This is a genomic window from Rummeliibacillus sp. SL167, assembly GCF_007896505.1.
Classification (GTDB): domain Bacteria; phylum Bacillota; class Bacilli; order Bacillales_A; family Planococcaceae; genus Rummeliibacillus; species Rummeliibacillus suwonensis.
On the sequence record NZ_VCBM01000001.1, the window covers coordinates 1,355,427 to 1,470,769 of the forward strand.

Sequence of the window (115,343 nt, forward strand, 5' to 3'; positions counted from 1 at the left end):
GACATGGGATCAAGATGTCTACCTTGATCATCTAACTGGGAAAATCGAACCTCATCAAACAAAGAGAGGCAATATTGGTTATATCCTTAAGCATAATAGCAACCCTGTAAAATTCGTCCTTCAAACCAGTGATGTCTTTGACAAGCAAGAACAAAAAATAGCAAATAGCCAAAAAATAACTCTAACATTTAAAAAATAATGGATAGATAAACCCTCCCCTAATCTAGCAATTGAAAGATAGGGGGTTTCTTTCTTACCTATCTCTTTTCAAAAGAAACTTTTTAACATTAACACCCGTCCTAAAAACATGGTAAACTATTTATATGAATATTGGAGAAGGGAGGAAGGTTTTCAAAATATAAACCGTCGATCGATGAAAAAAGCTTTGTTACTTACTCTATTTACAACTATCTTATTTGCAACTTCTGTTTTTATCATCATTCAGCAATTATCTGAAACGGTTTCAGAGCCATCTGAAAAATACATAGAAGATCAAAGTGTGGAAAGCTTTATCGGCTCCATTGGTGAAAATGCGCGCGAAATTGCAGATAAACACGATTTGTATGCTTCTGTGATGATTGCTCAAGCCATCTTAGAAAGCAATAATGGAACGAGCGAACTTGGCTCTCCACCTAATAATAACCTATTCGGCATTAAAGGTTCCTATAAAAGTCAATCGGTAGCTTTCCAAACATCAGAGGATAATGGTAGTGGTCAAATGCATCAAATCACTGCCAAATTCCGAAAATACCCTAATTATAAAGCTTCCTTAGAAGATTATGCTGAATTGCTTCAAAATGGTGTTTCTTGGAACACAAAATATTACCAAAAAACATTTAAAAGTAAAACAAAGTCTTATAAAGAAGCGACGAGATATTTAACAGGCACATATGCTACTGATACAAACTATCACCAAAAATTAAATGCATTGATTAAGCAATATCATTTAACGGAATACGATCAACCTAAAAAAGAACAAAAACATGTTGTCGTTAAAAGTGGTGAAACGCTTAACTCCCTATCCCATAAGTATGGCGTGGCTATTACATCAATCAAACAATGGAATCGATTGAATTCTAATGCCGTCGAAAATGGTCAAAAACTTTTAATCTATCAATAGAAAAATGAGATTGTTCCATAAGTTTCTTTTACGATAGAATCCTCAAAGCCCAAAAGTTTGAATGTTCATCTAGCGACATTCATGTTTTTGGGTATGTGAAGCTATTTAGCAGGATCCTTATTAGGAGCAATCTCATTTTTATGATTTCATAAAAACAGCTAACCGATTAAATAATGCTGAAGCAACGGGAAAAATGTATCGGATAATACAATACTAATCAACGCTGCAACAATCATCGCAAGGCTTGAATAAGTCCCTTCTAATTCCCCTATTTCAAAGGCTTTTGATGTACCACATCCATGAGCACCCATGCCAAGCAATAATCCCTTTGCTGCTGATGTGCGAATTCGAATATATCTTATGATAAGTGGACCAATAATACTTCCTGTTAAACCAGTCACAATCACGAACACAGCTGTCATTGTAGGCTCTCCACCGATGATTTCTGATATATCCATTGCAATTGGTGTTGTAATGGAGCGCGGTACTAGACTATTAATCATCTCATTGGATAAACCAATCCATAGTGCAAACAAAAACGAAGAAATAATGGCAACTGCACAACCAGTAATAAGACTCGCTCCTATTGCCTTTGCATGTTCTTTTAACAAAGCATAGTTTTTATATATTGGTACTGCAAATGCTACTGTTGCTGGTCCTAGTAGTTTGGATAACCAAGTGGCACCTGTATTATAGTCTTCATATGAAGTATGAGTGATCAACAATAATGCAATGATGATCAGTGGACAAATTAATAATGGCGATAAAATGATCCAATTCATCTTTCGATAAACTTTTTTACTTAATAGAAAAATAATAATCGTACCTATAAAGCTAACAAAACCGATGAAACTCATACTTTCTTCGCTCCTTTCTTTTGAACAAAATCCGCAACCAATCCTGTACAAGCCATCACAACAATTGTGCTCAATACAATTACTGTTACAAGCTTAATACCAATAATTCCAACGATTTGATCGTATTGCACAACGCCTACTGCAGAAGGTACGAAAAATAATAATAATTCACTCGTCAATAATCCTGCGCCTAGATTCACCCATTCGAGCTTCACAATATGAAATTGTAAAGCCAAAAATAATAGCACGAGTCCAATAATACTACCTGGAATCGGTAAATGACTTACTTTGGCAATGCCATCACCCAAGAGTAAAATTCCATATAAGAAAATAATTTGAACAATTATTTTTGCTATTTGTATCCTCATTCGTATCACACCCCTTTTATTGAATAGAAAAAACCGTCATCAAAAATCCCAGACGGTGATTTCTCACAGTGTTGCTTCTCTTTAATCTACACCGTGGATTAGTTGAACCAATCAGGCTTGTGCTAGCAGTTGCTCCCACTCTATCTTCCCGTTTTTGAGTGATGTGGAAGAGATACTGCCTGTTCATGCGAGATTGAAATATCGAGTACGACATTTTCAATACAATTACTTTACTCTATTGTTTAACATTCGTAAAATACATATTTTTTATATTTTGTATTCCTAAATGGAATAGTTTGGTGCGATATATTGAATAAATCTTTTCGTTGCATGCGATAAATATCGATCCTTTTTAATAATCATAACAATTTCCCATGGTATCGCTGGTTTCACAATTGGAATTGCTTTTACGGCATTAGGATTAACTTTTTCAGCAATTGCTTTTGGAAACATAGCAATTCCTAAGTTATGCTCTACCATCTGACTAATAAAATCCCATTGGGAACTTTCATAAGCAATATGTGGTATAAAACCGGCTTGTTCACATTCCTGCAATATTCGATCATGCAATGTAAAATCTTGACTAAAGAGCAACATCGGTTCATTTTTTAAATCTTTCATCATTACGGTTTCTTGGTTCGCTAGTGGATTGGAATGATTGACGATCAGCATCAACTGTTGCGAAGTATAAGGAATGACATGAAATTCTTCCATATCAGCCGGTAGCATGACAAAACCAACGTCCAACTCCCCCGCTCCTACCAAATCTTTAATGACATTTGCCCCTCGCTCATCAATCTCAATCGTGATCCCCGGATATTTTTCTTGAAATCCTTTGATCATTTTCGGAAAAAATAGAATACCTATCAATGGGGGCATACCTATTTTGATTTTACCTTTTTTTAAATGAGTAACATCTTCTAATACAATATCTAATTCATCAACCAAGTTTAATATTTTGATCGCCTGTTCATAGACCACTTCCCCAGCGTCCGTTAATTCACTTTTCCGCGCAGAACGATGAAATAATGTAATATCCAATTGCTTTTCTAAAGATTTGACAACTTTACTGAGTGTGGGCTGAGTGATATGTAAAGCATCTGCTGCCTTTGAAAAACTTTTACTTTTAGCAACCGCGACAAAATATTTTAATTCTCTTATTTCCATAATAGGCCTCCTTACATTTGTTTGATATGCATTTTCTAGTTAAATATATAGGCTTTTTAAACCACTAATGACAAAATTATCACCTTTTGCGTAAGTTTTTGTTTTATTAAAATAGAAAATAAGCTATCATAGATAGGTGTAAAGTTTCATTCACCAAAAAATATATATTATTTTTGAAAGAGAGGTTTTCGTTGAAACTGGGTAAAAAGTTACTTTTATCGTATAGTGTGTTTGTTTTAATGATCGTCGGAACTTCTGTTATTAATATGTTTAACGCCAAAAATTCTGCAAAGGCCATCGACGAGCTTATCGATAGCCGTGTTGCCCAATTAGAAATGGTAAAAGATACACAATATGCAATGGCTCTACAAGGCTCTTACTTACGCGGGTATATCTTACAAAATCAGGAAATGGCGCTCGATGATATGAAAAAACAACAACGATCATTAGATCAATCGTTAGCAAAATTAGATAAAATGGTTGAATCCACGACTATGAAAAAACTTGTCCAAGATTCCATTAACGAAAAGGGAAATTTTGATCAGTACGCACAAGCAACAGTTGAAGCTTATCAAAATAAGGATACCAATAAGGCTGTACAGATAATGAACGATAAAGTGCAACCTACTAATGATAAAATTTTAACAAATGCAGAGGCTATGTTAAAGTACCAAAAAACACAATTAGCTGATATTAAAAAGGCAACAAAAGATAGTGCTTCAAAAGCTTTTAGTAGTGTTATCTGGAGCTTAATCATTGATCTCGTGATTGCTTGTCTAGTAAGCCTCATTGTTGTGAAGAAAATAACGACACCCGTACAGCAATTATTAACTGCTATGACACGTGTGGCAGATGGTGATTTAACAGGAAAGCTAATTAAATTAAAAACAAAAGATGAAATGGCAGATTTGGCAAATGCTTTCAACAAAATGAAGGATCACCTACATGGACTACTCTATAAAACAAAAGAGAATTCACTACAATTGAGTACGACAGCTTCTGGGTTATCTGCAAGTACAACAGAAATTTTAACAACCACTGAAAATGTATCCAATTTAGTAGAAATGACTGCTCAAAACACGCAACTTTCCTCACATGCTGCTAAAGAAAGCGCAGTTGCGATGGATGAAACGGCTGTTGGCGTTCAAAAAATTGCAGAGTCTACTCAGAACTTGCACAATAATGCAATGACTACATTAAACCACTCGGATGAAGGTCAACAAAAATTAGCACAAGCGAAAGAACAAATGCAAGAAATTTTCGATGCTACAGTCCAAGTGACCGATTTAACAAGACAATTAGGAGATCAAACAAAAGAAATTGAAAAAATTACACAAGTGATTACAGAAATCACCGAACAAACAAATTTATTAGCATTGAATGCGGCAATTGAAGCAGCACGTGCTGGTGAACATGGTAAAGGCTTTGCAGTCGTAGCAGAGGAAGTACGAAAACTTGCTGAAGAATCCAAAGCATCAGCCGTGCAAATCGCGAACTTAATCGCTACGATTCAACGAGATACCCAAAATGTCGAGGATGGCGTAAATCACGGGTTGGACACCGTAAAAGAAGGTGTAACAGTGATCAATCAAGCCAATGTATCCTTTGGCTCAATCACTGAATCTGTTCGTTCTATGACTTCGCAAATAGAAGAAATCTCCGCTGCTTCTGAACAAATTTCAGCAAGTGCTGAGGAAGTAGCTGCTTCGGTTACAGAAATCGCTAACCAAGCCGGCAGTGCTTCAGAACAAATCGAAACCGTTTCTACATCCATTCACAAGCAAACTATATCTATGCAAGAAATCGATCATATTGTACAAGAATTAGATGATCGTTCTGAATCGTTGAAAGAAGATATCCAGAAATTTAAAATCTAACAAGATATCTTTTTAAAGATTGATAGAAGTGCAAAAAGCGCACCGTTCAGTAATCTGAATCGTTGCGCTTTTTTTCAATTAGCAAAAAGTAGTCTAGAATCAATTGTATACTCCAGTATAATACTAGAATTTAATCACAGCCCCAACTACATAAATTACCTTTTAAAACTTTTCAATTTTTAATATATACATGCCAATCATCTACTTTTCTTCATCAATACGTTTTTCCCAATAATCCGCATTTTTGATTCCTAATTTACGAGGATCAAAGACAGGGTCTATGCCTTGTTTTTTCTGCGCTTCATAGTCTTTCAAAGCAACTAAAGCTGGTTTTAATAGGAACAATAAACTAATAACGTTGACATACACCATTAATCCAAGACCAGTATCTCCAAGTGCCCATGCTGTTGTGGCAGTTTTCACTGATCCAAAGTATAACAATATTAAAAACACCACTTGCATGATTCGGATTGAAACTTTTAGCTTCGGCCCATCTAGCATAAATGCTAAGTTTGTTTCTGCAATATAGTAATATGCCATAATCGTTGTAAAGGCAAAGAATAATAATGCAATTGCGATAAAACCTGAGCCGAAGCCTGCAAGAGGAAAGGCTTGCTCAATTGCCGCTTGTGTATAAGCTTCACCTGGTTGTACACCTGGAATATTTTGCACTAAATATTTTCCTGTGCTTTCATCTTGAACGTTATATGCCCCAGTAAACAAGATGATAAATGCTGTTGCTGTACATACTAGGAATGTATCAAAGTAAATTGAGAAAGCTTGGACGAATCCTTGTTTAACTGGATGTGATACTTCAGCTGCTGCTGCATGGTGTGGGCCTGTACCTTGTCCAGCTTCATTGGCATAGATACCACGTTTTACCCCCCAAGCAATCGCTGCACCTAAAATTCCACCAAACATTTTATCTTGACCGAACGCACTTGAGAAAATTAAACCAAATACGTTAGGAATCTTATCAAAATTTAGAATAATGATTAAAATAGCCATGAGAATATACGCGCCTGCCATGAAAGGAACAACAATTGAGGCAACTGCGGCAATACGTCTAACCCCTCCAAAAATGATGATCCCTATTAACACGACTAAAAATACGCCTGTTATCCATGCCGGTAGATGGAAAGCATTATTCATCGCACCTGCAATTGAATTTGATTGAACAGAAGGCATTAATGCAGCCATCGCAATTACTGCTACAATGGCAAAAATCGTACCGATCCATTTCTTTTGCGTAAATTTATAAAGATAATAAGCTGGACCACCACGGTAGATACCGTTTTTCTCATCTTTATAAATTTGAGCAAGTGTTGATTCAACATAAGAAGTTGCAGTACCAATAAATCCTAACACCCACATCCAGAAGATTGAACCTGGACCACCATAAGCTATTGCGGTTGCGGTACCAGCGATATTCCCTACCCCTATACGACCTGCTAAAGCCATTGACAATGCTTCAAAAGAAGATACACCTGAAGATGATTTTTCTCCTTTTGTCAATTGTACGAACATGTCTTTAAAAAATCGCACCTGCATAAATTTTGTACTAAATGTGAAAATCAAACCGACTACTAAAATCCCGTATATCAGCACAGGACTCCATAGCCACCCATTAATTTTTGTTATCATTTCCTCCACAAATCTTCACCCCATTATTTGTAATATAAAAACAATTATATTCTGAGGATTTCAAAGATTCAATATGTTTTTGTAGAAAAATGTTTTTTTATTGATAAAAATAGAAATAATTGTTGGAAATATCTATCATAATAGCGATTTAAAAACATATATAGAACAATCTTTGTCTTTATTATAATTTCACTTACTTAATATTTTATGTTTTTCTGTTATTTTCGGTTTTTGTAGACTATTGACAACAACAAGCATACTTCTACTCGTCACCTTTTTCTATAAATTTTGAGTACTCCTCTTTCATATTATTTCTTTTATAAAATAGAGTGTGTTATATAAAAAAACGTTTGTTCATTTTTCAAGATGAAAAAGACCAGATTGAAATGCTCTGGTCTTTTTATCATACAATCAATTCAATTACTGTTCAAAGCTTTTTACAACATACTCTTAATATTGTCTAAGTCTTTGACAGCATATTTTATGGGAATTGGCTTCCGTCTTTCGGGAACTTTAAACTGAATCGATTATTCTTCATATCAATTTGCTTTCAAACATTTCTCCTCTAGCTCTAGCATTTCTTCATGAATCGCCTCGAGGTAAAATGTTGAATTGCTTATACCGGAAGAAGGGTTTCAACAATAATACTGTTAACAGCATTCAAATACGCAAGGGCACTTGCTTTGATCACATCTGTGTCAGTTGCTTTTGCGATATATTTTTCCCCATTATATTCTACTTGCAGTTTTACTTTACCAAGCGCTTCCTTCCCTCTTGACACACTTGAAATTTTATATTCCAAAAGTTTAATATCCATGTCAATGATTTCTTTCATGGCTGAGTAAAGAGCATCAATAGGACCAGTTCCTACAGTACTTGCACTGAATACTTCCTCGCCTTTTTTTACTTTAATACTTGCAGAAGGGAATGTTGTATTACTAATTACTTGTAAATCAACTAGTTCATAGAAATCACCACTATGTCGTTCAATTTTTTCAGCCATATGATGACGAACGAAATATTTCTCTACAAGGATATATAAATCATGGTTGTAAACTTCTTTTTTGGCATCTGCAAGCGTTAAAAAGTCTGCAAAGATTTCTTCAAATTGTTCATCTGTAATGGTACCAATTGATAGTTTTTCTAATGCGTTTTTCACTGCATGGCGGCCAGAACGTGCTGTTAATACAAGTTCCATGTCATCTAGACCAATGTCTTCTGGATGAATGATTTCATAAGCATCACGTGATTTTAGTAGTCCATCTTGATGAATTCCTGAAGAGTGAGCAAATGCATTTTCACCTGTGATGGCTTTATTTACTTGCACATCTAATCCCATTAGGCTGCTGACAAGTTTGGATGTTGCAATAATTTCTTTGGTGTTTATTTTAGTGGCAACATCACCAAAGTAATTGCTACGTGTACGTAATGCCATCACCACTTCTTCAAGGGAAGCATTACCAGCACGTTCGCCAATACCATTAATCGTACATTCTACCTTATCCGCACCGTTTTTGATGGCTGCTAATGTGTTGGCAGTTGCCATACCAAGATCATTATGACAATGAACACTTAGCAATACTTGATCATTGAGGTTTTTAATACGATCGTTTAGTTTATAAATCATTTCGCCAAATTCTTCTGGAACAGCATAACCTACTGTGTCAGGTACATTGATCATCGTTGCACCTGCCTTAATGACGGCTTCGATCGTTTTCCATAAATATTCAAAGTCAGAACGTGATGCATCTTCTGTAGAATATTGAACTTGTGGTAATAATGTTTTGGCATATTTGACAGCTTCAATACCAATGTCTAATATTTGATCTTTTGATTTACCAAATTTCTTTTCTACATGGATATCTGACGTGCCTAATACCATATGAATCATAGGATTTTCTGCATACTTCACACTATTATATACCGCATCGATGTCAGCTTTAACGGCGCGTGCAAGTGCTGTAATCATGATATCATCTGTATTACCAACTTTTGTTGCTACTTCCTTAACAGCATTGAAATCGCCTGTAGATGAGGCTGGGAAACCTGCCTCGATAATGTCAACTTGTAATTTTTTTAGTTGCTTTGCCACTTCTAATTTTTCATAAATATTCAATTTCGCACCCGGCACTTGTTCACCATCACGTAAAGTCGTATCAAAAACCCAAATTTTTCTTGTCATATTCAACACTCCTCTTTTTAATCAATTACGCCAAACCAATCGGACTTTTACGGGCAGTTCATCCCCCATCTATCTTTGTCGTTTCTCTCTATATCTTGAGATGGGGGTCTTACTGCCCGTTAAAGCGTGATAAAGTAAATCAGAGCCACCAGTATAACTGGTGGTTTGCTCTGCGCGTGAAACGCTGGGGTACTGGCCCATGTCTAAAGACATACTGAAAGGTCCGCCAACCGCACTCCGTTCTCACACTACCACTAAAGTGGTTCTATTTATTTCCTCTTTTTAGGTTTTACTTCCTCACCTGTGAAAGGATCAATGAATTCTTTCATCGTCATTTGATCCTCCAAAATATCTTCCTGCAATTGATTTTTTATATACTCTTGTATCACTTTTCTGTTCCGGCCTACTGTATCTACATAGAATCCACGACACCAAAACTTCCGATTTCCATATTTATATTTTAAGTTTGCATGTCGGTCGAAAATCATTAAACTACTTTTTCCTTTTAAATAGCCCATAAAGGATGAAACACTTAATTTCGGTGGAATACTTACCAGCATATGAATATGATCAGGGCAAGCCTCTGCTTCTATTATTTCAACGCCTTTTCTTTCACATAATTGGCGTAATATTTTTCCTACATCTGCTCTTATCTTTCCGTATATAATTTGTCTTCTATATTTTGGTGCAAAAACAATGTGATACTTACAATTCCATGTTGTATGTGCTAAACTTTTATTATCCATTTGGATCCCCTTTCGTACAGAGTCGGTTGGCTAGACCTAACTCCATTGTACGACCGGGGTTTTTTTTCTGTCCATAGCTAAAAGCTTTTTAGAACCCCTCGCATAGCAAGGGGTTTTCAATTCTACAAAAATCTCGCCTCTATAGAAACCTATAGAGACGAGATCATTCGCGGTACCACTCTAATTGAGCAATCTAAAAATTGCTCCACTCATTCGATAGCAAACACTATCTATCCTTATAACGGTAGGAATCCGAACTCCGTTACTTATAGGTTCACGGAGTAGCTCATGGACGAGTTCAAAAGTATATAACGACCGGTTCGCACCACCCACCGGCTCTCTTTGCGCTTATAAAACTTTTTACTATTTCCAATCTTGGCTTTGTTTTATCTGATTGATAGGATTGTAACGCACAATGTGAGCAACTGTCAACAGAATTTTTAGAAAATTTTATGATTTCAAAACTAAAAGCGGTCTCTCATTCCGCCATATACATTCAACAGGGGTTTCAAAGAATGCACTCAAATTTTTACTTGTGAGCATCTCTTTTGTTTGACCTTTCGCAAACACTTCTCCTTTTTTTAATAACAATGCATGTTTGAATTCGGGCAAAATTTCTTCTACATGGTGGGTTACATAAATAATAGTTGGACCACCCTCCATTTTTGCGATCTTCGCAATCGTTTTAAGAAGAGCCTCCCTTGCAATAAAATCAAAACCTGTGGCTGGCTCATCCAAGATTAACAACTCTGGATCTCCCATTAATGCACGTCCAAGTAAAATACGCTGTTTTTCACCTTGTGACAATGTTTCATACTCTCGATCTGCATATTCAATGGCACCCAATTGACGTAATAAATGAATCGCTTTTTCTCTTATCTCAGAAGTTGGCTTTTCGTATAAACCGATGGATGCATAGGCTCCACTTAAAACAATTTCAAATGCGCTATCTAAAGGGTTCAGCTTTGCTTGAAATCCTGCTGAAACAATACCTATTTTACGTCGTAATTGATCGCCTAGAATCGATTTTCCAAAAGTTTTTCCAACAACCTCAACTTGACCGCTTGTTGGAAAATAATAAGCGCAAAGCATATTTAACAATGCTGTTTTCCCTGCACCATTTAATCCATATAATACCCAATGTTCCCCCTTTTCAATCTCCCAATCTATATGTTGTAATATCCATTTTTCCTCTCTTCTTAACGAAACATCTTGTAAATGTAAAACCATTAAAACATCTTCTTTCCCTCATTTTCATTAATATATTAAAATAATATATCAATGTCTTTCTAAAGCTAATTTAATACCAAATCCTACTAATACAGAACCTGTAACGCCCTCAATCGCCATTTGGGTCCGTCTCTTCATCATAAAGCTTCGAATAGCGTTCAAAAGAAGAATATAAAGAACGAACCAAATAGCTGTTAATGCAATATACGTTATGCCCATCCATACAAACGGTAAAAATGAATCATGAGCATCAACGAATTGGGGAAGAAAAGTTAAAAAGAAAACAGCTACTTTTGGATTTAGCAAATTAGTTAAAAATCCTTGCTTGAAACACGGACGATCATTAGACTTTCTTTCCTTTTCTTGAAGCAATGCATCCTCTATCTTTTGATTTCTCATGGAAATAAATGATTTGACCCCCAAATAAACTAAATAAGCGCCACCTGCGTATTTAAAAATAGAAAATATAAACGCAGATTTTGTAATAATTGCTGATAATCCAACAACCGCAGCAAACGTGTGTATGAGCAATGCACAACATGTTCCCAGTACGGTCTTTAATCCACCCTTTTTCCCCAATGTCAGCGTATTTTTGGTTGCGATAGCAGTATCAGGACCAGGCAGAAGAATAAGAAGAATGCACATTGTCACAAACAGCCAATACTGATGCATCTTATCACCTCTTTCTTTCAATACTTAGATTTTATCAGAAAATTTTAAAATAAATATCCTTTTATTTTATTTATTTTTCAAAAATTATATTGATATATTTAATTTAGAAAATCTAACAGAAATCAGATGATATCGATCTCATATTTATATCAATACTTATTGTTTTATATTCATACAATTCTGAATATATAGGAATATAAAATTATTATCATTTATGGTTTAGAAGATTGTATTCATCTTATTTTCAAAGGAGACAGATGATATACATTCTATTAAATAAGTAGCACAAGGGGGTTTTTATATGAAAAAAATACTTTTAGCTTTTCTAGTCATTCTATCTGTCTTCCTATCTGCATGCGAAGAAACTGGAAGTGTCGATTCTGATAATGGCACATCTACCATTGAAAAGATTAAGAAAAGTAAAAAAATCGTGATCGGTACGGCTCCTGGGTATGCACCTTTTGAGATGACTGATTTGAAAGGAAAATATGTTGGTTACGATATCGATACGGCAAAAGCAATTGGAAAAGCGCTTGATGCAAAAGTTGAATTTAAAGAATACTCTTTTGATGGTTTAATCGCTGCTCTTCAAGTTGGAGAAATTGATATGATTATTTCTGGGATGACAATAACCGGTCCACGCGCTTTATCTGTCAGTTTTGCCAATCCATACTTTAAAACAAAACAGGTAGCACTCGTGCCGAATACAGATACAACGACTAAAGTATGGACCGACTTAGACAAAAAAGGAAAGAAGATTGCTACAGTCGTAGGGACAACTGGACAACTTATTACCAAAAATACATTTAAGAATGCCGAAATTAAAGATTATAAAGAAATGGCCGCTGCTGCACTAGCTATGATCTCTGGCCAAATAGATGGGGTCATTTATGATGAATCTTCCGTTCGTATTTGGAATAAACAAAATGGTAAATCTAGAGTCATTGACAATCAAATTTCAGCTGAGAATTTAGGGATTGCTGTAAAACATAATGATTTAAAAACGATTCAATGGCTGAATTCATTCTTATATAGCTATATTGACGGTCCAGAGGAATTAAAATCTAGAAATTATTGGTTTGAAAATGATGAATGGTACGACAATATTAATAATAAAGTGGAAGCCGAATAACACAAACACGGAAGAAAGTATAAATACCATTCTTACTTTCTTCCTTTTTCTATTTTTCCAAAAAGGGGGTACAACTTTATGATTTATCAACCAGACTGGAGTATTATCACAAATAATTTAGGTATATTTTGTGAGGGTTTGCTGTTAACTCTTCGAATTTCAGCACTTTCTTTACTTTTGGCAATCCCAATCGGCATCATTGTTGGTATAGGCCGCATTTCTAAAAATCGCTTCGTCAATTTTGTTGCCTCTGCCTACGTAGAGATTATGCGAGGTATACCACTAATTGTTATTCTTATTTGGATATATTTCGTATTGGGCCAGTTTTTAAAATTAGGTTCTTTTTGGGGGTCTATCGTCTCTTTAGCCATTTTCTCGGGTGCATTTATAGCTGAAATCGTTAGAGGCGGTATTCAATCTATTCCTAAAGGACAAATGGAAGCTGCGAGGTCGTCAGGTATGACGCATTTTCAGGCTATGAAATTTATTATACTTCCACAAGCCTTTCGAAAAACACTTCCCCCTATGGCATCACAATTTATTCTATTAATAAAGGATTCTTCCCTTGTATCCACGATCTCAGCAGTTGATTTAACATTAAAAGCGACTAACTTAGCAGCCATATCGTATCGTTATATTGAAATATGGTCATTTGTAGCAGTCGTCTATTTTGCTGTAACGTTTACATTATCATTGATCATTCGACAATTTGAGAAAAGGCTATTAAAAAATGAATTCTAGAGGGGACGAATCCTATTATGATAACCATTAGAAATGTTTCGAAAAGCTCGGAAAAAGTAAGATTTTACAAGATATTAATCTAACTATTAACAAATCGAACGTAATCGCTTTAATCGGTCCTAGCAGTGCAGGGAAATCCACACTGATGGAAGCTTCACTTTATCAAAAGTTTTGATTTTGAACCATTAGACTTTTATTGCTTGAAGTCTAATCCATCTATCCTCATGAACTAGAAACAAGGACGAGTGCCAGTATTCATTCTTTCGATCAACACGCCTGATGAAAGAAAATAGCTATCAAAACTTAGGAATAGCAAAACGCACGAATACTAGTCACTCAGTATCCGTGCGTTTTGATTGTTACTTTTTTGATTTTCAAAGAGACTAATGGACAAACTTTATAAATTAACCAGCCAATTCATGTTTGACAACTTCGTATGCTTGACAAATAGATTCTATTCTTTCGGCAGTTTCATACTGAATCAGGTCATGTGCAATTTGATAAAGGTCTGCATTATCGTGTTCAGCAAGGTTCCTAAGAATTTCTGCTTCAATCTTGCTTACGTAAAATTCTATTCGACTGTCCATGTTCACACTCTCCCTTAATCATTATTTATATAAAATCTTGTTGTTTCTCATTTCTTATGTACCTTTATATTACAACGTCAGACATCACATAGCTAGTCTTTTGTTCTATTTTCCTTCCTAATTGTGTCAGACATTTGACATTCATACTATTTTGCTGTATGTGATCGTTTACATTGTATATACACTAAATTTTCTGAATCATTGTACTTGCATACAAGAATGTATGTTCTTATAATTAGACGAAGATAGGCGATTCTAAATCGGCTTAAAAATTCAAAAGTTCCGCTCTCCTTCTGGTGATCAAAAAGCTCAGCATATCGTTAAAACATGGTCATGAGGTAAACTGAAACTCCATCAGTGGGAATTTTCTTCATCCCCCACTGAAATAGAGGAACTCAGGTTAAGAACACCACATCCTGTTGACCTGAACCAATCAGACTTTTACGGGCAGTTAATCCCCTATCTATCTTTCTCGTTTCTCTCTATATCTTGAGATGGGGCTCTTACCGCCCGTTAAAGCGGGATAAAATAAAACAACGGTTGCCCAGTAGAACAACCGTTTTAGAAATTCCATTATTATTTTTTAGCTTTAACATTAGGATTATCATAACCTCTAAACGTATAAGGTTCATCAGGTTTTTCAGTATTCTCTATCTTCGTCACTTTTAAATATGGAATATTGGATTTGAATGGTTGATAGTAAATGGTAGAAAGCTTCCCTTCTACATTTACCCACTGATCATTTTTAAATGATTGACCCTTAGGTAATTGCACAAGCATGCCATAAACGCCGGCATCTGCAACACAGTGGATTACACCAAAACGCAACACAAATACCTGATTCTTCCCCAATTCGTCTTTCTCGCCATGATAGATGAAACCTTTATAGGAAACTGTTTTCCCCATAAATTCGCCAGAAAAATTATATAAAGTTTCCATACCCATTAAAAAGTTATCATCATTCAAGGCAACGGGGTCCATTTTAGAAAACTCATCTAATTCCTGTTGCATTAAATCTAAATAACCATCTTTTCCAAAGAAGACACTTGTATCAGGTTTTAAATATTGAGGCTTGATAAATTGATCCCCTTTTTGAAGAGTGTTCAAAGATTGGAATGAAAATCCCTTTGATTTGACAACTGTTGAATCAAGCGTTGCAATTGGCAAGCATAATCCTGTTACTAAAGGAAAGACGAAAATAGCATAAAACAGAATTCTCCTATACCAAGGTTTGTCGTTTTCATGCTCATGATCATGACCGCAATCACATTCAATTTCAGTGTTTCCCTTAGCCATATTCACGATCTGCACAATTGTCAAGACAGCAAACAATATAATGCCTAAAATATTGATATATTGATATTTCATATTAATGTATTTCGCATTATCGCCTGAAGCATAGAGGTAATAAAAGAAATACGTGAATCCCATTAAGATCAAGGCTCGGATCATCGTTATCCCCCTCCTAAACTAGCATAGAGCTGATAAATACGAAAATGATGATATACAAAATCAGCACTGCAATGAATTTTTTCTTGAATGTTTGAAGCATCATTAACAAATTCTTGATATCGACCATTGGACCGATCAATAAGAACGCTACTAACGCAGATGTTGAAAATGTGCCCCTGAAGGATGCAGCAATAAATGCATCCGCCTCTGAACAAAGAGATAATATAAAGGCTAATGCCATCATAACGAGTGATGAAGTTGCTTTCGTTTGACCCAGTTCCATCAATACAGACGTTTTAACAAAAATTTGCATAGACGCAGCAATAAATGCACCGATGATCAAATATTTACCAACAGAAAAGAATTCCTCCACTGCATGATTTAATGTACCCATAAATTTTTGCCAAAGTGTTTGCGCATGCTCATGATGATGGTCATGCTCATCCTCATCTAAAAGTTGAGTATCTTTGTATTGGAAAGATAAAATTAAACCTATCACAAAAGCGATGAAGAGAGCTAATCCACCACGATACCATACCATCTGCCAGCTATTTCCGAATGCAATAAATGTAGAAAATAAAACAATCGGATTAATAATTGGTCCCGTTAACATAAACGGAATAGCTACATGTAAGGGAACACCCTTTTTCAGTAATCGATGAACAATCGGAATGATCCCGCATTCACATGCAGGAAACAAAGCACCGATGACTGTTCCATACAAAACACCTAATACTCTATTTTTAGGTACAACTTTAGCAATCATCTGCTCCGTTACAAACATCTGAATAAGTCCTGATATAAAAACGCCTATCAGCACAAAAGGTAGCGCCTCTATAATGATACTGATAAAGATTGTATTTAATTGCAAAAATGTAGACACGTTTCCAAAACCTTCTTTTCTATCTCTTTCATAACATATGCATTTTACTCTTTTTGTTATTGAAAAGGAAGTATTGCTTTCTTTTTTTCTTTCCATATAGACTATATGTTAAAAGATTTGGTTGCATTAAAAATATCCAACCTTTACTTATTAGAAGCAGAGACATTTAAGAAAGTATGTATAACAAATGTTTTGATTAAGAAAAGAATAGAAGAAATATGTGAACATAAAATAATTTCACTGAACAATACTTGTTCAAAGATAAAGTAGATTTCAAAAAGTAAAAATGCGAGGGAGGTATGGTCTGTGTATGTACAGGTAAAAATCCATGGCAATTTCTATCAGAAAAAAGGAACAAAAACCCAGTAGAAAATACAGAGCAATATAGGTTTGTAACCTACCATGGAAAGCTTAGCGGATTTTTACCGTAGAAGGGAAAGTGAATGATTGCTTGCAAAGTTTATGACTGATGCAAAATAGTCATATTAAGAATTTTTCACTAAAAGAATATTACCACAAGGCTTCCTCTTTGTTACTTAGTTTTATGATAAATGGGACACATAAAAGTAACAAAACATAAGTCAATAATCCAACAGTAAGGATAGACCATAAAGGAACGTTGAAAGAAACTAACGGTACATAAATTGAAGTGATCAGTATACCAAACAAACTTATTAGGTTTCTTGACTTTACAGACATGTATTGATAGGAATGACAGTTCGAGCATTTTAATTTACGCTTAAAAGAAATCATTTGAAAAAATGTTTCTCTCCAACTCCACTTATGTCCACAATGCTGACAAATTGGCATATTCATCAAAATCCTTTCTATTCTGATATTTTTAAAAAATTTTAGTTTTACAACATGGTATCAAATAAAGTGAAACTTCACACAGAATGAGATTTCTTTATCTCCATTCTGCGTTAGCTGAAACAATCAGGTTTTACACGTAGTTGATTCCACACATTCTGCTTTTTGCTTGCAGCTTGAAACTGTAAGTCCTACTTACCCGTTGCGGTGGCTAAAACTGATATGTAACATTTTTTAAAACTTTTTGCTTTAATATTGTATATTGCTTTTCATTTGTATTCATATGTATCATCATATTCAATGGGCGTTTCAAATTGTGATTCAGTGAAATCATATCTCTTGCCATTGATGATGTTATAGAAATGCCAGTTTTCTTGAATCTTTGTTTTCGCTATATCGCCTTCTAGCATTTCATTAACAATCAATGCAGTTACTCCACACTGTCCTTTGGCAGGATTTTGTCTTGTCCATTTAGAACTTGTATCAATTGACCAAGATTTATACAATGCTTTTTTGAGTTCTAAAATTTTCTCCTCTATTTCTTCCAAATTGCTTCTTCACTCCTTAAATAGTAGTGAGGAATCTGCTCAAAATAATCTATTTTCTAGAATGTTTAATAGTATAATTTCTGTTCGAGCATGGTGATTATCCAATTTAATCTATGAGAATGGGGAGATTCGTTGATTTCTGCTCCGACTTGCTTGCTTTCCTATGGGAGTCGAGCAAGCCGCAGCGAAGATCTATATAAATGACGCTAAAATACAGAGTTTTTCAAAAATTACGCCAAACAAGCATCCTAGTTTTGGTGAATCAACATGTGTAAAATTATTATTCTAGTGCATGGTGAACGGATTCGATCGCGTGAATTTTAGTTGTATCAAATATTGGAACCTCAGAATCTTCCTGTTTTACAAGTAATCCAATTTCTGTACAACCTAAGATGATACCTTCTGCTCCCCTATCGATCAAACGTTTGATAGCTTTTTTAAAGTAATCCCTAGATGATTGTTGAATTTTCCCCAAACATAATTCTTCATAAATCACTTTGTTGATAAATTCTCGATCCTCTTTATCGGGTATTAAAACCGCTATATCATTTGACTCTATCCGCGTTTTATAAAAATCCTGTTCCATTGTATATTTTGTTCCCAATAATCCTATGGTGTTTATATTTGATTTTTTGATTTGATTTGCGGTTGCATCAGCAATATGTAAAATTGGAATACTTATTTTTTCTTCCATATAATCAACAACTTTATGCATCGTATTCGTGCAAATAACGATAAAATCTGCCCCGGCTTTTTCCAACGAAGAGGCAACATCACCTAAATATATACCGGCCTTTTCCCAATTTTCTTCCGCTTGATAACGTTCAATCTCTTCAAAATCTACACTGTATAATAGACATTTCGCTGAATGTAAGCCACCTAACCTTTTTTAACTTCTTCATTAATGATTTGATAATATTCAACCGTTGACTCCCAACTCATTCCACCGATAAGCCCTATTGTTTTCATAACTGTATCCTCTCCCATTAAAATGCCCATTGTCACTTGTAAGGTTTTGTCAAATATATTTTTACCAAAGACAATAGTATGTTTCTATATCTCTATCTTCTACATTTCGACAAGGAGGAAGGATTATCCTGTAGACTTTGTATTTTCTTTGAAATACTCCGTTATCTATGAAACTGATTAAAGTAGTGTGTTAATATCTTCCCAACCATATGCAATTTCCTTAAATTGCTTTCCGGCAATTTCTACCTCGACCGTGTCTAATTTTACTCCTCCTAGTTTTTCATAAAATAAGCGAGAGTTATTTTCCTCTAAGACTAGCACAAGCATAGAATTTAAACCCATCTTTTTAATTTCATCAAGGACAGGTTTAATCAATGATTTTCCAATCCCTCTTCTTTGATACTTCTTTAAAATGTAGATTACATATAACTCTCCTTCAAATCCCTTATATTTTTTGCTTCTTTCTTTTCCACCTGATGAAAAACCAACAATTTTCCCCTTATTATCTTCTGCTATGAAAACAATTTCTTGTGAAATAATATTAGTCCATTTTTTCGCTTGTTTTTCATATGAAAGACTATTTAAGTATTCTTCTGGAATAATATTTGCATAAGTAGTTTTCCAACTGTCAATATGAACTTTTGCAATTCCTTCTGCATCTGTCAAAATAGCTTTTCTTATATTCATATAAATTCACCTCAAGCGTATTTTTATTTATCAAGAAAGTCTTTGTAAATAAATCAATTTCATAATACAAAATTCAGATAAAAAACACGAACATTTTAAATTGATATGAACATTAATGTTCAGAATTTTTGTTCCGCTCCAGACGGCGCTTTCCACGGGCTTGGCTTCAATCTCCTCGGGTCGACACGATGTTGACCCCGAAGCCGTTGCCACAGGACGTGGCGAACTTAGGCTTTGTCCCTTCAATTGTTCCTGCGGGGCTTTCAGCTCAAGCTTTTCCCGTAGGACTTTGAATAAGCCTCCTTGAACTCACACCGCACGAAGGAAATGCGCAAGCCTAATCGAGGAGTCGCCGTCTTCCGCAACACAACTATCAAAATTAGTTATTCTTAAATGTTCGTATTTTTTTAAGAAGAAAATGATTGATGAAATTGATTCAAATATCAAATAATTTTATCAGCGTTTTTTTAATTTCATCTTTATTGTTTTCGTTCAAAGTGACATCAAGATTTGCATAAATAATCATTAGTAGACTCTTTGCTTCATTTTCGTTTAATTGAGCAACATTTTTCCTGGCTTGTCCAATTTCTAGCATAAAATCGTTCCTTGACTAGTTTTTTAAACAAGGGAAATATTACCAATAAACAATTGATTCCTGTAAATATATTTAACAAGTTTACATTATAATTTCTTTCAGGGAATATAGAAATTCATTTAAACCTATCAACAGATTTTTGCAATGATTTTTTTCTTAATACACATATTCTGATGACGATATAAAAAGCCAACATTTCATATGCTGACTTCTTTACTATTAATTAAACACCAACTAAATCTCTACTCATTCTAGAATTGAATAACTATTATTTGTTTTTTTAAAGAAGAACCCTGTTCCTTCTTCTTGGGAAACAAACCCTTCTAAGGCTGATGAATTCTCTACCATTTTTTGTTCCTTTGCTGTTATAGTTGTTATAGAGTCTCTTTTGTTGAGATGATTATTTTCTCGTTGATCTTGTTCCTCTTTTGTTACAATTTTATATTGGTCTTCATCATCCATGTTCGCTTGTTCTATAAATATATTTTCTTTTGTCGATATATCGTTGCTTTGCAAGCCTTTTATAACCCCAATCGCTAATATAAGAACTCCCGCATTACCAACAATAAAAACTGATTTTCTTTTCATAAATACCTCCCTATTTTTATATAAATTGTCATATCACACTAAATATGATACCATAACAAACCATATATGGAATTTTAAAATCATGTAATATACACTATTTCTATAATTCAATAAGAATATTTATTCCTCAATTGTAGATTAACGATATTTATTGAATGAAAATTCCTGTCAATCAAATTATTCACTATTTGCTTTATCACGTTTGCATTACGTAACTCTTTATTATCAAAATTCAAGATTCCAATTGCACCTTATATCCCAATAACGATAAAAAGCCAACAAATTCCTGTTTGCTGGCTTCGTCTTTTATTTATAGATAATTGATATAAAAATGCTTATCTTAATTTGTTATTTCATTTTCTACAATAGCTTTTTGGATAATAACCTCAATAAAGGGTCCTTTATTTTTGGTATAGGTTGGTCTGTCATACTTGTATTTAGATGCCAGTTCTTTTTTGAGCGCAATTCTATGCTAGTCTAACTAAAATTTGTATCCCTGTTAGAAAAATTCCTATTATAAAACCACAAACCGCACCATTCACACGAATCCATTGTAAATCTTTACCTACATTATTTTCCATCATGTCGACTAATGTTTCGGTATCCAATTTATCTAAATTCTCTTGAACAAGATTTCCAATTTTTGAATGATTATCTTCAACGAATTCTGCAATTTGTTTCCGCATCCATAAATCAATGTTGTTTTGATCTTCTTGTATCATTTCTAGAAAACGATCCAGCAATGGCATCAAATAATGATCCATAAAATCACTGTCATCAACGAAATTGAATGTCTTTTGCTGCAACTGCTGTAGGCTCTCCGTTATAGTTTGATCAGGCTTCCATTTTGATAAGAGTTGATGCTTCCATTTTTCAACTCCCTCTATCAGCTGTTCATTCTCACCCATACCATGTATTTCTTTCCGAATATATGAGACTAAAGCTTGTCGATTCGGTTCTCCATCGATTTGTAAACTTTGTATAATATTTAACAATAAATTTTGTACGATTTTTCCAATTCTCTCTTTGCTAAGTAAGCTTTGTATCGATTTTAGAGCAAATTGAAGCATACCATCGGCTTGAATATTGTTGAGTAAATTCATGGAAACCGTTCCTAATCGATGAACCGTTTGTTCTTGTCTTAACCAAGAGTCTGCTTTTTTCAAAAGATGATCCAAAACTTTCTCGTCAAATTTCTCATTCAGTAATTGTGAGCTTATTAACTGAATAAGTTTTTTCATTTCAACATTAGAAAGAGTGGATATGATTTGTTTTTTAATGACTGGTGTGAGCCTTTCAACATCTATCCAATGAATCATTTTTTTGATGAGTCGAATCAGGCTTTTTCTAAAAGAAATCGTTTGCATCTGTATCTTTATAAAAGCAATCAGCTTTTCTGTAAAAGCAATGTGATTGATTTTTTCTTGGATGCTTTCTTTGGAAAGCCAATCATTTTTTAACATGGAAACAAGTGCATTGGTGATTCTCTTGCGATTATTAGGTATTAGAGCTGTACGGGGGATCGGTAACCCGAGCGGATGGCGAAATAATGCAGTAACAGCAAACCAATCTGCTAATCCACCTACTAATCCCGCTTCAAAACCTCCATGCAATAACTCACCCCATATCGGGCCTTCATACCAAATGGTGCTCAGATAACCCAAGCCCATTATTAGTAGTGAATAGCTAGCAATTTTTTTTGATCCTTTTGTTCTAGTTGACATGATATTCCCTCTATCCTCAAGTAAAATACAACATGTAATTTAATCAAATCAGTTATATATTTTAGTTCATCTAAAACAGCATACAGCATATACGACTTCTTGTAAATTGTTGTACTTAAGAGCTTTGTCACGTACCTTGTCGAATCCACTTTTATTTCCTAACTAGACACTATTACATCAAACACTATGATTTTCTGTTAATGATGGTTACCGGTTATTGGGTAGCAGGAAAAAAATACAAATCATTTTTCTTTGGTATGATATTCTCCATTTACAGTGCTGGTGTTGAAGGTGGTAAAATTTTTTTATTTTGCACCCACCAATAATCAAAAAATCATTAAATACATCAAGGCATACTATTTTGGATTTTTCAATTCTCTCGTTTCATGAGGTTAAACCTGATTGTATGGCTTTGGTTGTAATGGCCTAATAACGGACTAATCTAGAAATCTGGAAAAGATATGAATTGCATGATAAAGCGAAGGATCGTAAAAGTTAATTAATAAAAATGTAAATAATGATAAAAAACAAAAAGAGGATTTTAGCTTATGCATTCTAGTCCTCTACAATTTGAGGCAAACATATAGGCACACCCCTATAGGATGCGTCTATTTATTTCAACAATAGGAAGGGAATGTTCAACGGGAAACCATTCTTAAATCACACAAACATTCAAATAGTTTCTTTAAATTTGAAATTATATTTCTTATTTACCTTATGGGCAATTTTACCAAGAAACTCTTGAACAGTCATATGTTCTACTTTTTGAGTATACCAGGCAAGCTTTGTTCCCTTATCTTCTCTGTTATAATTCACTTTGGAAGGTATAAAAGTCTTATTTTTATAGGCATAATCAAATTTAATATACAGTTTACTTTCTTTCGGACATTCCAGTATTACTTCATAAACTGGATTTTTCAATTCTGGTTGAAATTTAACTTTTCTTATTTTAGTTAGCATGAATATCCTCCTCGTATTTTAGTAGTATGAGCTAAATAATAATGATTACTATACCATTATACCATAAATACATGATTGGTCAGGTTATGGCCCCATCTTAAGGTATTGAAAAACAAAAATAACACTAGTTCTATGAAACACGTTTGCCACTTATCAGGCTACGACTATTCCATTTACAACATAAAAAGCCAACTGATGACAGCTGGCCTGTTGTCCCAAACCAATCGGACTTTTACGGGCAGTTGTTCCCCCACTTATCTTTCTCATTTCTCTCTAAACCTTGAGGTGGGGGTCTTACTGCCCGTTAAAGCGGGATAAAAATAGAAAGTGACTTCTTTTATTTTATAAGTTAGCGTATGGGTAAGATCTTTTCTGCAATTTCTTTTAGTATTCTATTTAAAAATTCTTCTAATGATATTGTTTTCTGCTCCTCCAGTTTATATTCTCTAACTGTAACAGTTTGTTCTCTTTCCTCTTGGTCTCCTACCACAAGCAAGTAAGGAATTTTCTTAATTTGTGCATCACGAATTTTCTTTCCAAGTTTTTCATTACGACAATCAATTGAAACACGTACACCTGCTTTTTGCAATTGAACGTAGATTTTTTCCGCGTATTCATTATGCACTTCAGAAACACCCACAATTTCAACTTGTTTCGGTGCTAACCAGAGAGGGAACGCTCCGCCAAAATGTTCGATCAAAATCCCTAAGAAGCGATCAATTGATCCAAAAACAGCTCGATGAATGACAACAGGTCTTACTTTTTCGTTTTCTTCATTTATATATGTTAAATCGAACTTTTCAGGTAACTGGAAATCAAGTTGTACTGTTCCGCATTGATGGCTTCGTTTGATTGCATCTTTAATATGAATATCAATTTTTGGTCCATAAAGTCACCATCACCCGCATTAATTTTGTAATTATAACCTAAATTAATTAGCACGTTTTCAAGAGCTTGTTCTGCCTGATTCCACAAGGTTAAATCACCCATGTAATCATCTGGCCGAGTGGACAACTCAATTTCATAATCAAAGCCAAATACTTGATAAACGTGTTCAATGATTTTCAAGGCTAGTGTAATTTCATCCTCTATCTGTTCAGGTGTCACAAAAATATGTGCATCATCCTGACAAAATGTTCGGACACGTAATAACCCATTCAATGCCCCGCTAAATTCATGACGGTGAACTTGGCCAAACTCCGCTATGCGAATGGGTAAATCACGATAAGAATGCAAATCATTTTATCAATTACGCCTCCCTACTATGCGTTCATATTCTTCTAGCAATCTTTCATCTGTGCATTTTTCATAGACTGCACGTGGATATATGTCGAAAACCTCAAGCGTTACAAGAATCGATTCACTTTCATCTTTGGTTAGTTTCAAGGGAATCCTCCTTTTTTGGGATGTTTATTATTTTCCTTCCAATATTCCAATTCAATCCCCAAAACAATGTAATTTTTGTTTTGTGCATAATCAGTAATGTACGATACAACCACGAAAGGTTCATTACTGCCTAACTTTTTATGATATAATTATCCAAAGTGAGAGGTGATTTAAAAGTGAATTGGGTTACACTATTAACTTTGAGTCCTATTTTAGTTGTCTTATATTACATAGTTATAGTTGTATTTATTATTTGGTTTACTGTGAAAGTCCTTAAAAATCAGAAGGAAAACAACGAGATTCTAAAAAGCATAAATGACAAGTTAGATCACAAAAATTAGAGGGAGAAATCCTTCTTTTTGTGTTATAACATCCTTCAAATAAATTTATTTTTATAAAAAACATCATTTGAACCTTTTCGAAATTTTTATGTTAATGATAGATTTACAAATTTATGTAAAAAATAAGCCCCTAAAACAAGAAAAAGAACGATAAAAAGAAAAGGCAATGATAACAATAGCGGTCACTAACGTTATCACTGCCATTCTAAATTTCCTAAAAGCCATCCTCGGTTAAAGGAAATCGGAAGAAGGGAAACCCTCTCCCACCTTCATTATACAAAATAAGAAAGGATGATGTCACATGAAATACAAAGTATTAATGATTATTTCAATCATCGCCTTGATTTTAACAATTGTAAGTTTCTTTTTATAAGATAAATAATTTAACCCTTCGACTCAATAATAAAATAATTTTAAAAGGATGATAAGATGATGAAAAATATCAAGTTGCTTCAAAAGAAGAATTTATTCAATTAGTGCAATCGGAAATATTAACACCAGCAGAGGTATTAGAGGAATTGCAAATTACACGGCAAGCATTAGGATCACTTGTAAAGCGTGGTAAATTGGTTCCTGTGAAAGAAGTGAATCGAGATAGGTTATTTTTGAGGGAAGATATAGAAAATAGAAAGGAATCAGCTAAGGAGCTTTACTCAAAATACAGACCATATGATGAATAAACGAAAAAGGACTAGAATCCCAATTATAGAGTTATAGAGTTCCTAGTCTTCTGTTTTTTAATAAAGTAAATTATCTTTCTGCTTATTCAATGTTTACCACTTGAGGCATACTTTTTAAATAAAAATCTTATGAGTAAGACTAGACCTGCTGTAAAAACAATAAGAACTGTCGTCGCTACCATATCCACTTTCACTCCTCGTATAATAAATTCGTATAATAAATTTTAAGTTAATAACTGTTCCTTGAAAATTGAATAGTTTTTATCTTCAGGGCTATATCCCAAAATGATAGATGGAAAACTTTCGTCTTGGATACTGGGGGATTTCCTTAGATAATGGATTTATGGAAATGGATCCATCGGGAATATGCTTTTCACTCCTGTAGTTTAACTACGTTGAAAGACTGTGACCCAGACCCAATATTGCACTGCATACGCACAAGCTGTATCGATTTCCTTCACTTACCTCTCAGAGTAGTGGGCGGGCAGCTTAGGGGAAGGGAATCATTGAATACTCATACACGAGGTTGTGGTATGTTTGGGACTCTAGGGAAATCCCACAGTATCCAAGCTATTTCTAAATATCATCTAAAGAAAGGAGGTCCTTTCCATGAAACTATTCGTAGGTATTGATGTAAGCTCTGAAAAACTTGATGTATGTTTTCTTGATAGTCATGACACCGTTTTGAAAGAAATCTGTCTTTCAAATGATGTGAATGGGGCCAGTGCCATTCAGGAAAATGTTCTCCATTTTCAGCAGTTGTACCATTATGAAAAAATTGTCATTGGCATGGAGTCTACTTCCATCTACAGTTTCCACCCTGCCATGTTTCTAGCAGAAGATAAGGAACTGAAGAACTTAAATGTTGAAGTAGTCGTGCAAAATCCAAAGGCCATCCATCGGTATAAAAGATTGTTTGAAGAAGATAAGACCGATAGAATAGATGCTTTTCGAATTGCCGATTTTTTACGCATTGGGCGTTATAATAAGTCTCTTATCAAAGAGGAAAAATATGTTGCCCTTCAACGTTTAACACGCTCCAGATATCAACTCGTTCACCAACTAACAGAATGTAAACAACACTTTCTGGAAAACCTTTACTACAAATGTAATACACTATCGAAAGAGTTAAATACGTCTGTTTTTGGTGCAACGATGATGGAAATACTTTCAGACTCCCTTTCGTTGGACGAAATCGTAGAAATGGAACTGGAATCACTCGCTACCCTTCTTCAGAAAAAGGGGAAAGGCCGCTTTAGTGACCCCGAACAATTAGCAAAAACTATTAAGAAAGCCATACGTGATTCCTACCGGCTAGGTAAGGTTGTTCAAGACTCTGTAGACGTTGTATTAGCCACCTATGTGCGATTGATTCAAACCTTGAAAAAGCAAATCAAAGAGTTAGAAAAAAGCATTGCCGCCTTATTCGAAGCTATTCCAGAAGCCAAATGTTTAACAAGTGTGCCAGGCATTGGCATCGTATACGCGGCAGGAATCATCGCGGAAATTGGACAAATAGAACGCTTTGAAAATGAAGCCCAATTAGCCAAATATACCGGTCTTTACTGGAAAAAATCGCAATCTGGAAATTTTGAATCGGAACGAACACCCCTGACACGAACGGGAAACCAGTATCTTCGTTATTACATGGTTGAAGCTGCCAACTCTGTACAACTTCGTGAAGCTACTTACCGTTCGTATTATTTAAAGAAATATGATGAAGTTCCGAAATACAAACATAAAAGAGCCCTTGTCTTAACTGCGAGAAAACTAGTGCGTCTGGTGGATGTGCTACTACGCAACCACCAACTCTACATGCCAGAAAGGAGTGTGTAAATCAAAAGCTAGCCACTGCTTTTGATATCCTTTCAAGGTAGCTTCAGAAACACGAACAAGCGTTTGTTTTTCTGAAGTTTAGTTTCTTGCGCTCTTTTTTAGAAATTCTTCTCTAGCTTTTATCAATCCTATACTTGACTTAATACCACAAGTCTCATATTATATTGAAACTACGATGAACATCTATACGCATGTGACTACAGAGACAATTGAAAAAACGACCGATTTGCTCATAGATTACTTAAATGAACCAATAAAAAGCTCCGGAAGTCATATGGGAGTCACGGAGCTTAAAAACAAAAAACAAGCTGGGACAAAACTAAATGATTCTCTCCAGAAGCCGAATTATTGAATTCTATAGCATGATAATAAAAAAGAAAATCCGAACGAACAGAGAATTCTTACTAGAATTTCTATTCACTGTTCGGATTTTTCATTGGATAAAATGTTTTTGTCTCATCCTCCTGAGTGTAAGCGATAGGTTCGGAAAAGCTTTATAAAGCCCGTCAGATCAAGATTCTAGTAATAGATCTTCTGGGTTTTCGATTAAGTCTTTGACTGTTTTTAAGAATCCAACTGATTCTTTACCGTTGATAAGGCGGTGATCATAAGATAATGCAACGTACATCATTGGGCGAATTTGGATTTCATCGCCTACTGCGACTGGACGTTTTACGATGTTGTGCATACCAAGGATGGCAGCTTGGTCACCATTGATAATAGGTGTAGACATTAATGAACCAAAGACACCACCGTTTGTGATTGTGAATGAGCCACCTTCAAGATCTTGAAGGGATAATTTTTTGTTACGTGCTTTTGTTGCTAACTCTGCAATTGTAGCTTCGATTTCAGCAAAGTTTTTACGATCTGTATCACGAACATTTGGTACGACTAATCCGTCTGGAGTTGCTACTGCTATACCAATATCATAGAATTTGTTGTAGTGGATTTCATCACCAACAATTTTAGCATTGACTGCTGGGTATTTTTTAAGAGCAGCAGTGACTGCTTTTGTAAAGAATGACATAAATCCTAGACGAGTACCATCGTGAGCTTCTTGGAATGCTTCTTTTTTACGTTTACGAAGTGCCATAACATTTGTCATGTCGATTTCGTTGAATGTAGTAAGCATTGCTGTTGATTGAGATACTTCAAGTAAACGTTTTGCAGCAGTTTGTTGACGACGAGTCATTTTCACTGCTTCTACACGTGATGAGTCAACAGCTTTAACGGTTGATGCAGGTGCTGCTTTTGGAGCTGCTGGTTGTGTTGCTGGAGCACTACCATATGCGGCTACATCTTGTACACGTACGCGACCTTGAGGATCTACTGGTGAGATGGCTGCTAAGTCGATGCCTTTTTCGCGAGCTAGTTTACGTGCTGCTGGACTTGCAATGACGCGTTCAGTGGAAGGTCTTTCTTCTACTATAGGAGCTGCAGCTGGTTTAGCTTCAACCTTTGGCGCTTCTGCCTTTGTTGCTTCTTGTTTTGGCGCTTCCTCTTTCGGTGCTTGTTGTGGAGCTGGTGTTGCAGCTGCTGCGCCTGCTTCAACTTTTGCGATTACTGCGCCGACTTCTACAACGTCGCCTTCATTGGCTAAGATTTCTGTAAGTACGCCTTCTTCTTCGGAAATAATTTCAGCGTTAACTTTATCTGTTTCTAATTCTACGATGAACTCGCCTTTATCTACGTGGTCACCAACTTTTTTAACCCAACGTACGATTTCACCTTCTGTAATTGATTCTGCTAATTCTGGAACAATAATGTCTGCCACTGTATTTTCCTCCTTTAGTAGTTTGCACTATTTACGAGCCACTGCATTTTCGATAACGATTGCTTGTGCTTCTTTATAAGAATCTGCATCGCCTTCTGCTGGGCTAGAGTGTTCTGGACGGCCAATGTAAACAACTTCTTGATCATCCGCTGCTAAATCACGTAAGAATGGATCTGCAAAGAACCATGAACCCATGTTTTTAGGTTCTTCTTGTACCCATGCAAGTGTTTTAGCATTAGGGAATTTTGCAAGGATTTCAGTAATCTCTTCTTTAGGAAATGGATATAGTTGTTCAACACGAACTAAATGTAGGTGTTCAAAGCCTTCCCCATTACCCACTTTTTCAGCAATGTCAATTGCCACTTTACCTGAAGCAAATACGATTTTTTCAACTTTATCTGCATCTTTACCAGTTGTTGGATGTTCGATTACAGTACGATATTTGCCAGTTGTTAGCTCTTCTACATCAGCTGCTACGATTTGATTACGTAGGAGTGATTTTGGTGACATCATGATTAATGGACGAACTGCTTCTGTTCCAAGAGTAGCTGCATGATGACGTAATAGGTGGAAGTAGTTAGCAGCACTTGAAAGCATCACAACTGTCCAGTTATTTTCAGCTGATAATTGTAAGAAACGTTCTAAACGACCGCTTGTATGTTCTGAACCTTGACCTTCAGCTGAGTGAGGCAATGAAATAACCACACCAGATTTAACGCCCCATTTAGAACGTGTGCCTGAAATGAAGTTATCAAACATAACCTGCGCCATATTTGCAAAGTCACCATATTGTGCTTCCCAAATAACAAGAGCATTTTCGTTTTCTAAGTTGTAACCATACTCATAACCTACGATAGATTCTTCTGATAATGTGCTATTGATTGCTGCAAATGAAGCTTTAGAACCTGAAATATGATGCAATGGCACGATTTCATGACCATTTTGTTCATCATGAAGAACAAGGTGACGTTGAGCAAAAGTACCACGTTGGGCATCTTGACCTGTAATACGTACTGGATGACCATCTTGAAGAATCGTACCAAATGCAAGCGTTTCGGCATGTCCCCAGTCGATTTTACCCTTACCTTTAAATGGATCACGACGGCGATTTAAAATTTTAATCAATTTTTTGAACGGATGGAAGTCTTCTGGAAAAGCAAGAAGTTCTTCATTCATTTTTTCTAAGCGTTCTTTTTCAACTGCAGTTTCAATATCTTCTGTAAAGCCATTTTTTACTGCATCTGGCATTTCATGACTAGATACTTTACCTTGACCAACTTCTTTTATATGGTCAAGTGTAGCTTGTAATTCTGCTTTCACATCTGCTTGAAGTTTAGAAACTTCTGAATCTGTTACAACCCCTTCAGAAACCAACTTTTTACCATATAAAGCACGAACAGTTTCATGTTGGTGTACGATGTTATACATTTCTGGATTGGTAATCATTGGTTCATCCATTTCGTTATGACCATAACGACGATAACCGATTAAATCGATTAGAATATCTTTTCCAAATTTCACACGATATTCAACAGCAAAGCGTGCTACTAGTACAACTTCTTCTGGAGAATCAGCGTTGACATGAATAACTGGAACCTCATAACCTTTTGCTGGATCTGAAGAGTAAACAGTAGAACGTGAATCATAACGTTCAGTTGTGAAACCAATCATATTATTCGCAATAATATGGATTGAACCGCCTGTATTGAAACCTTTTGTGCGGGAATAGTTTAATGTTTCCGTTACAATACCTTGACCAGCAAAGGCTGCATCCCCATGAACAAGGATCGATAAAGCTTTTGCAGTATCTTGAACAGGAAGACCTGGATTAGAAGTATCATCTTGCGCAGCTCGAGTTTGGCCATTAACCACTGGACTTACTACTTCTAAGTGAGATGGGTTGTATGCTAATTTAATGGTTGTACCGTTTGGTGCTTTGTATGTTGCACCTAAGTGGTATTTTGCGTCATTTGACCATCCTTTTGTGGCAATTAAAGAACCATCCTTTGGTACAAATAACTCACTTGGTACGTGAGCAAAATCAGCTAACATCATTTCATATGGTTTATGAACATTGTGAGTTAGAACATTCAAACGACCACGGTGTGCCATACCGATCATAATATCTTTTGAACCTTGTTCCTCAGAACGACGAATGATTTCATCGATTAAAACAACTAATGCATCTACACCCTCGATTGAGAAACGTTTAACACCTACGAAAGTCTTGTGCAAAAATTGTTCGAAACCTTCAACCTTATTTAACATGGAAAGGATTGCTTTTTTCTCATCTGAAGAGAATTTTGCATTTAGTGCGCCATTTTCAATTTTAGATTGAAGCCATTGTTTTTCTTTCTTATCAACAACATGATCGAATTCATATGCAATTTTACTTGTATAAATCGATTTCAAGTAATTAATAGCATCTAAGCCATTGTGAACGTTTACAGGAATGTCGTTTAATAAGAATGAGGCAGGGATATTCACTAAATCCTGATCAGTTAATCCATAAGTTGATGCTTCAATGCTTGTTGTGTCTTTTTGTTGGTTATTTAATGGATAGATATCAGCAGCTAAATGACCATGCGCACGGATTCCATCAGCATATTTTACAGCAGCTAATGCCTTCTCAATATTAACTGAATCCACATTTTTAGTTGTTGTTTCAATTGATTCTACAACAGGTGCGCCATATTGTTCAAAAAGTGCCACAAGATCAGCGTCTACTTCTTCAGGAGATGTTAAGTATAATTCATACATATCCATCACATAGCCAAGGTTTGGACCTGAAAAAGCAGACCACGGAGAGCTTGCGAGTGAAACATTGTTTGACATGAGAATAACCTCCAAGTTTTTTGCCAAGTGGCAGTTCCATTAATTAAAAGAATAATTCTGAAAATCCACTATAATTTACATTTCTTCCTGCTGAAGATACACGTATGTATTGTTGTAAGCTGGAAGAACATTTTTCCTTTCAATCTTACTACTCTTCATAAAAAATTCAATGTTTTTGTTACGAATTGAGCAATTTTTATCTTGAATGATGGAATTAGCGAATAATTTCTACAAAAATCACAATTTTTCAAAGGGTAGTATTACCTTGAATTTTGTTCCCTTTCCCAGCTTACTAGTTACAGTTATGTTACCGCCATACTTGTTGACCAACATCTTGACAATACTAAGCCCTAAACCTGTACCCCCTTCATCTCTTGAGCGTGCTTCATCCACTCGATAAAACCGTTCAAAAATATGGGGTAGATCATTTTCAGCAATGCCAATACCGTTATCTTCGACTTCGATTTTGCAATGCTTCAAGTCATTTGTCAAGTAAATTTGAATAGTCGTTTGATCATCGGAATAGCGAATCGCATTTTGTAATAAGTTTCGCATGATTTGTCCAAAAGCATTTTGAGAAATAGCTACAGATGATTTTGTCAGGTTTTGATCATTTATATGGATCGTTACATCTGGGTGAAGAATGGTCTGTTCTTGAATAATTTCATTTGTGACAGCCCAAATATCACATACTCCATCATGCTCATTTGATTGACCTCTTGCTAGTTCTAGCATTTCTTCTATTAAATTTTTCATACGTTTAATTTCCGATAAAGCCGTTCCAAGTGATTCATTTAAAATCTCTGGATCGTCTTTCCCCCATCTTTGAATTAATGATAAATGTCCTTCTACAACTTGGATAGGTGTTCTAAGCTCATGAGAAGCATCTGAGATAAATTGTTGTTGTAAAAGAAAGGATTGTTCTAGTTCCCCCATCATTTTACGATATACGCGCAATAAATCGCCAATTTCGTCATCTTGGTTGTATTCCATTTGGATGGGTGCTTCAAATCCTTTCTCTGCAACGGTCGTCATCTCTTGGCGCAAATCATGTAAAGATCTTAGTAACACTGTTGCCAAAACATAACCAATGTATGCGGATAACACTAGCGCACCTATACCAAGGATCAGCATGGCCATCAGTAAATAATTCATGAGCGAGTGAAAGGATGTTAAAGGATGGGTCAACTGGATATATCCTTGGAAAAGTCCTATTTGTATTTTCCCAGTTGCAACAAAGCTTTCGATTCCTGCAATTTTTTGTTTATTAACGACATATCCTTTTGCGAATATTTTGTTTGGTATATCCGGAATTTCAGAAACAGTATCATTGATACGTAGAATCTCGATCCCATCTTTGTTAAGTATTCGTACAGTTTGGTCTTTGTCGATAATGGAGTTCATCAATCCCTTATTGGTCTGAATATCTTCAAGGGTAATCGTATTCCCTTGAGACTCAAAAAAAACGGTTAAATCATCCATTGTACGGTTAACAGTTTGACGCTGTTCGGATAACAGCCAGATATGCAACGACCAATACAACACAGAACAAATAATGGCAAAGCTGATGAAAATAACAAAAGCGGACGTGAGCGCCCACTTTGTTTTTAGAGATTGATTTTTGAAAGAAATGGTAATTAGATTTTTCATTCTCTCATCACATACCCAACCCCTCTTACCGTTTCAATGTAAGAACTCGCTTCTTTTGGCAACTTTGATCGTAGATGACGGATATAAACATCTACAACATTTGTCTCTACATCCGTTTGATAACCCCATACCTTTTCAAGAATTTGCTCTCTTGTACATACACGATTTTTATTGGTCATGAGGAGACTTAATAAATCGAATTCTGTTTTTGTTAGTTCTAATGGGCAATTATCGACAGATGCACTATAGGCATCTTGGTTGATCGTAATATTTTTATATTGCAACAGTTGCGGTTTTTTTACCGATTTGCTTGTTCTTCTTAAAATAGAACGAATGCGAGCAAGTAACTCTTCAATCGCAAACGGTTTGACGATATAATCATCTGCTCCTGCATCGAGTCCCGCTACCCGGTCCATCACCGCATCTCTAGCTGTGATAAGGATAATCGGCACTTCAGAATGACTTCTGACTCTTCTACACACTTCAATGCCATTTAACTCTGGAAGCATAACATCTAATAGTATCACATCAAAATGATTGTTCTCATCAAGTGCCAGTTGCAATCCTTCGCGACCATTATAACAAGTTGTCACATCAAACTGCTCATGCTTCAATTCTAGTTCAATGAATCGTGCAATATTTTTTTCATCTTCAACCAATAGAATAGATTTACGCATATTATTCGCCACCATCCCTAGTTGGCATATCGGCATAATGATATGAATCTTTACCAGATATTTTTTTAGCATAATATAATGCCGTATCTGCCTTATCTAATAGTAGCGAAATTTCAAGACCATCCTCAGGATAACAAGCAATACCAATGGATGATGTTGGCGCGAAATGCTCTCCTTTGATTCTCCATCCCTTACGAAGGATTTTTTGAATCCGTTTAATCGCTTTTTCGATTTGACTATTTCTTTTTGAAAGATTCAAGGATACCTTCGTTAAAATAATAACAAATTCATCTCCACCTATACGAGCAACTATATCTGTATCTCTTAAGCTTGATAATAATGCTTTACCAAAATTTTTAATAAATTCATCACCAATATTATGCCCGTATTCATCATTAATACGTTTAAAATTATCCCCGTCAATCAATAATACGGCGATCGATCTCCCCGACGAATTAGCATCATCCGCTAATTCATCAAACTTTTCTAATAAATATCTTCTATTCGGCAACATCGTTAAACTATCATGATAGGCAAGAAAACGTAATTGTTTTTCCATTTCACGGCGTTCCGTAATTTCTCTAGCAACGGAAACAAATTGATATTCATCTTTTCGATCAGAATCTTTGACAGCGGAAATCTGCGCTTCTATCCAATGTCTATGCCCGTCCTTCGCTAAGATTTCCAACTCCATCTTAGAATTTCCTATTTTCTTGATTTGCTTCAACTCATTTTGTAAGAAGATACTGCTTTCTTTCGTTAATAAGTCAAAATAAAACTTTCCCAATAACTCTTCTTTTTCATATCCCAGACGTGCTTCGTGCGTTGAAGATACATATTGAATGATTCCATCTTCACTAGTAATGACGATAAAATCACTTGTATGCTCTGTGATCAAACGGAAAAGCTTTTCCACATTGCGTAGATTGGTCATAATCGCTTTCTTTTCAGAGATATCAAAACTTATCCCTAAAAAATGAGTTATATCACCATTGATATTTTTGATAGGCACTATCGTCGTATCCGTCCAATACATTCTACCGTATTTTGTGCGGTTGCACATTTCACCACGCCATAGCTTTCCACTTAGAATAGTGTTCCACAAGTTTTGGTAAAATTCTTGGGAATGCTTACGTGAATTTAACAATGCATTTGTATTTCCAATCAACTCATCTGCATGAAATTGCGTTTGTTTTTCAAATCCCGTATTCACAAATTCAATAACTCCATTTTTATCGGTGATGCATATATTTGCAGCTGCGTTTAAGGCTTCCCTATAACTATCTAACAATAACGTAGTTTGTATGGAATCTTTTTTTAACTGTACCTTACTCCCAAGCTCTTGCCATTGAATACTAATAGCAGCAACCTGATTCTCCATATTAATAGGAGAAAAACCGACTAGAAAGTCCCCCACTTCTCCTGAACTCTTCCTATGAGAAAAAATAGCAGGAGATGAAACATTCCCGTTAAAAGTATCTTTAATACATTGAAAATACTTTTTTTCATCATCTGGATTGATAAAATCTGATTTCAAAAATTCTTGCTGTTCTGTAAGAGGACAACCAAACACTTTTTTATAAACTAGATTTACATCAAAAACAGTGAAATCTTTTAGTAAAATGACGGTAGGATTGCTTTTATCTTCAAATAATGATTCTAACCATAGATACTTCTCTTCTAATTTTTTTTGACCGTGTATATTACTTGTAACTGCCAATATATATATATGGTTTTCTTGAAAAATAGGTGTACAGACCGTTTCGTTCGCACTCTTTTTTTCAGAGAATAAATAAAAATCTCGAAATGTTGTTTGTTGCTTTGTAGCGATTGCTTTCAAATAATATTCTTTCACTTTATTTTGAACATCTGAATTTTGAACCATTTCAGATAAAAATTTACCTTCTGGATTCGTATCAAATACACATTCAGCTGAACGATTGATATAAACATATCGAAAATCATTTTCTATGAATTCCATAAAATATACAAATTCTTTATTTGCTCCATAAAGTGTATTAAATTGTTCTTTCGTTATAAACGTTTCTGCCATAGTGCCACCTCATGTCAAACAACGGTAAACTGTGTAGCTAACTTTTCTTTTGCAAATTCAATAAGTGCATTATAGGATTGTTGTTCATTTGTATCATCAATGTCTATATAAGAATAATGTCCGTCTTTAATTTCTAAACTATACTTTCCTACAAATGTAGCGTTTCCTACCAATCTCAACTTATATTCATCCTGATCTTTTTCTACGAAACATTGAACAAAGCCTCCGGGATTGAATACTGTAATTTTTTCTTCTGTTGTATGTTTTAACATTCTTGAAACTAATGCAGAAGCCGTCATTGCAGTGCCACATGCATTTGTAAATCCAACCCCTCTTTCAAATGTACGTACGTATATTTCATTCCGACTGATTGGATAAACATAACTTACATTGACTCCATCTGGACAAATTGGATTTGACCCATTCAAATAAGCTGCTAAATTTTCCTGATGATCCTTATTTTCTATCTTTTCTTTTGAAACAAATCCTATTAAGTGTGGATTGGGTACTGAGACAGCCGTAAAAGCCACATCATCTGCTAATTGATTATATACTGTATCGATAAAAGTTGTTTTGTCTTCTACTTTCATGGGCAATGATGAAAGTTCAAATGATATAGGTGCGATCTCAACACCATATGTAGGTACACCATTAAACAATGGCTCTTCTTTTGCAACGTGTAAAGTTACCTTCATCGTTTCAATGAGCCCTTCAGATAAATCGTTTTTTTCTAAAACATAGCGCGCTACACAGCGTAAGCCATTTCCACACATAGAAGCTTCCGTACCATCCGCATTAATCACTCGCATTTTAGCGATTCCTTTTTCTGAGGGTGCTACAAGTAACAAGCCATCCGCGCCACCATGATTTGTATCTGCACAAAGCCATTTAGCTAAAGATATCCAATCAACAGATGCCTCATCATCTGTTTCATATAAATAAAATGTATTTCCCGAACCATGTACTTTCAATAAATCTAAAACCACTAGTAGTCCCCCATTCTCTATTCCCATCATAATTCTATTCAAATAAGCATACAACTGAATAGCACACCTTGCAAAGCGTAAAATTCGCCTTTCTTACTAGAAACAAGAAAATTTCCGATAAAATTAAAATAAAATGGTTATATTTATCTATGCACCATTTCTTAAAATGTGAATATTATATTATTTTACAACTATCGATTATATTTTTGCAAATTTCAGGGAAAATAAAAATATATTTATTATCTATTTTAGCAAATATCCGTTCCTCATAAAAACAGTTATTTTTTTACTATTTAAAGCAATTTCATCATACAGAATCTAATAGAAGAAATACGAACGTTTAAAGATGTCCATTATTTAAGATTATGAAGTGGAAGATGGCACCGTCTCGTATATTCATTTCCTTCATGTGCTGTCGATTCAGTAAAGCCTATTCAATGTACGGGAAAAGCTTGAGTTGAACCCCCTAGGAAATGGTAAATTCCAAGTTCGCTAGATGTGCGTTTTTCTGTAATGAAATATGCAAATCTGAATAAGAAGTTTTTATTACCTTGTAAATGTTTAATTTGTTCGAAGCATTCAATATCAGCTCTGGCAATGTATAGTTTTTATTACCTTGTAAATGTTTAATCACACACTGATGGTTAGCTAAACCAATCGGACCTTTACGGGCAGTTCATCCCCCATCTATCTTTCTCGGTTCTCTGTATCTTGAAATGGGGATCTTACTGCCCGTTATAGCGGGATAAAATGGTTTTTCCTTTGCTTTTTTCTTAAATCTTAGTATAGTAAAAGTGCAAAATAATTTCATAAGTAATTCCTATTTTTATGAGAGTCAATAATAGGGAAGGCAAATGGTGCGCCACCAGTAATCACTGGTTCTAGTGGGTTCGATTCCCACCCCGAAATTTTTTATGCATTACTAAATGAAAAATTTCGAGCGGGGTAGAATCGGATGACCAGTTCACCCCTGAAAAGGAGGCGTTCAGTATGATTAAACGACGTGAATTGCACGAATGCAATGAGTTATTTGAGTTGTTAAGTCATCCATCTGTCTTCCCTTTTGTGCGTCAAAAGGCTAAGACAGCAGACGAATTTTGGTTTATGACAAGCCAATTAATAGAAGACGAAGAAAATGGAAAAGTAGTCTCACGTACAATCACAGATGATTGGGGGCAACCAATTGGCACCATCACTCTCTATGATGTGCAAGATGGAGCTGGATTCTTAGGTACTTGGATTGGCGTCCCGTTCCAAGGAAAAGGCTACAACCAAAAATCCAAAGAATTATTTTTAAAAGAATTATTTTTTGAATTAGATTTTCAGTGTGTCTTTCTAAAGATTCGAAAGGAAAATGCAAAATCTCTGCGTGCTACTTCTAAACTCAGCTATGTTACAGATGCCAAAGAAAGCCATCCATCTTTATATGAAGAAATAAACAAAGGTGAAAAACAGTTTGAATTATTTAAAATCCAAAAGGACACATTTTATTTATATATGGCTTCTCAAAATGGCGCCTCATCAGAACAGGCAATGTAAAAATGATGAAAGTGTGACCATTTCGACTTGCTACTAGCATTGGATAAAGTGGAGCTTCCATCAGTGGGGATTTTCTTCATCCACCACTGGATGTTAGTTGAAACAATCCAGTTTTTACAGGCAGTTGCCCTTGCGTATCTTGCTTTTACTGAAAATGTTGGGAATCTTCCTGTTTATACAATATAAAAGACCATTTAGCTCATCATTTGAAAGGTGGCTAATTGGTTTTTTGTTTTGGGATTTTTACTATCTTAGTCCGGATATACAATCAGATCTCATACAGCATTTTTTAGCTCACACTCTCCTACATAAAAGTGCTTATTCTATCATTTGCCCGTCTAAGAATAGCTAGACAACAAAAATGCCGCCAAAGGCAAAATGCTCACTTTGACGACATTCTTTGTATTTTTAGTTTTTATTATTGGCATATTGGAGGATTAAGTCCACCATTTCATCTGGTGTTTTTGGCGATTCAGCTTCACGCATGTTTTTGATCAGTGAATCTTTATGACTCTCTAATGCCTCCATGGCCTTCATAAAGCTTTGGCTATTCAGTTCTTCCTCTTGCAAAACCTCGGCGATACCTTGTTCAAAGAAAAGTTCCGCATTCAAAATCTGATCACCACGAGATTTTTGCAAAGAAAGTGGAATTAATAACATTGGTTTTTCTAAAGCTAAAAATTCAAAAATGGAATTAGAACCTGCTCGAGATACAATATAGTCGGAAGCATGCAATAGATCAGGCAATTCAGTTGTAACATATTCAAATTGTTTATATCCTGGCATATTCACAAGTGCTTCGTCTAAATTTCCCTTTCCACACAAATGAATGATATTGTGATCCTTCAACAATTCAACGATATTCGAACGAACAGCATCATTGATAAATTTAGATCCTTGACTTCCACCCATAATTAAAATCGTTTCTTTACCATTGCGAAAGCCACACATTTCAAGGCCCTTTTCTTTTGTTCCTTCAAATAATGCTGGGCGAATAATCGAGCCTGTACATGTCGCTTTTTCAGATGGTAAGTGTTTCAGCGTTTGTTTAAACACAGTAAAAACATGTGAAGCAAATGGCGATGAAAGTTTGTTCGCTAAACCCGGTGTTACATCAGACTCGTGGGATACAACTGGAATACCAGAAAGTTTGGCTGCTATGACAACTGGCACAGAAACAAAGCCACCCTTTGAAAATACAATAACCGGTTTCACGCGTCGAATAATAGACAATGCTTGTGAAATTCCTGCAAAGACACGAAAAGGATCTGTGAAATTTTTCAAAGAAAAATAGCGTCGGAATTTACCACTCGAAATTGAATAGTACGGCAAATCAGGAAAAGCCTGACCAATAATGTCTTTTTCAATGCCCTCTTTTGACCCTATATAGTGAACATCATATCCCTTTTCTAAAAAAGAAGGTATGATTGCTTGGTTAAGTGAAACGTGGCCAGCAGTACCACCACCAGTTAATATTACAGTTTGTTTAGTCATAATAATTCTCCTATTCTACTAAAAGCGGAAATCGCTCATTTAGGTACGAACAGCGTTAGAAAGCTCAAATCGAAAACTTTCTCAGCTTTCGACCGACAAATTGAAAGGTCTCAAGCAGCTAGCACACTTAGCTAGATACAAGTACTTATTCTACTATACGAATCACTTTTATAAAAGATACATATCCTATTCAATAAGAATTGAATCTTGGAGTGAAAAGTGCACTACCCATTAATGAGGAATATACTAAAAAGAATTCATGTTTCCGATTCTTGTCGCTTAAATAATCATCTATTGAAGTTGATTTTAATCTCTTACTATCAAGTAAACGCAATGCTATTAAATAAATTGTCCACATACTCTTCGTATTTTGGATGCTCATTATACCAATCGGCAAGCATCCGTGTTTATCTATAGCTCCTATTATTGTAGCACAATTAATCCATGCAAAAAGAGAAAAAGAAGTAACATCTCCAACTCAACAAGTATACACTGACTAAACAAAAATCTGCTCATTTCTAAAAAATAGAATGAGCAGATTCTTATGAACTAGCTGAAATATGATCTTGTAAAACAATACTTTTTAGACAGTTCCTGATAGATCATGATGTGGCTATGATTCTATCATTATTTTTGGATAAATTGTTGTGTCCAATAGTTACCATTTGATGAATAGCCCACACCAATATGAGTGTACGAAGCATTCATGATATTTTCACGGTGTCCTGGAGATTCCATCCAAGCTTGTACAACTTCTTGAGGTGTTTTTTGACCTTGTGCGATATTTTCACCTGCTGATTTATATGAGATACCAAGTGATTTCATTTGATCGAATGGTGAACCGTATGTTGGGCTAGTATGAGAGAAATAATTATTTTTTGCCATATCGTCTGATTTTGCTCTTGCTGATTTCATCAATGTTGTATCAGCTTGTAATGCTGGAAGCCCTTCTTTTGCACGTTCAGCATTTGTCAAAGTAATTACTTGTTGTTCAAATTGTGATACAGATGAGCTATTTGAATTCGTTGATGTTGAAGTGTTAGAACCTGTATTGGATGTTCCTTTGTCTGATCCTGTATTTTGAGTAGTTCCTTTATTAGAATCAGTCGTTGGTGTTGTTTCCTTGGATCCTGTATTTTGAGTGGTTCCCTTATTGGAATCCGTGTTGGATGTTCCTTTATTTGAACCTGTGTTTTGAGTAGTTTCTTTATTAGAATCAGTCGTTGGTGTTCCTTTATCTGATCCTGTGTTTTGAGTGGTTCCTTTATTAGAATCAGTCGTTGGTGTTCCTTTGTCTGATCCTGTATTTTGAGTGGTTCCTTTGTTGGAATCCGTGTTGGATGTTCCCTTATTTGAACCTGTGTTTTGAGTGGTTTTCTTGTCCAAATTAGCATTTGGTATTTCTTGATATAGTGAATTTAAATACTTTTCTAATTCAGCCTTACTTAACTTTTTCACATCAAATGGGGCAAATGAATTATTAGAAAGTTTCACCCAATTATATGCCTGATTATATTGCCAATCACAATTTGACAATGAAGTTTGCTTCGCTGCATCATTATTGACTGTTTTAGCCGAAGCATCCATTGCTCCACTTGAAACACCTACCGTTATTAGTAGGCTTAATGGTAATGCCCATTTTGTCATTTTTTTCATCTTTTGCATTCCTCCTTGTCTGCATAAAGCTTATCGTACATATCAAGAAGAAAAATGCCCAATGATTACCACTTTCTCCAAAGAGGGTCTCGTTAGGCATTATGAAAAGATTTTATTTGGAATATACTTGAAGTCTATCTGCTTATTGCTAGTTTAAAAGGGTTGACATTATCCAAATTTGAGTATCTAGTTTTGAATATCAGGCACTTTTAATTCATCTACATTCTCACCAATTATTATAAGATTTGGTTCCATATGCACATATTCTGGTAGCCATTGTGTTAATCCATATGCATATTGGAAAAGCATCGGATTTTTAATTCCTTTGATTGGAACATAACCTTTCATACGGTAGACAGAATCTGGTAAGGTACGTATCCACTCTTCAAATTGTTCTTGCGTAAAATCTGCAGCTTCCGAAAAAGTAACGAATCGAGAGCTCAAATGTAGGTGATGCCCTAAGTCAGCCTTTTGAATATCTGTAGGTCTAGCCGTTGCATGTAAGCTTTGTAGAAATTTCAAAGGCACTTTTGCATGAGTTGTTTGGATAATTTGAGCATGTGGATTTAAGCTTTGTAATTCAAATGTAGCTTTTGCACGTTCTGATTCTGTTAGTAGATCTATCTTATTAGCTAAGATCAAATGCGCGTGACGAATTTGTTCTAAAAATAGAGAGCAAGTTTGAGGCGACATTTTATCGCGTGCTAACAAGCGCTTACTATCTGCTACGGTGATAATCCCCTTAATATTAAGTTGATGCGCAAATAGAGGGGAGTATACAGCATCCAAGGCTTCCACGGGATGAGCTGCACCTGTTGTTTCAATAATCAGTACATCAAATTCAGATTCTGCTAATAAAGATTGAATCTGTGCCTCTGTTTTTTCTGCACCAGAGCAGCAAATACATCCGTTTAGCATTTCTTTTAATGGAATGCCTTCTTCAACTGCTTGCGAATCAAAATTAAGCTTTCCAAGTTCGTTCATAATAACTGCTGGCTTCAAATTTTGTTCCTTTAATTGGCGTATAATATCTACCAGCATCGTTGTTTTACCACTTCCTAAAAATCCACTAAATAAATAAACATCTTTCATCATCTTGTTGATCTCCTATAAAAAATAGATTTGAATGCGTATTGCATAGAATAAATTTCGCATAACAGAGGGTAATAATCGACCCCTTACAGTCCTTATCCTCCTGCTTCCCACTGCGTAAAAAGTTTATATACAGTTTGGAAACAATCACTCATGAGCAAAGTTTACTTGCATTTTGAAGTGAAGGATTGATTGCCTGAAAATTTGATAAAAATTGTTCTTCTATCGTTTTTCGGTATCCCTTCTATCCTTCCTGAAGGCGTGTCTATACACCCATTTTACCTGTATACCAAAAATAGCATGATAGGATTACTCCTAGCATACTATTTTTGCCTTCTGACAACTTCTCCTCTTGCTGATTGCAATTATTTCATTTCTGATTTGACGATTGCCATTGCTTTCTTCAATTGTGGGTCGTCCTTCTTAATCTTCAAGCGTAATTCTTCCATTAAAGCATAAGTGGTATCGCCTTTTAGAACACCAGTAACTTTTAACTTATGTTTTTGTTGGAATTGTTGAACAGCTAATGTTGTAGCAGCATCGTATAAACCATCGATTTTGCCAGGATTATAGCCAACTGCTTTTAACATTTTTTCTGCCACTTTCACTTGATCTGAAAGAGATCCTTCTTTTAATGTCTTATCTGTGCTGATATATGGTAATGAAGCATAGCTTGGGTAATTTACTTTGTAATCAGGTTGAATTCCCTTTTCATGGATCCAATTTCCATCAGGTGTTAGCCATTTAGCTATCGTAAATTTAAGATTTGAACCATCTGAAAGATTTTCAGCTGTTTGCATAGTACCTTTCCCAAAAGATTTTTCTCCCACTAATTTGACATTGGCAGATTCACTTAAAGCACCTGCTAAAATTTCAGAAGCGGATGCACTTCCACCATCTATTAAGACAGTTACAGGCACATTTACTTTCCGTCCATCTTTTGAAGGAAATACCTCTTTTTTACCGTTTCGATCTTCAAATTGTACAATGGGCTCGCCTGTTTTAACAAATAGGCTTGCGATATTTTCTACGACATCGACTAAACCTCCTGGATTTTGTCGAACATCAATAACAAGGCCTTTCATACCTTTACCTTCCATTTCATCTAATGCATTTAAAAGTTCTTTATAGGTGTCATTAGAGAAGCTTGTGATTTGAATATGAGCGATCTTGTCTTTTTTCATTTCCGCATATACTGTTTCAACTGGAATATCATCACGCGTAATTTTCATGGTGATTAACTTATTAGCGCCACCACGTTGAATTTGTAAAGTGACATCTGTGCCTTTTTTACCGCGAATCAATAACACGGCTTTAGAGGCTGTCATACCATCAATGTTTTTGCCATTCACTTTTTTAATAATGTCGTTTGTCTTAATCCCTGCTTTCTCTGCAGGAGAATTTTTGATAGGTGATACAACGACAATATGTCCATCTTTTTCTTGAATTTCTGCCCCGATTCCTTGGAAACTGGAAGAAATACTTTCATTGAACTCTGTTGCTTCTTTTTTATTCATATAATCTGAATAAGGGTCTCCTAGTGCGCTAATCATACCGTCCACTGCACCATTTACTAACGCATCTGTATCAAGGTCTTTGTAATAGCTTTTTGATAGTTCATCATAAGCATTAAATAATTTTTGGAACTCGGTATGAGATGGTGTTCGAACCTCTACCACTTTTTCTTCTCCAAAAGTTAAAGCAAAGATTGTGATACCTGAAGTTGCGAGAATCAAAACCATAATCATCATGATAAAAGCAAATGGTTTCATACGTATGTATTTACCCGCTGGTTTCACATCTTGGGTAGGTGCAACCTGTTGCTCTTTTTGTGATTCATCGTTTTGCTCCGGATCAACTTTTGTTTTATCATCCATCTTGTTCACCACTTTCAATCTAACAGTGTTTCAAACACTACTTATACCATAATAGCAAGAATTACGTTCTACGAAAAGAAAAAGACTGCCAAATTCTTGACAGCCTTTAGAAAATTTTCTTTTTTCTTTTATATAATGGCTTATAGCGCTATTTTTAAGCTGGTTTAAATATATGTAATGACAATGAGTAGCTTTTACAATTTTGCTTTATAGGAACATCTATCTAATTGTATTAGACTTATTCAATTAGATTTTCTCTACTTTTAATTTAACAGCCCACCCACATTTACATGTGCGTTCAAATGTTCCTAATTTACCGTTGTAATCCATTGATCCAACATTTTTGTTGCTTCCGATATGTTCGCTTCCACACCCTGGGCAAGTTCCATAATCATCCACAAGTTTACTGACCAAGTTCAGACTGTTGTATATTTCATCCTTATATTTAAAACTCAAAATCCCTCTCCTTTTTATTTAATCATTTGTATTCACTCACCCTTTTAGGATATTCAAACATTGGAAGACTGTGCATGTACATGCATTCATATTTGATTGATATGATTGCTAGACAAAAAGCTGTACAAAATAAAAAACAACTACACAATTAAGAATAACCGTTACAAATATTTATCTATGGTTGAATTATGCACCTCAAGATAATGCTTTGTTATACATTCGAGTGATTTATGGTCACTCTGCTTCGCTATAGTAGCAATCTCTACTCCTGCTTTAGGCATAGCTGTAATTTGTGTTTTTCTCAACGTATAAGAGGCAAATCCAAACCATATATGAATAGTGGTGTTTCTATACGCAACATCACTGATTTTAACACTTGTGTAGTTATCATGTTTATCTAACTTACCTACACATATGAAAATTATTTTGAAGTTGTTGCTTCATCTGTTAATAGGCAGTCTAAGACCGTTAAGACAGATGACTCTCCCCATTTTTATAGATTAAATTGGATAATCAACACGCCTGATATTTTATTCAATAAAGATTCATGGTGAATTTCATCGAATAAACTGAGCATTTTGCCCATCTTCCAAAATCAATATTGCATTAACTGATACTAGGAAGATAGGAGGTGGGCATATGGCACTAAGTCTGATTAATATTCATGTAAATGTATCTGCTAATTCTACAAGATTTTTCAACGTACTAGCAGCTCCTCTAAGTGTTACTGATGGAACGACAGTCCCTGCAACAGCGTTTCTAGATGACAGCGGCACAGCGGCAACAGCATTCCCTACGGTATTAAACGGGTATTATAACCTTTACTTAAATGGTGTACTTCAGGAAGGTGGTACTTATACAATTTCAGCTACAGAATTGACTTTTAATGATGTTACAGCAACAATCGCAGCTGGAACACCATTAGTTGTTGAAGTCGTTGAACTTTCAACAGTTATTTAATGACTCATTTATTTTATTTAAGTAACTCTGAAGATACTTTATGTAAAGAAATTAGGACAAAGCCTTATCAAAATGAATAAACCGTATGAAATCAAATTTGCAAAACTTGTTTTCATACGGCTTTATTTTTAAGCCTTATACTAAGATCGATTCTCTTTTAACTTATGTCTTTGCTACAACTACTCTTGAATAGCTGCCTCTAAAGCCACCACAATCATATCGTTAAACGTAGTTTGGCGTTCTTTTGAAGTTGTTGCTTCACCTGTTAATAGGTGGTCGGAGACAGTTAAGACAGATAAGGCTTGGCGATTGAATTTAGCCGCTAACGTATAAAGTGCCGCTGTTTCCATTTCAACAGCGAGTACACCATAATCCGCTAATTTTTCATTTTGGTTATCTTCCCCGTAGAATAAATCAGCTGTATAGACGTTCCCCACTTGTAAATTAAGCCCCGCTGCTTCTCCAGCTTTATAAGCTTTTAATAGTAAATCAAAATCTGCTGTTGGAGCGAAGTCAATTCCTTTGAAGATAATCTCATTCATCTTTGAATCGGTTGTTGCTGATTGGGCAAGGATAACATCACGAACACGAACGTCACGTTTCAATGCACCACAAGTACCTACACGTATTAACTTTTTACACCCATATTCTTGCATCAGCTCAGTTGTGTAAATAGCGATGGAAGGCACACCCATACCTGTTCCTTGTACGGAGATACGATTTCCTTTATATGTACCTGTAAAACCAAACATATTGCGTACTTCGTTATATTGAGTGACATCTTCTAAAAATGTTTCCGCAATATACTTTGCACGCAATGGATCTCCTGGTAATAATACAGTTTCGGCGATGTCGCCTTGTTTAGCATCGATATGAATGCTCATATTCTTTCCCCATTTCCATTCAAAATTTTTATCCACTTGTCCTATTGTACCAACAAAGTCAGACCTCTGACAATTATTACTTTTCGTATTTTTCTTCGTATTTTTGCCAAAGCTCATCGAATACAACGGCACTCAACTCGTGATCGGCTTTTTCCTCTACATACCTTGAAATTATTTGGAAATCCTCTTCTTGTTTTGGAAAACTATGATCATGAAAAGCCGCTTCCGCAAAAGCCGCCTTTTCGTCTTTTCCACCTCTATACGTTAATACAAAATGATAAAATGATGGTTTCATATTGATCCTACCCTTTTCATTATATAGTACATTCTAATCGTTGTAACAGAAAACAATAGCTAATAATTGTCCAATGCTTCTCATTTTTTAAACAATTATACCACGATAGATCCTATAAGTTCTTTGTTATTATCACTCTCTCACAAAACAGACCTTCTCACAATGATGGATTTTCATCCTCCACAAAGTATTCGTAAAACCAATCAGGCTTTTACAGGAAGTTGACCACACTACCCTCTTGTTTTTTACTGAAGTCTTTGAATCACAGGATTTTTCTGACCGTTACTGTGAAGTAAAAAAGATTGATTTGTTGAATAGCATTAGGCTATTGAAAAAACATTCCATCGAATCCTGATGAAAATCCCCCCTAGGAATGGATAATTTATAAGCTTAAGTTGGTAGAAATTTTAGTATCTCTCCAAAGTTTTCTTATTTTTTTGATACGGGCAACCTTCCTACTGCTGCATCGTTCTATAAAACGGTTGCAAAATGATATTAATATAGAATTATAGGCATCACTTACTAAGCTTTATCATACATATGAGGAGATGGTACAAATGAAAATAGTAAAGGTTTTACTATCTTTCATGGTCACATTTGGAACTTTGACTTTCTTTATTTTTTCAACCAATAGTGACGCAGCAACAACAAATACAGTAAAGGCAAAAGTAGCAAATAGCGTATACGTTCACCTGGAGCCTTCAGCTAATGCGAAAAGAATCGGTACGCTTTGGAAAGGCGATAAAGTCGTTGTATATAGCCAATCCAAAACAGGTTGGGCTAAAATTAAGTTTCATAAAAAAACAGCTTATGTATATTCGTCATACTTAATATTCAGCCCAAAAACATCTTCACCTAAAAATTCAGATAATAAAACAAACACTCCAAAACAGAATACTGGCCAAAAAACATCCTATCGTCCGGTAACGACGAATATCTACTACTATATTGAAAATGGTCAAAAAGGTAAAATGTTTTCTAGTAACAAACGTAATTCAACAGGTTGGACCTATTGGTACAAAAAAACAAGTACTGCCCCAAAACAAATCATTTTAATTCGTGAATCTTCTAATGGTTTAGATTACAAATTTGCGAAAATCGGTACTGTTCGTCAAATCATTTATCCTTTTACAAAAAATCAAGTATTTAAAACAAACCACAAAAGTTACAAAGTCGTTTCTATTTCAAATAAATTCACCGTAAAAGCAGGTACATTTAAATCTGTTGTTGGCATTAAAGGAGCTGATGGCTCGATCACTTATTACGCTCCAAATGCTGGGGCAATCAAAATAGTAAAAAACAAAAAAGTCATTTATGAAGTTACAAAAATTATATCTAAATAAATCAATTTCATAAATCATTTTCTTCTTAAAAAATACGAACATTTAAGAATAACTAATTTTGATAATTGTGTAGCGGAAGACGGCGACTCCTCGATTAGGCTTGCGCATTTCCTTCGTGCGGTGTAAGTTCAGGGAGGCTTATTCAAAGTCCTACGGGAAAAGCTTGAGCTGAAAGCCCCGCAGGAACAATTTAAGGGACAAAGCCTAAGTTCGCCACATCCTGTGGCAACGGCTTTGGGGTCAACATCGTGTCGACCCGAGGAGATTGAAGCCAAGCCCGTGGAAAGCGCCGTCTGGAGTGGAACAAAAACTTCTGAACATTAATGTTCATGCTGATTAGAAATGTTCGTGTTTTTCATCTAGATTTTGCATTATGAAATTGATTCAAATAATTAAAAAAGAACAAAAAAATTTTTTAGTAACTTTTTTATCATTTAAAACAGAAAGCTCTCACCACTAAAAAATTAGGACTCTAAATTTTTAATTACCCTATTGCATAGTTTTTCCTAAAGTGTTACTATTTCATTAATTCATTTTTTCTAACAATTGAATATTGTTTCTTATCCAGAGAGATGGAGGGACTTGGCCCTGTGAAATCTCAGCAACCACCGTTTTTGGTAAGGTGCTAATTCCAGTAGACGTATGTCTAGCAGATAAGAAGATTGACTTTGTATATTTAAGGTCCTCTTCTTAAGAGGACCTTTTTATTTTATAATAAAAAGGATGATGAACATGTCTAATAATCATATTTCCACTTGTTTAGCTCAAATCGGCACAAACACAGATCCTCTAACAGGATCCATCAATACCCCTATCTATCTTTCGACTGCATATCGTCACGCGGGACTTGATCAATCAACTGGTTATGACTATACAAGGTCCAAAAATCCAACTCGATTCGTTTTAGAAGAAGGAGTTGCAAAATTAGAAAATGGAGATGCAGGATTTGCCTGTAGTAGCGGGATGGCCGCTATTCAATTAGTACTATCCCTTTTCAAAACAGGTGATGAAATTATCTATTCAGATGACATCTATGGCGGTACTTACCGACTCGCAAGACAGTATGAAAACCAATATAAGATCAAGGCTCATTTTTCTCCATTCCAATCAATAGAAGAAGTTGAAACAATTGTTAATGAAAATACGAAAGCACTATTTATCGAATCACCTACCAACCCATTAATGCAAGAAGTGGATATCGCACAATTTGCAGAGTTTGCGAAAAAACATCATTTATTACTCATAGTGGATAACACCTTTTTGACCCCTTACTATCAACGTCCAATTGAACTCGGTGCAGATATTGTCGTGCATAGTGCCACAAAATATATCGGTGGACATAATGATGTGCTTGCTGGTCTTGTTATAGCAAAGGGAGAAGAACTCTCTGAAAGATTGCTATATAACCACAATGCATCCGGTGCAACATTGGCACCCATTGATAGTTGGCTGTTGCTCCGAGGATTAAAAACCTTACATGTTCGCATGAAACAACATACAGAAAACGCCCAAAAAATCGTTGCATACTTAGAACAAGAACCTTTAGTAAAGGATGTCCTTTATGCAGGATTAGGAGGTATGGTTTCTTTCCGCTTACAACGTTCGGAATGGGTCCCTTCTTTCCTTGAAAATTTACAGTTAATCGCATTTGCCGAAAGTCTGGGTGGTATTGAAAGCTTTATCACTTATCCTGCCACTCAAACGCATGCAGATATCCCTGAAGAAGAACGAATTGCCCGCGGAGTTGACAATTCATTGTTACGCTTTTCAGTTGGAATTGAAGAAGCTGAAGATTTAATCGCTGATTTGCAACGTGTGTTTGCTATTGTTAAAGAAGAGGTGTCCGTCCATGAGTCAACAAAATAAACAATCCATTGAAACAAACCTAATTACTGCTTCCACAAGAGGCGATTATGAACAAAAGACCGGAGCTGTCAATGTTCCTATTTATCTTTCTTCTACATTTGATCAAAAACATTTCGATTCTTTTGGGCCATATGATTATAGTCGCTCAGGAAATCCGACTCGCGATGCGCTAGAAAAAACAATTGCTGAACTAGAGGGAGGAACAAGAGGTTTTGCCTTTTCTTCAGGCATTGCAGCGATCTCCTCTGCCCTGCTTACTTTAAATGCTGGTGATCACCTCGTCGTAACGAATGAAGTGTATGGTGGTACTTATCGATTGGTAACACAAGTATTAACAAAATATGGTATATCTCATACGTTTGCAGATTTTACAAATCTACAAGAAGTGGAAGCCGCTATTCAACCGAATACTAAGATTTTATATGCTGAAACTCCTGCCAATCCACTTCTTGGTATTACAGATATTCGGGGAATTGTTTCGATTGCTAAAAGACATGGCTTGTTAACTTTTGTCGATAATACCTTTATGACCCCACTTTATCAACGACCTCTTGACCTAGGTGTCGATGTAGTATTGCATAGTGCAACAAAATTTTTGGGTGGTCATAGTGATATTATTGCTGGATTAGTTGTCACAAAAGATGAGGAACTTGGAAAACAAATTTATTTTATGCAAAATTCAATGGGGGCTATTTTGGGGGCTCAAGATTCATTTTCTTTAATACAAGGAATAAAAACACTGAATGCTCGTCTAACCCAGTCATCTCAATCAGCCATGAAGATCGCTTCTTATCTCGATCAACATGAACTGGTAGAAGAAGTTCATTATCCTGGATTGCCTCATCATCCAGGCTATGAAGTCCATGCAAGTCAGGCATCAAATGCGGGTGCTGTGTTATCCTTTACACTGCCCAATCGTGAACTAACCAAAGCTTTTGTCGAACATGTACAAATCCCTATTTTTGCCGTTAGTCTAGGCGGTGTTGAATCTATTCTTTCATATCCTGTAACCATGAGTCATGCAGCGATTCCAAAAGAAGAACGTGATAAACGAGGAATTACAGATGGTCTTCTTCGCTTTTCAGTTGGTTTAGAAAATGTGGATGACTTAATCGCTGATTTTGAACAAGCTTTCCAAGCAGCAAAAAAGATTGCCGTAGTTTCAAAATAAAGAAAAGACTTATAAAAAAAGACTGTTATATGGATTGTTGTTTTTTAACCATATGATAATAGCAGTAAAAAGTGACGACTCCTCCAAAAATGCATTTCGCATGTTTGAGGAGTCGCTGTTTTTTGCTTTATCATCTATTAAATGGAGATACTATACAAGACGCAGTATCCATGTTATTTTGAACGTAGATGTCTTCTGCTAAATCAAGATAAATAAGTTACTCAACTTTACTTTTCAAAAAGTTTCTCGAATTCCGCATAGCCTTCCTCTGCTAGTTTATTTTTGGGAATGAACCGTAACGCAGCAGAATTAATACAGTAACGCAAGCCACCTGTTTCAATCGGACCATCTGGAAAAACATGACCGAGGTGAGAATCCGCTTCCTTACTACGCACTTCAATCCTTAGCATACCAAAACTTGTATCCTTATGCTCTGTAATGCACACATTTTCTACAGGTTTCGTAAATGCTGGCCAGCCACAACCTGATTGAAATTTATCCTTTGAAGAAAATAGTGGTTCCCCTGATACAATATCTACATATAATCCATCCTCAAAATGATCATCAAATTCATTTTGAAATGGAGGCTCCGTTCCCTTTTCTTGAGTTACATGATATTGCATTGGTGTTAGTTGTTTCAATCTGTTTTCCTTCTTCATATCAATGAGACCCCCAATGTTCCTTTTGAAATGCAGTGCGTCCTGAGCCGATGGAATAGAGCTCATAGTGCATCGGATTTTTTTTATAATAATACTGATGATAATCCTCAGCTGGATAAAATGGCTTTGCTTCTAAGATTTTGGTTGCAATTGGGAGTTTGAATTTTCCTGATTCCTCCAATGCCCTCTTTGAATTTTCTGCAATCTTCTTTTGTTTCTCATTATGATAAAAAATAGCCGTCATATAAGATCTACCACGATCATGGAATTGACCACCTGCGTCAGTCGGATCGATTAAAGTCCAAAAGGTTTCAACTAGCTTTTCATAAGGAAAAACTTCTGGGTCATATGTGATTTGAACCGCCTCAAAATGACCAGTCAAATCAGAACAAACTTGTTGATAGCTTGGATTTTCTACATATCCACCTGTATATCCAGAAATAACAGACTCAATACCTGGTTGCTCATCAAATGGTTTGACCATACACCAAAAACACCCACCAGCAAATGTTGCTTTTTCTGTCGCCATGCGAAGACCTCCTATTTTTTAGGAATTACTACATCCAGTATAATGCGATTTTCCTTCAAATTGAATTCTTTTGCTTGTACATTGCCTTCTAAACCATCACTTAGCGGAATATCCATTTCTGTTAAGTTTAAATAGATTTGTTCCTCTTTCGGTTGAATCACCATCCAACTTGGCAAGTCAACGGAATCCTTTAATAACTTTAAGGCTGTCGCAGGAGGAATATCGAGCATGCCCACTTCAACCGTTTTTTGTTTCAATAGTAAGTTGCCTTCTTCAATCGTAGGTTCAAATGTCATGACAATTGGTAAATCCATATCGAAAACTGGCAACGTCCCACTCAATATGACATCTTCTTCATTGATATACATCTTGACCGGAATCTTAGAACCCTTCATAGAACTGGATATAAGACGATTCGCAATATTTTCGAAGTCATCGGAAGTTGTTTGAACTTGTAAATGACTGCCTTCAGGAAGTTTGCTTGCAGTTGGAGTTGGTGTCCCCGGAACTGGTCTTGTTAATAAAAATACAATAGAAACAATCACTACTACCACAAGTGTAGCGAGGAGTATAAATGCTACTTTCCATCTATTCATCAAAAGACTCCTCCTTAAAATCGAATTGACCTTGTGATAATTTGTTCAGATCATATTCACGTAATGTTTGAATAATTCGTGCTGTCATTAAATCATACCCTTTTGCATTCGGGTGAAAAAAGTCTGTATGATAGACAAGATTATCATTCGAATCGAACAAATCCTCAATATTAACAAATGCCGCGTGTGCATCGTTATTAGCAAAACTTCGAATGTCCGAATTCCATTCTGCTATAATCGTATTCATATCCGATTCTTCTTTCGTAAAGATGGATAAAGGATTATAAACACCTATTAACAAAATAGGGGCATTGGCATTCCGTTCGCGGATCAGAGACAGGATGGTTTCATATCTTTGTTGAAATTCAGGTCTTTTTTTATCAAAGGCTTGTTTATTCAGTTCTGTAATATTGGAACGAACAATCTTCATTAAATCGTTGCCGCCAATAGTTAATGTAATAAAATCTGCTTTTTCAAGCGCATCATCAATTTTCCCTGATTGGATTTGATCGATCAATTGTTCACTTCTTCGACCTCTTTTGGCTGTATTTGTAACAGTTACAGTCTTCACACCTTGCCATGATTCCATGTCTTTTTCTAAACGTCCAACATATCCTTGTTTGCCTTGTTCATCTCCAACTCCTTGCGTTAAAGAATCCCCTAATGCAACATATTGGATATCTTTCGGCTTGATCATTTTCGTAACGGCTATTTTTTTACTTGCATCTTTAGAACTGCCCATACTATCCGTAATCTCACACGCGGATAAAATCAATATAGATAACATTAGTATTATCCATTTTTTCAATTTCATTTCTTCCTTTCATGTCGACCTTGTCGCTCAGAATGAAAGAAAGCAGGGAATGGTCATAACTCCCTGCCGCCTATAATTAGTCTGTATAATATGAAAAACCAATTGCTCCTGCTCCTGTGTGTGTGCTAATAATTGGCGACGTATAGCCAAATTTTACATCATGATAGCCTGACTCTTCAATCAATGCTTTTAATGGTTCAAGCATATGAAGACCATTTGCATGGGCTATCCCCACACCTTTAACCTTTTTTCCATGGGTTTCTTCTTGGAATCGCTTAAACAAATATTTGACAACTTGTTTATGGCTGCGTACTTTTGCAACAGGATTATATGCTCCACCTTCAAGTGAAGCAATCGGTTTAATATTCAACAATGAACCTACTAAACCGGTCCCCTTACCTATACGGCCACCTTTAATTAAGTTTTTCAATGTATCTACAACTACTAATAAATTTGTATTTGAACGTACATGATCGACTCTTTTCAAAATTTCTTCCATCGTCTTACCTTCCTCAGCCATTGTCGCGGCTTCTAACACCTGAAAGCCAAGAGCATAGGAAATAAAGCGAGAATCCACTACGACAACTTTTGTATCTGACATCATAGCTGCTGCTTCAGCAGATTTTACTGTACCGCTCATACCACCAGTCATTGTGATGACCAATACTTCATCTCCATTACTACCTAATTCATCAAATAGTTCTTTAAATACGCCTACTGCTGGCTGAGAACTTTTAGGTAGTTCAGATATATTAGCCATCTTCTCAAGAAATTCAGCAGGACCAATATCCACACCATCGATGTATGTTTGGTCATCAATTTGAATAGTTAATGGTACTATATGGATATGGTACTTTTCAATCTCTTCTTTTGTTAATTCACCGGTCGAATCAGTCACAATATGAATTCGTCCCACATTGACACATCCTTCAATAGATTCGTTTCATGATAAAATGATATTGCTATATAGTAAACTAAAAGTCTATTATATTTGAAAGCCTTATCATTTATTTTACTAATGAATCTCTCTTTCAGCATGTGACATTTGTCAATTGTTTTGTGGATATTAAGAAATAGTAAAGAAATCGATTACAGAAATTCACTATATTGGAATACTTTTCGACTTATATCCATTAGAAAAAGAATTCACTCTCTATATACTATGCAGTTATTGAAAAAAAACACGTTTTGACGTATTTTCATCAATAAAGTGAAACTTCACACGAATGAAGGTTTTCCTCATCACACCCTGTACACAAGTTAGAATCATCCAGCTTTTCCATGTAATCGATTCCCCAACCTATCCCTTGCTTTTTCTAGAATCTTAATACAAAGTGTTGACCACACTCATTAACATAAGATTAAAACGGCTTCGATCATATGATAAAGTGAAGCTTCCATCAGTGGGGTTCTTCATCCCCCACTGAAATAGAGGAACGGAAGTGAAAAGCGCCACGTCCTGTGGCAATACCTGAGGGACCAACATCTTGTCCGCCCGAACCAATCGGACGCATGCGGCAGTTGTTCCCCCACCTATCTTTCTCGTTTCTCTCTAAACCTTGAGGTGAATGTCTTACTACCCGTTAATGCGGGATAAATCTATTATACTATTTTTGATAGATTAAATAAGAAAATTTTATACCTTCTTTTGTTTCATGCTCTTCTGATTCAGATACGGTCTTCCATTCATCGCTTATTTCGGGAAAAAAGGTATCTCCTTGAAATGCATGTTGAATCTTTGTCACATACAAAACATCTGCGATTGGAAGAGCTAATCGGAAAATCTGCTCTCCCCCTATAATCATGATCTCTTTTTCTTCCTTTTTAGCGACATCTAGAGCCTCTTCAAAAGAATGTACGACTATAACTCCTTCAGCCTTGTAATTCAAATCTCTTGTGATCACAATATTCGTTCTTCCAGGTAAAGCCTTTCCAATCGACTCAAATGTTTTGCGCCCCATAATCATTGGCTTTCCCATCGTAGTCTTTTTGAAATAAGCTAAATCACCTGGTAAATGCCAGGGCATCTTATTGTTATAACCCATTACACGGTTGTCATCAAACGCAACGATCAATGAAATCATCCTTTTAAACCTCCTCACACAGAAATTGGTGCTGCAATACGCGGATAAGGATCATATCCCTCAATTGTCAAATCCGCCATTTCATAATCAAAAATCGAATCCTTATTTGTTTTAATCACTAGTTTAGGTAATGCCTTCGGTGTACGGGATAATTGCTCTTCCACTTGAGCTAAGTGATTTTTATAAATATGCGCATCTCCTAAAGTATGCACAAAATCTCCTACCTCTAATTTGCATTCTTTAGCGATTAAATGTGTCAGCAATGCATAGGATGCAATATTAAAAGGAACTCCAAGAAAAACATCTGCACTGCGCTGATACAATTGACAAGACAATTTACCATCCGCAACATAAAATTGGAAAAGCGAATGGCATGGTGGTAAAGCCATGTCATCCACTTCAGCAGGATTCCATGCAGACACAATATGGCGTCTTGAATTCGGATTTTTTTTAATGGATTCAATCACATTTCGAAGCTGGTCGATTGTTCCACCTTTCACATCAGGCCATGAACGCCACTGCTTTCCATAAACCGGCCCAAGATCGCCAAATTTCTTTGCAAATACTTCATCTTCCAAAATGCGTTTTTGGAAAACTTGCATTTGCTCGTCATATTGTTCTTTAAATAGTTGATCCTGTAATACGCGATGGCCAAAATCTGTCATATCTGGTCCTTTATAATCTTCACTTTTTACCCATTTTTCAAAAGCCCATTCATCCCAAATATGATTATTTTGTGCAATCAACGTGCGTACATTCGTATCCCCTTTTATAAACCATAATAATTCTGTCGCTATTAAACGAAATGCAATCTTTTTCGTTGTCATCAATGGGAAACCTTCTTGCAAATTGAATCTCATCTGATAGCCAAAAACACTCCATGTCCCCGTTCCTGTACGGTCTCCCTTATCATTGCCATTTTCTAAAATATGACGGCAAAGTTCTAAGTATTGTTTCATCGACAAAGCCTCCCATTACATACTATTTTTAATGATAACATTGACGATAATAGTCGTAAATTATGAATTTCAATTTTACCAATAAAATGAGAAGGAGCTTATTTTAGACAATACATAAAACTTATATGGAAGCAGGTGTGTTGATTTGGAGTTTATAATAAAGAATATTTCTTATTTAGGCTCATATATTCACCCTAATTTTTTCTAATTAACAGGGCTGATATGGAAAAAATAATTATTGAAAATATGATTGTTGAAATAGTAGCTATTTATTGCCTAAAAAGGGTGTACCCATAATAATTAGGCACACCCTCACTTACCATTTTCAAAAATTTCTATACTTTGATTCATGATAGATTTTCAAACAGCTCTCTATTTTCTGAATCAGAACTTTGTGAATCAGAATCGAAAGAATCTCCATTATCTTTATTTTCCAAATTATCTTGAGAATTATTTGTCCTATTTTCCTGAATAGATTGAAGATTATTGCTTATTTTTTCTTGAATAGATTGAAGATTTTCTGCTAAATCGCTCAATTTTTGCTGCTTATGTTCTACATTCACGCCTCGGCTTACATCAACTGCAATTTCCGATTCCATTACCCTTTTTTGTCCTTCTAGCTTATTTGCAAGTCCATGTAACATATCAACTTGATCTAATGACATGGCTTGAGTCAATAATTTTTCCTCATCGCTTTTTGGAGTCTGCTCATCTTTATCCTTATCTAGTCCCAATGCATCACTACGAGTTTCCGCTTGTTTTTCGGCAATTTGAGAATCAATATCCGCAATTTGCTTTTCATAATCCTTCAGTTGTTCTTTAATACTCGATAAATCGCCACCTGAATCAAGCGTATTTTGCATCAAATCACTTTTTTGTTCCATCAATGCTTCACGCTGCTTCATTAAACTTTCAACCATCGAATCTTGCCTTCCCTGTTGCATATTGCCAAATAACTGACGTGCTTGTCCGCTAATCGTCACAGTATCTTTAAAAATGCTACTTTTGGAAAATATACTTTGAGACAATGTTTTTGAAGTTGCCGCTACACCAATCGTATGAATTGTAGCATCCTGCATAGATATTCTCATTAAAATCACCTCCGTGTAATATTATCGTCTAGAAATGAACGATCTTTAAAAACTACTTTCCATAACCATCATAAAACGGATCATCTAGTTACTTTATGAAAAATTATTGTCATTGTTCATAGATTATCTGTTATCTTTATTGGGGCTATCTCCTGTTTACATGCTTATAAAAATTCTGAAAATTAAAACTTATTATCACTCACTTTACATGAGTGATAATAAGTGGTATTATAATAACTGTAAAGAGGATCAGTAAAGTGATTCCCTTCCGAAGAAAAAATAAAAAAAAGAGGTAATGTACTATGTCAAACTTATTTCCAACAAGTCGTAATTTCTTTTTCCCACAATTCTTCGATCAAGCATTTGATTCTTTCTTTACACCTATGAACCAACCAAGTGTAGACATTGAAGAAAAAGATCATTCTTATGAAGTGACCATGGATCTGCCTGGTATGAACAAAGAAGACATCAATGTCACTTACAACAACAATCTTTTAACTGTGGAAGCCAATCAAGACCAAGAAACAGAAAAGAAAGATGACAAAGCAAACTATATCCGCCGCGAACGTGTAAGTCGTTCTTTCAAACGTCAATTTGTTATCGATAATGTACAATTTGAAGGTATTGAATGCAAATATGAAAACGGCGTACTGAATATCGTTTTGCCAAAGAGCAATCAACAATTAGTTGAAAATAATCACAGAATTGAAATCCAATAACTTTTCCCGAATGTTTCCTCTTGCGTTTCATTTAGGAAAAGGAAAGCCGGATGTTGATGGCACATCCGGCTTTTTTTATGTTTTACTGATGATTGATAATACTTAAATATATCATAAAGCACAATGGAAATTTTCCCCTTTTAATAAAGACGGGAAGACTTACTACCTTACTTATTCATGCGGGGTAAACTCACTCACTCTAAAAAGCCATTACAATTCGTATAGTTTATCCCATTTTGCATATACTACAGATTGAGTGGAATTTTATAAGGTCCACCCAAAATTTATATAAAAAGAGGTATGTTCAATGTCCAATTTATTTCCATCAAATCGTGATTTCTTCTTTTCTCAGCCATCTGTATTTGATCGAGCATTTGACTCTTTCTTTCCCAAAATGAATCATCCTAGCTCTGACATTGTGGAAAAAGAAAATGGATACGAAGTGAAAATGGATATTCCAGGTATGAAAAAAGAGGATATTCATGTCACTTACAATAACAATGTTTTAACAGTGGAAGCTAGTCAGCGACAAGCGATGGAAGACAAGGATGAATCAACCAATTTTATCCATCGCGAACGTATGAGTCGCTCCTTTAGACGTCAATTTGTTCTCAATAATGTGCAAGCTGACATGATTCAATGCAAATATGAAGATGGTGTATTAGCCATCACATTACCGAAAAACCCTCAACAATCTACAGATGAAAACCACCGAATTCAAATTCAATAATATTATTTCAATCATTGAGAAGACAAAAAGAAATTGAGAAAAAATGGAATAAGGAAAGGGTGCGAAAACCTGCCAACAATGGTGGTTTTTCGCACCCTTAATTTTTGTAGGCGCAGAAAAATATAAACCTAGTAAATGGATAAAATGGCACGCGTGTTGATTTCACAAAAATTAGGAGTACCTGCTGGGTATAATTTTTGAAAAGCCCTGTATTTTTAGGAATATTTATATAGATCTTCGCTGCGGCTTGCTCGAGTCCTCGAAAATGCATGCGCATTTCCTTCGTGCGGTGTGGATTCGATGAAGCCAATTCAATGTCCCGCGGGAAAAGCGAATAGATGAGACCCCACAGCGTAGCGATTAGCGATTAAGGAGCGGAGTCTAAGGGCGCCACGTCCTGTGGCAACGACTCCGTGACCAACATCCTGTTGCCCCCAGCATTCGCCCGCAGGAAAGCGAGTAAGCCTTCGCTGCAATCAACGAATCTCCCTATTTTTATGGATTATATTAGATAATCAACATACCTGATAAAATGGATACCATTTATCTTGGTAATGAAAATCCTTTCCCAATAATATCGGATGCATTTAAAAAGATGACAAATGATTCGGTTGCTTGGCTTTGAATCAGCTCTTTTAAATAAACCGCCTCTGATTGCTCCACTACGCTAAATAGCAACGCTTTTTTATTGCGAGAGTAACCACCTTCCGACCAAACTTTTGTAAAGCCACGATCAATCTCATTTTTTATAAGATTCGTTACTTGCTCCTCTTGTTCCGTAATGATCAATACTAATTTTGAAGAAGAAGAATGTAATTGAACAAAATCGATCACCTTACTGCAAATATAGATTGTAATCATAGCATAAAGTGCTAGTTCCAAGTCAAAGATAAACATGGCAGCAACAACAATCATCGCGTCAATAATCATTTGTGCATAGCCGCTTGATAGTCCCGTATATTTTTTGATCAGCTGGCCAATAATGGTCGTGCCTCCAGTTGAACCATTTCCTCTAAATACAAGTCCTAGACCAACACCTGTCATAATCCCACCATAAATCGCCGCTAGCATCGGGTCTTGAACACCATAAGATAAATTAGACGTTACCCAAATAAAAAAAGGTAAAAGAATGGTACCAACCAACGTTTTGATACTAAAATCTCTACCTAGTAGAAAATACCCTAGGATAAAGACCGGGATATTAATACACCACTGCACAATAGCCGGTGTCCACTGGTATAAATCATACAATAGTGTACTAATCCCCACCACACCACCTGCAGCTAATCTGGCTGGCAATAAAAACACATTGTAAGATACGCTAACCAATAATGCGCCCAATGCAATCAAACTATATGAGCGTAGTTCTTTTGAAAAACTCATCGAAAATTCCCTTTCTTTTTTACTAAATCTTATTTAAACAGTTGTTATCGATTCATAAATCGATCCCCATATATCATATGACAATTCTTTTTATGATTCTACCAATCATTTCTCCTGTAACTTAACTGACAGGCCCAATTCTTTCACGTACAATTTTATCGGACCATCCAATCCAGCGTTTAGATAAAATAGACGAACTTTCTCCAATTATTTTTACTTTATGACAGCATGATTGTTATAATATTTACATAGTAGAAAAGGAGGAGAAAGTCATATTCACAGGAATCTATTTATTGTTAGCTATTGTCATAATCATTGCATTGATTTTTACGCTTACGAATGGATTACATGATGCAAGTTCAGTTGTTGCAACGATGATTGCTTGTAAAGCTGCTAGTCCAGTCCAAGCGATATTGATTGCTTCCATTTTTGGTCTACTAGGTGTCTTTTTTAGTGGAAATCAAGTTGCCGATACTGTATCAGCTATCATAAAAGTTTCTCCTAGCATTAATCTTATACATATATTAATCGCTTCACTTTTAGGTGCAGTAGTTTGGAACATCGTCACTTGGAGAATCGGCATTCCTTCCAGTTCAACACATGCTCTTGTTGGCGGCCTTATCGGAGCAGCTTGGATAGCAAATGGGCCCGATAGCATTTTATGGGGCGTATCTGAGCTATTTTCAGGTAATCATCAAGTGGTTGGGATCATGAAGGTTATCGTCTCACTTATTTTTTCACCAGTTCTAGGTTTCAGCATTGCATATGTGATTCAAAAAATTTCTATGTTGCTGTTAAGAAATGCTAAATTCAGCATTAATCATACCATCAATAAGTTGCAGTGGATTGTGGCGGCAGCACTCGCATTCAGCCACGGAGCCAATGATTCTCAGAAAATAACCGGACTGATTTCACTAGCACTAATATCTGCTGGTGTCGTGAATTCACACGCTGTTCCACCTTTTATAAAAATAGCCATTGGTTTGATCATGTTTCTCGGTACCGCATTAGGCGGATGGAAAATAATGAAAACAATAGGAAACAAAATATATGATCTCAGACCTATTCACAGTTTGAATTCCATGATATCTTCTGGGACCTCTATTCTGTTTGCTACCTTTACTGGTGCTCCAGTTTCCACAACACATGTAGTTGTAGGTGGGATTATGGGTGTAGGTTCAGCAGATGAATATCGAATGGTCAATTGGAACATAGGGAAGGAAATAGTGACTGCCTGGTTTATAACCATTCCATGTTCTGCTATAGCTTCTAGCATTATCTACTTTTTAATAAATGGGGTGATTTTCTAATGAAAGAGAATAATTTTTTTGATAAAATATTCCCTAAAAAATATAATTTCTATTCCTTGCTTTTAGCTCAAAGTAAAACAAATTATGAAGTCATTCATACTCTGGACAAGTGGATCAAGGATAGAGACGAGTCCGGTGCTAATGAGTTGTTTATTAAGAAAAAAGAGGCAGATAAAATACGGCTTCAGCTTGAGCATGATCTTATAGAAGCATTCGTCACTCCTTTTGACAGGCAAGATCTATACTCCATTTCTGTGGAAATGAACAAAATAAGTGACTGTTCTATATCCATCTTTAAAACCATTAAATCTTTAAACATCGAAGCAGATTCTACAATAATAGGAATGTCTAGCCTATTAAGCCAAGGAGCTATAGAACTTAATGAGGCCATTTTAATTTTAGAGAAAAATCCCGCTGAATCCCAAAGTAGAATTGAAGAAATTAGAATCGCACAAAAATCAATGGAAGATATCTATATTTCAGGTTTATCAGAACTTTTCATAAATAAAGATTCAATTACCATTTTAAAATATAGAGAAGTATATAATGTTTTAAAAGAAGCGGCCATATTACTTGGAGATACAGTAGATATATACCACAGAATTTGTGTTAGAGTGATTTAAAATATCAGGTGTGTTGATGGTCCATTTTCTTCACAAAAAAGAGTATATTCGCTGATTTCCGCTACGGCTTATACGCTTTTCTCGTGATTTATTCTCTCTTCTCATGGGTGGATTTGCTCTTTTCGAGGGTTTATTTGCTCTTTCTGAGGATTTATTCGCTCCCTCGGAAGGGTTATTCGCTCTCTCAGGAGTTTTATTTGCCCTTTTCGAGAGGTTATTCGCTCTCTCAGGATTTATTTGCTCTTTCGGAAGGGTTATTCGCTCTTTCCGAGACTTTATTTGCTCTCTGCGGGACATTGACTTAACTTTCTGAATCAACACGCCTGTTAAAATATTGATGATCCTTTATGCTACTCCTGCACGAATATCAGCTAAACAATATGTACTTTTGTTATTTTGTTTTACTCCTCACAAAAAAAGCTTACCTATGGGCAAGCTTTTTTATGACAACCATTTAGGCGGAGTATTTTTCGACCAATAGATTTCTCCTAAATCATAGTGTGAAGCGAATTGGTCTGTATATGTGTGATAATGGAAATTATAATAATATCCGTCGAATGGTCGATTTTCTGTACGTACATGAAAACGGATCACATCTTTGCCAGTGGATGCATTGTAGATATGAAACATTTTTTCTGAGTAGTTACCACTTGGTTTTTCAGTGATTGCTAAATTTTTCATTTCTTCTTGATTGACATTGTCTAAAGTCATGTGAATAACTTCTTCGATTTTTGGAAAGATAATATTGTCAAATTCGTTACTAATCTTTGGGCCAATTTTACTGCCGAATTTCACGTAGGCTTGTTCTTTCGCTTGCGCTAAAACGGCTTCAGATACTGCTTCAGCATCCTCTGCTTCATGAACTTGAACTGTATCTATGTAATTTTCAGTTGCTGTCGACTGCTTGGAAAGTTGAGTTCTATGGTTATTATTGTGTTCTAATAAGTTTTCCCATATAGCATGACTTGGTGTGATGAGTCCAAGTGTCAAAACGGCGACTGTTGAAACTAATAGTTTTTGAAGCCAATTTTTCATAACCATCTCACCTACTTTTGAACATTTTTTTACATCTCTTATATACTAGATACGAAATTTGTAAGTAAAGGTTTCATCTTTAGGTAAATCATTGTACAATAATGTAGAAGTAATTTGTTCGTTTTTGTACAAGAAGGAGGGCAACTTTAATGTCAATTGCAATCGGTATTGGATTTTTACTGCTATTATTCTATTTAATGTCTCTTTGTATTACAGACTAAAACAATCCATTATATGATGGCAAGAGCTATGGGAACTTCTCTCATAGTTCTTCTTTTTTTCTGCAATTAATGGCCAGTAAAATCAATTACTTCAAGACTCCAGTAAAAAAGCAGCAGATAAGTAAGGAATCCATTCCCGGTAGATTCAAGCTCATCCCTTATAAGAGATGAAGAAAATCTTCACAAGATGGAGTTTCACTTTATCAACTCGTGATAATAATAGCTGACAGTCTTAGTTCGCAATACTAATAGATTGGTGAATATATTTTGGATCTAGCAATGTTTTCATAATAAAATTTGCAACATCCGCCCTCGCTATACTTTTCCCCCTTTCAGGGATCCCCTCTACTGCCTCTCGATAGTTTCCAATCGGTGCATCATCGGTCAACCCCATTGGTCTAATGATTGTATAGTCCAGATTATAATGGACAATTGTGTCAACAGCATGTCGATGATCCATTAATGGATATTTCAATGTTTTCATCATCATCTTACCAGAAATCCCTGGAATCTCTCCATCAATACCAGCAGAAGCTACATAAATGATTCGTTTTATCTGATGTTTTTGCATTCCAAACGCAATATTTTCCACCATTCTCCCTAACTCCGTTGATTTCTTCAGTCCTTTGCTAGAAGCTAGGCAAGAGATAACAGCGTGCTGTCCTTTAATCGCAGCAGCCACATCATCTGCCTGTAAAGCATTGCCATGATAAATATGTAAAAATGGGTGTGAAATTTGTAGTTTTGAAGGCGTACGGACAAATGCTGTAACTTTCATCCCTTGTTGAAGGGCTAATTTCACTACATGTTGTCCAACTCCACCAGATGCTCCAAAAACAACAAGCCTCATTTGATCAACTCCTTTTCATTTATCCCGCTTTAACGGGCAGTAAGACCCCACCTCAAGATTTAGAGAGAAACGAGAAAGATAGATGGGGGGAACAACTGCCCGTAAAAGTCCGATTGGTTCAACTAACCATCAGTGGGGATGAAGAAAACCCCCACTGATGGAGTTTCACTTTATCCCGCTTTAACGGGCAGTAAGACCCCCAAGATTTAGAAAGAAACGAGAAGGATAGATGGGGGGAACAACTGCCCGTAAAAGTCCGATTGGTTCAACTAACCATCAGTGGGGGATGAAGAAAACCCCCACTGATGGAGTTTCACTTTATCCCGCTTTAACGGGCAGTAAGACCCCCAAGATTTTGAGAGAAACGAGAAAGATAGATGGGGGGCAACTGCCGCATGCGTCCAATTGGTTCGGGCGGGCAGGATGTTGGTCACTCAGGTGTTGCCACAGGACGTGGCGTTCTTAACCTGAGTTCCTCTATTCCAGTGGGGATGAAGAAAACCCCCACTGATGGAGTTTCACTTTATCCCGCTTTAACGGGCAGTAAGACCCCCAAGATTTAGAGAGAAACGAGAAGGATAGATGGGGGAACAACTGCCCGTAAAAGTCCGATTGGTTCAACTAACCATCAGTGGGGATGAAGAAAACCCCCACTGATGGAGTTTCACTTTATCCCGCTTTAACGGGCAGTAAGACCCCCAAGATTTAGAGAGAAACGAGAAAGATAGATGGAGGGCAACTGCCGCATGCGTCCAATTGGTTCGGGCGGGCAGGATGCTGCCGCAGGACGTGGCGCTTTTCACTTTCGTTCCTCTAGCCCAGTGGGGATGAAGAAAACCCCTACTGATGGAAGCTTCACTCTATTATAGCGAAAAGAAGAAGTTATTTTCATGCATAGAAAGATTTACTTATGCAAAAATTTTTACCACCATATGTCGTCCAAAGAAAACTTATGAATATGCCAATTCGGACTTTAACCTTGGCAAAACAAATATGATTGATCAGCAATATTTGAAGAATAGTAAAAATACCGCCATTCGTAAAACAAAAAAGACCTGCGACAAAAATCCGATCGCAAGTCTTCAGTCATTCAATAACACCATAATGAAACTTAGCATTTAAACGAATATCACGTTTAAAATGATAATGCTCAAATAGAGAGGAACGAAAATGTGCTTTTAAAACTACTCGCCTTTTTGCTACCCGTTTTGCTTCTGCGACCCATTCATCTGTCAATTGTTCATGCAAGCCTGCAAACCTTAAAGGTGCAAAGTTCGTTGACTCTTCGATCGTTTCCTCAAACATAGGATCCATATATACCACATCAAATGATTGATCCGGCTGTTTTTTCAGATAATCAATCGCAATAGCGGGAACAACGATAATTCTTTGCATGCATTTGAGCAATGGTAATTCTGTAATATCGTAATTTTGCATGCCTTCACGAACAATAAATGCTATATTAGGATTGCCTTCACACCCAACAACTTTTCCAGTTTCTCCAACAGCAAAAGCGGCTAACATGCTATCTGAACCAATGCCTAGTGTACAGTCGAGTACCGAATCACCTTTTTTCAGATTCATAGCATTTAAAAAGGGATCGTGTCCCCCTCTTGCAACTCGCTTCAAACGAAATGCCGCAGAACTTGGATGAAAGAAAAATGGCTTTTCTATTCCGTATGGATAATATTCATACCGATTTTTACCTGCCACAATAACGTTTGACTTTTCAAACTGCGCTATCTTTTTGACAGATCTTTTGCGTCTTTCTACAAAAGGAACATGTAGTGACTGGCAAGCCTTTTCAGCTAATTGTTGTGAAGTGGGATCAGGACGCCCAGCCGTTGTAACAAGCGTTTTTAATCGGCACATACTTGGTCAAGAACACCTGCTAAATGATCACGAACTTGTTCCATCGCAAAGCCTTCGATTTGTTCACGTGGAATAAAATAGGCTAAATTGCCATCTTTCCAAATCGCTATAGATGGTGAACTTGCTGGTATCTCTTCAAAAAAGCTACGCATTTGCGCAGTTGCTTCACGGTCCTGCCCTGCAAAAACAGTAACCAAATGATCTGGTTTATGTTCTGCCTGTTCAATAGCTTCTATTACGGCTGGACGAGCAAGACCAGCTGCACAGCCACAGATGGAGTTAATCACGATAAGCGAAGTCCCTTTTGATTCTTGCATATGATCAGCCACTTCATCCACTGTTTTCAATTCTGTAAAACCAGCATGAACTAATTCCTCACGCATTGGTTTGACAACACCCTTTATATACTCTTCGTATGCATTCATGGTTTCAGCCTCTTTCAAATTTGTTTAAAATCCTTGATACATAAGGTTTTCACTATTTCCATTGTAGCGAGTATTTCAAAGAATTTCATCTTTTTTCTCTCTAATTGTGAGATTTTGGTGATTTCCATGTAGGATTTTTTATTCATAAATATTGTAATGGTGCGTTTATATGCAATATATATTTGACTAAGCAATGAAATATGTGAATTTTTTCAGTCATTTATATTACAAATTATAAATTTCCCATATAGTAGTTTAAAAACAATTGTGGAAAACACTTGCCACTTTTCACGTAATAAAAAGTATATAAACGATCATCTATCATCATCTAAATCATTATCAAAAAAAGATTTTTTCTTTTCTTCTATAATTCCAATCCTTTTCTTCATTGTCTGACCAATTATTGAACTATTAATCCCTTTTCTAACAGCTGATTCTATCACTATATAAAGAATAAATAAGCTAAATAGATAAATCACTATAGAGATAAAAGTATTCATAACGATTCCCCCCATTTACTTTTTCTCTATATTCTACCATAGGATAATCTTATGACAGCTTGAGCTAATTTGCCTGTATTTCGTTAATTGGAAAATAAAAATGTAGCCATAAACTATTATCGTTCTTTATGAAACATAAAAAAACGCCTACTATCAGGTGTTATTAAGATATGATTTTCATTAGTTATATAAGGAAATTGAAGATAGGCACTCTTTAAGACTGTTTTGAAGAGGAATTAAGTTACTATTAGATTGAACTTTAATGTAAAAACTTTTTAAAAATGTCTTACAGTTAAAATATAAGAACCAATACTTTTCTGCTTCAATCTGTTCTTTTTGACTTTTTAGTTTTGTCGGTACATTTTGAATCAATGTTTCTATTTCTTCTTGTTCCAATCCTCTATTTAGCATTTCCATTATAGGTATTAAAATCCTTTCATCTTCATCGTGAGCATAAACACTTGTAGACACAAATATCTTATTCCATAACGTTTTTAGAATATCTAAATAGAACTCCTGATTTATTTTTGGATTTTTTACAAGTTCATCAAAAGCATCAGCAACATGAGCTATACTGTGAGCCCATCCTTTTACAGCGATATATATCCTCTTAAATCATTTTCTAAGCTAATATAATCGATTAATTTATCCTTTATTTTATATACCATACTTTGGGAGAGAAAATTATCTTCATTATCCCTGTATAAGATAAGTGCTATTAAAAGAGAAGTAAAGGATCTTGTAAAAACTGTATTAGTCTCAGTTCCTCCAATTCCTTTAAATAACAAGTCGCTCAAACCTAAATCTAATAATTCAATTAATAGCGTATGCTCAAGTAGATTTTTTTCTATAATCAATTGATAAAAAGAGCCATAAATCAATTGGTCTCTAAGTTCACTATCAATTGAACCGATATGTTTAATCATAGATTTAACTATAAAAGCCTTATTTTCCTCATTCCAAATCTTTTTCTTGTGCTGGATCTCCTTTAAAATCTTTTTTAATTCGTTTTCCTTTAAAAGAACTGTATTAGTTAGTAAATTCATTATTGATCCCCCTACAGTTTTCTATAATAATATCATAATTTTTGGGGAGGACGTTGGATCTACGTCAAGTATCTGGACACACAAAAGTTTATTTTTTGGTGTCCATACATCTATACTACTTTCATACAAAACACTTTCTTTTTACAGTTAAATGTAAATATATTATAAATTTTAAAAAAATACTTAATTTGAAAATAATTACATGTTATAATTTTTATGTATTAAAATATTAAGAAAAGAGGTTATAATATGAAAGCACAAAAAATTTTAACATGTACACTTTTTTCTTCAGTTCTTTTGGGCTCAACAATTTTTACTGTTTCTACAAATGCCAGCGCTTCTTCAAATACTAGTGCATCTGAAAATACCCAAGTAAGCCAATTTGTGAAACCTAGTGAATTAGAAAAAGTTATACAAGAAGAAAACTTATCTGTAGAAGAATTAATTGCGTATGGTAACTATGTGAAAGCAGAATCTTCACAAGGCAACTCTCTGTATTGGAAAGGAGCAGCTGTAAAAAAAGCTGTTAAATTTATGGTTGATCATTCTAATATTATTCCTTCAAAAACTGTTCGAAATGCAGTGGATAAATATGGTTCTAAAATTATTAATGCGATCGATACAGCAGAAACATATACATGGTACGGAATAGCAAATGCATTAAGTAAAGCAGGTATACCTGATAAGTATGCTGATCTGATTGCCGATTTTATTGTTACATTCTTATTATGAGACTATGATTAAAAAATTTTACTCTCTACTAATCACTCTTCTTATTTTTGGAACTATATTATTCCCTATCCTGATTATAGATATTCTTATCATTTATTTTACAAAAAATTATTATTCTAAGTTAATATATTTAGTATTATTTCTTTTAATTTTTTATATACTTGATTTGCTATTAGGTATATTTATAGACAATATATTAAAGATTAGTAATGATTTTAACTTATTCAAAGTTAATCATTTATTTTCTGGAATTTTTGACTTTTTAGGAAGCTCTATTATTATCATCTATCTCGATTCCTTTTTTAATTCAATCAATTTGTCTATTAGCATTAAATTATTGATTGCTGGATTACACACATTACTATTCTATCTAATCAATAGATTTCATGATGAAAATGATCAAAATGATATTCATATTGAATCTTCTGAGATCATTAAGTCTATTGAAAAGGAAGTAAATTGCATTTTAAAAAAGGAAGATGAAGATATGTTAACTTGTATAAAATTAATGAGAGAGAAATACCCAGATGTTCCCCTAAAAAATATTATAAAGATCGTCCGTAGAACAAATAATATCAATCATTAATTTTATACAAAATCAAGCCCTCTTCCAAACAACAGAGGGCTTTAAATTGTTTTCATTCAATCTTTTAACCAACAAAATTACTCGTACAATTTTCAATAACCTCTCTAATAAAAGAATTACTAACCATTGAAAATTTTTTGAATGTGCTAATGAAGAGCTTTCGTCTCCAATTTTTCATTTCAGTTGTGTATTCTTCATACCCTTTCCTCCTTGTCATGAAATAAGGATTGATCTCTTACGGGTAGTATCATAAAAATAAATCACACACCAAATGAATAGCCTATTCATACAATACATACGGAGTTCGTTCTTATAAAAACTAAAAGAGGTGATGAGAATTATGAGTGAAAGTGTAGATTATGCCTCTCCATCCGCTCAGTTTACTTTTGATGTCAATAAAAGCCCTTTATTTATCAAAAATAGCCAAAATTACATTAACGTATTAGGGATCAATCAGTTGAATACATTAGACAATGTATCTCTACTCGATATTTTTCTTAGTCGAAGTAACATCGTAGAGCCCCACTATCATCAAAACGCATCTGAACTTGTCTATTGTATTTCAGGTGCTGCTGTTGTATCCATGCTAAATCCATTTACAAATCAAATTCACAATTATTATATTACACCAGGCCAGGTGACAAATATCCCACAAGGCTGGTGGCATTATGAAGTAGCGGCAGTTGATCATACACATCTTCTGGCCATTTTTAATGCTCCTACCCCGCAAGTCATCTTAGGTTCTAACATTTTGAAATTTACCCCTTCCAATATCATGTCCCATACTTATGGCTTCAATGAAAATCAGTGGAAACAACTAACTGCATCCATTAAACCGAACACCTATATAGGCCCCCAATAAAAAGTAGTAGATGGTACGATTTCGTTCAACCATTCTAAAAAAGAAACCGTAGTCAATTGGTTTAACTACGGTTTTATGATTTCTTATGACAAGCAACAAATTCTACCATCTCTATCTTTTAACTCACTTAATAAAATACAGATATTTAAACTTGAAAGTTCTTTTCAATGATATTGTTCGTTTATTTTTCGCTTATTGTATCTATTTCTTTACCAACAATAACGTTTCCCTACAATCAGAACAGAAAAAGGCCAGGAAAACATGAATCTTATATTTTCATATTCTCAGAAGTCAAAATATGATCGTATATTACATGATTAAGATGCAACCTATAAATATGGTTAAAACATTTCTTTAGTAAAAGCATACAAGTTTGAAGTGATATTATTAAGACTCTCTATGATCTCACTAAAATCTTGAGCAAGTTTTGCTTCTTCAGTAGAGGCAATCGTTATTTGCTTCATATTTTCCTGTAAATTTCCGATATTATTTTTTACATTATCAAGAGAGGTTTCTATTTCTTTTGCTGAATCTGCTGTTTGATTCGACATTTTCCGCACTTCTTTTGCAACAATATTAAATCCAGCACCATGCTGACCTGCACGTGCTGCTTCAATTGAAGCATTTAATCCAAGTAAGTTTGTTTGTCTAGAAATAGATTTAATAAGTTGCGTAATTTCATTTGTTTTCTCGGAATCTTCTAACGCTTTTTGAGATTGAACATGAATTTCCTCACTCGTTGCAGCTAACTCCTCCGAATGAGATGCAATGACATGAGATTTATCCTGTAAATTCATCACAATTTGTCGAACAGTATCAATATATCCCTCTAGTTTTTTTTCTTTATCTAAAGGTTTCCCAAATGCTAAAACGCCCACTAATTTATCTTTTTCATAAACAGGAAAAGCATATGCATTGATAGGCATACCGTATACACTTTCATCTAAATAAATATCAGAATTTTTCCCATTCAGGGCGGTTTGAAGATTTTCATCATCTTTTAAAACTTTTGCCCCTACTTTATAACCAATTTCTAAATTTTCTCCTGGTAAATATTTTTTTATCGTTTCGTTTTCTTTTTCAACAACAACTACTACAGCCTCTTTTTTTAATGCTAAATGTATATAATCAGCCGACATCGTTAAAGCTTCAATAATATTCAAAACAACAACCTCCACAGTTTAATAGTCAATTATGCTTTTTAGTAATTATTACCCATTATAGCAAAAAGTAATCTGCAAATATAATATTCTCATTAAAATTTAATAAAAAATTTTTTCTTGATGAAAGCATATGGAAATGGCAATCATATAGTCTTAGGCATCTACTTTCTTACTTCATTGAAAAAGGATTCATTTTCCTTTTATTTAATTTCAAATGATAAATGACCCAGAAGAACCCTTAAAGCTTCGATTTTCAATCAATCGAATTTTTTATAGAGCATCATAAAGACCTATATTTATATAAAAATCCAACAGTAAGCCTACTTGACCGTTCTTTTTGTTTTCCCATTATTAGGTATAAAGTGTGTATTCATAAAATTTTTAATCCATCCATTATCATTTTCCAATTACACGGAATTGTCTCCTTCTTCAAGAAGATCCATTACAAAACAACATCTTTCTGTTTAATGAGGAACTTTTCCACACAAAACTAGATGAACATCTTAATCCCAAAAAAGATTAGGGTCATCCCTATTACATAATCAATATATTGTAATTGGTGTAGATCAACGAGTCGATTTAGATATTTTCCTGATAAACTGGTGAATCCTAAAAATAAGAAAGTTGCAGTTATACAACCGAACGCATATAGTACAGTTGGAATGAAACCAACAAGTTTATGCGAAGCTATTAACGAACCGAACGTCCCGGACCAAAAGACGATCGTTAATGGATTGATCAACGTTATTTTGATGCCATAACTAAAACTATTGCCTTCAAATGTTATTGACTTGTTAGTCTTTTTGCGGGCATTTCTTATAAAAGTTACTCCAAAATAAATAAGTATGACCATACCTAGGAAACTGATCGTGTTTTTTATGTGAGGAATTTGTAGCAGAGCGGATACGGAAGTGAACGATAAACAAATATAAAAAGCGTCTACTAATGCAACGGCGCAAGTCATTTTAAGTCCTTCCATGAATCCTTTATTGATTGATAAATGCAATACTGTAAAAAATACTGGACCGACAGACAATTGAAGTATCAATCCTAGTATTAACCCCGATATATATTCCATCTCATTTCTCCTCTACATTTCTGCCTTTATAATTTGACACTTTGACAATATTCTTTTTCTTGGCTTTCTTAATAAGGCTGAGACCATCCTCATAAAGTGAAGCTTCCATCAGTGGGGGTTTTTCTTCATCCCCCACTGATGGTTAGCTAAACCAATCAGGCTTTTACGGGCAGTTGTCCCCCCACCTGTCTTTCTCGCTTCTCTCTAAACCTTGTGGTGGGGGTCTTACTGCCCGTTAACGCGGGATAAATTTTAATCATTGATTTTCGTCCATTATACTTTTATCTATCGGACGTATATTTGCAAGCTTTTACTTTTTCGTAATATGTACATTCCGATTGTGCCTAACCCCTATTTAAAAATGCTTAAAAAGAATCGCTTTGGGACAAGTTTCAAAATGATCAGCCAAGAATAAAATATTTATCATATGAGTTGAATTTTACGATCTTTTATTTGAAAGTGAGGAGAGATAAAATGAAAAATAATCAATCTTCTCAAAAACCCGAATTACCCGAAAATTATGCAGCAAAATTGGCTGTCATCGCGGGAGCCATAACCACACTTGGCGACGGACTTGCAACTATTGCGGCCGCGATCGCTTTACAAGAAGCAGAAAATAGTGATTCTAAAACGTCACAAAATAATACAAATCATTCTAGACAACTTGATCAAATTCAAAGACAATTGGATCAATTGTCTCGTAGAATGGATAAGATTGAGCGCAGAAAATAGGAACTCTTCAGTTACGAGATATGAATTATTTCTAAATAGTTTTATCTTGTGGCTTCGTTAAATATTCAATTTGAATAATAAATAACTCAATCAATTTTTAAAAATTCCAATTCCTGTGATAGAATTTGAACATAATCCTACATAGGAAGGGACGTTTTTTCATGAAAGAGTATTTTGTCAAAAAAGCGAATGCTATTCTTCGTTATCATGATTTTCTTGGTCAAGAAATACCTATTCTATTTATCCATGGGCTTGGATGCGCTGGCTCATTTGATTATCCGCTTGTAGCAGCACAAGAAGCCCTAAAAAAACACCGTTGTATTTTAGTTGATCTTTTAGGTTCCGGGTATAGTGACAAACCAGATGATTTTACTTATACAGTTAATGATCATGCAGAATATCTTGCGGATTTTGTTACTTCCATTGGATTGCAATCTTTTGTCTTATTTGGTCATAGTCTAGGAGGAGCCATAGCACTGTCTTTAGCCACTAAATGCCGTACTCAAATCGATAGAATGATCTTGAGTGAAGCCAATTTAGATAAAAGTAGTATAGGCTCAACCAGCAAGTATATTGCGGATTTTGATATGCAGGATTTTCAACAGAATGGTTTTAGTAAATTGGTACAAGAAAGCCGAACAAACGGAAACCAAATGTGGGCAGCAGCCTTATCATCATGGTCGCCTACAGCAGCTTATCTCATTTCTAAATCAGCGGCAGAAGGAGAAGAACCATCATGGAGAGAACTATTATACTCGCTTGATTGTCCTAAAACCTTCATCTTTGGAGAGAATTCATTACCCGATCCTGATCTGCAGGTACTTAGTACTCACAATATTCATATTGAAGTTGTAAAAAATGCGGGACACTCTATGGCTTGGGAAAACCCTCAAGGATTGGCTTGGGCAATCGAACAAGGCATCCAAGCAAGATAAATTTTCATGAGTCATGGCTTCTAGCTACACATGAAAAAGATGATTACACAGGAAATATACATATTAGTTTAGAAAAGTTTTTTAGACCTAACATTCAAATCAGCTTTAAGGAACGTTTTTCCTTAAAACCTATTGATGATAAGGCGAACATTCATACAGTGGGTAGTTTTCTTTATCCCACTGTATGTTAGTTGACCAAGCTAGCGTTTACAAACAGTCGCTCCTACACCTATCCCCTTGTTGATTACTTAAATCCTAAAGCGTATGAACAACTACCTTGTTCATACGGGATCAATTGCGTCCTAGTGTCATTACGTCCAGATTTTTCGAGGTTGCTTGAAAAATTGCCCTGATTTAGCGAAAGTTTGTACATCCCATTTCGCCTCCTATAGAAGAGGTGAGTGTCTTCTGTACCTGTCACGACTCTTTCGGTACATAAAATATTGGCTCCTGTCGCTATAGCTTTCGTCGCATAAAACATTGCTGAATCAAGATAAAAATTCATGTTTTCAAGCTTTTGAGCAATTCTATAATTTCTCTTCTCAACTTTTGTAAATTGTCGCTAAGCATTTGCAATTCTATTCATTGTTCTTATTTCTCGTTAGCTAAATTGCTTTTGTCCCAGTCCCATGCCTTTTCATTCTCTTATTATTTAGGTAAAAACTATTTATAAATATCCATCGACCTTTTAAACCATGCATCCCATCTCTGCTTTTTCTGTGTAAAAATCTTTGCTGTGTACAAATTGAGAGCAATTGCTTATGAAAGTTTACTTACACCTTGAATAATTCTCTCTACCCATTTATACTTTTTGGACAAATTCTTTTTTGGCAGTGATATATAGACCCGATTTCGTTTTTAAACGATACACATTGCCATAACGAACGACACCTACGATCGTATAAACTGTATTTTTAGGACACAGTTCTACTCGATTCTTTTTGTCAAATTTCAAAGAATTATAGGCCCAGCAGTTCTTTTTGATTTTATATTTGCCTGTTCCACTTTGATAATAGTTACTAATTGTCACTTTTTTTGTATAATCCAGTTCTTCTGCAATCACTTTAGCGATAGCTTGGCATAGCTTTTCAAAGTTTTCACGATAGGCAGCCGCATCCTTCTTACTTGTCACAAAACATACCTCTAATAAAATGGCTGGTTTTATCGTATTTTTGAGGAAATACAGCTCTTTACGTTCTTTTGCCCCTCGATTCGTAATACCCAGTGCCGTTGCCATAGCCTTTGCCATTGCAGCTGATAGCGACTTCGCATCATAGTATAAGCATTCAGAGCCAGTCGCACTTGCAGAGGCACTATTAAAATGAACACTAATATCCAATAAGCGTGATTTATTGTTGTGATAATTAACAATTGTTTCCAAATTTTTATTTTGCGTCGTCGATGTAGTATCGTGGAATTTATAACCCTTTCCATTGTACTGAGTGGTCAAAATCGTATATACGCGATCGACCACTTTCTTTGCTTCGTTATGTTCGTTTAATATGCCAATAGCACCCGGGACCTTTTCTCCATGACCTGAACTGATTACGAATTGTTTTACCATTATTTTTTGTCTCCTTTCATGATTTCTAATGCTTTTTTGATAGGTTCTGGTACATTAATGCCTAATTTAATGCTGTTTTCACCTAAAGATGTGATTTCATTGATGATGAATAAAATAACTACTCCATCTGGAATGATTTGTGATAAATCGAATCCTTGTTGAGCTAATATCCTATAAAGAAGATTTGCAACAACAATCCACACCCACATCACACATTTTTTTATAATACCTTTTAATCCTCGTTTACTTGAAAGATTCCCCCAATTTGCTGCTATGCCTGTCAAATAATCAAATATATTTAAGATTAATAAGGTGGTTAATAATATACTCCACCCCCCTAAAAAATAAGAAACCATCGCTCCTACTACTAAGATTACTGTCTTTATAGCATGCTCCATTTTCCAACACCTCATATTTGTCTGCATATAGTGGGATTTTAATTAGACGAGTTGTTGTAATATACTCAATTTTTACTTAAAAATAAACGGCTTTTGCCTTTATTTTCTATTTAAATAAAATAAATTCAACATAAGAGGTCTTATTCAAAAAGAAAAGTGAGGGATTAGCTGATGTTGTTTTGGATTATATTAGTTTGGACATGCATATATATTAAATGGATTGATGTTGTGACAGGATTTGTATTAGAAAAAATCTTACCAAGTGTGTTGATTAAGAAAAATGATGATGAATATAATCGTGAAAAGCTCCTATTTTAACTTCGTTTTTATGGATTGTAGTGGAGATATCAGTTGATTATCTATCTTTTCATGAATAAAACTGGATAGTCAGCACACCTGAATTTTTACATAAGAAATGGAGGGATTTTAATTTGAAAAGACCAATTGGGGTAACTCTCATTAGTTACTTATCTATTTTTGGAATAGCTGCTTTAATCTCCACAACATTTTTCTTTAACCAAATTGCCAATAAATTTGGATTTGCAGAAAAGTTGGGATTATCTGATTTTCCTGAAGAACTATTTCGAGTTCTCCTAGCAATCGTGACATTAATCGTTATTTATGGATATATGAACTTAAAGCCATGGGGTTTTTGGCTGATGGTTTCCTATTGCATTAGTTTAGGCACCATTAGTTATCTTATAATTCTTTCTAATAACAAAAGGTTGTTTATCGGAAATTTCGTCTGGTCATCTATTGTCTTCATCTACTCCATAGCGATTCATAAATCCTTCTTTAACGAGAAACACACTCAGAAAATAAAATTTGTGAAATAGCTGCTTTTTCTTTACTTTAAAAATTCACCTGATTCAAGATATGTTTTGATAAAGTGAAACTCCATCAGTGTAGGGTTTTCTTCATCCCCACTGGAATAGAGGAACTCAGGTTAAAAGCGCCGCGTCCTGTGGCAACCCCTGAGGGACCAACATTCTGCCCGCCCGAACCAATCGGGCGTAGGCGTATGCGGCAGTTGATCCCCATCTATCTTTCTCGTTTCTCTCTAAACCTTGAGATGGGGATCTACTACCCGTTAATGCGGAATAAAAAAATTTCTTGTCCTGCTAATAAATTATAAATTTGTTCTGCTTGTTTGTTCGTATAGTCAAACAAGTCCAATTGACGATTCAAAGTTCCTCACCAATAATAATTTTTTCATGATGGGCTTTCTTAGAATGACCTGCGCTCCGTCAGTGTGTTCTCTATAGAATTATTAAGATAGAAGATTATTGTTAAATTTTCATATATGAATCAATTTCATAAATCATTTTCTTCTTAAAAAATACGAACATTTGATAATAACTAATTTTGATAGTTGTGGAGAGGAGGACGGCGACTCCTCGAAAATGCATGCATTTTCTTCGTGCGGTGTTAGTTCAGGAAGTTTATTCAAAGTCCTACGGGAAAAGCTTGAACTGAAAGCCCCGCAGGAACAATTGAAGGGACAAAGCCTAAGTTCGCCACGTCCTGTGGCAACGGCTTCGGGGTCAACATCGTGTCGACCCGAGGAGATTGAAGCCAAGCCCGTGGAAAGCGCCGTCTGGAGTGGAACAAAAACTTCTGAATATTAATGTTCATGTTGATTTAAAATGTTCATGTTTTTTATCTGAATTTTATTGTTTAGTTTTATATTTTTAGAAGTTCGCAAAAATTGAGTTAAAAAATGGGTGCTAAATGTGTAGAAAACACGATTAGGCCTTCCCATTTATGTGTAGATTATTGATCCATATATGGTCTCAATGCATTTACCCAAATCGCATAGCCTTTTCCATTTAAATGCAGCCCATCACTCGTATATTGGCTATCTAATTGACCATCCTTTAAAAATTGATCATGAATATTGACCATTGGGATTTTATGTTTGCTTGCTAGCTTTTGAAGGCCGTCATTTAAAAGAACCACTTGTGAATTATGTACACGATGACCGTATAATTTGTTATTCACAGGTAATACAGACGTCATAATGATTTTTGTATTGGGGCTTTTTTCTTCAATATCGGAAAGAACTTTATCATAATTATTTAACGTTTGTTCTCTTCTAAAGCCTTTTGCAATATCATTTATGCCAATCATTAAAACGATTCGCTTTGGTTGTCCATCTGTAATAGTGTCCAACCTTTTCAAAAGACCAAACGTAGTATCTCCACCAATCCCACGATTTAAAATAGGCTTAATGGGAAATTCTTCTGCCCATTCATTGTATAATATCATACTATCACCCAGCATGACTGTGGATTCTTTTGTGATCGCTAACCGTTCAAATAATGTTTGTCGCTGCTCATAATGTGCTGGACGTAATACAACTGATTGAGAATCCATCACTTTATGATCCATTTTTGTTTCCACATCAGCAAAGCTATTCGTTTGAACAAGTACAGTTATCAAAGCAGTCAACAATACAATATTAACGATAAATGATACTTTTAATCTTTTTGTCATAAAAATCACCTTCTAGCAATAATCCTGTTATTTTGTTACCTTTATGACTCTATTCTATATTTTTTGGTTCCCATAAGCGAATAAAAGCTTTTTCCAACGTTTAATTTTGGATACTCTAAACATTTCTTTTATAATTTTATGGCGTGATTATTCAATGAAGCAAATTCAATATCCCGCGGCAAAGTGAGCAATCTATAGGGGAAATCCGTTGATTATCTTAATGGGCAAAATTAAATAATCAATAGACATAATATTCCATTACAATTGTTACATTTATTTTGCTACTTCAAAACAGCTAATCATTGGGAGCTTCGATTATTGAATACTTTTTCGATAGTTTGTGCTGCTTTATCGTTAAAATACATTTCCTGCTCAATCAGATGATTATTCTCTAAACATACACTTATAAACAAGTCCATTCTTTTTCATTCAATCCCTCTTTTATAAATACATAGAGAAAAAAATAGGAAAAAGGACAATATAAAAATATAATCTGCCATTTACGTTATCGTGTTTTGATCGAATGATTGATATGATATTGAGTTACAATGCAAAAAAACTTCTTGAAAATACAATACCCAATCCTTATGGCATATCGGATTGGGTATTGATCATTCATTGTGCAAAACCGTATTAACATGGTAATTGTACAAGTTATTTCTGATTTGACTATACGCACGATATCTGAAGTTAGGGGACTATGAAAGCGAACGTATGTAAATAAAATAAATAGTAGCACAAAGTAAACCATTTGTTACATCACTGTTTTGCACGTATAAACATATCATTTTCAAAACTATACAATTATATTGGATTCTTCATGACTCTATTATAATGCAAATATAAAAAATATATGGACGTTTTTGAAATTAATTTTGAAAATTATTTTACAACAATTGAAATTTTATTTTTTCAAACGCATCATTTCACATAAATATTGGATACAATCGACAGCCATCATAGAAACTGAATGATTGTTAGGCTGAAACCCATTCTAATACCTCTATTCGATTGCCAAAAGGATCAAAAAGATAAATCCTATTTGCACCTGGAAGCTTGTCATCTTCTATAAATGGAATGTTGTTTTTGGCAAGATGCCCTTTCAATCCCTCGAGATTATTGATCTCAAAAGCGGGATGTGCTTTTTTAGCAGGTAAAAAAGGTTCTTCAATCCCTATATGAATTTGAATATTTCCTGTGGCAAACCAAACTCCACCATTTTTCTTCAATGTATCTGGTTTTTTCAATCTCTTCAAACCCCAATATATCCTTAAAAAAAAGGCAATAGATATCTTCACTGTTTTTGGGGCTGCTAGCTGGATATGATCAATCCTTTGAAATTGAAACGACATTTAGTCCACTCCTATCACGTTTAATACTTCCTCTTACATCATTTTACATCCAGTATGTATCATAAGTAAATTTTAACTTTTTTATATTTTTTCATAAATAAAACTTATGGTTCTTAACTATCGGCACTTGGATATTCCTTTGAAAACTTCCTTATCAATATACCTGATTTTATTTAAAAAATTTTTCAAAAACAAAGACCACTCTTCCTTGAAGAGCAGCCTTCGTTATATAGTATAAAGAATCAATAGTACTGTAGACACTATGATATCTAATTATTTTTCCCATTACTATAGATTGGATGATGATACAGGATCATTATTAATTATTGTTTTTCAAGCTTCTTTCGTTACACTAATTGTAAATGAAAGGTTTGAAAATCATTCGTTTATTTCGTAGCCTATTTGAACAAAATCTACTTATTTCAATTTGTATAGTTCTATCATATTCACTCAGTCTAAAAATAGACGCTTCCTATTTTAAAAATTTTTGAAATAATTGTGTGCTTTTATAAGCAATCACTCCCACTTGTCCTCTGTTTTTCACTTGAATCTTTAAAATAGATGCCTTGTGGTCAGCCAATGTGAGATAAAATCTGTGAGGCAATTCGAGCTATTCATTTTTTCAAAGATGATGCAAAATCATGAAAAGCTACTTGTGTAAAACCTGTATAATCTGATCCGTCTATTTTGGCTTGTGCAGTATCTCCATCAAAGTCTTTTAGTGTTAGCCATTGACCATGTATATCAATATATTTTAGTGGTATATAGTTTTGAAATAACACTGTTTTTTTATTTTTTTTCATATTCCATTTATAGAAATTAGAATCATTTTGTAAAGTATAGTAAAAATTATTTTTACCGATATTGAAAGCTTGTGCGTTCATAAGGAATTCATATTTTTGGCTTGTAGCTGGCGTTTCAGAACGATATTTCCATACATGATCTTTTGCTAATTGTTGATCGCTGATTAAAAAATAATTTAAACGATAGCGATCACCGCGGTCAGGCATAGGATCATTCCAAGTGATATCTAGGTTGTACCATTTGCCATTTACTTTTACTTTATTCCACGCATGATTTGACCCTTTTACTTGACCAGTAATATATTTCGTCTCAACACCTGCTTCGGTAAGTATCCGATATGCTGCTAGTGCATAGCCTTGGCAGACAGCCTTATGATCGAACAGTACCGCATATGCAGAATGACCTCCGTCAGTTGCATCTGAACTGTACTTCGTATGAGATGCTATATATTTATTGACAAAATAAACTTTTTCAAAGTCAGTCATTTCTTTTAAATGGTTATGCTTCACAATATATGCTATTTTACGATTAATCTTCTGTTCTTGTTGTGGTGTTGTTAAATAAAAAGCCTCTACTTTTATTTGGATAAAGCCCATTTTAGACGAAATATAATAAGAGTAACCCGTCAAATTACCAAATCCATAATTGGCGGTTGTGCTTAGCTCATCGATGATATTCTTGAACATTTCATCGACTTCTTTTGATTGATAAATAGGGATTTTTGTTGAAATGGTAAAATCAGGGTTAACTTGATCTAAATTTTTTAAAACTTCCTGCTTTATTTGCGCTTTAGTTGTAACTGCTGGAATATCGTCATCTGCATAAACATCATAGTGTAAATAACCTGCTGTACCAAGACATAGTAAGAATCCTAGTAACAAAGCAAGAAATCTTTTCATTAATTTCTTCTCCTTTCCAACATTTTATCTATCATAAATGAAGTGAATTTTTAAGATATCTGTATGAATCAATTTCATAATGCAAAATCCAGATGAAAAACACGAACATTTCTAATCAACATGAACATTAATATTCAGAATTTTTTGTTCCACTCCAGACGGCGCTTTCCACGGGCTTGGCTTCAATCTCCTCGGGTCGACACGATGTTGACCCCGAAGCCGTTGCCACAGGACGTGGCGAACTTAGGCTTTGTCCCTTCAATTGTTCCTGCGGGGCTTTCAGCTCAAGCTTTTCCCGTAGGACTTTGAATAAACTTCCTGAACTAACACCGCACGAAGAAAATGCATGCATTTTCGAGGAGTCGCCGTCTTCCGCTCCACAATTATCAAAATTAGTTATTATTAAATGTTCGTATTTTTTAAGAAGAAAATGATTTATGAAATTGATTCGTATACATAACTATAAATCTAAAATAAGAAAAGTAGACAAGTAATTTATGGTACATTATCCAATGTCAATAGAACGTCATGGATATTGAACATAGTATTCTAACACTTTCCAATTTGACAAAAAAATTTAGATGAGGTTTTACTTTTGATAATTGGGAAAAAATGATACAATAAGGGCAAACACAACTGAAGGGACGATGGGTGGACAATGATTCAATAATCTTATTTTTAACGATTGAAATTTCATGTTTCGATTTCAAAAATAGGATTAGTCTGCTCATTTTCTCTATATACAGTTAAAGCTATTGATAATAGCTTGTTTGAATAGGCAAAAAAGCGACTAATCCTTCCAAAAACTTTGGGAGGATTTTTTCTCTTGATTCAGCAATTTTTTTGCGAAGAAAGCGTACAACAGAAGCAGATGTTTGGTGCGACGAAAACGTAGTGGCAGGAGCCAAATCTTTTTTTGTACTGAAAGCATAGCGGCAGGTACCGCCTCTATAGGTAGCAAGATGAATGCGATCCCCTATTCAACAAGTGTACAACGTCCGCTGAATCAAGATGAAGTCTCTAGTCGATGTCACGAATTTTAAAGAAAAACTTTTCAAGCAAGCTTATCGGAAAAATCCGGATATCGTTACGCTAGAGTCTAATGGATCCTCCCTAAAAAAGAGGGATGTATAATATGCAAGAACTACTGAAACTTCAACATATAAGCTTCGAATTTCAAGATCAATCGTTGCTGGAAGATTTAAATACCACGATTCAAAAAGGAGAGATTATTGGACTTATCGGCAAAAATGGTGCTGGAAAATCCACACTCCTGCAACTTATACAAGGAAATTTAAAACCGACAAAAGGCCAGCTCATACAAATTCCGAAGAATATGACCACTTTTTATGTAAAGCAGGAAGCTGAAACATACGAATCTGAGAATATCGATCAATTAGAGGCAACGCTCCTATCAAAATGGCATGTCCCCACTGCTCATTTTTCTTCTTTAAGCGGTGGTGAAAAATTAAAAGCGAGATTAGCTGAAGGCTTTTCAAAGGATGTCAATCTTTTATTACTTGATGAACCGACAAATCATTTAGATCAAGAGAGTACAGAATTATTGATCAAGCAAATACAAAATTATCAAGGGACAATTGTCGTTGTTTCACACGATAGACGTTTTCTTGATGTCGTTGCAACAAAGATATGGTCGATTGAAGAAAAAAGATTATTTGAACATAAAGGAAATTATACGAGTTACATGCATCATCGAGAGCAAAGAAGGCGTTCTCAACAACAAGAATACGAAAAGCAACAAAAAATGATCAAACGAATTGAATCCCAAATCAATGAAATTTCCAACTGGTCTCAAAAAGCACACGCACAATCAACAAAACAGGAGGGAGTGAAAGAATATTATCGTGTCAAAGCAAAAAAGATGGATATACAAGTAAAATCCAAACAAAAACGTTTAAAAAAGGAGCTTGAGAAAACAAAAGTGGAAAAAGTGGCTCCTGAGTATTCCGTTCAATTTTCAATTCACTCAAACCAAAAACGAGGAAAACGATTTTTAGAGGTCAAAAATTTAACAAAGTCGTTTGAAAATCGAACCTTGTTTCAAAATGCTCATTTTACGATCCAGCATGGTGAAAAGGTCGCTATAATCGGACCAAATGGTAGTGGAAAAACAACATTCTTGAAGGTTCTAATGGGGCTTGAGAAAGCAGACGGTGACATTTGGATTTCTCCAAGTGCTAATATCGGCTATTTAACACAGGAGGTATTTGATTTACCACTCGATCAAACTCCGGAGCAGTTATTTTATAAAGAAACTTTTCAACAACGTGGAAAAGTTCAAAACTTGATGAAGCACCTTGGTTTTACCGCAGAACAATGGAAAGAACCCATCTCCAATATGAGTATGGGTGAACGTGTTAAATGTAAATTAATAGCCTATATCTTAGAGGAAAAAGACGTCCTTCTTTTAGATGAACCAACCAATCACCTAGATTTACCATCACGGGAACAATTAGAAGAAACATTAGCCAGTTATAATGGTACATTGCTTGTTGTATCACATGATCTCTATTTTTTAAATAAGATTACGACCAATAAGTTAGTCTTTATGGATCAAACGATTCAAAAACAATTTGACGCGCCATCAACTGAAAACAATAGTGACAACTCTGAGCTCCGACTAAAACTGGAAAATGAACGGCAAGAGGTTCTAGGCAAACTAAGTTTTTTATCTCCAAAAGATAAAGAATATGCTAAATTAGATCAAAAATTTAATGAGCTGACCAAGCAAATCAATGCATTGAAATAGTCTCTCTTACTTCTTTCTCCACTGCCAACTTTTAAGCATGTGATACGAACAAAACAAAGAGTGGTGTCCAAAAAGTATTAAGTATTTCGTTTTGCATTCAATTCCATGATCCTTTTTTGTCATTTCTAAACTGTTGATTTCCGTTACAGGTGTTCAGCCGCAGAGTCGTGCCAGCCGTAGCGGAAATCAGCAAATACACTATATTTTGTAGTGAAAATTAAATCCTCAACAGTTCAATCATTTTATTAAGATAGACACTTATCAAACAGCCATTTTTATCAAATTACAAATAATAAAACACACATAAGTACATCGCTGCACTTCCAGCTAGCACAAATAAATGCCAAATAACATGATTATAAGGAATTTTACGATTTTGATAAAAATAAGTGCCCACTGTATATAAAATCCCGCCTATTAATAATACAAGAGCCCCATTTGGTGTAATATGTTCAACCAATGGACGGTACGCAATGACGATAAGCCACCCCATCACAATATACAGCATTAGCGATAAAGCGTTAAAGCGATAAATGAAAAAGTGTTTAAAAATAATCCCTACAATCGTGAGTCCCCATTCGATACCGAAAATGACCCACCCAAGTTTTCCTCCTACTCCAATTAGAGCAATTGGTGTGCAAGTACCTGCGATTAATATATAAATGGAGGCATGATCTAACTTAGAAAAAATAAGTTTGTACTTTAGAAACCTATGAAATAAGGTGGAAGCTAAATATAGTATCATCATGGATACACCAAAAACAACGAAACTTACCATATGTAACGTTGAACCATGCTCATTTGCTTTGATAATCAGTAGAACTAGGGCGGGAATAGAAAGCAAAAAGCCTAAGCCATGTGTAACGACATTCCAAAATTCTTCCTTCTTATATTTATTTTCAATTTGCATAACCGTTTCACGTACATTTGTTGATTCATTCATGAAACAATCCCTCCTAAAGAAACTCTTCTTATTATTAAGTATGCTTTCTTTAAGGGATTTATAGTATTACCATATGTCATCGATAACTTATTACAAATATCATATGCATCCCTTTCAATGTTACTGGTTATGGAAGAAAATGGGCTGTAATAGTGAGCAATTGGCGTTAAAATACAACTATTATGTCAAATGTATTCACTAATTTTCTCCCAATCAAAACACTTGATATTCCTATGTTTATACCATTATTGATAATTATATCTGATCATTTAGTCAATGATAAATATCCCCATATCACCAAAAGACCTACCACGACGTAAAAAAGAGCTCGTCCAAAAGAAGATTGCCTTACAGCCTCTATGAAAATTTCTTTAATAGTGACAACCACGATAATGCCCAATGCAAAACTAATAATAAGTGCCCATAATATTGGGTATTTCATGCCAATAATACTTCCTACAATCGATCCAAAGGCAACTGGCAAAGAAACAATACTAATGATAAACAAAAATACTTTAAATCGGAGACCTGCTAGAAATAAAGGGATAAACGTTGCGATCCCTTCAGGAATATTATGCAAAATAAGCGCTTGAAGTATCGGCTTACTAATTCCAAGATTCTGACTAGCTCCAAATGCTATACCTAGCGGAAAATTATGAATGGCAATACTAATCGCCAATAAAAAGCCCGTTTGAATAAATCGATCCTTTTGGAAATTTTCCGTTGAAGGGGCTATCTTATGAGAAAATTCGTGAATATTTATAAAACTAAAAACGCCTAACAAAGCTCCAATCGTAAAGACGATCCAGCCACCAAGATAAATACTTTCGGGTGCGATCTCTAAAGAAACCAATCCTAATATCAAACCCGTGCATAAAGCATTGATCGTAGAAGCCTTTTGCTGAATTTCTTTTAAAAACAGCGCAATAATACCACCAAAACCGAATCCTACTACAGTAGCTAAAAAAGCAACAGTCCCAACATAAAACATCTGATCACCTCAATCCCTACATATAAAGATATATGGGAATATAAAGGGATTTATTCAAATGAAAATTAGCTTTACACGCACGATTAAATCGCTCAAAATAATTGCTGATACAAATGAATTAATCATAAAGTGAAACTCCATCCGTGCCCCCACGGATGGTTAGCTGAACCAATCGGACTTTTACGGGCAGTTGTTCCCTATCATCCATCTTTCTCGTTTCTCTATGATTTGAGAGGGAGTCTTACTGCCCGTTAAAGCGGGATAAAGTGAAACTCCATCCGTAGGGGTTTTCTTCATCCCCCACTGAACTAGAGGAACGAAAGTGAAAAGCGCCTCGTCCTGTGGTAACACCTGAGTGACCAACATCATGCCCGCCCCGAACCAATCGGGCTTTTACGGGCAGTTGATCCCCCATCATCTATTTTTCTCGTTCTCTATATCTTGAGATGGGCGTCTTACTGCCCGTTAAAGCGGGATAAAGTTTCATTTCTAAATACCTCTTTCATTCTGCCCTCATTTTTTATGATAATCTCCCTGAAAATATGTTAACCGTTTTCATAATTTTGTTTACATATTGTTTTTTACGCGGTATGATTATGCCAATACATCTATCAACATAGATGTTATTCATTCTAATATTTATCGGAGGTTGAACAATGACAACAAAAGAAATGGTTTATGCAGCACTATTTACTGCATTAATCAGCGTATTAGGAATGGTTCCCCCCATTTCACTAGGTTTTATACCTGTACCTATAACAGCACAAACACTTGGTGTAATGCTTGCAGGGTGCTTTTTAGGAAAAAAATCAGGGACGATTAGCTTAATTCTATTTATCATATTGGTTGCTTTAGGTTTACCGATATTACCAGGTGGACGAGGTGGTCTATCCGTATTAGTTGGACCATCTGCTGGATACATATTAAGTTGGCACTTGTAGCATTCCTTATTGGCTATGCCTCAGAAAAAGTATGGGGGTCTTTAAAAACATGGAAATTATTTATCATTAACTTTGTTTTTGGTGTGGTACTTGTGAGTCTAATTGGTGCACCCATTATGGCGATCATCACACATACTTCTGTTTGGGCAGGCCTTGTCGGTGCAACAGCCTTTTTACCTGGTGATACCCTAAAAGCGATTATTGCTGCTTTTCTTGCGGTGCAATTAAAATCCATTAGCCCAATAGAGCAAAAATCCCAAAGTTAAAATCAATAGAATGGTGTGATTACATGCAAATAATTGAATCCATATTACAGCACGCATTGACTCATCCTAATAAAATTGCCCTATCAGACGGTCAAACACAACAAACCTATTGGCAATTGGCCCAGAAGATGAAGAAAGTCGCCTATGGTTTACAACAAATCGGCTGTCACAATGATAAAATCGCGATCTTATCAAAAAACCGCATGGAATTTGTAGAGGTCTTTCTTGGAACCATATATGCTGGATGTATCCCTGTTCCCCTCGATCCTAAATGGAGCTCAAATGAGGTAAAAGTGATTGTTGATAAATGCCAGCCAAAAGTGATTTTTTCAGAGATAGACTATATCCAAAAAAACATGGATGATTTTCAACATTACAGCGATCATCTATTCGCATTTGCAGATGATGAAAAAGGGTCCTATTCTCACTGGTTAGCAGGGCTTCAAGCATTGGACACATTCAAAACAAATGAGGTACTATTTATTGCTTTCACATCAGGAACTACTGGAATGCCAAAAGGCTATATGAGAACTCCCCTTTCTTGGATTAAAAGTTTTAGGGCGACAATAGATGCCTTTCAATTTAGCAATATGGAGCATATTTCGGCACCTGGTCCTTTTGTACAATCCCTCTCTTTGTTTGCTTTAATGCAAAGTTTATATGACGGAGCAACGTTTCATCTATTTACGCATTTCGATGTCGAAGCTGTCATCGATCGGTGTAAAGAAACACCTGATATGATTTTATTTGTTGTGCCAACAATGATCGAAAAGCTACTGGAGGTCGTCACAGAACCATTGCCCATCCAAGCACTTATTAGCTCAGGGGCCAAATGGAATGATGCATCCAAAAGAAAAGCTAAAAAAATTTTAGGGAATACAAAGTTATTTGAATTCTATGGTGCATCTGAAGCAAGCTATATCAGTTTTTATGATGTAAATGATGATCGGCAATCGGAATCTGTTGGAAAACCTTTTCCAGGTGTCAAGATTTCTATACGTGATCAGAATTTTCAAGAAGTTTCTCAGGGTGAAATTGGTCAATTGTTTATCAAAAGTGACATGATCTTTTCAGGGTATTTCAATATGCCTGAAGAAACGGAAAAGGTATTTTATCGAGGATGGCTTAAAATGGGTGATTACGCCTTTGAAGATGAAGAAGGCTATTTATATATAGCCGGCCGCGCAAAAAATATGATTATTTCTGGCGGTCTCAATATTTATCCAGAGGAAGTTGAACTCATCCTAAAATCTATCCCAGAAATCGTAGAAGTGATGGTGCTTGGCATCCCGGACCCTTATTGGGGTGAAAAAGTAATTGCCCTCATCCAGTGGAAAGGTTCCAAACATTTAACAGTCGAAGAAATAAAGACATATGGTAAACGATACTTACCAAGCTATAAACTACCAAAAGAAATCGTGGCAATCGAACAATTTATCTACACAAGTAGCGGCAAAATTGCCCGTCAGAAAATGAGGGAATCTCTACAGAAGGTGAAATCATGCGAGATGCAGTCATCGTAGCGGCCAAACGAACACCTATTGGAAAAATCGGTGGTCAATTCCGCACATTAGAGCCTGAAAAATTGTTAGCACCACTGATCAAAAAAATTTTACAGGAAACTCAAGTTTCAAACGATTTAATCGATGATGTCATTATCGGCAATGTAGTTGGACCCGGTGGCAATATAGCAAGATTATCTGCTTTAGAGGCTTCACTCCCCTTCTCCGTTCCTGGAATGACCATTGACAGACAATGTGGTTCTGGTTTGGAAGCGATTAATATTGCTATGCGAATGGTACAAAGTGGAGCGGGAGATGTTTATCTAGCAGGCGGTGTTGAGAGTACGAGTCGAGCACCTTGGAAAATGAAAAAACCATTATCACTCAATGGCATGCCCGAACCTTATTCACGTGCACCCTTTACTCCTAGTAGCTATGGAGACCCAGATATGGGGATTGCCGCAGAAAATGTTGCACAAAAATATGCCATTTCAAGAGAGGAACAGGATGAATACGCCCTCCTCAGTCATCAAAAAGCGATTCAGGCAATTCAAACTGGAAGATTTCAAAAAGAGATTGTACCAATTGAAGTGGATGGAAAATGGATTTTCCTTGATGAATGTCCAAGGGCAAATACAAGCCTTGAAAAATTACAACAACTCTCTCCCGTCTTTTTAAAAGAAGGGACAGTAACCGCTGGCAATGCTTGTCCATTAAATGATGGAGCAGCCCTTCTTTTAATCATGTCATGGGATATGTGCCAAAAACTCCATCTTCACCCTATTTTAAAATTGGTCGATGCGCAGGTAGTTGGTGTAGATCCTCATTATTTAGGAATAGGACCAGTCCCAGCCGTCCAAAGATTATTAACACGCCAACATATCATGATCAATGACCTAGATATCATTGAATTTAATGAAGCCTTTGCCTGTCAGGTATTAGCAAGCTTGAAAGAATTGAACATCCCCACTCACAAGGTAAATCGCGGAGGTGGTGCAATTGCTTTAGGTCACCCCTATGGTGCATCTGGAGCGATCTTGATGACCCGCTTATGCAATGAAATGCTCCTAGAACCTTATAAAAGAGGGATAGCTACTCTTGGTATAGGCGGTGGAATGGGCATAGCTACTCTTGTGGAGGCGATGGAATGAGTGAAATACAGCAATTACACGTAACGGAGCAGTGGATTCGAGAATATGCTCGAAGCATCGACTCTCCTTTGCAATTTTTTCAAGGAAAACTGATTGCTCCTTCTACAATGCCCATTATTTTTTGGCCATTTTTTAAGGAAACAGCGAACCAAGATTCCCCTGTGTTACACGGTTCTCAAAAATTCCTTTATGAAGAACCGATGGCAGCCGGAATGCTATTAGATTGTGAACTGGCGCTTCTAAAAATGGAAGAGAAAAAAGGGAAAACTAGAAAGTTAACGTTGTCTACATATGAGCTGACATGCAAATGTGAAGGGAGATTAATTGTTGTTGCCACAACTATTTTAATTCAAGTAGGTGAAACGAATGAAAAAATTCATCACAGCTGAAGAAATCCTTCACTATGCAAAAATCTCAAAGGACAATGCATCTATCCATATAGATAAAAGGGCTGCACAAAATGCTGGATTTGAACGTCCCATCGTTCATGGCATGTACTTAATGGGATTCGCACAATCGATTTATTTAAAAGCACATCCTCATCAATGGATCAGACAATATGAAATGCGCTTTCTACATTCACTATTAGTCGATCAAGAAATCGAATTGGATTTTGACGTTCAAGAAAATTTTGTACAAGTATGCTGTTCCACTTTAGGGCAACAAAGCATTGCTTTAGGAACTTTCTATGTAAAGGAATGGGATTCATGAAAAAGGTTGTATTAATTACTGGTTCTACTAGAGGGATCGGAAAAAGTATTGCAAAACATCTTAGTGACGCTGATTATCACGTTGTTATAAATGGAACAAATTCCATACGAATCGATGAAGTCGTTTCAGAGATTCAAGCTACTGGTGGAAAAGCTGTTGGATATTGTGCAGATATTCGACATGCGGCTGCTGTTTCCTCCCTTATCGCATATACCGTTCAAACATTCGGGCAAATCGATGTCCTGATTCACAACGCAGGAAATTTAGCAGATCAAAAGTGTATAAATATGACAGATGAAAACTGGCAATCAGTGATAGATGTCCATTTGAATGGTGCCTTTTATTGTATTCGTCGTGCTTTACCCTATTTGATAGAACATGGTGGAGATATCATTTTGATGACATCTACTGCTGGATTAATGGGTTCAGTTGGTCAAGTCAACTATAGTGCTGCAAAAGCTGGGCTTCTCGGCATGCTTTGGACACTCGCGGAAGAATTGAAGCGTTACCGGATTCGAGTCAATGCTGTTTCCCCTGCTGCTCTAACAGATATGACAAGACCTGTCATTGAACATTTAACTGAAAAATATAAAAAGCGGCAGGAACCTTTCCCTGACTTTTGGAAGGTTGGTTCACCAGATGATGTCGCTATTTTTATACGACAATTGCTTCATCACTCGGATAAGCATCTAACAGGAGAAATCTTCGGTGTCAATGGCACGAAAATCACAAGATGGCAAAAGCCCACGATCACAATGTCTGCCAATAGTCCAGAAGAGTTTTTCCGTACATATAAAGACCAAAAGGGAAGTGATTAGATGCTTACATTTGATCATGTCTATTTTTACTATAAAAAAGAGAAACCTATTATAGAGGATATCAGCTTTACAATCGAGAAAGGGGAATTTGTCTGTATCGTAGGTCCCAATGGTTGTGGCAAATCAACGATCGCGAAATTAATCGATGGTCTATTAATGCCTAAAAAAGGAACCATCCGAATAGGAAATCATCATACAAAAGATCCTAACGATTTGATGAAAATAAGGCAGCGTGTTGGATTTGTGTTTCAAAACCCCGAAGATCAATTTATCACTACATCTGTTTTAGATGAAGTGATTTTTGGGCTAGAAAATATCTGTGTGCCAAAAGAAGATATGTACAATCGTGCCTTATCCGCATTAAAAGTTGTCAATATGGAGGATTATTTGGATGCCATGCCCCATGAATTATCGGGTGGGCAAAAGCAACGAGTTGCAGTTGCTGCTATCATTGCCATGCAACCAGAAATAATCATTTTTGACGAAGCTACTTCTATGCTGGACCCTGAAGGAAGAAATCAGATACTAGCCATTATGCATCAACTTCATAGCGAAGGGATGACGATTATTCATATCACTCATCATATGGAGGAAGTATTACAAGCAGATCGTATTCTGCTTGTGGCGCAAGGCAAAATACATTTTGATGGAAAACCCGCTCCCTTTTTTCAAACAATCCCTGTTGAGAATTTTCAACTTGAACAGCCGTTTGCTGTACGATTACATCGATTATCTGGACAAGCTGTTGCATTGACAGCAGATTGGAAGGGAGCCATTCGATCACAATGGTCTACAAATTAAAAAACATAAACGTCACATATGGACAAAAACAAGTTCTTCATCATATCAGCTGCTCAATAGAGAGAGGAAAATGGATATCCATTATTGGTCAAACAGGTGCTGGAAAATCTACTTTTGTAAAAGTATTAAAGGGATTGGTTCCCTTTCAAGGGGATTATGAACTAAACGGGCAGCCTGTAAAACAGGATTCAAAAGGCAATATTGGTGTAATCCCTGAAATAGGTTTTGTATTTCAATATCCAGAGCATCAATTATTTGAAACCACTGTAGAAAAAGAGCTTTCTTTCGCACTGAAGCATAAAGACATGACGAAAACAGGCATTTTAGACAGGATATCTACTATTTTACCGATGGTTAACTTATCAGAAGACATTCTTCCTCTTGCTCCTTTTCAATTAAGCGGTGGGCAAAAAAGAAGAGTTGCTATTGCTTCTGTACTAATGACAAAGCCAGAGGTATTGATCGTTGATGAGCCAACAGCGGGATTAGATCCGATCAATCGAACAAATCTGTTACAGCAATTAAAAAATTGGCAGCACAAAACGAAAGGAACGATCCTCTTTGTGTCTCATCAAATGGAGGATGTGGCGCAATATTCTGATGAAGTCATGTTATTTCATAGAGGATATTTAATGGGGCATTTTCCTGTGGAAACACTTTTTTTGGAGAAATCTTCGTTACTCAAACAAGCCGTATTAGCATTACCAGAATCCATACAGCTTTTACAGTTGGTTGAAGAGCTTTCTGGGGGAAACATTCAAGTGACAAGCTGTAAAGAAGCGGACATATTCGCCAAGGTTATACCGATTTTAAAAGCGAGAGGGTTAGATGATGAATAATTCTATTTTAATCGGACAATATTTCGAAGCAAAATCCATATTTCACCGTTTAGATCCTCGCTCTAAAATCATATGTATTTCTGTTATCATGTTAAGTTTTATCACATTAGAGACGATCACCAGCTATATCGCTGCAACGTTATTGATGTTCCTTCTATTGCGACTATCGAATATACCGCTTAAGATCTTTCTGAAAGGCTTAAAGCCCCTTATATTTATATTATCCTTTACCTTTTTGTATCATTTGTTTTTAACGAAAGGGACTACTGTGATATGGTCTTGGAATTTTATCCATATAACGTTAGAGGGGCTTATTCAAGGGATTCGCTTTGTGTGGCGCATTATTTTGCTTGTGCTCATTGCCTCCTTTTTAACGCTGACAACCAAACCATTGTCATTAGCTGCTGGGCTAGAAAAATTACTAGCACCACTCAGTAAGCTGCATCTACCTGTCGAGCAGCTCTCTTTAATGATCGTTATCGCGATTCGATTTATCCCGACTATTTTGCAAGAGTTGGATCGTATTTTGTTAGCACAAAAGGCAAGAGGCCTTGACATCAACGCACTACCTATTCATAAACGTTTATTTGCCTATATACCTATGTTAGTTCCCCTTCTTTTTACGACAGTCCAACGTGCAGAACAGCTAACCTATGCAATCGATGCACGTGCTTATGGGAATGGTAAGGGCAGAACACACTATATCGAATTACGATTTCAAAAAATAGATTATCAGATCATTAGCAGTACATTACTTATTGCACTAGCGTTCGTACTATTAAAACTAGGGGGAATTTAAATGCATATATACGGCTCAGTTATAGATGATGAAACACGTTGTATACATTACCATACAGAAAAAGACATTATAGCGATCAAATTTGCATGCTGCGATCATCGCTATTATCCTTGCTATAAATGCCATGAAGAACATGCTCATCATCCTATCCAAAGATGGTCAAAAGAACAATTTGATACTTTGGCTATTTTATGTGGAGCATGCCACACTGAGCTGACAATCCGCCAATATTTGAATTCTACTCATTGCCCCCATTGTCATGCACTTTTCAATAATCGATGTGAAGCACATTATCCGATTTATTTTGAAATGGAGGATCAAGCATAAGTTGGACCAGCAAGGGTTTTATGTAATGATTATGCCAAAAAGATTCTCGCCATTGAGAAAGAAGCACCAAGTTATGAAGCAATTCAAAAATATATTTCTGGAACTACCAATAAAAGGTGTATCTATGATGGCATAATGGAAGAAGGATTTGGCTTTGCTGGTCAAGTGACAGGGATGATCCATGATATCCCTACTGTTTCAGAATTATTTAAAAGAATGATTGGCGAAGCAGAAGAAATACGACGTAAATGGGGAAATTCATCATCTTTTTTATTTTAGTGACTGGTACTTATTCTTAAATGAAAATCTACCTAACAATTTGTTAATTAAAAAATGTCTTATTTTGGTTTCTTGATGCAAGTGAAAGAATCTCCCAACCTATACAAAAACATTGGAGAAATACAACTTAAATTGAAATCTATTCTCAGAATGCTTTTATTGCTAGGCTCTAACACTTTAAAAATTATTATCCGCTTCCTGTAAGTGAAAAAATAAGCTATTGGATAGTAAGTATTTACTATTATTAAATTTTTTGTACTTCTATCTATGATATAAAAGGTATCCCATTAAAACCCCTATTGGTCCTGAATAAGTCGCTGGTCCTCCAAATAAGGATAAATGAACTTACGAGACCGATAACGTAAATGCCTGGCTTCTAAGTCTTTCTTCTATGTTCTACTATTAAAAAGCATAAACAACTTCGAAGTGAACGAAAGTTACCGAAACAAATGGTCAAACAAATATTTTGTTCGTAGAAAATCAAAAGTCGAAAACGAAACCAACCTCACATTAATGGCTGTGGACATAAGAAAATATGTGGAAGGGGGTGAGAACTTACCAACATATCTCTAAGATAAGCAAAAAAAGTGAAATCGTTTCCAACGACTTCACTTTTTTTCACGCTATAGAGACTTTTCGTCCCAGCCTCTGCTTCTTATAATTGCCAAAAGCAAGCTACTTATTAGATTTCACCTTTTTTATTATTAATCTAATAAGAGCTACTATTGCAATTACCGCAATTATTAAAATGATCGTTCCTACAAAGATAAAGCATCACACACCTTATAACATTATTAAGATTTAGCCGATGTTTTTAAAGTAGTTCCAGAAACAGTTGCTGTTAAACGAATACTTAAGCTGAGGAATGCATTGAATAGTATAGCCGATCCAGTGTACTCTGCTTTTTTAGATGTGAAACCAAATTGTCTATTGTTTTCAGAATATCCAATTAGAGTTACGCTTAAGTTATACGCATTAGTAATTTTTGCGGTACTTCCAGAACGAGAAATTGTAATATAATATGACATATTAATAGCACCGGAATAGTGATAAATATGCCATGTTGATTTTCCGGAAGAAATAGGATAACTTGCCATTGGAAGAATTACATGGTTATTATCTGATGGTAAAACATTTTCGGAAACAGGTTCTGCGCCATATGTAACTTCATTTCCTTCATCATCAACAAAAGTAAATTCTTGTTTTTCATTTTTGGTTAAATCAAAATCTACAGATTCAGGAATATCTGAAAGTACGGTAGAAGTAGAATCATCTATTTCAGCGGCAGAAACCTCATCGCTTGGTATAATAAAAGATACACATAGAGCAAAGATTATAATCAAACTACTAAATTAAAGAAAATTTTAGAACTCAATTTAACATACCTCCCTTCTTTATTTAAATATACCACTAATTTACTAGTAACTCTACATTTATTTTTATTAATTTTACAATTATTCATCATATTTCCAATTAAATATTTAACAATATCAATATTCTTTAATCATTAAGGAATCTTTTAAAATGTGAATTATTATTATTTTGTATCTATTTTGAATAAGATTAGGATATCGCCCTATAAATAGCAGAACTAAAATATCGGAGATCCAAACTACAATTATATTACAGTAATGCTAAGATATTATCGCACAGAACTTTTCCTTTTACGCAACACCCATTCATAAAGAATGCTTCCTATCAAACATTGGAAAAATACAGCTTTATATAAAAATAACAAAAGCCCAGTTGATTCATTATCTGCAAGAGGATCATAAGGAAAACCATTTTGAAAGGGGGTACTGCTCAGTTTGAAATATAAAAACATTCCAACAATGCTTCCAACTAAGACAAATAATAAACTGCTGTGCACAGTATTTCTCTCCCTCTTTTCCATTAAAAAATTCACGATAAATAAAACAAAAGGTGTTACAAGTGCAATAAGATATGCATTGCCTTCATAAATAGCATCATCTGTGATATCCGCTATCCAAAAACAGAAATATTGTACAATTCCGACCACTAAAATATTGATTAAAAATAGTTTTATATATTTCACAGTTATGCCTCCTAATATTTATATTTTTTATTTTCAAATAATTTAGCAATGGGTTTACAAACGCCACTCCCGGAATATTAATTTTAATGATTCGGGGCTAAATTTTGCTTCATTAGAATAAAAAGTGAAGGAGGAATTGGTATCATCTGGTACAAGGATTGTTGTTGATTCTGTTAGTTCTAATTCTATAGGGAAAGCTTTAAAAAAACCTTTATTTCTTTGATTAGTCGAAATTTTTAAATTTGCTTCTGTTGAAAATAAAGTAATATCCTCCATATTTACAGTTAAAATATTTACAATGTGAAACATTTGTAAAAAAGTTTTTACATCTTTAATTAATATTTGTGCAAATTTATAATTACCTACTTTTTGAAGGAAATTAAGATCTATCTTTTTCACTTTACAATACTCAATAATATTATCCTCCATCATATGATAAATCTGCATATAAAAATAAGCCTTATTAATTTCTAGTTTTTTAAAACTTAATTTCAATAATTCTTCCGTTATCAAATTTTCATTTACAATATTTACAAAATAACTATAATCTAATTCACCAGTAAATTTAAAAGGTGTCAATTCTTTAATTTCATGCCTGCCCATCCTCTGTAATTTTATACACACTTAACTTTTATCTCCTTTCTTAAAACTTAAAACTATACCCATTAAGCATCGTAACAATAAGAGCCCAATTCTTGGTCCTCTTGATCACGAATGCTTAACACATCGCCTCGTTGATTGGTGATGTATTGGTACGTTTTGGTTTGGTAGTTTCCGGATGCCTCTTTTTCTTTCACGATCAGTCCAAGTGGTGTGTAGCCATTCCATTCGTAATAACGATATTGAGTAATTTCACCATTTTTCTTGACGACTTCCATATCCAATACTTCGTCATTATAGAAATATTCATGGGTTGTATCGTCCACTGTTTTCGTGAGGCGAAGTCCATTTTCATCATAGGTATAAGAGGCTACTATGTTGCCTTCTAATGTTTGAACGCTTGTTAAGCGTTGTGCTTCATTATAGGTGTACTTAAAGTGTTCATCCTGTAATAGGTTTCCATCTGCATCATATTGGTAGTTCGTATCGTTTTTCTTTTCAATTTGATTCGCATCGTTGAATTGTGCGACTTGTTTTAGTAAATCCCAATTAAGTATTACGGTATTTTGATCGCCTGCTAATTCTAAAAATAGAAGAAGATTCCCAATATACAAAAGATATTGGGAATCCTACGACTTGAATTAAAGCCTATTGTCAGAATTATTTTGGTGATTGGCGCTTATTCTATCGTATAACAAAAGTACGATTAGAAAGTTAATATATTTTATGCTTATTTTTCAATATTGGAATCCATATTGGGACACCTAAGTATTATGAAGAAAATCTTCTATTACTTTTATTGAAAAATTAGGCTTTATTGTAATTTCAATTTTTGAATAGAAACGATCATCTTCCTTATTTGCATAAACTGTAAATTTTGCGCATTTCTCCTTATCTGAATTAATTTCCATTTTATAAACAGTTATAAAGCTTAGATAAACAAAATCTATTTTCTCATTTTTAAATTGTACTTTTATAGAAAACTCGTCCATACTAGGAAATATCTTTATTATATAATGTAAATCCTCAACATAAAATTCATAAATATTCTCTCGATAATAAAAAGGCAGCGCCTCCTCCTTAGTACTTGGCTCAGTATTAAATAGACTCATCCATTCTAATTCATTAGGAATCAAATTCATTTTTTACCACCTCTAACATAAATGTATTTACTTCTTTATAGCACTTAAAGGTCCCATTGCATTTCTTGAGTATTTAAAGTGTAAAATAGTATTTGTTTTTTTATCATACAATACCTCTAAATTATATTTTCTTTTCCTATCTTTATAAACATAGATTCTTGTATAATACATTTTTGCTTTACTACCTCTTGGATCTTTATAAGCTTTTGTCTTTATAGCCTTTTTTAATAATAAAACTGGAACATATCGATCGTATTCATCCATGTGTTTGCTTGCTGTCTTAGTAAACTCTAAGTTTCCTCTTTTATAAATTTTTATTTTCTTTTTCTTTTTAAATTTATTAAAAATAAACTTGCCAAATTTTAATACCCATTGTCCAACTCTTAACGCAAGTTGCCCTCTTTCTCCATTCGGATCAACATTCATCACTGGATTATTATTCGCATACGTATACCCATTTTGCGATAACGGTTCATCATCATCACCTGGATGTGGATCTAACGCTAGAAACGCACCGTTCTCTGGATTATAGTATCGAGCTTGTAAATAATAATTCTTGGTTTCCTCATCGTAATAGTAACCTGCATAGCGGATAGGGTTGTCTCTTGCCACATCGCCTTCTACGGATAAGACATTTCCATAAGCATCGTAACGATAAGAACCTACTTCTTGGTCCTCTTGATCACGAATGCTTAACACATCTCCTCTTTGGTTGGTGATGTATTGATACGTTTTGGTTTGGTAGTTTCCGGATGCCTCTTTTTCTTTCACGATCAGTCCAAGTGGCGTGTAGCCATCCCATTCGTAAGAACGATATTGGGTAACTTCACCGTTTTTCTTGACGACTTCCATATTCAATACTTCGTCATTATAGAAATATTCATGGGTTGTATCGCCGACTGTTTTTGTTAAACGCAAGCCATTTTCGTCGTATGTGTAAGAAGCTACTACTTCGCCTTTCAATGTTTGAACGCTTGTTAAGCGCTGTGCTTCATTATAGGTGTACTTAAAATGTTCATCCTGTAATAGGTTGCCATCTGCATCATATTGGTAGTTCGTATCGTTTTTCTTTTCAATTTGATTCGCATCGTTATAACTGAATGTGAAGTCTTTTCCATTTACATGTGCTGCTGTCCGATTTCCGACGGCATCATATTCATACGTATTGGCATCGCCATTTGCGAACGTTTCTTTTGTTAGTTGGTTATTGCCATCGTATTCATAGGTTGTGGCTGTTCCTTGAATGGTTTCTTTTGAAATATTGCCGTTTTTCGTATAATCATAGGCAATCTCAAATGGTTGTTGTGCCTTTGTGGTGTATGTCAAGGAAGCTAATAAGTTCGCATCATTGAATTGTGCGACCTGTTTTAGTAAATCCTGATTGAGTGTTATGGTATTTTGATTGTCCGCTGTATTTTGATCATATTGATAATCATGGAATACTTCATCATTTACACCGTATTTGACATGATCAACATCATCGCCATTTTCTTTATAATTGGTTTGTTCTTGAACAGTCAAAGCATTGTCGTAGGCGGTTGTACGTTTTGTTAGACGTTCTTGATCATCATACTCATAATTTTGTGTAAATAGCTTTAAGTCGTATTTAGCTAGTAAGTTGGACTCATCTGTATAGCTATAGGTTTTTAAAACTTGGTCATCTTGTGCGACTTGGCTCACATTTCCTAAGTCATCATATTGGTAATGTGTTGAAGCAACCACATCACCGTCCCTGTTTGTCACTTGGACTGTATCTACTTGGTCATCTTCGGTATAACTATAGAGTGTTGCAGTGCCTGACGGTAACAGTGATTGACTCAATTCACCGTTTAAATCGTATTCATACTGGAAGGTCATTTGCGGCATTGTTACTTTTGTTACTTGATCATTGTCATTATAATTATACGTTTTCGTGCGTCCGAGTGCATCTGTCAGTGAAGACATATTATTGTTGTCATCATACGTATAGGCTGTGCTATGACCGTTTCCGTCTTTTACAGAAGTAAGCGTATCTTGATAGAGTGGATCATACGTATATTGTGTTGTATGTCCATCTGCATCAGTTACTTCTTTTTGCTGACCATAAATGGTATAAACCGTTTTGGTATGATTCCCTTTTTTATCAGTGGAGGAAACCGCATAGAGATCATCATCATAAGTCGTCGTATCAAATGTACCATTTGGATAAGTTGTCTTCGTTACACGACCAAACGAATCATACGTATAGGCTGTCGTTTCATCATTTACTGTCGATGATACTAAAGAAGGGCCATCATACAAGTTTGTAGTCGTTTCTCCACTAGCTGCAACTGATTTAACAACCTGATTTTTTTCATTGTACGTATTCGTTACAGTACCTTCGTTGGATTTCGATGTTAGGATATTACCGTTTAAATCGTACGTATTTTCTTCAGTCGTTCCATCTGGGTTTGTTACTTTTAACATATTATATTGGGAATCTAATTCATAGAAAGTTGTACGGTTATCGGTTTCAGAAGGTTCTGTTACTTGTGTAACTGCATGCGTACCACTTGCCTTATCTCTTTTATAAATAGTTTCTGTATCATCTGTTGCAATCGATTTGAATTCGTTTTCCTTCTCATTAAATTGATACGTATTCGTAATAGATAATTCTTCATCTTCTGCTTGTTGGTCAAAAATGGTTAACTCATTTTCCGTGTACGAGAAAACAGTTTGGTTATTTTCACCATCTATATATTTGATAAGCTGCCCGTTATCATTGTAAGTGAAATTTTCAGTAATGGTACGAGTTGTTTTGTCACTGCCCATTTTGGTTTGAACAAGTAAATCACCATTATAAGTGTAGGTTGTCCAATGGTCCGCGAATTGTACTTTACTTATCTTTCCATCGCTATACTCTATTTGAATTTTTTCTTGCTTTTCAATCCCTTTTGCTTCCGATACTGTGGTTAGTTGATCTTCTTCATCACGTGTGAAATCGATTTGATTTTGATATTCATCTTTATATGAAGTGATATAGAATACGTTATCCTTCCCTAATTGAAAGGTTTGGACAAATTGGTTTGGATCAGTAAGTGTATAGGTTGCATCATCTACTTTAGATAGCTTCTCATATAATCCCTTTGGTGAATGATATTGAGTGCCATCTATTACAAATGTATGAACAGTGCCATCTTCGTCTGTATATAAAACATCTCCATTTTCTAAAACTGATAATGTCTCATTGCCAATGAACGTCCATCCTTTACCTAAAGCAGAGGTAGCTGTTGAACGAGAATTATACGTACGTGTGAAGTCATACCCTAAATCACTTCGTGTATAAAGAGACTCATCCGTAAATTGTAGTGCCATATTTCCTGTTGTGACATTCACACTAGAAGAGGCATTTCCAAATGTATCATCTTCATATGTGAAGTAGTCTTCTAGACCTATTAAATCTAAATGCTGGCTCGGTTTTATGCTATTTGATGAAGTTTTTGGACTCAAACCTCGTTTTCCTGAAATCTTATCTTCTTCAGTTTCAGGAGCCGTATCGTCATCATCAAAATACGCTTGCACTGTTGCGGTGTAATTTTTACTATTATCGTATTTTGCATCCGTCGTATAGCTTGTCTTCCCTTTAACTTTAATGGTTTCATCTTTACTGCCATCATTTAAAATAACATCATAATATTTTGCACCGTTAGATTCTTTCCATTCGATATCAAAACTTGTCTTATTTTGGACTAGGTTATCATCATTTGAAGTGATTTTGACATCTTTGGGCGCGTATAAAGGCATATAGCCATAGTTGACATCTGATGAAGGCGAATCACCCGCAGCCGACATGGCAATCACACGAACACTATAACGTTTTGATGTATTCCCATATGTTGTACTTGGATCAATAGGTAGTTCGCTACCCGTTCCGACACTTGATGAATGATCTAATTCTACTTGATGAAGATCCGTTTTCCCTGCTTGTATTTCATCGTCAGTCGGCCAAATTTTCTTTCCTTTTGTGCTAACAGATAACGTATCTTTGCCTACTGTATAGTTTTCATACTTTGCACCATTCCAAATACGGACTTTATAGCCAGTAGCGTTAGCAACTTTTTTCCAACTAATATTTAACCAACCACGTCCTTTATTGACTGGATCTGTCTCAGGATAGCTTCCAGTTGTGATGGTTGGTAATTCTGGTTCACCAGCTGGTACAGGAATAGCTTTTGATACTGTTGAAGAAGTAGGACCATTACCAGTCGGATAAATCGGTATCACACGAAATTTATACTCTTTTGAAGTGACAGTTGAACCAGCTTTTACAGAATAAAACCCTGTTGGATCAAGTGGTAGTTCAACACCAGTTTGGTTTGTACTATAAGTACTTGTAGTTTTATAGGGGGATTTAGGAAATACTTTTTTCCCTTTAGAATTCCAACTAGTTGCCGTTCCTTTATATACACTTTCATAACTCTTGCCGTCAAACATCTGCAAATCATAGCTTGTTGCTCCGTAAACTGACTTCCATTTTACATTTACTGAACCAGTTTTAGAAGCCGCATCATCAGCTGTGGCTGTCATTGTCGGTGTAGCCATTTTTTCGTAGTGATAAGCAATGACAACTTTTGCTTTTTTTGTGCTTTCACCAGCAGTTATCTTTTTCCAGTAGGTTTTGCCATGACCATTTGTATGAAATTTAAACCCATAGTTTGAACGTTCCCCTGAAACCCAAGCTTGCACGTTATTTGTCACGTTAAAATGCGCCCATTCGTCTCGTCCAACAGAGGTATAGGTGATCTTAGTAGAAGAAGGCTTGTTATTCCAAGTTAGTTCATCCGCATACCATTTTCCTTTAGCCTCATCTACCCATAATCCATTTTTTTGTGATGCATAATAGGCATGTGTCACATAAGTCTGTAAATCTGCACTGTCTATTGTGGCACCCTTTAAATCTCCTACAATACTAAATTTAATAAATGGATAGTTTGTTCCTGATGTACTATCATAATAGCCTGTTTGTAAAACGTATTCTCCTTGTGTAGGATCCCATTGCTTGTTAAAGTTTGCTTTTGGATATTTACTAGATACATATGTATCACCTAAGTCATCTATAGTAACAGACGGATCTATATAGACCGGATATACACGTTCCTTAGATTTCAACCAGTTTTCATTTGCTTCTAGTGTTAAAGTGTATGTATTTTCCTTCAATTTCGTTAATTGATATTGAACTTTATCTGAATATACGCCTTCCCCTTTTGTATCGTTGATGTTAGAATCCATCATCATTGGCTTAGGAAGTGTAAAAATTCTTTCCTCTTTTGCATCATTTGTAAAAAATCCAATGGAACCATCAGATAATCGTTTGGCGTTTAAATCTGTTTCTAATGTATACGTAAACTGATGAATACCTGTATACTCATTGACGATCCAATCTTCTTTTACTTCTTCATTGAAAGTAATATGTCTTAAATCAATTTGCGGGTAAATATTCTTATATTGAATTTCATTCTCTTTGGTAGAGGTTTTACTTGCGGTTGATGGGCGTAATTTCTCCTCATCTTTAGTAGCAGAATCTAACTCAAAAACGAGTTTGTGACTTCCTTTACTGTATGTAATACTCTGATCATTTTTAATGGATTGCGGAAACTTTGATGCTAGCTGAGTGGTATCGGTAGCAACATAGCCTGTCCCAGTAGAGGTTAGATTCTCAGAAATATCTTTATACTGATTATTTTGCTCGATATGAACCTTTTCAGCATAGATTTCCTTGTAATAGTTTCCTTTTTCATCTGTGAATGTCTTACTTGTAGGCGTTCGTTTATCTTTTAATTCTTTTAAATTGTCAGTAGAAATCATTTCTTTTTCCGAATCAGTTGGTTCTTGTGATTCTTTTGATTCTGAGTATGCTAAACCGACATATTCAGGAATCATACTGACAATCAAAGTCGTGACTAAAAATAACGATAGCCATTTTTTGAAATATTGTTTCATTTTACTCCTCCAATAATACTTTTTATAACAAAAATGTTACAGAATTATTATACACAAGCAAAAAATTGTTATAAATGGGACCTTAATATGTTTTTATTTACTCTTTAAATAAAATATGTAAAATAAAGTTTAAAATTTGAGCCATAAATAACTTTTTCGCTATCTTCCATCCAAACCATTTTGTGCTTGATACTGGATGAATATGGAGGATTGTATAACTTTTTTTCAATATTTCTTCAAAATTTGTACCTTTTTGATAAAAATTCAGAGGTAAATGGTTTTAAGAATCTAGCACCTGAGAATTACCTTCTTGTTCTTTTTATAATAAAATTGGATGTTTAACGAAAGTAATTGAGGGATCAAAGAATTAATAAAGTGAAGCTTCCATCAGTGGGGGGTTTCCTTCATCCCCCAACTGAGCTAGAAGAACGGAAGTGAAAAGCGCCACGTCCTGTGGCAACACCTGAGGGACCAACATCCTGCCCGCCCAAACCAATCGGACGCATGCGGCAGTTAACCTCCATCTATCTTTCTCGTTTCTCTTTAAATCTTGAGATATGGTCTTACTGCCCGTTAAAGCGGGATAAAATAAACGAAGGTATCATTATGAGAACAACTGAAGGAAATCCTTTAAAATACAGGATTTTAAAGGGGGATTTAGGAAAGATAAGTTTGTTATGAAAGTTATTATTTCAGACGTGTTGATTAGGCAGAAATCAGCAAATATTTTTGCCATAATCCTTAAAAAGCATGTATTTATATGATTGCCCGTCCTTCATTTAACATTTTACTCGTCCACTCTTTTTCCAAAAATCCATTTTAATAGTGGTGGTGTTGCTAAGGTTGTAACGACAACGACGATAATCATAGGGGTATAATACGCCACTGGCAATAATTTATTGTCTAATCCCATAGCGGCAATAATAAGAGCCACTTCTCCTCGAGAAATCATGCCAGCTCCAACACCCATGGATGAACGCATATTGAGACCTGCTAATTTTGCGCCAATCCCTGCGCCGATAAATTTTGAAAGCAATGCAATAAAAGAGAATAGAACGATTAAGCCCAGTTGGTTGCTGATCCCTTCAAACGTTACAGACAAACCGATACTTACAAAGAAAAATGGAACAAAAATGCCATTAGCAATTGGTTCAACTTTTTCCTCGATCTCTTTCTTAAATTCTGTCTGTGCCATTGCAATTCCTGCAAAGAACGATCCTATAATACCCGCAATACCTAAATATTCTCCAAAATATGCGAATGCAAAACAGATGATTAAAGCGCCACTTAATAAGGGTTCTGTAACTTTGACTTTAGAGAATAATCTTAAAAAGAATGGTACGAACCATTTGGATGCTAAGAAAAGAATCACAAAGAACAAAATCTTCTTTCCAATCAATAAAGAAATACTCACATCAGACCCAACAAAAAAGCTCATGGCTATTGCTAATAATACAACCACAATAATATCATCTAGTACAGCTGCTCCTAGTAAGGTTGCACCTTCTTTACTGTTCAACCATCCTAATTCTCGCAATGTTTGGACAGAAATACTAACAGAAGTTGCAGCTAATAACAATCCTATGAAGATACCTTCTGCTGTTGATAATCCATAATAATGCGCTCCAACGTATCCCATCACAATAGGTGCAATAATTCCCCCGATCGCGACAAACATGGCCGCTTTCCTATTGCGATTTAAATCCTCCAAATTTGTTTCAAGTCCTGCTAAAAACATTAATAACAGGACACCAATTTCGCTAAAAGTATGCATGATTTCAGAATCCTGTATCCACCCTAATAGAGCAGGCCCTAAAATAATGCCTATAACGATCTTGCCCAATACGGATGGTTGTCCAAGCCTTACACTCAAATGACCAGCTAATTTTGTCGCCAATAAAACAATAACGATTTGGAAAATGAACAAATGATTTCCTCCTTTTGATAGACAGTTCAATTCAATAGTGAATAGATGAAAAGCTTACTGCAACATGAGGAAGAGCCGAAAAAGTCAATCGTAGCTTAATAGAGCCATTAACAAAAAAACATGGCGGAGCCAGATTGACAGACTCCACCATGTTTTGCACTCAACTATTTGATTAACCTATATGTTATAGAAAATATTCATCTTTGTAAAGTGAAAGCTAGTAAACTGATTCATTACGTCCTAGTAATTGCTTCGGAGTTTTTCCGTGCTTGGTCAAAAAGCTCCTCTGATTCAGCAGGTGAATATACATCCGCTCAACTCAATAAAGATTAAAATCGCATTCATCTCACCAGCTATTGAGATGAACCTTTGTACCTGTTGCTACGCTTTCGATACAAAAAAGAGTTAGTTCCTGTCACTACGTTTTCAACGCATAAAATATTTGCTTCCCATAAAATATTTGCTTCTGCCGCTTCGCTTTCGTCGCATAAAAAAACATTTGCTTCTGCCGCTTCGCTTTCGTCGCATAAAAAACATTTGCTCCTGTCGCTTCGCTTTCGTCGCATAAAAAACATTTGCTCCTGTCGCTTCGCTTTCGTCGCATAAAAAACATTTGCTTCTGCCGCTTCGCTTTCGTCGCATAAAAAACATCTGCTTCTGCCGCTTCGCTTTCGTCGCATAAAAAACATTTGCTCCTGCCGCTTCGCTTTCGTCGCATAAAAAACATTTGCTCCTGCCGCTTCGCTTTCGTCGCATAAGATATTGCTGAATGAAGATCAATCCATTTGTTTTCTATCCATTCATACTTACTGCTTCCTTTTGATGCTTGATCTGAATGCCCTTTATCGTGCTTTCAACTCTTGAAGGATCATGTTGTACGATGAAAACTTTACTATACTTTGCATAATAATCGTTGTCGTGTGCTTTCGGCGATAAGATGATGAGCTTGCGATTTAGTTCACTAGCGTATAGTTCAAACACTTTTTCTTTACGAATTTCATCTAATGCACTATCGAATTCATCTAGTATGATATAGCCTGGTGTTGTATCAAGATGCTGCAACAAGGTCAAAGCAAATAGAAGGGAGCTCAATGATTCCTCTCCTCCAGACACGCCTTTCCCATGTTTACCATTTCTAGCTTTTACGCTAACATCCTCTAATCGACTGCCGTGACCGTTTTTATATGCTTTTACATATAATTTAAAAATCACCCGACCACGTTTATCCTCAAAACGCTCCCATGAAATTTCGCTTTCAAAGTTAAATTGCTCCATATAATGTTGAAATCGTTTATGAAGTGCTGACACATGCATATTGATGGTCGTTTCTAACTTTTGTTCGTTTTCTGTAACGACAATTCTATGTTGTTCTAGTAACTCTTCCATTTTGAATGCATCTGCTCTTTTTTTATCATATTCTGCTTTGCGTGTATTATAATTTTCTTCAGCATGAGGATCTACATCCGCATTTCTTGCTGTTTCGAATGCAATTTTTGCGCGTTCATTTTGTGATAACAACTCAGGCATTGACGCTTCCTTTACAACTTCTTCTTTCATAGCTGCTTCGTATAATTGAGGGATAATTTGTTGTAGATCCTTTAAGATGATTTCATTTTGTGTAATTTCTGCTTTAATCGTTTGAAGTTTTTCCGAAATCTCTACACTTTTTTTCCTTCTATCTTGGATCGCTTGCTCATTATTTTCTTTATCGTTAGCTAATCTTCCAATATTTCGTGATAAACTAGCGATCAAATCCTGCAAATTTTGATATTGAAGTTGTTTCTTTCTTTTCGTTTGGTCAATTTCTTTAATTTTTCGGTTCAATTGTATTTCTTCTTTTTCTAATTGAAGCAGTTTTTGTTGTTCATCTTTCAAAGCACCGATTTGTTGGTAAATGTTTAATTGTTCTTGCAAAAATTGTTGTCGTTGCAACAAAATAGCTTGCTGTCTTTGAATTTCTATCATTTCATCTTGAAGATGTTCATTTGCCTGATTTGTTTGAATAATGTCCAGTTGGAGATTGTCTATTAGCTTCTGATACTCCTTCTTTTTGTCCAATTCAAGCGTAAAAGCTTCTGCTTTTTTTACATCTTTGATAACATTTTGTAAATCCGTGATTTTCTTTTCATATTCAGAGATGGCTAAATAGTCTTGCTGAAGCTGTTCTTCATACTTGTTGAAGCGATTTTGTAATTCGATCAAACGATTTTCTACTGCTCTTTTACTTAAAATAAAAGTATCTCTTTCTTGTGCCCCACGCAATCCACGCCTATCGATCAATATCTGGTTTTCAAGTTTAGGGGATTTTTCAAAGAATTGGCCAATCCAAAAAAGAACTTTCGTTGCCATAATCACTTGTTCCTCAGATAATTGATCTCTTATTTTCAACTTCCATACAGATAAATGGTCTATATATTTTGTTGGTATAATCGTTAACAGTGAAACATGATATAAGTCATTTACTGGTTTGCATGAACGTGCATGATAAAAAATCGTATATTTAATCGGATCCAGTGCTTTCTCATCCTTTAAAGTGGCGTTGTCCTCTAATTCGATAAAATCACGTAACGTGTAGGCTTGGATCCCTTGTTTTTTTAGTTGTTGAATAGCTTCTTGTTGACGAACGGACATGACTCTGTTTTGCTGTAACATGGTGATTTCATTTTTTAATTGTTTGCACTTTTCTTCTTCATGAGGAATTGTTTTAGCGAGTGTTTTAAAAGCTTGTTTATTTTTTTCTAAAGATTCTTCCACATGATAGCTGCTGACATAGATAGCAAGCATATTTCTGTATTCATCTTCTTGTTCAATAATTCCTTTTAGTTTGTATTCCTCGTCTACCTTTTTATATTGAAGCTCTTCTATTTTTTTCGTATTCTCTCGGATTTGTTCCCTATGTCTTTCAAGTTCAGCTTCTAATGTGGACATTTTCCTACTATTTTCTTCTAAATACTTTTTCGTGTCTTCTTCACTATATCGAAGTCGTTTTCGTAATTCTTGCGTGCTTTCTAGCTTTTCTTGAAGGTATTCGATTTCATCCTTTAATCGCTTTTGTTGATTATAGAACGAAATTTCTTGATTTTTTAGTTGCCGTATCTCTTGATCATATTGATGACTTTGCTGTTCCTTTTGTTTTTTTCTTTCTTTTAATTCTGCTATTTGATTGACAATGACTTGTGCTTTCTCTTGCAATCCCTGTAATTGCTGCTCTTTTTTCTTCATATCCTGTTCGAGTTCGTTTTGCTCCATTTCTAGTTTTGCTTTGATACTTCGAGTAAAAAGAACATGATTTTTACCATTGGTATGAAGATTTTTTTCATTTATTTGAAAGCGTTTATAGGCATCATGTGCGATCGTCATTTGACTCTCAATGTATTTAACATTGGTTTTTGTTTGCTGCAATTCCGCTTCTAGCTCTTTCAAATTTTCAACGCTTATTTCCCATTCCTTTTGTATTTCTTCGATATGGTACATTTCACTGAATCGGCGAAAACGTTCTTCTGGCGACATGATAGCAAACTGATTAACCTCTTTTTGATACCAAATAAGGTAAAACATATCAGGGTGAATTTTATATTTATATTGTAGATCATCTCGATACATCGAAAGATTTCGCTGATTTTGATCCCCTGAACGATATGTGGCGACTTCTTTTAACTCTTCTGGCGAATCACCTGTATATACCTTGAATAACCGTTGGATAACAGAACTAGGTTGTTGTTTGATCAGAAGTTGAAAGGCAATATAAGGTGCTGCATCCACACGAGAGGAGCCAATATTATGAAAGGTTAATAAGATTTCAGCATTCCATATTTGTCCCGGTCTTAAATTGGCTGAACGCAATCCTTCAATATCCACCTTTGCTGAATAGAGGACCGCCCCCATGACAAAAGTAATGGTTGATTTTCCAGCTCCATTTGGTCCTGAGATCAAGACATGCTCGCCTTCACCGCCAAATGTTATTTTCACTGGTTTGTAATCACGAATACCACTAAATTGTAAGCTATATGGAATCATTGCTCTTCCTCCTGCCTATACAAATTATGTCGTTTGAAAAATTTCACGACCTCTTCCTTACTTAATTGAGCAGACTGCGCAAATTCCGTTGTTCTTCGTAAAAATGAATTTGAAAACATATGAACCCCAATAGATGTTACTTTATACGCTTGCTCCGATTGGGAAAGTTGAAAGTCTTCAACAGCACCGATTTTTTTTAATATCTCGATATTATTTTGTAGCTTTCGGCTTGCGTGCTGCATTTCATGACCAAAATCAGTCAGTAATTGCTGTAATAATGTGAATTCATGATTCAGCACTTCTTGTTGATAGAACATGTATAGCAATATAGCAAGTGCTTCTTTATTTAAAGTAGATTTTGCTTGTTTTGCAGGGACACGCATCATCGCGATAAGCTGATCTCTTTTATCGTCATAAATGATTTTAAAATATCTTGCAATTGCTTGATTCAAGCGGTTTATAAAAGAATAAAAAGCCGTTTCATCATTTTTGATATTCAGCATTTTTTCTACTTCTTTTCGCTTCAAACCATAATTTTGACCCTTGATAGCTGATGAAGAAGAAAAGAGTAATTGCATGAAGACTAATTCTTCTTCTGTAGACAAAAATGCTTTAAGATTTTGCATCACCATCAAAGGATTTAGGTTTTGCTGTTCGTTGTCGTACAATATGTTTTCTGTCGTCATCATTGATCCACTCCCATTCTTTTTCAAAAGCTTGTACTTCTCTTTTTCGGTCTTCCTCTACATTTTGATTTCCGATTAATGCTGATATGGCAAGCATTGTTCGAATACTATCTCCCCAATTCGGCGAGCCTGCCTCAATAATCAATTGTTCTAGTTCGGCAACATTTTCTTTCTCTAGATACGTTTCTACTTCTTCCGTATGAATGACGGCCTTCGTCATTTGCCAGGAAGCTTCAGAAAATGCAGTGTGAATATTATCTTCTTCGATTAGATTTTCAACATACTGAATCGGCTCTTCTGCAATATCCTCTGAACTCACTTGAGGTTCATAGTTTTCTAAATAATCAATGCCATCTTCAATGTCTTGCTTACTAATGGGCGCTGTAAATTTAATAGGGACCCAAATACCATCCATTGCTTCATCCTCATATTCTTGTTGTTCCATAAAACTAAAGATGTCATGCGCATTTGGAATATTTGAATCAATCGGTGGTTCATACATATTCATGATAAATTGTCGAACCTTTTCTGGAGAAATATTGGTCGTAATAGGTGTATTTTTCATCATGACAAATCGATTATATTTATTGAGTATGCCAAGACTTAAACCAGTTCCCTTCGTTAAAGCTGCGGTCCCTCTCCTTACTAAAGGAGTCATCCCTAAACTTTCATCAACCGTTTTAAACAGATTTAAGCGGTCATTCATCTTGTCATCTAAATCCGCCATTAATGCATGAATTTTCTCAAGCTGTGGTAAAGCATTTTTTTCTGCCAAAAATTCTAATTGCCGCAATTCAATTTGCTCGATGGCGTCTTCTACATTTTGGATCATGGAAGCAATTTTATTTCCTCCCGAAATCCCTCTGTCATCATATGCTTCACTTAACTCTGCATCACGACGAGCCTGAAATAATAGACGTGAAATATCATCCTGCATGTGGTAAGCTAATGAATCATTTGCCAGGCGAATAAGTGCGTCGATCATTCGTTTTCCTCTATCTAATAGCTTTAGTTTTCTTGCTTGCTTTGAAATCCAACTATGCTTAGCTAATGTATGAACAATTTGCCCAACCTTTTCTAATGATGGTGGTTCCTCGTCATTATAACGGTGAAGATAGCGATAAAATAGTTCTTCCGCATTTCCAATCGGACGACGCGTTGAGTTTATTCCCAGAGCTTCCTCATTTAATAACTGCAACAACCTTAAAAATCGGAGGATTTCAATTGGTGATTGGTAGATTTGTTGTGAATGCAAATCGTTTAAAACACCGGAAAGTGATGCAATATCGCGCATTGTTTTGTTCATATCCACTTGATGTAAGTTTTCATCAAATATAGATATGGGCTTTTTTTCTATTGATAAATCCATTTCTTCCATTCCTCTACACCCCCTAATGTTCTTTCTTGCTCATGCATCCCCTGTGAGAATTCATCCATTATCCATTGAGCATACGATGAAAAAGTGGTGAAATTTTTGAATAATCTCAAAATTATGATGCCATTGTTTTTGACTATTTTCCTTGAAGTGATATTTTTCTAATTCTCCATCACATACCGAAAATCCTATCGTTTCGCCCATTCGAATTTTAGAAGTAATCCGATAGGTTCTGGCAGTTTTTTTAATAATGGTAAACTCATATATTCCAGGAGATTTTAGTGTAGGTTTCTGCTCTAATTGTTCTCCACGTTTTACTATTTTGTTTTCTAAAAATAGGGTATCGATCATTTCATCACCTGTATTCATTGATGTTCATTGTCCTTAGAAAAGAATCTCATACAAAAAACGCAAGAATGCAAAATGCTGACATTCTTGCGTCCGTTCCATCAACAAAATCATGTATGACCGTTTGAATCTTTTTTACACTAGGAGCGGCTATCGTTACATGAAATCCCTCTTCAAGGCAACGATAATAAGGATAATATATCTCTAATGCTTCTACTGCGTCTCCAGCCAAAATCAAAATTTTCTTTGCCATTTTTATCCCCTCCATCAAAATACTGTATACTTCCTATTTCGCCATGTACTCAATAAATCCTTTTAAAGTCATATGAATCTATCAATTATTGCATCTTTACTTTTTTGTTTATTAATCTATAATTTAGATGTAAAATTTTATATTGATAACAAGGGGTGTCCAGTGAGTTGGGCTGAGAGAGAAACACAATGACGTTTCTTAACCCTCGGGACCTGATCTGGTTCATACCAGCGTGGGGATGTTACATCACTTGAGCAACGTAGATCATTATATCTATGTTTATATGCCGGGTCCATTTGATAAATAAAATGGGGCTGGCTTTTTTGTTCTTTTGATATTCGCTGTCAAACAAGATCTATCCCTATTATCAATAAGAAAAGAGGGAAATCGTATGAAAAAAACGAAT

Annotated in this window: 108 protein-coding genes, 5 pseudogenes, 2 riboswitches and 1 other annotated feature (2 of these 116 cut by a window edge); of the genes and pseudogenes, 38 read left to right on the plus strand and 75 right to left on the minus strand. The window is 35.3% G+C overall.

Translation table 11 applies throughout. The annotated features are described in order from the left end of the window. Both FEZ13_RS06075 and FEZ13_RS06080 read left to right on the plus strand, forming a co-directional pair. Positions 1-199, plus strand: the end of a protein-coding gene (locus FEZ13_RS06075) for a DUF4352 domain-containing protein (protein ID WP_255473060.1). The gene continues 455 nt to the left of window position 1, outside the view; the window shows 199 of its 654 coding nt (coding positions 456-654); its start codon lies off the left edge, out of view; its stop codon occupies positions 197-199. A 174-nt stretch (positions 200-373) separates the two neighbouring features. Then, positions 374-1,120 (plus strand): glucosaminidase domain-containing protein, encoded by a 747-nt coding sequence (locus FEZ13_RS06080; protein WP_222434399.1) that lies wholly within the window; start codon positions 374-376, stop codon positions 1,118-1,120. A gap of 158 nt (positions 1,121-1,278) precedes the next feature. On the opposite strand, the gene FEZ13_RS06085 is transcribed toward FEZ13_RS06080, so the two are convergent. From FEZ13_RS06085 to FEZ13_RS06095, 3 genes are all read right to left on the minus strand, one after another. Further along, positions 1,279-1,977: an LrgB family protein gene (locus FEZ13_RS06085; protein WP_146551866.1), complete on the minus strand. Its 699-nt coding sequence runs from the start codon at positions 1,975-1,977 to the stop codon at positions 1,279-1,281. After that, the gene (locus tag FEZ13_RS06090) at positions 1,974-2,345 is read right to left on the minus strand and encodes a CidA/LrgA family protein (RefSeq protein ID WP_186725795.1); all 372 of its coding nucleotides are present in this window, start codon (positions 2,343-2,345) and stop codon (positions 1,974-1,976) included. Before FEZ13_RS06090 ends, FEZ13_RS06085 begins: the two co-directional genes overlap by 4 nt. Before the next feature lie 282 nt (positions 2,346-2,627). After that, positions 2,628-3,512, minus strand: coding sequence for a LysR family transcriptional regulator (locus FEZ13_RS06095; RefSeq protein WP_146551867.1), 885 nt, complete (start codon positions 3,510-3,512; stop codon positions 2,628-2,630). Positions 3,513-3,703: 191 nt separating this feature from the next. Between FEZ13_RS06095 and FEZ13_RS06100 the strand changes: the two genes are divergently transcribed. Then, positions 3,704-5,389, plus strand: coding sequence for a methyl-accepting chemotaxis protein (locus FEZ13_RS06100; protein WP_146551868.1), 1,686 nt, complete (start codon positions 3,704-3,706; stop codon positions 5,387-5,389). A gap of 201 nt (positions 5,390-5,590) precedes the next feature. On the opposite strand, the gene FEZ13_RS06105 is transcribed toward FEZ13_RS06100, so the two are convergent. From FEZ13_RS06105 to FEZ13_RS06125, 5 genes are all read right to left on the minus strand, one after another. Further along, the gene (locus FEZ13_RS06105; RefSeq protein ID WP_146551869.1) at positions 5,591-7,042 is read right to left on the minus strand and encodes an alanine/glycine:cation symporter family protein; all 1,452 of its coding nucleotides are present in this window, start codon (positions 7,040-7,042) and stop codon (positions 5,591-5,593) included. A 607-nt stretch (positions 7,043-7,649) separates the two neighbouring features. Continuing rightward, positions 7,650-9,215 (minus strand): 2-isopropylmalate synthase, encoded by a 1,566-nt coding sequence (locus FEZ13_RS06110; protein ID WP_146551870.1) that lies wholly within the window; start codon positions 9,213-9,215, stop codon positions 7,650-7,652. 269 nt (positions 9,216-9,484) lie between these two features. Next, on the minus strand, positions 9,485-9,961 hold the full coding sequence (tnpA, locus tag FEZ13_RS06115; RefSeq protein ID WP_146551549.1) for an IS200/IS605 family transposase: 477 nt from the start codon (positions 9,959-9,961) through the stop codon (positions 9,485-9,487). 150 nt (positions 9,962-10,111) lie between these two features. Continuing rightward, positions 10,112-10,347: a binding site (T-box leader), on the minus strand. Between the two features lie 64 nt (positions 10,348-10,411). Further along, positions 10,412-11,191 carry an ABC transporter ATP-binding protein gene (locus tag FEZ13_RS06120; RefSeq protein ID WP_146549024.1) on the minus strand — a complete coding sequence of 260 codons (780 nt, stop codon included), beginning with the start codon at positions 11,189-11,191 and terminating at the stop codon, positions 10,412-10,414. Positions 11,192-11,239: 48 nt separating this feature from the next. Next, a complete protein-coding gene (locus tag FEZ13_RS06125) occupies positions 11,240-11,863 on the minus strand; it encodes a LysE family translocator (RefSeq protein WP_146551871.1) in 624 nt (207 codons plus the stop codon). A gap of 301 nt (positions 11,864-12,164) precedes the next feature. Between FEZ13_RS06125 and FEZ13_RS06130 the strand changes: the two genes are divergently transcribed. The 3 genes from FEZ13_RS06130 (at position 12,165) to FEZ13_RS20435 (ending at position 13,911) form a co-directional block, all read left to right on the plus strand. Next, positions 12,165-12,995 (plus strand): transporter substrate-binding domain-containing protein, encoded by an 831-nt coding sequence (locus FEZ13_RS06130; RefSeq protein WP_146551872.1) that lies wholly within the window; start codon positions 12,165-12,167, stop codon positions 12,993-12,995. A 78-nt stretch (positions 12,996-13,073) separates the two neighbouring features. Then, positions 13,074-13,736 carry an amino acid ABC transporter permease gene (locus tag FEZ13_RS06135; RefSeq protein WP_146551873.1) on the plus strand — a complete coding sequence of 221 codons (663 nt, stop codon included), beginning with the start codon at positions 13,074-13,076 and terminating at the stop codon, positions 13,734-13,736. A gap of 73 nt (positions 13,737-13,809) precedes the next feature. Beyond that, complete coding sequence (locus FEZ13_RS20435) at positions 13,810-13,911, plus strand: ATP-binding cassette domain-containing protein (RefSeq protein WP_370467682.1); 102 nt, start codon at positions 13,810-13,812, stop codon at positions 13,909-13,911. 229 nt (positions 13,912-14,140) lie between these two features. Here the strand turns inward: FEZ13_RS20435 and FEZ13_RS06145 are convergent, their stop codons facing one another. The 13 genes and pseudogenes from FEZ13_RS06145 to FEZ13_RS19420 all read right to left on the minus strand — a co-directional run bounded on the left by FEZ13_RS06145 (position 14,141) and on the right by FEZ13_RS19420 (position 24,925). After that, positions 14,141-14,323, minus strand: a complete 183-nt coding sequence (locus FEZ13_RS06145; protein WP_146549028.1) for a hypothetical protein — start codon at positions 14,321-14,323, stop codon at positions 14,141-14,143. A 576-nt stretch (positions 14,324-14,899) separates the two neighbouring features. Continuing rightward, a complete protein-coding gene (locus FEZ13_RS06150; RefSeq protein ID WP_146551874.1) occupies positions 14,900-15,775 on the minus strand; it encodes a TIGR03943 family putative permease subunit in 876 nt (291 codons plus the stop codon). A gap of 13 nt (positions 15,776-15,788) precedes the next feature. Then, positions 15,789-16,658, minus strand: coding sequence for a permease (locus tag FEZ13_RS06155; RefSeq protein WP_255473061.1), 870 nt, complete (start codon positions 16,656-16,658; stop codon positions 15,789-15,791). A gap of 510 nt (positions 16,659-17,168) precedes the next feature. Then, on the minus strand, positions 17,169-17,474 hold the full coding sequence (locus FEZ13_RS20440) for a TIGR04104 family putative zinc finger protein (RefSeq protein ID WP_146551876.1): 306 nt from the start codon (positions 17,472-17,474) through the stop codon (positions 17,169-17,171). A gap of 205 nt (positions 17,475-17,679) precedes the next feature. Further along, a pseudogene (locus FEZ13_RS06165) lies at positions 17,680-18,016 on the minus strand (YunG family protein). A gap of 280 nt (positions 18,017-18,296) precedes the next feature. Beyond that, a pseudogene (locus tag FEZ13_RS06170) lies at positions 18,297-18,985 on the minus strand (aspartate/glutamate racemase family protein). A 177-nt stretch (positions 18,986-19,162) separates the two neighbouring features. Then, positions 19,163-19,672: a GNAT family N-acetyltransferase gene (locus FEZ13_RS06175; RefSeq protein ID WP_146551877.1), complete on the minus strand. Its 510-nt coding sequence runs from the start codon at positions 19,670-19,672 to the stop codon at positions 19,163-19,165. Positions 19,673-20,108: 436 nt separating this feature from the next. Continuing rightward, positions 20,109-20,267 (minus strand): hypothetical protein, encoded by a 159-nt coding sequence (locus FEZ13_RS19415; protein ID WP_186725796.1) that lies wholly within the window; start codon positions 20,265-20,267, stop codon positions 20,109-20,111. A 246-nt stretch (positions 20,268-20,513) separates the two neighbouring features. Then, a complete protein-coding gene (locus FEZ13_RS06180; protein ID WP_146551878.1) occupies positions 20,514-20,855 on the minus strand; it encodes a hypothetical protein in 342 nt (113 codons plus the stop codon). A 467-nt stretch (positions 20,856-21,322) separates the two neighbouring features. Further along, a complete protein-coding gene (locus FEZ13_RS06190) occupies positions 21,323-22,579 on the minus strand; it encodes a DUF445 domain-containing protein (protein WP_146551879.1) in 1,257 nt (418 codons plus the stop codon). A gap of 672 nt (positions 22,580-23,251) precedes the next feature. After that, positions 23,252-23,539, minus strand: coding sequence for a hypothetical protein (locus FEZ13_RS06195; protein WP_146551880.1), 288 nt, complete (start codon positions 23,537-23,539; stop codon positions 23,252-23,254). 349 nt (positions 23,540-23,888) lie between these two features. Then, positions 23,889-24,781 (minus strand): annotated as a pseudogene (gene thrS / locus FEZ13_RS06200) (threonine--tRNA ligase); the annotation flags it as partial. A 3-nt stretch (positions 24,782-24,784) separates the two neighbouring features. Then, positions 24,785-24,925, minus strand: a complete 141-nt coding sequence (locus FEZ13_RS19420) for a hypothetical protein (protein WP_186725797.1) — start codon at positions 24,923-24,925, stop codon at positions 24,785-24,787. A gap of 817 nt (positions 24,926-25,742) precedes the next feature. Here FEZ13_RS19420 and FEZ13_RS06205 point away from each other — a divergent pair. Next, complete coding sequence (locus FEZ13_RS06205) at positions 25,743-25,946, plus strand: helix-turn-helix domain-containing protein (protein ID WP_255473062.1); 204 nt, start codon at positions 25,743-25,745, stop codon at positions 25,944-25,946. Between the two features lie 609 nt (positions 25,947-26,555). After that, positions 26,556-27,782: an IS110 family RNA-guided transposase gene (locus FEZ13_RS06210; protein WP_146551745.1), complete on the plus strand. Its 1,227-nt coding sequence runs from the start codon at positions 26,556-26,558 to the stop codon at positions 27,780-27,782. A 511-nt stretch (positions 27,783-28,293) separates the two neighbouring features. Here the strand turns inward: FEZ13_RS06210 and odhB are convergent. The 6 genes from odhB to dapF form a co-directional block, all read right to left on the minus strand. Then, positions 28,294-29,556, minus strand: a complete 1,263-nt coding sequence (odhB, locus tag FEZ13_RS06215) for a 2-oxoglutarate dehydrogenase complex dihydrolipoyllysine-residue succinyltransferase (RefSeq protein WP_146551882.1) — start codon at positions 29,554-29,556, stop codon at positions 28,294-28,296. A gap of 27 nt (positions 29,557-29,583) precedes the next feature. Next, positions 29,584-32,391: a 2-oxoglutarate dehydrogenase E1 component gene (locus FEZ13_RS06220; protein WP_146551883.1), complete on the minus strand. Its 2,808-nt coding sequence runs from the start codon at positions 32,389-32,391 to the stop codon at positions 29,584-29,586. A 237-nt stretch (positions 32,392-32,628) separates the two neighbouring features. Next, complete coding sequence (locus FEZ13_RS06225) at positions 32,629-34,041, minus strand: HAMP domain-containing sensor histidine kinase (protein WP_146551884.1); 1,413 nt, start codon at positions 34,039-34,041, stop codon at positions 32,629-32,631. Then, complete coding sequence (locus FEZ13_RS06230; RefSeq protein ID WP_146551885.1) at positions 34,038-34,718, minus strand: response regulator transcription factor; 681 nt, start codon at positions 34,716-34,718, stop codon at positions 34,038-34,040. The genes FEZ13_RS06225 and FEZ13_RS06230 overlap by 4 nt, the downstream gene beginning before the upstream one ends. Position 34,719: 1 nt before the next feature. Beyond that, positions 34,720-36,771, minus strand: coding sequence for a diguanylate cyclase domain-containing protein (locus FEZ13_RS06235; RefSeq protein WP_146551886.1), 2,052 nt, complete (start codon positions 36,769-36,771; stop codon positions 34,720-34,722). A 14-nt stretch (positions 36,772-36,785) separates the two neighbouring features. Then, a complete protein-coding gene (gene dapF, locus FEZ13_RS06240; protein WP_146551887.1) occupies positions 36,786-37,757 on the minus strand; it encodes a diaminopimelate epimerase in 972 nt (323 codons plus the stop codon). 990 nt (positions 37,758-38,747) lie between these two features. Between dapF and FEZ13_RS06245 the strand changes: the two genes are divergently transcribed. After that, positions 38,748-39,296, plus strand: coding sequence for a GNAT family N-acetyltransferase (locus FEZ13_RS06245; protein WP_146549057.1), 549 nt, complete (start codon positions 38,748-38,750; stop codon positions 39,294-39,296). Positions 39,297-39,704: 408 nt separating this feature from the next. On the opposite strand, the gene FEZ13_RS06250 is transcribed toward FEZ13_RS06245, so the two are convergent. The 5 genes and pseudogenes from FEZ13_RS06250 to FEZ13_RS06270 all read right to left on the minus strand — a co-directional run bounded on the left by FEZ13_RS06250 (position 39,705) and on the right by FEZ13_RS06270 (position 45,871). Beyond that, on the minus strand, positions 39,705-40,790 hold the full coding sequence (locus tag FEZ13_RS06250; RefSeq protein WP_146551888.1) for an undecaprenyldiphospho-muramoylpentapeptide beta-N-acetylglucosaminyltransferase: 1,086 nt from the start codon (positions 40,788-40,790) through the stop codon (positions 39,705-39,707). Positions 40,791-41,417: 627 nt separating this feature from the next. Next, positions 41,418-41,798 (minus strand): annotated as a pseudogene (locus tag FEZ13_RS19970) (CAP domain-containing protein); the annotation flags it as partial. Between the two features lie 834 nt (positions 41,799-42,632). Beyond that, a complete protein-coding gene (locus FEZ13_RS06260; protein ID WP_146552763.1) occupies positions 42,633-43,538 on the minus strand; it encodes a CobW family GTP-binding protein in 906 nt (301 codons plus the stop codon). A gap of 365 nt (positions 43,539-43,903) precedes the next feature. Beyond that, positions 43,904-45,415: a lmo1851 family serine protease gene (locus FEZ13_RS06265; RefSeq protein WP_146549059.1), complete on the minus strand. Its 1,512-nt coding sequence runs from the start codon at positions 45,413-45,415 to the stop codon at positions 43,904-43,906. 246 nt (positions 45,416-45,661) lie between these two features. After that, positions 45,662-45,871, minus strand: a complete 210-nt coding sequence (locus FEZ13_RS06270) for a DUF3797 domain-containing protein (RefSeq protein ID WP_208221570.1) — start codon at positions 45,869-45,871, stop codon at positions 45,662-45,664. 639 nt (positions 45,872-46,510) lie between these two features. On the opposite strand from FEZ13_RS06270, the gene FEZ13_RS06275 reads away from it, so the two are divergent. Further along, on the plus strand, positions 46,511-46,831 hold the full coding sequence (locus FEZ13_RS06275; protein WP_146549061.1) for a DUF4183 domain-containing protein: 321 nt from the start codon (positions 46,511-46,513) through the stop codon (positions 46,829-46,831). Positions 46,832-47,010: 179 nt separating this feature from the next. On the opposite strand, the gene deoD is transcribed toward FEZ13_RS06275, so the two are convergent. Further along, positions 47,011-47,715 carry a purine-nucleoside phosphorylase gene (deoD, locus tag FEZ13_RS06280; RefSeq protein ID WP_146551889.1) on the minus strand — a complete coding sequence of 235 codons (705 nt, stop codon included), beginning with the start codon at positions 47,713-47,715 and terminating at the stop codon, positions 47,011-47,013. Between the two features lie 76 nt (positions 47,716-47,791). Beyond that, a complete protein-coding gene (locus tag FEZ13_RS06285) occupies positions 47,792-48,010 on the minus strand; it encodes a YozE family protein (protein WP_146549063.1) in 219 nt (72 codons plus the stop codon). 557 nt (positions 48,011-48,567) lie between these two features. Here FEZ13_RS06285 and FEZ13_RS06290 point away from each other — a divergent pair. The 3 genes from FEZ13_RS06290 (at position 48,568) to metC (ending at position 52,390) form a co-directional block, all read left to right on the plus strand. Then, positions 48,568-49,353, plus strand: a complete 786-nt coding sequence (locus FEZ13_RS06290) for an SH3 domain-containing protein (protein WP_186725799.1) — start codon at positions 48,568-48,570, stop codon at positions 49,351-49,353. Between the two features lie 557 nt (positions 49,354-49,910). After that, positions 49,911-50,013, plus strand: a riboswitch (SAM riboswitch). Between the two features lie 72 nt (positions 50,014-50,085). Further along, a complete protein-coding gene (locus FEZ13_RS06295; protein WP_146551891.1) occupies positions 50,086-51,219 on the plus strand; it encodes a methionine biosynthesis PLP-dependent protein in 1,134 nt (377 codons plus the stop codon). Beyond that, complete coding sequence (gene metC, locus FEZ13_RS06300) at positions 51,203-52,390, plus strand: cystathionine beta-lyase (RefSeq protein ID WP_146551892.1); 1,188 nt, start codon at positions 51,203-51,205, stop codon at positions 52,388-52,390. The genes FEZ13_RS06295 and metC overlap by 17 nt, the downstream gene beginning before the upstream one ends. Positions 52,391-52,617: 227 nt before the next feature. On the opposite strand, the gene msrB is transcribed toward metC, so the two are convergent. From msrB to FEZ13_RS06340, 8 genes are all read right to left on the minus strand, one after another. Further along, positions 52,618-53,049: a peptide-methionine (R)-S-oxide reductase MsrB gene (gene msrB, locus FEZ13_RS06305; RefSeq protein ID WP_146551893.1), complete on the minus strand. Its 432-nt coding sequence runs from the start codon at positions 53,047-53,049 to the stop codon at positions 52,618-52,620. A gap of 1 nt (position 53,050) precedes the next feature. Further along, positions 53,051-53,578 carry a peptide-methionine (S)-S-oxide reductase MsrA gene (gene msrA / locus FEZ13_RS06310; protein WP_146551894.1) on the minus strand — a complete coding sequence of 176 codons (528 nt, stop codon included), beginning with the start codon at positions 53,576-53,578 and terminating at the stop codon, positions 53,051-53,053. Positions 53,579-53,589: 11 nt separating this feature from the next. After that, complete coding sequence (locus tag FEZ13_RS06315) at positions 53,590-54,174, minus strand: YpmS family protein (protein ID WP_146551895.1); 585 nt, start codon at positions 54,172-54,174, stop codon at positions 53,590-53,592. Next, entirely contained in the window at positions 54,167-54,982 is an 816-nt protein-coding gene (locus FEZ13_RS06320) for a GDSL-type esterase/lipase family protein (protein WP_146551896.1), read from the minus strand. Before FEZ13_RS06320 ends, FEZ13_RS06315 begins: the two co-directional genes overlap by 8 nt. A gap of 82 nt (positions 54,983-55,064) precedes the next feature. Then, the gene (locus FEZ13_RS06325) at positions 55,065-55,904 is read right to left on the minus strand and encodes a DegV family protein (protein WP_146551897.1); all 840 of its coding nucleotides are present in this window, start codon (positions 55,902-55,904) and stop codon (positions 55,065-55,067) included. A gap of 691 nt (positions 55,905-56,595) precedes the next feature. Continuing rightward, complete coding sequence (locus tag FEZ13_RS06330) at positions 56,596-57,072, minus strand: dihydrofolate reductase (protein ID WP_146551898.1); 477 nt, start codon at positions 57,070-57,072, stop codon at positions 56,596-56,598. A gap of 14 nt (positions 57,073-57,086) precedes the next feature. Continuing rightward, on the minus strand, positions 57,087-58,031 hold the full coding sequence (locus tag FEZ13_RS06335; RefSeq protein ID WP_146551899.1) for a thymidylate synthase: 945 nt from the start codon (positions 58,029-58,031) through the stop codon (positions 57,087-57,089). Positions 58,032-58,378: 347 nt separating this feature from the next. Then, the gene (locus tag FEZ13_RS06340; RefSeq protein ID WP_146551900.1) at positions 58,379-59,122 is read right to left on the minus strand and encodes a hypothetical protein; all 744 of its coding nucleotides are present in this window, start codon (positions 59,120-59,122) and stop codon (positions 58,379-58,381) included. Between the two features lie 302 nt (positions 59,123-59,424). Here FEZ13_RS06340 and FEZ13_RS06345 point away from each other — a divergent pair, with 302 nt between their 5' ends. Further along, on the plus strand, positions 59,425-59,841 hold the full coding sequence (locus FEZ13_RS06345; protein WP_146551901.1) for an Hsp20/alpha crystallin family protein: 417 nt from the start codon (positions 59,425-59,427) through the stop codon (positions 59,839-59,841). Between the two features lie 307 nt (positions 59,842-60,148). After that, a complete protein-coding gene (locus tag FEZ13_RS06350; protein WP_146551902.1) occupies positions 60,149-60,571 on the plus strand; it encodes an Hsp20/alpha crystallin family protein in 423 nt (140 codons plus the stop codon). Between the two features lie 311 nt (positions 60,572-60,882). On the opposite strand, the gene FEZ13_RS19430 is transcribed toward FEZ13_RS06350, so the two are convergent. Next, positions 60,883-61,047 carry a hypothetical protein gene (locus FEZ13_RS19430; protein WP_186725800.1) on the minus strand — a complete coding sequence of 55 codons (165 nt, stop codon included), beginning with the start codon at positions 61,045-61,047 and terminating at the stop codon, positions 60,883-60,885. Positions 61,048-61,114: 67 nt separating this feature from the next. Beyond that, on the minus strand, positions 61,115-61,954 hold the full coding sequence (locus FEZ13_RS06355; protein WP_146549077.1) for a YitT family protein: 840 nt from the start codon (positions 61,952-61,954) through the stop codon (positions 61,115-61,117). Between the two features lie 293 nt (positions 61,955-62,247). Between FEZ13_RS06355 and FEZ13_RS06360 the strand changes: the two genes are divergently transcribed. Both FEZ13_RS06360 and FEZ13_RS06365 read left to right on the plus strand, forming a co-directional pair. Beyond that, positions 62,248-63,264, plus strand: coding sequence for an inorganic phosphate transporter (locus FEZ13_RS06360; protein ID WP_222433417.1), 1,017 nt, complete (start codon positions 62,248-62,250; stop codon positions 63,262-63,264). Then, a complete protein-coding gene (locus FEZ13_RS06365) occupies positions 63,264-63,887 on the plus strand; it encodes a DUF47 domain-containing protein (protein WP_146549079.1) in 624 nt (207 codons plus the stop codon). Before FEZ13_RS06360 ends, FEZ13_RS06365 begins: the two co-directional genes overlap by 1 nt. A gap of 441 nt (positions 63,888-64,328) precedes the next feature. Here FEZ13_RS06365 and FEZ13_RS06370 read toward each other — a convergent pair whose 3' ends face one another. Next, entirely contained in the window at positions 64,329-64,922 is a 594-nt protein-coding gene (locus FEZ13_RS06370; protein WP_146549080.1) for a YpjP family protein, read from the minus strand. Between the two features lie 453 nt (positions 64,923-65,375). Beyond that, entirely contained in the window at positions 65,376-65,993 is a 618-nt protein-coding gene (locus tag FEZ13_RS06375; RefSeq protein WP_146551903.1) for an NAD(P)-dependent oxidoreductase, read from the minus strand. Positions 65,994-66,388: 395 nt separating this feature from the next. On the opposite strand from FEZ13_RS06375, the gene FEZ13_RS19435 reads away from it, so the two are divergent. Together FEZ13_RS19435 and FEZ13_RS19975 are read left to right on the plus strand one after the other, a co-directional pair. Continuing rightward, on the plus strand, positions 66,389-66,556 hold the full coding sequence (locus FEZ13_RS19435; RefSeq protein WP_186725801.1) for a hypothetical protein: 168 nt from the start codon (positions 66,389-66,391) through the stop codon (positions 66,554-66,556). Positions 66,557-66,739: 183 nt separating this feature from the next. Next, positions 66,740-66,862 (plus strand): hypothetical protein, encoded by a 123-nt coding sequence (locus tag FEZ13_RS19975; protein ID WP_255473064.1) that lies wholly within the window; start codon positions 66,740-66,742, stop codon positions 66,860-66,862. 217 nt (positions 66,863-67,079) lie between these two features. Here FEZ13_RS19975 and FEZ13_RS06385 read toward each other — a convergent pair whose 3' ends face one another. The 5 genes from FEZ13_RS06385 to FEZ13_RS06405 form a co-directional block, all read right to left on the minus strand. After that, positions 67,080-67,865, minus strand: coding sequence for a class I SAM-dependent methyltransferase (locus FEZ13_RS06385; protein WP_146551905.1), 786 nt, complete (start codon positions 67,863-67,865; stop codon positions 67,080-67,082). Further along, positions 67,853-68,290, minus strand: a complete 438-nt coding sequence (locus tag FEZ13_RS06390; protein ID WP_146551906.1) for a BrxA/BrxB family bacilliredoxin — start codon at positions 68,288-68,290, stop codon at positions 67,853-67,855. Before FEZ13_RS06390 ends, FEZ13_RS06385 begins: the two co-directional genes overlap by 13 nt. Positions 68,291-68,604: 314 nt before the next feature. Further along, a complete protein-coding gene (locus FEZ13_RS06395; protein WP_146551907.1) occupies positions 68,605-68,790 on the minus strand; it encodes a hypothetical protein in 186 nt (61 codons plus the stop codon). A gap of 180 nt (positions 68,791-68,970) precedes the next feature. After that, positions 68,971-69,396: a DUF2785 domain-containing protein gene (locus tag FEZ13_RS06400; protein ID WP_146551908.1), complete on the minus strand. Its 426-nt coding sequence runs from the start codon at positions 69,394-69,396 to the stop codon at positions 68,971-68,973. Beyond that, positions 69,381-69,836 carry a DUF2785 domain-containing protein gene (locus tag FEZ13_RS06405; protein ID WP_146551909.1) on the minus strand — a complete coding sequence of 152 codons (456 nt, stop codon included), beginning with the start codon at positions 69,834-69,836 and terminating at the stop codon, positions 69,381-69,383. Before FEZ13_RS06405 ends, FEZ13_RS06400 begins: the two co-directional genes overlap by 16 nt. A 249-nt stretch (positions 69,837-70,085) precedes the next feature. Here FEZ13_RS06405 and FEZ13_RS06410 point away from each other — a divergent pair, with 249 nt between their 5' ends. Together FEZ13_RS06410 and FEZ13_RS06415 are read left to right on the plus strand one after the other, a co-directional pair. Then, positions 70,086-70,568 carry a hypothetical protein gene (locus FEZ13_RS06410; protein ID WP_146549089.1) on the plus strand — a complete coding sequence of 161 codons (483 nt, stop codon included), beginning with the start codon at positions 70,086-70,088 and terminating at the stop codon, positions 70,566-70,568. A gap of 926 nt (positions 70,569-71,494) precedes the next feature. Beyond that, entirely contained in the window at positions 71,495-72,016 is a 522-nt protein-coding gene (locus FEZ13_RS06415) for a cupin domain-containing protein (RefSeq protein ID WP_146551910.1), read from the plus strand. A 341-nt stretch (positions 72,017-72,357) separates the two neighbouring features. On the opposite strand, the gene FEZ13_RS20310 is transcribed toward FEZ13_RS06415, so the two are convergent. Next, positions 72,358-73,179 (minus strand): methyl-accepting chemotaxis protein, encoded by an 822-nt coding sequence (locus tag FEZ13_RS20310; RefSeq protein WP_146551911.1) that lies wholly within the window; start codon positions 73,177-73,179, stop codon positions 72,358-72,360. 490 nt (positions 73,180-73,669) lie between these two features. Next, positions 73,670-74,257, minus strand: coding sequence for a LysE family transporter (locus tag FEZ13_RS06425; RefSeq protein WP_255473065.1), 588 nt, complete (start codon positions 74,255-74,257; stop codon positions 73,670-73,672). A 474-nt stretch (positions 74,258-74,731) separates the two neighbouring features. Between FEZ13_RS06425 and FEZ13_RS06430 the strand changes: the two genes are divergently transcribed. Beyond that, positions 74,732-74,989, plus strand: a complete 258-nt coding sequence (locus FEZ13_RS06430; RefSeq protein ID WP_146551912.1) for a hypothetical protein — start codon at positions 74,732-74,734, stop codon at positions 74,987-74,989. 161 nt (positions 74,990-75,150) lie between these two features. Then, positions 75,151-75,924, plus strand: coding sequence for an alpha/beta fold hydrolase (locus FEZ13_RS06435; RefSeq protein ID WP_146551913.1), 774 nt, complete (start codon positions 75,151-75,153; stop codon positions 75,922-75,924). Positions 75,925-76,726: 802 nt separating this feature from the next. On the opposite strand, the gene FEZ13_RS06440 is transcribed toward FEZ13_RS06435, so the two are convergent. Continuing rightward, complete coding sequence (locus FEZ13_RS06440) at positions 76,727-77,488, minus strand: N-acetylmuramoyl-L-alanine amidase (protein ID WP_146551914.1); 762 nt, start codon at positions 77,486-77,488, stop codon at positions 76,727-76,729. Then, the gene (locus FEZ13_RS06445; RefSeq protein WP_186725802.1) at positions 77,488-77,886 is read right to left on the minus strand and encodes a phage holin family protein; all 399 of its coding nucleotides are present in this window, start codon (positions 77,884-77,886) and stop codon (positions 77,488-77,490) included. The genes FEZ13_RS06440 and FEZ13_RS06445 overlap by 1 nt, the downstream gene beginning before the upstream one ends. Positions 77,887-78,057: 171 nt before the next feature. Between FEZ13_RS06445 and FEZ13_RS19440 the strand changes: the two genes are divergently transcribed. Together FEZ13_RS19440 and FEZ13_RS06450 are read left to right on the plus strand one after the other, a co-directional pair. Then, positions 78,058-78,204 carry a hypothetical protein gene (locus FEZ13_RS19440; protein ID WP_186725803.1) on the plus strand — a complete coding sequence of 49 codons (147 nt, stop codon included), beginning with the start codon at positions 78,058-78,060 and terminating at the stop codon, positions 78,202-78,204. A gap of 113 nt (positions 78,205-78,317) precedes the next feature. Then, entirely contained in the window at positions 78,318-78,722 is a 405-nt protein-coding gene (locus tag FEZ13_RS06450; RefSeq protein WP_146551915.1) for a hypothetical protein, read from the plus strand. Between the two features lie 64 nt (positions 78,723-78,786). On the opposite strand, the gene FEZ13_RS19445 is transcribed toward FEZ13_RS06450, so the two are convergent. The 4 genes from FEZ13_RS19445 to FEZ13_RS06465 all read right to left on the minus strand — a co-directional run bounded on the left by FEZ13_RS19445 (position 78,787) and on the right by FEZ13_RS06465 (position 83,437). Beyond that, a complete protein-coding gene (locus tag FEZ13_RS19445; protein ID WP_186725804.1) occupies positions 78,787-78,927 on the minus strand; it encodes a hypothetical protein in 141 nt (46 codons plus the stop codon). Positions 78,928-79,659: 732 nt separating this feature from the next. Beyond that, positions 79,660-80,382: a GDSL-type esterase/lipase family protein gene (locus FEZ13_RS06455; protein ID WP_146551916.1), complete on the minus strand. Its 723-nt coding sequence runs from the start codon at positions 80,380-80,382 to the stop codon at positions 79,660-79,662. A gap of 977 nt (positions 80,383-81,359) precedes the next feature. Next, positions 81,360-81,734, minus strand: a complete 375-nt coding sequence (locus tag FEZ13_RS06460; RefSeq protein WP_146551917.1) for a VOC family protein — start codon at positions 81,732-81,734, stop codon at positions 81,360-81,362. Between the two features lie 614 nt (positions 81,735-82,348). After that, a complete protein-coding gene (locus FEZ13_RS06465) occupies positions 82,349-83,437 on the minus strand; it encodes a transglutaminase domain-containing protein (RefSeq protein WP_146551918.1) in 1,089 nt (362 codons plus the stop codon). 1,135 nt (positions 83,438-84,572) lie between these two features. Between FEZ13_RS06465 and abc-f the strand changes: the two genes are divergently transcribed. Beyond that, positions 84,573-86,207: a ribosomal protection-like ABC-F family protein gene (gene abc-f / locus FEZ13_RS06470; protein WP_146551919.1), complete on the plus strand. Its 1,635-nt coding sequence runs from the start codon at positions 84,573-84,575 to the stop codon at positions 86,205-86,207. A gap of 283 nt (positions 86,208-86,490) precedes the next feature. Here the strand turns inward: abc-f and trhA are convergent, their stop codons facing one another. The 3 genes from trhA to FEZ13_RS19450 all read right to left on the minus strand — a co-directional run bounded on the left by trhA (position 86,491) and on the right by FEZ13_RS19450 (position 88,559). Next, the gene (gene trhA, locus FEZ13_RS06475; protein ID WP_243881289.1) at positions 86,491-87,150 is read right to left on the minus strand and encodes a PAQR family membrane homeostasis protein TrhA; all 660 of its coding nucleotides are present in this window, start codon (positions 87,148-87,150) and stop codon (positions 86,491-86,493) included. A 265-nt stretch (positions 87,151-87,415) separates the two neighbouring features. Then, complete coding sequence (locus FEZ13_RS06480; protein ID WP_146549107.1) at positions 87,416-88,141, minus strand: ZIP family metal transporter; 726 nt, start codon at positions 88,139-88,141, stop codon at positions 87,416-87,418. A 241-nt stretch (positions 88,142-88,382) separates the two neighbouring features. Then, the gene (locus FEZ13_RS19450; protein ID WP_222434400.1) at positions 88,383-88,559 is read right to left on the minus strand and encodes a hypothetical protein; all 177 of its coding nucleotides are present in this window, start codon (positions 88,557-88,559) and stop codon (positions 88,383-88,385) included. A gap of 361 nt (positions 88,560-88,920) precedes the next feature. On the opposite strand from FEZ13_RS19450, the pseudogene FEZ13_RS06485 reads away from it, so the two are divergent. The 11 genes and pseudogenes from FEZ13_RS06485 to FEZ13_RS19455 all read left to right on the plus strand — a co-directional run bounded on the left by FEZ13_RS06485 (position 88,921) and on the right by FEZ13_RS19455 (position 96,575). Then, positions 88,921-89,348: pseudogene (locus FEZ13_RS06485) on the plus strand (biotin transporter BioY). 23 nt (positions 89,349-89,371) lie between these two features. Next, positions 89,372-90,871 (plus strand): AMP-binding protein, encoded by a 1,500-nt coding sequence (locus FEZ13_RS06490; protein ID WP_146551920.1) that lies wholly within the window; start codon positions 89,372-89,374, stop codon positions 90,869-90,871. Continuing rightward, positions 90,850-92,001: a thiolase family protein gene (locus FEZ13_RS06495; protein WP_146551921.1), complete on the plus strand. Its 1,152-nt coding sequence runs from the start codon at positions 90,850-90,852 to the stop codon at positions 91,999-92,001. The genes FEZ13_RS06490 and FEZ13_RS06495 overlap by 22 nt, the downstream gene beginning before the upstream one ends. After that, complete coding sequence (locus tag FEZ13_RS06500) at positions 91,998-92,390, plus strand: FAS1-like dehydratase domain-containing protein (protein ID WP_146551922.1); 393 nt, start codon at positions 91,998-92,000, stop codon at positions 92,388-92,390. The genes FEZ13_RS06495 and FEZ13_RS06500 overlap by 4 nt, the downstream gene beginning before the upstream one ends. Continuing rightward, complete coding sequence (locus FEZ13_RS06505) at positions 92,368-92,712, plus strand: MaoC family dehydratase (RefSeq protein ID WP_146551923.1); 345 nt, start codon at positions 92,368-92,370, stop codon at positions 92,710-92,712. Before FEZ13_RS06500 ends, FEZ13_RS06505 begins: the two co-directional genes overlap by 23 nt. After that, a complete protein-coding gene (locus FEZ13_RS06510) occupies positions 92,709-93,530 on the plus strand; it encodes an SDR family oxidoreductase (protein ID WP_146551924.1) in 822 nt (273 codons plus the stop codon). Before FEZ13_RS06505 ends, FEZ13_RS06510 begins: the two co-directional genes overlap by 4 nt. Then, the gene (locus tag FEZ13_RS06515; RefSeq protein ID WP_146551925.1) at positions 93,531-94,331 is read left to right on the plus strand and encodes an energy-coupling factor transporter ATPase; all 801 of its coding nucleotides are present in this window, start codon (positions 93,531-93,533) and stop codon (positions 94,329-94,331) included. It abuts the gene before it with no gap. After that, the gene (locus FEZ13_RS06520) at positions 94,316-95,170 is read left to right on the plus strand and encodes an ATP-binding cassette domain-containing protein (RefSeq protein WP_146551926.1); all 855 of its coding nucleotides are present in this window, start codon (positions 94,316-94,318) and stop codon (positions 95,168-95,170) included. The genes FEZ13_RS06515 and FEZ13_RS06520 overlap by 16 nt, the downstream gene beginning before the upstream one ends. Further along, positions 95,163-95,969 (plus strand): energy-coupling factor transporter transmembrane component T family protein, encoded by an 807-nt coding sequence (locus FEZ13_RS06525; protein ID WP_146551927.1) that lies wholly within the window; start codon positions 95,163-95,165, stop codon positions 95,967-95,969. Before FEZ13_RS06520 ends, FEZ13_RS06525 begins: the two co-directional genes overlap by 8 nt. Beyond that, the gene (locus FEZ13_RS06530) at positions 95,970-96,296 is read left to right on the plus strand and encodes a CHY zinc finger protein (RefSeq protein ID WP_146551928.1); all 327 of its coding nucleotides are present in this window, start codon (positions 95,970-95,972) and stop codon (positions 96,294-96,296) included. It abuts the gene before it with no gap. A gap of 135 nt (positions 96,297-96,431) precedes the next feature. After that, positions 96,432-96,575, plus strand: coding sequence for a hypothetical protein (locus FEZ13_RS19455; protein WP_186725806.1), 144 nt, complete (start codon positions 96,432-96,434; stop codon positions 96,573-96,575). A gap of 794 nt (positions 96,576-97,369) precedes the next feature. Here FEZ13_RS19455 and FEZ13_RS06535 read toward each other — a convergent pair. The 13 genes from FEZ13_RS06535 to FEZ13_RS06595 form a co-directional block, all read right to left on the minus strand. Further along, the gene (locus tag FEZ13_RS06535; RefSeq protein WP_146551929.1) at positions 97,370-97,918 is read right to left on the minus strand and encodes a DUF5626 family protein; all 549 of its coding nucleotides are present in this window, start codon (positions 97,916-97,918) and stop codon (positions 97,370-97,372) included. 299 nt (positions 97,919-98,217) lie between these two features. After that, the gene (locus tag FEZ13_RS06540) at positions 98,218-98,631 is read right to left on the minus strand and encodes a hypothetical protein (RefSeq protein ID WP_146551930.1); all 414 of its coding nucleotides are present in this window, start codon (positions 98,629-98,631) and stop codon (positions 98,218-98,220) included. A gap of 54 nt (positions 98,632-98,685) precedes the next feature. Then, positions 98,686-99,255, minus strand: coding sequence for a hypothetical protein (locus FEZ13_RS06545; RefSeq protein WP_146551931.1), 570 nt, complete (start codon positions 99,253-99,255; stop codon positions 98,686-98,688). 41 nt (positions 99,256-99,296) lie between these two features. Beyond that, positions 99,297-99,845 carry a hypothetical protein gene (locus FEZ13_RS06550; RefSeq protein WP_146551932.1) on the minus strand — a complete coding sequence of 183 codons (549 nt, stop codon included), beginning with the start codon at positions 99,843-99,845 and terminating at the stop codon, positions 99,297-99,299. A 150-nt stretch (positions 99,846-99,995) separates the two neighbouring features. Then, a complete protein-coding gene (locus FEZ13_RS06555) occupies positions 99,996-100,373 on the minus strand; it encodes a hypothetical protein (protein WP_146551933.1) in 378 nt (125 codons plus the stop codon). 27 nt (positions 100,374-100,400) lie between these two features. Continuing rightward, positions 100,401-106,331, minus strand: a complete 5,931-nt coding sequence (locus tag FEZ13_RS06560; protein WP_146551934.1) for a DNRLRE domain-containing protein — start codon at positions 106,329-106,331, stop codon at positions 100,401-100,403. 787 nt (positions 106,332-107,118) lie between these two features. After that, the gene (locus tag FEZ13_RS06565) at positions 107,119-108,258 is read right to left on the minus strand and encodes a cation:proton antiporter (RefSeq protein ID WP_146551935.1); all 1,140 of its coding nucleotides are present in this window, start codon (positions 108,256-108,258) and stop codon (positions 107,119-107,121) included. Between the two features lie 418 nt (positions 108,259-108,676). Beyond that, entirely contained in the window at positions 108,677-108,976 is a 300-nt protein-coding gene (locus FEZ13_RS06570; RefSeq protein ID WP_146551936.1) for a hypothetical protein, read from the minus strand. A 74-nt stretch (positions 108,977-109,050) separates the two neighbouring features. Continuing rightward, the gene (locus FEZ13_RS06575; RefSeq protein ID WP_146551937.1) at positions 109,051-112,275 is read right to left on the minus strand and encodes an AAA family ATPase; all 3,225 of its coding nucleotides are present in this window, start codon (positions 112,273-112,275) and stop codon (positions 109,051-109,053) included. Next, positions 112,272-112,961, minus strand: coding sequence for a hypothetical protein (locus FEZ13_RS06580; protein WP_146549125.1), 690 nt, complete (start codon positions 112,959-112,961; stop codon positions 112,272-112,274). The genes FEZ13_RS06575 and FEZ13_RS06580 overlap by 4 nt, the downstream gene beginning before the upstream one ends. Further along, a complete protein-coding gene (locus FEZ13_RS06585; protein ID WP_186725807.1) occupies positions 112,888-114,339 on the minus strand; it encodes a hypothetical protein in 1,452 nt (483 codons plus the stop codon). The genes FEZ13_RS06580 and FEZ13_RS06585 overlap by 74 nt, the downstream gene beginning before the upstream one ends. A gap of 51 nt (positions 114,340-114,390) precedes the next feature. Then, positions 114,391-114,705 carry a hypothetical protein gene (locus tag FEZ13_RS06590; protein ID WP_146551938.1) on the minus strand — a complete coding sequence of 105 codons (315 nt, stop codon included), beginning with the start codon at positions 114,703-114,705 and terminating at the stop codon, positions 114,391-114,393. Positions 114,706-114,733: 28 nt separating this feature from the next. Continuing rightward, positions 114,734-114,937: a type 1 glutamine amidotransferase family protein gene (locus tag FEZ13_RS06595; RefSeq protein ID WP_146551939.1), complete on the minus strand. Its 204-nt coding sequence runs from the start codon at positions 114,935-114,937 to the stop codon at positions 114,734-114,736. 141 nt (positions 114,938-115,078) lie between these two features. Next, a riboswitch (TPP riboswitch) is annotated at positions 115,079-115,193 on the plus strand. Between the two features lie 135 nt (positions 115,194-115,328). Here FEZ13_RS06595 and thiC point away from each other — a divergent pair. Further along, on the plus strand, positions 115,329-115,343 hold the beginning of the coding sequence (gene thiC / locus FEZ13_RS06600; protein ID WP_146551940.1) for a phosphomethylpyrimidine synthase ThiC. Its footprint extends 1,764 nt past the window's final position; the window shows 15 of its 1,779 coding nt (coding positions 1-15); it begins with the start codon at positions 115,329-115,331; the stop codon falls past the right edge of the window.

Coding starts and splice junctions, on each gene's coding strand:
- FEZ13_RS06350 (WP_146551902.1), top strand. CDS start 60,149: ATGTCCAATTTATTTCCATCAAATCGTGATTTCTTCTTTTCTCAGCCA.
- FEZ13_RS06460 (WP_146551917.1), bottom strand. CDS start 81,734: ATGTCGTTTCAATTTCAAAGGATTGATCATATCCAGCTAGCAGCCCCA.
- FEZ13_RS06080 (WP_222434399.1), top strand. CDS start 374: ATGAAAAAAGCTTTGTTACTTACTCTATTTACAACTATCTTATTTGCA.
- FEZ13_RS06110 (WP_146551870.1), bottom strand. CDS start 9,215: ATGACAAGAAAAATTTGGGTTTTTGATACGACTTTACGTGATGGTGAA.
- FEZ13_RS19450 (WP_222434400.1), bottom strand. CDS start 88,559: ATGATGGGGGATCAACTGCCCGTAAAAGCCCGATTGGTTCGGGGCGGG.
- FEZ13_RS06375 (WP_146551903.1), bottom strand. CDS start 65,993: ATGAGGCTTGTTGTTTTTGGAGCATCTGGTGGAGTTGGACAACATGTA.
- FEZ13_RS06285 (WP_146549063.1), bottom strand. CDS start 48,010: ATGAAACCATCATTTTATCATTTTGTATTAACGTATAGAGGTGGAAAA.
- FEZ13_RS06505 (WP_146551923.1), top strand. CDS start 92,368: ATGAAAAAATTCATCACAGCTGAAGAAATCCTTCACTATGCAAAAATC.
- FEZ13_RS06595 (WP_146551939.1), bottom strand. CDS start 114,937: ATGGCAAAGAAAATTTTGATTTTGGCTGGAGACGCAGTAGAAGCATTA.
- tnpA (WP_146551549.1), bottom strand. CDS start 9,961: ATGGATAATAAAAGTTTAGCACATACAACATGGAATTGTAAGTATCAC.
- FEZ13_RS06555 (WP_146551933.1), bottom strand. CDS start 100,373: ATGAATTTGATTCCTAATGAATTAGAATGGATGAGTCTATTTAATACT.
- FEZ13_RS06575 (WP_146551937.1), bottom strand. CDS start 112,275: ATGATTCCATATAGCTTACAATTTAGTGGTATTCGTGATTACAAACCA.
- FEZ13_RS06520 (WP_146551926.1), top strand. CDS start 94,316: ATGGTCTACAAATTAAAAAACATAAACGTCACATATGGACAAAAACAA.
- FEZ13_RS06530 (WP_146551928.1), top strand. CDS start 95,970: ATGCATATATACGGCTCAGTTATAGATGATGAAACACGTTGTATACAT.
- FEZ13_RS06195 (WP_146551880.1), bottom strand. CDS start 23,539: ATGCTAACTAAAATAAGAAAAGTTAAATTTCAACCAGAATTGAAAAAT.
- abc-f (WP_146551919.1), top strand. CDS start 84,573: ATGCAAGAACTACTGAAACTTCAACATATAAGCTTCGAATTTCAAGAT.
- FEZ13_RS06085 (WP_146551866.1), bottom strand. CDS start 1,977: ATGAGTTTCATCGGTTTTGTTAGCTTTATAGGTACGATTATTATTTTT.
- FEZ13_RS06190 (WP_146551879.1), bottom strand. CDS start 22,579: ATGTCAACTAGAACAAAAGGATCAAAAAAAATTGCTAGCTATTCACTA.
- FEZ13_RS06590 (WP_146551938.1), bottom strand. CDS start 114,705: ATGAATACAGGTGATGAAATGATCGATACCCTATTTTTAGAAAACAAA.
- FEZ13_RS06405 (WP_146551909.1), bottom strand. CDS start 69,836: ATGAATTTACTAACTAATACAGTTCTTTTAAAGGAAAACGAATTAAAA.
- FEZ13_RS06245 (WP_146549057.1), top strand. CDS start 38,748: ATGATTAAACGACGTGAATTGCACGAATGCAATGAGTTATTTGAGTTG.
- FEZ13_RS06345 (WP_146551901.1), top strand. CDS start 59,425: ATGTCAAACTTATTTCCAACAAGTCGTAATTTCTTTTTCCCACAATTC.
- FEZ13_RS06275 (WP_146549061.1), top strand. CDS start 46,511: ATGGCACTAAGTCTGATTAATATTCATGTAAATGTATCTGCTAATTCT.
- metC (WP_146551892.1), top strand. CDS start 51,203: ATGAGTCAACAAAATAAACAATCCATTGAAACAAACCTAATTACTGCT.
- FEZ13_RS06175 (WP_146551877.1), bottom strand. CDS start 19,672: ATGAATATAAGAAAAGCTATTTTGACAGATGCAGAAGGAATTGCAAAA.
- FEZ13_RS06480 (WP_146549107.1), bottom strand. CDS start 88,141: ATGTTTTATGTTGGGACTGTTGCTTTTTTAGCTACTGTAGTAGGATTC.
- FEZ13_RS06390 (WP_146551906.1), bottom strand. CDS start 68,290: ATGAATGCATACGAAGAGTATATAAAGGGTGTTGTCAAACCAATGCGT.
- FEZ13_RS19415 (WP_186725796.1), bottom strand. CDS start 20,267: ATGCTAGAAATTGGACAAGCCAGGAAAAATGTTGCTCAATTAAACGAA.
- FEZ13_RS06445 (WP_186725802.1), bottom strand. CDS start 77,886: ATGGAGCATGCTATAAAGACAGTAATCTTAGTAGTAGGAGCGATGGTT.
- FEZ13_RS06130 (WP_146551872.1), top strand. CDS start 12,165: ATGAAAAAAATACTTTTAGCTTTTCTAGTCATTCTATCTGTCTTCCTA.
- FEZ13_RS06370 (WP_146549080.1), bottom strand. CDS start 64,922: ATGAAAAATTGGCTTCAAAAACTATTAGTTTCAACAGTCGCCGTTTTG.
- FEZ13_RS06220 (WP_146551883.1), bottom strand. CDS start 32,391: ATGTCAAACAATGTTTCACTCGCAAGCTCTCCGTGGTCTGCTTTTTCA.
- FEZ13_RS06250 (WP_146551888.1), bottom strand. CDS start 40,790: ATGACTAAACAAACTGTAATATTAACTGGTGGTGGTACTGCTGGCCAC.
- FEZ13_RS06295 (WP_146551891.1), top strand. CDS start 50,086: ATGTCTAATAATCATATTTCCACTTGTTTAGCTCAAATCGGCACAAAC.
- FEZ13_RS06135 (WP_146551873.1), top strand. CDS start 13,074: ATGATTTATCAACCAGACTGGAGTATTATCACAAATAATTTAGGTATA.
- FEZ13_RS06340 (WP_146551900.1), bottom strand. CDS start 59,122: ATGAGAATATCTATGCAGGATGCTACAATTCATACGATTGGTGTAGCG.
- FEZ13_RS06510 (WP_146551924.1), top strand. CDS start 92,709: ATGAAAAAGGTTGTATTAATTACTGGTTCTACTAGAGGGATCGGAAAA.
- FEZ13_RS06095 (WP_146551867.1), bottom strand. CDS start 3,512: ATGGAAATAAGAGAATTAAAATATTTTGTCGCGGTTGCTAAAAGTAAA.
- FEZ13_RS06500 (WP_146551922.1), top strand. CDS start 91,998: ATGAGTGAAATACAGCAATTACACGTAACGGAGCAGTGGATTCGAGAA.
- trhA (WP_243881289.1), bottom strand. CDS start 87,150: ATGAATGAATCAACAAATGTACGTGAAACGGTTATGCAAATTGAAAAT.
- FEZ13_RS19455 (WP_186725806.1), top strand. CDS start 96,432: ATGGAAGAAGGATTTGGCTTTGCTGGTCAAGTGACAGGGATGATCCAT.
- FEZ13_RS19975 (WP_255473064.1), top strand. CDS start 66,740: ATGCGTCCAATTGGTTCGGGCGGGCAGGATGCTGCCGCAGGACGTGGC.
- FEZ13_RS06465 (WP_146551918.1), bottom strand. CDS start 83,437: ATGAAAAGATTTCTTGCTTTGTTACTAGGATTCTTACTATGTCTTGGT.
- FEZ13_RS19440 (WP_186725803.1), top strand. CDS start 78,058: ATGTTGTTTTGGATTATATTAGTTTGGACATGCATATATATTAAATGG.
- FEZ13_RS06430 (WP_146551912.1), top strand. CDS start 74,732: ATGAAAAATAATCAATCTTCTCAAAAACCCGAATTACCCGAAAATTAT.
- FEZ13_RS06090 (WP_186725795.1), bottom strand. CDS start 2,345: ATGAGGATACAAATAGCAAAAATAATTGTTCAAATTATTTTCTTATAT.
- FEZ13_RS06435 (WP_146551913.1), top strand. CDS start 75,151: ATGAAAGAGTATTTTGTCAAAAAAGCGAATGCTATTCTTCGTTATCAT.
- FEZ13_RS06145 (WP_146549028.1), bottom strand. CDS start 14,323: ATGGACAGTCGAATAGAATTTTACGTAAGCAAGATTGAAGCAGAAATT.
- FEZ13_RS06260 (WP_146552763.1), bottom strand. CDS start 43,538: ATGAAAGATGTTTATTTATTTAGTGGATTTTTAGGAAGTGGTAAAACA.
- deoD (WP_146551889.1), bottom strand. CDS start 47,715: ATGAGCATTCATATCGATGCTAAACAAGGCGACATCGCCGAAACTGTA.
- FEZ13_RS06570 (WP_146551936.1), bottom strand. CDS start 108,976: ATGCGACGAAAGCGAAGCGGCAGGAGCAAATGTTTTTTATGCGACGAA.
- FEZ13_RS06525 (WP_146551927.1), top strand. CDS start 95,163: ATGAATAATTCTATTTTAATCGGACAATATTTCGAAGCAAAATCCATA.
- FEZ13_RS06180 (WP_146551878.1), bottom strand. CDS start 20,855: ATGAAAAGAAAATCAGTTTTTATTGTTGGTAATGCGGGAGTTCTTATA.
- FEZ13_RS06425 (WP_255473065.1), bottom strand. CDS start 74,257: ATGGAATATATATCGGGGTTAATACTAGGATTGATACTTCAATTGTCT.
- FEZ13_RS06415 (WP_146551910.1), top strand. CDS start 71,495: ATGAGTGAAAGTGTAGATTATGCCTCTCCATCCGCTCAGTTTACTTTT.
- FEZ13_RS19435 (WP_186725801.1), top strand. CDS start 66,389: ATGCGTCCAATTGGTTCGGGCGGGCAGGATGTTGGTCACTCAGGTGTT.
- FEZ13_RS06330 (WP_146551898.1), bottom strand. CDS start 57,072: ATGATTTCATTGATCGTTGCGTTTGATGACAACCGTGTAATGGGTTAT.
- FEZ13_RS06315 (WP_146551895.1), bottom strand. CDS start 54,174: ATGAATAGATGGAAAGTAGCATTTATACTCCTCGCTACACTTGTGGTA.
- FEZ13_RS06440 (WP_146551914.1), bottom strand. CDS start 77,488: ATGGTAAAACAATTCGTAATCAGTTCAGGTCATGGAGAAAAGGTCCCG.
- FEZ13_RS06410 (WP_146549089.1), top strand. CDS start 70,086: ATGAAAGCACAAAAAATTTTAACATGTACACTTTTTTCTTCAGTTCTT.
- FEZ13_RS06385 (WP_146551905.1), bottom strand. CDS start 67,865: ATGTGCCGATTAAAAACGCTTGTTACAACGGCTGGGCGTCCTGATCCC.
- FEZ13_RS06490 (WP_146551920.1), top strand. CDS start 89,372: ATGCAAATAATTGAATCCATATTACAGCACGCATTGACTCATCCTAAT.
- msrB (WP_146551893.1), bottom strand. CDS start 53,049: ATGAAGAAGGAAAACAGATTGAAACAACTAACACCAATGCAATATCAT.
- FEZ13_RS06495 (WP_146551921.1), top strand. CDS start 90,850: ATGCGAGATGCAGTCATCGTAGCGGCCAAACGAACACCTATTGGAAAA.
- FEZ13_RS06120 (WP_146549024.1), bottom strand. CDS start 11,191: ATGGTTTTACATTTACAAGATGTTTCGTTAAGAAGAGAGGAAAAATGG.
- FEZ13_RS19445 (WP_186725804.1), bottom strand. CDS start 78,927: ATGGGGATCAACTGCCGCATACGCCTACGCCCGATTGGTTCGGGCGGG.
- FEZ13_RS06455 (WP_146551916.1), bottom strand. CDS start 80,382: ATGACAAAAAGATTAAAAGTATCATTTATCGTTAATATTGTATTGTTG.
- FEZ13_RS06210 (WP_146551745.1), top strand. CDS start 26,556: ATGAAACTATTCGTAGGTATTGATGTAAGCTCTGAAAAACTTGATGTA.
- msrA (WP_146551894.1), bottom strand. CDS start 53,578: ATGGCGACAGAAAAAGCAACATTTGCTGGTGGGTGTTTTTGGTGTATG.
- FEZ13_RS06125 (WP_146551871.1), bottom strand. CDS start 11,863: ATGCATCAGTATTGGCTGTTTGTGACAATGTGCATTCTTCTTATTCTT.
- FEZ13_RS06265 (WP_146549059.1), bottom strand. CDS start 45,415: ATGGATGATAAAACAAAAGTTGATCCGGAGCAAAACGATGAATCACAA.
- FEZ13_RS06395 (WP_146551907.1), bottom strand. CDS start 68,790: ATGAATACTTTTATCTCTATAGTGATTTATCTATTTAGCTTATTTATT.
- FEZ13_RS06235 (WP_146551886.1), bottom strand. CDS start 36,771: ATGGCAGAAACGTTTATAACGAAAGAACAATTTAATACACTTTATGGA.
- FEZ13_RS06580 (WP_146549125.1), bottom strand. CDS start 112,961: ATGACGACAGAAAACATATTGTACGACAACGAACAGCAAAACCTAAAT.
- FEZ13_RS06515 (WP_146551925.1), top strand. CDS start 93,531: ATGCTTACATTTGATCATGTCTATTTTTACTATAAAAAAGAGAAACCT.
- FEZ13_RS06585 (WP_186725807.1), bottom strand. CDS start 114,339: ATGGAAGAAATGGATTTATCAATAGAAAAAAAGCCCATATCTATATTT.
- FEZ13_RS06355 (WP_146549077.1), bottom strand. CDS start 61,954: ATGAGTTTTTCAAAAGAACTACGCTCATATAGTTTGATTGCATTGGGC.
- FEZ13_RS06290 (WP_186725799.1), top strand. CDS start 48,568: ATGAAAATAGTAAAGGTTTTACTATCTTTCATGGTCACATTTGGAACT.
- FEZ13_RS06225 (WP_146551884.1), bottom strand. CDS start 34,041: ATGAAAAATCTAATTACCATTTCTTTCAAAAATCAATCTCTAAAAACA.
- FEZ13_RS06365 (WP_146549079.1), top strand. CDS start 63,264: ATGAAAGAGAATAATTTTTTTGATAAAATATTCCCTAAAAAATATAAT.
- FEZ13_RS06560 (WP_146551934.1), bottom strand. CDS start 106,331: ATGAAACAATATTTCAAAAAATGGCTATCGTTATTTTTAGTCACGACT.
- FEZ13_RS06230 (WP_146551885.1), bottom strand. CDS start 34,718: ATGCGTAAATCTATTCTATTGGTTGAAGATGAAAAAAATATTGCACGA.
- FEZ13_RS06335 (WP_146551899.1), bottom strand. CDS start 58,031: ATGAAACAATACTTAGAACTTTGCCGTCATATTTTAGAAAATGGCAAT.
- FEZ13_RS06150 (WP_146551874.1), bottom strand. CDS start 15,775: ATGATCCGAGCCTTGATCTTAATGGGATTCACGTATTTCTTTTATTAC.
- FEZ13_RS20440 (WP_146551876.1), bottom strand. CDS start 17,474: ATGAATATGCCAATTTGTCAGCATTGTGGACATAAGTGGAGTTGGAGA.